We start from the raw sequence: 108367 nt of genomic DNA, 5'->3' as shown, positions 1-108367 counted from the left end.
CGGGTCGTCGCGGTCGCGCTGCTCGCGCGTGAGGGCGGGCTCGACGCCGAGACGCGGCGGGGGATGTACGAGGGCGAGCGCGTCCGCGGCAACATGGTGCCGGACGTGCTCACGAGCCAGCTTCGCGACGAGGCGGCCGCCGCGCCGCGCGGCCTGCGGACGGTCCGGATCGCGACCCACCACGCGCTCCGGGACGCGGAGTTCGGCTCGCGGCTGCTCGACGAGGTCCACGCGGAGTTCGGCGAGGGAGTCGACTACTTCTCGGTCGGCTACGGCGCGACGCCGCGGCTGCTCCGCTTCTGGCGCCGGGCGGGCTACCGGACCGTTCACCTCTCGACGAGCCGCAACGACGCCTCGGGAGAGTACTCCGCAGTCATGCTCCGCCCGGAGACCAAGGCCGGGCGCGACTTGCTGGACCGCCACGCGGTCGCCTTCCGGGACCGCGAGCGCGACGGGCTCTCGGACGCGCACCGCGACGTCGACCCGGACGTGGTCCGCGGCGCGCTCCGCGCGTGTCCCGCGCCGGTCCCGATAGACCTCACTGACACCGAGTGGCGCTCGGTCGTCGGCGCGTCGGTCGGCCCGGGGATGTACGACACGGCGCCCGGGGCGTTCCGCGACCTCGCGCTCGCAACGCTGATCGAGGGGAGCGGCGGCGACGGCGTCGGCCTCGATGACCGCGAGGAGCGCCTGCTCGTGCGGAAGGTGCTTCAGGGCCGGCCGTGGGAGAAGGTCGCCGAGGAACTCGACTTCGTCTCGCCGAGCGCGTGTATGCGCGCGCTCGGCGACGCCTTCGTCCCCGTCGTCGAGCGGTACGGAACCGACTTCGCGCGCAAGGAGCGGGAGCGGTTTATAAGCAGCTGAGCGGAACGGCGGCGACTATTTATAAATGGATCCGCGGTGGCGCGTGCCGACGAGCGCCCGGAGGGCGCGAGTCGCACGCGCGAGGGAGTCGGCCGACCGGAGCGAAGCGGAGGGAGGCCGACGAGGCTGGGGAGGCGTGAGGCGCTGTGCTGTGCGGTGCGGGGTGGGACTCAAAGGGGCAGTCGCGAGGACGAAGCACGGCGACGGAAGCACCGCAGCGAGTGAGCGAAGCGAACGAGCGAGGAGCGCACCGAGCCGCGCGAGTCATCGTGACTGGGGCTTTGGCGGTGTTCACCACCGATCCACCAGTAGCCACTTATAAGTGAACGGCTGGGGCTTTGGAGGCATCCGCCGCCGATCCGCTGTCAACTACTTATAAAAGATCAACTCGGAAGAGAGAAATCGACACCACGCCGTCAACGGCTATTTATAAGCGATTCTCACGGCCGGGATCGACGTCGATGGCGTCCACGGGGCAGACGTCCACGCAGAGCATACAGTCGATGCACTGGTCCTCGTCGGCCGGGTTCGCCTTGCGCTCGGATTCGGGGTGGCCGGGGGTGTCGACCCACTCGAAGACGTCGACCGGGCAGTCCTCAAGGCAGGCGCCGTCCGCGAGACAGATGTCGAAGTCGACCGCGACGTGGGTGCCGCGGATCCCCTGCTTCTCCGGCGGTTCGACGGGGCCCCACACGGCGACGCCGTCCTCCTCGCCGGCCCGCTCGCGGTTCACTTCGAAGTTCGAGTCGATGGCCATCGTTGCCCTCGCTTCGCCGCTTGGGGGTTTAAACTCCGCGACGAACGGATTCGGTCGGCTGGGTGGGCCGAGCCCGCCCCTCAACGATCGACCTACGGATGCGCGTAGTACGCCAGCAGGTCCTCGGAGCCCTCCGGGCCGTCCGCCTCGTCGGTCGCCTCGGGGTCGAACGCGTCGATACGGGCGAAGCCGACGCGCACGAACTGGACGACCGTGTCGGGGTCGACGTCGGTGAGAGCGGGCTCAGCGATCCCGCGGACGTCGCCGGAGACGGTGCGCAGGAGCGTCTCGAGCCCTTCCTCGGCCGGCGCCCAGTGGATCACGTCCACGTCGCCCTCGCGGACCACGTCGATGTCGGCGTCGAGGAAGACGAGTTCGTCGCCCTCGTGGCGGACGCAGCCGTACCCCTTGAGCCAGACGCGCTCGCCCTCCGCCGGAAGGTCGGGGGACTCGACCGCGATCCGACCGGCGGGCACCTCGCGGTCGCCGCGGTCGGGGTGGTCGGGGTGTAGCGGCGGGTGGCCCGCCTCGGGCGCGGGCGCGTCGCCGTCGACGACCGGCAGCTCCACGGCGGGCGCGTCATCGCGGTCGCGAACGAAGAAGTAGCGGTTCGCATCGTCGTCGACCAGGTCGCGGTTGTTCGCGTACACCGACGACATCGCGAGGTCGACGTCGGAGGTGGACATCCCGAGCTCGGTCATCGAGTCGACGAGCGCCCGCCCCTGAATCCCGCGGCGGCGCATCGACTGGATGGTCGGGGCGCGCGGGTCGTCCCAGCCGGTCAGCTCGCCGTCCTCGATGAGGCCCTTGATCGTCGACGTGGACAGCGTCACGTCGTACTCGTCGACCTGGACGTGGCCCCAGTGGAGCGTTTCGGGGTACTCCCAGCCGAAGTAGTCGTAGACGAACCGCTGGCGCTTCGCGGAGTCCTGGAGGTCGATGCCGCGGATGATGTGCGTGACGCCCGTGAGGTGGTCGTCGACGCCCGACTGGAAGTCGAGCATGGGCCAACAGCGGTAGTCGGCCGCCGCCTCGCGCGGGTGCGGCGTGTCGATCATCCGGAAGGCGACCCAGTCGCGCAGCGCGGGGTTCTTGTGTTCGATGTCGGTCTTCACGCGGAGGACCATCTCGCCGGCCGAGTACTCGCCGTCGACCATCGCCGCGAACTCCTCGCGGACCGTCTCGACGTCCTTCTCGCGGTGGGGACACGCCTCGCCGGCGTTTTTCAGCTCGGAGAAGTCGTCGCCGGAACACGAGCAGGTGTAGGCGCCGCCGGCGTCGATCAGCTCGCGGGCGTGGTCGTAGTACGTCTCCAGCCGGTCCGACGCGCGAAGCACGCGGTCGGGCTCGAAGCCGAGGTACTCGATGTCCTCGAGGATCGCGTCGTACGCGTCGAGGTCGGGGCGCTTCGTCTCCGGATCGGTGTCGTCGAACCGGCAGATGAACTCGCCGTCGTATCGCTCCTTGTACGTCCCGATGACGGCGGGCATGCGCGCGTGGCCGACGTGCCACGGGCCGTTCGGGTTCGGCGCGGCGCGCATCACGACCGCGCCGTCCTCGGCGTTCGGGAGGTCGGGGAGGACGTGCTCGTCTTCCTCGTCGTCGGCCTCCAGCTCCGCGAGCCGCTCGGGCGCGAGCTCGCCGAGCCGCTCCCGGCGCTCGGCCTCGTCCATCTCGCCGACCTCGTTCACGACCGGCGCGAGGACGCCCGGAATCTCGTCGCCGTGCGGGCGGAACTCGGGGTTCTCGCCCATGATCGGGCCCATGATCGCGCCCACGTCCGGGTCGCTGCCGTGTTTGAGCGCGTTGAAAAGCGCCGCAGCCTCGCCGGCCGCCGCGACGCGCTCGCGGAGTTCGTCGTCCATGGGCGTGGCTTGTCGGGGTCGGGTCAAAAACGCCGCGAAACGGCGGGGAGGGGCGGGTCCCGGAGCGGCTCGGGCGACGCGAGCGGGACGGGCAGCACGAGCGGCTCGGACGACGCGAGCGGGACGGGCAGCACGAGCGGCTCGGGCGGCGACCGCCGCGACGTCCGTCGCGCCGGGACGGCGGGTAGGGGCACTCGACACGAGCGGTCGGACGGGCTTAAACGACCCAGACCGTTCACGGCGGTACGGGCCCGCTACCGGCGTAAACGGTCGAGACCCTTTTTAGCGCGGGGGACCCAGTGGCGCGATCGGTCGCCGCGCGGCGGTGTTCGTCTTGCGCCGACCCTCGCCGGGCGGTGGTGATCGTCTCGCGCCGGCCCTCGACGCCGGACGAACCGGTTCGGTTCGTCGCCTTGATAGTCGCCGGGACCGTGGTCGAGGCATGAGCATCGCGCCGGTAGTCGTCGGAACGCGGGGGAGATCACGGTGGTAGGACCTATCTCCGAGGCGGAGCGAGAGGCCGGAAACCGGAAGATCAAGCTCGTGCTGCTCGCGATCGTCACGGCCACGCCGCCGCTTATCGCCCTCCAGTTGGACCCGACGCCGGTCCAGCTCCTGGCCGCGGCCGGGGCCGGGCTCGGTCTCGGCCTCGTGGTCGTGTGGTACCTCGGCCGTCTCGCGGCGGAGTTCGCCGGCAGCGGCCCTCGGCGCCGGCGCCCGCGCTGAGATCGACCGGCGTTCGCATCGTCACGCCGGCGCTGATATCGACCGTCGTTCGCCCTCCCGCTGCCGGCGGCGCGACGCCCCGCTAATCGGCGCCCGTCTGGGCGCCCCGAACCGGCTCGACGAGGTCGCCGGCCTGCTCGCCCGCGACGGACCGGGAACTCGACAGCGGCGAGATGCTCACCTCGCCCTCGACGGCCGCGCGGCGGTCCGAGCCGGGGTCGTCCGGAACGTTGCCGCGCAGGAACTCCCGCCAGAAGCGGTCGCGCAGCTCCATCCCCATCTCGCCCCGGCGCTCGCCGAACTCCCAGCCCTCAGGGGCGTTCTCCTCGTCCGGCCCCTCCTCGCCCGGGCGGAACTCGATCACATCGAAGCCGCGCGCGGGCTCGGTCAGCCGGTAGGTCGGGTTCGCCGCCGCCTCGTCGTCCGCGGCCGGCACGTTGACGTTCAACACGTCGGCGCCGAACGGGAGGGGCGAGCCGTCCGCGTCTCGCTCGCCGTCACCGAGGTCGGCGCGAGCGAGCAGGTCGGCGACGACCTCGCCGGCGACCGCGAAGTCGCCGTTGTCCAGCGTCGGCGGCACGGGGAGGTTCCCGCGGTCGTACAGCGAGACGGCGATCGCGGGCGTGCCGAGGAAGGAAGCCTCCATCGCGGCGCCGACGGTGCCGGACTGCCCGAGGATGTGCGCACCGATGTTCGGCCCGTGGTTACAGCCGGAGACGACGACGTCGGGGTCGAGCCCGAGCGCCACCTCCGCGACCGCGACGCAGTCCGCGGGGGTGCCTTCGACCGCGTAGCCGCGGTCCGTCTCGGTGTAGTCGACCGTCGTCTCCCACCACGAGCGCGCGCCGCCGACGCCGGACTGGTTACTCGCGGGCGCGACGACCGTCACGTCGTGGTCGCGCGAGAGCGCGTCCGCGAGCGCCCGGAGCCCGACGGCGTCGATCCCGTCGTCGTTGGTGAGCAGGATCTCGGTTGGCATGCGACACCCTGCGAGCCGGCGAGAGAAAACGTCGCCGGTCCGGGTCGAAGAGCGGAGGGTGAGCGACTCGAGCGGGATCGGGGAGGAACGTCGCGGGCGTCGGCCGGGTGGTACTCCGTGTGGTCAGTCGGAGGGCGCCGGAGCGGCGGAAAACGGGAACGCGATGAGTCGAACGGTCAGTCGGCCGCGAGGCGGCGCGACGAGGTCGCCAGGTCGAGCACCTCGTCGAAGAAGCCGAGCGAGTCGTGCGGGCCGGGGTTCGCCTCGGGGTGGTACTGGCGGGTGATGACGTCCAGCTCCTCGCTGTCGAGCCCCTCGACGGTGTCGTCGTTGACGTTCACCTGCGTCACCTCGAGCGGGCCGGTGTCGGCGACCGTGTAGCCGTGGTTCTGGGTGGTCATCACGACCTTGTCGGTGCGGAGGTCCTTCACCGGCTGGTTGACGCCGCGGTGGCCGAACGCCATCTTCTCGGTCGAGCCGCCGAGCGCGCTCGTGATCACCTGCTGGCCGAGGCAGATGCCGGCCAGCGGCAGGTCGCCCGCGAACTCGTCGACGACCGCTTGCGCGGCGACGAAGTTCTCCGGGTCGCCCGGGCCGTTCGAGACGAAGAGCACGTCTGGCTCGACGGCGGCCACGTGCTCGGGAGTCGCGTCGTACGGGAGGACGTGGACGTCCGCGTCGCGCTCGGTGAGCGAGGAGATGATCGAGCCCTTCGCGCCGCAGTCGAGCAGGGCCACGTCGACATCGCCGCCGCCCTCGTGGACGGTCGGCTCCGCGACCGAGACCTGCGCGCCGATGTCGACGTGGTCGCTCATCGGCTTACACGCCTCCATCTCCGCGACCGCGTCCTCGGGCGTCGCGTCCGGGCCGGCCGCGATCCCGCAGGCCATCGCGCCCTCTTCGCGGACGGTGGTGACGATCTCACGGGTGTCGATGTGGTCGACGGCCGGCACGTCCTCCCCGGCGAGCCAGTCGGCGACGTCGTCGGTCAGCTCGCGGGCGACCGCCGCGCGGGGCTGGACCGACTCGGACTCGAACCGCTCGGTTCGGACGCCGTAGTTCCCGATGAGGGGGTACGAGAAGGTGAGGATCTGTTCGGCGTAGGAGGGGTCGGTGAGCGACTCCTCGTAGCCGGTGTACGCGGTCGTGAACACCAGTTCGCCGCGGGTCCGCCCCGGCGCACGAGCGCGCGCTTCGAGCACGCGTCCGTCGGCCAGCGCGATGTAGGCGTCCGACATTACGAGAAACGTACGCACAAAGAGATATAAATGCGTCGTTCGAAGGTTCGTTACGATATTCGTAACGGGTAAGGCGGGGGACCGAGACGGATCGGTATGGACGACCTCGACCGACGGATCCTCTCGATCCTGCGACGGGACGCGCGGACCCCGTACACGGAGATCGCGGACCGGGTGGGGACCTCCGAGGGGACCGTGCGCAACCGCGTCGACCGCATGACCGACGAGGGCGTGATCGAGCGGTTCACGGTCACGACCCGCACCGGCAACGTGAAGGCGATGATCGAGATCTCGGTGGAGATGAACGTCAACACCGACGCGGTCGGGCAGCGGATGGTGGAGTGGGAGGAGGTCGACTTCGTCTGGCAGGTGTCGGGCGAGGAAGACATCGTCCTCGTCGTCGACGCGGTCGACACGCGCGCGGTCAACGAACTGATCACGCAGGCCCGCGAGATGGACGAGGTCAAGTCGACGAAGACGCGGCTCATTCTCGACGAGCGGTTGGGGTAGGCGGGGACCGAGCGGCTCGGCGACCGCCTCTCACCGACTACTCTTCCGCCACGCTCGTCTGCATCCCTTCCGTGTTGAACGCGCTCCCGGCGCCCTCGTCGCCGAGGACGATCACGCCGGCGCCCGATCCCGTGATCGCCTCGAACTCGTCTATTGCGCGGTCGGCCGCGGCCTGCGCGTCGAGGCCGTCGTCGAGGTAGTCAACGGCGCGCCGCGAGAGCATGACGCGCGCGATGTCCTCGCCGGCGCCCGTCGCGCTCGCGCCGCCGGCCTCGGTACAGAAGAACCCCGAGCCGACCTGCGGCACGTCGCCGACGCGCCCGGCGAGCGCGAACGACCGGCCGCCCGTGGAGGTCACCGCCGCGAACGACTCGCCGTCGGTCGCGACCGCGCCGACCGTGTCGTGGTCGGGGGCGCCGTGTTTCCCGTCGTCACCCTCCGAGCGCTCCCCCTCCGATCCCTCGCCCGCCTGGTCGTCGCCCGAGCCGAACCGCGTCGCGAGCCAGTCGAGGTGCTCGCGCGGGCCGCCCCGCGGCGGGTCCTCCGTCTCGTAGCGCTCCCGTTTCTCGTCGGTACGCAGGTCGACGCCGGTGTCGACGCCGAACTCGTCGGCGAGGTCGACCGCGTGCTCGCCCGAGACGAAAATGTGGGGCGTCTCGGCGTGGACGACGCGGGCGACGCTCGCCGCGTGCTCGACGCCCGGCATCGAGCAGGCCGCGCCGACCTCGCGGTCCGACGTCATCACGCCGGCGTCGGTGCGGACGACGCCGTCCGACTGGACCGCGCCGCCGACGCCCGCGTTGAACCGGGGGTCCGATTCGAGGACGCCGACCGCGGACTCGACCGCGTCGAGCGGCGAGGCGGCGTCGGCACCGCGTGCGGCCGCCTCGTCGAGGACCGCCTGTCTGGGCTCCGGGTCGTCGGGCGCGCCGCCCGCGCCGCCGTGGACGATAACTCGCATACCGGGGCCATCCGCGGCGGCCACATAAGCGCCCGGAACCCGGCGGCGACGGCTGGGACCGACCGGCCGCTCGCCGCGACGCCGCAAGACCTATTCCCGCCGCCGGGCGATCCGCGGGCATCGTGACGACCGCCGACGCCGGGGAGGCGACGGGCCGCGCGCGGCCCGCCTCCCGCGTTCGCGCCGCGCTCAGCCGCCGTCTCGGAGTCGACCCGCGCGCACTCGCCGCGTTCCGGGTCGCGCTCGGCGTCGTCCTCCTCGCCGACCTCGCGCTCCGCGCGCGGAACCTCACCGCCTTCTACACCGACGCGGGCGCCCTCCCGCGGGCGACGCTCGCCGAGGCGTCCCCGCTCGGCGCCCGCCTCTCGCTCCACACCGTCTCGGGCGAACCGTGGGCCGTCGCGCTGCTGTTCCTCGTCGCGGGCGCCGCGGCCGTCGCGCTCGCGGCCGGCTACCGCACCCGCGTCGCGGCCGCGGTCTCGCTGGTCCTGCTCGCGTCGCTCCAGGCGCGGAACCCGTTCGTCCTCAACGCCGGGGACACCCTCCTCCTCCAGCTGGTTGGCTCCGGGCTCCTGTGCCCGCTCGGCGCTCGCTGGTCGGTCGACGCGGTCCGCCGGCGCGGGGACGGTCCAGCGGACGCGACGGGCAAAAGGGAAGCCGGACGCGTCGCCGGCCCCGCCTCCGGACGCGTCGCCGGCCCCGCCGCGGCGCTGCTCTTGAGCCTCGTCGCGGTGGTGTACGTCTCTAACGCGGTGGAGAAGCTCCGCGGGATCGCGTGGCCCGCGGGCGAGGCCGTCGAGCGCGTCTTCCGGCTCACCTATCTCCACGGCCCGCTCGGGGGCCTCGTCCCCGAGTGGTCGGTGCTGCTCTCGGCGGCGACGTACGGCTGGCTCGCGCTGCTTTTCGCCTCCCCGCTGCTGATCGCGGCCGCCGGCCGGGTCCGCGCGGCGCTCGCGGGGACGCTCCTCGCGGCGCACCTCTCGATGGCCCTCACGCTCCAGATCGGCGTCTTCTCCGTGACCTCCGCGGCCGCGCTGGTGCCCTTCTTCCCGCCGTTCGTCTGGGACCGGGTCGAGCGCGTGGTCGCTCCCGCGGCCGGCCGCCTCCGAGAGCTCGCGGAGCGTCGGTTCGCGCCCCCGAGCCGAACCGAGGGCAGCGGGGCGGCCTCGGCCGTCCGCGAGCGGGCCGCGGCCGCGATTCCGGTCGTCGCCGCGGTCCTCCTCGTCGCGCTCGTGGCGTGGAACGGGATGGTACTCGGGCTCGTCGAGGCGCCCGACCCCGTCGCGTCGGTGTCGGACCCGACCGAGCGTGGGTGGGACATGTTTGCGCCGGACCCGCCCTCGACCGACGCGCTCGTGCTGGCGACCGCGACGACCGCCGACGGCGAGCGGATCGACGCCCTGTACGGTGACCGCGTCGCGCGCGATCGACCGCCCGGCGACGCCCGCGCGTACCCCACCGCGCGCTGGCGGAAGTTCCTCACGCCGCTCGCGGACGATCCCGACCCGGCCCGCGTCGACCCGCTGCTCGCGCACCTCTGTGACCGCGCTGCGGGGTTCGCCGACGGTGGTGGCGCCGGAGACGCCGGGGACGCCGGAGACGGTCGGATCCAATCGGTCACCGTCTCGGCGGTCGGCGTCGACGTCTACGACGGGGAGACGCGAGTCGAGGAGGTCGGGACGGGCTCCTGTTCGGGGCGGTGACCGACCGCGCCGGCGAGCCGTCCGCCGCTCGACGCCGCGATTTAAACATCGAGCGCCCGAAGCGCGCGGCGTGACCGATTCGGAATCGACCGCGCCGCCGACGAGTCCGACGCCGGTGTCCGTCCTGTTGCCGACCGTCCGCTGGACCGACGCCTGCGACGAGGTGGCGGCGCAGCTCCGCGGCCCAGAGGCGTTCCGCGGCGATGAGGGCGGTGAGGCCGACGGCGACCGCGACGACGGCGACCGCGACAGTGACCGCGACCGCGAAGACGCCGACAGTGACCGCGACCGCCACGGCGACGAACTCCTCGTGATCTGCGACTCGCCGGACGACCCCGTGGCGGATCGGCGCGGCGACCTGCCGGCCCGCACCCGGATCGTGATCGCCGGCGAGCCCGAGGGCTGTTCGGGGAAGGCGAACGCGATCGCGGCCGGGATGGAGGCGGCCGCGAACGACCGTATCGCCTGGACGGACGACGACTTTCACCACCCGTCAGACTGGCTGGCGACGCTCGACGCCGACTACGACCGGCGAGGACCGACCACGGAGGTGCCGGTGTTCGTCGGGCGCGACCCCCTCGCTCGCCTGTTCGAGCCGGCGTACGTGATCGGCGGGACGCTCGCGGTGTTCGAGACCGGCGTCGCGTGGGGCGGCGCCGTGATCTTCGAGCGCGACGACCTCCGCGACGGGGAGCCGGCGTTCCTGCGGGACCTCCGACGCACCGTCAGCGACGACGGGACGCTCACCGAACACGTCGACGTCTCGGCGGTCGATCGGACGCGCTACGTCCGGGCCGGCGGGTCGCTCCGGGGCTCGTTGGAGCGGTTCGTCCGCTTCCTGACGATCACCCGGTACCACGCGCCGGGGGCGACGGCGTTCAACGCCGCCTTCGGCGTCGTCATGGCCGCGCTCTGTCTGCTCGCGCCGGTCGCCGGGGTGTCTCTCGTCACGGCGCTGGCGGGGGCGGCGTACGCTCGGTTCGGGATCCGGCGCGCGACGTTCCTGCTCGCGGCGCCCGGCGTCCTGATCGCCCCGCCGCTGATGGCGTACGCGCTCGCCCGCCGGACGTTCGTCTGGGGCGGGCGCCGCTACCGCTGGCGGTCGCTGTTCGACGTCGAGGTCGAACCGGTTTGACCGGCAACCGCCGGGCGAGCAGCAGCGAGGCGTCGGGAGACGCGTCCGCGGAGCGGCCCGAGGATCGCCCGGCGAGAACCGGCAAACGCTGCGAGCGCGACGCTCCCGCCGAAAACGGCAGGCACTTTAGGGGGGCACAGGAATCCACGAACGTTCATGAGCTACGATAAGGTCGACGTCCCCGACGACGGCGAAGTCATCACGATCGCCGACGAGGAGACCGGCGAGCTGAACGTTCCGTCCAACCCGATCGTCCCGATCATTCACGGCGACGGAATCGGTACCGACGTCGGGCCGGCCGCGCAGCAGGTACTCGACGCCGCCGCCGAGGCGACGGGTCGCTCCATCGCGTGGATGCGGGTCTACGCCGGGGCGTCCGCCCGCGAGAAGTACGACGAGAACCTCCCCGAGGACACCGTCTCGGCCATCCGCGACCACCGCGTCGCGATCAAGGGCCCGCTGACGACGCCGGTCGGCGCCGGGTTCCGCTCGCTGAACGTCGCGCTCCGGCAGACGCTCGACCTGTTCGCGAACGTCCGCCCGACCTACCACCTCGAGGGCGTCCCGTCGCCCGTCAAGAACCCCGAGAAGATGGACATGATCACCTTCCGCGAGAACACGGAGGACGTCTACGCGGGCGTCGAGTGGGAGGCCGGCACCGACGAGGTCGAGGAGGTACGCGACTTCCTCGAAGACGACATGGGCATCGCGGACGTCATCCACGACGGCCCGGTCGGCATCGGCGTCAAGCCCATCTCCGAGTTCGGCTCGAAGCGCCTCGTCCGCGAGGCCATCGACTACGCGGTCGCCAACGGCCGCGATTCGGTCACCCTCGTCCACAAGGGGAACATCATGAAGTTCACCGAGGGCGCCTTCCGCGACTGGGGCTACGAGGTCGCCGAGGAGGAGTACGGCGAGGACGTCATCACCGAGGACCAGCTCTGGGAGGAGCACGACGGCGAGCAGCCCGAGGGCACCGTCGTCGTTAAGGACCGCATCGCGGACAACATGCTCCAGCAGCTGTTGACCCGCACCGACGAGTACGAGGTCATCGCGACGATGAACCTCAACGGCGACTACATGTCCGACGCCGCCGGCGCGCAGATCGGCGGCCTCGGCATCGCGCCCGGCGCCAACTTCGGTCACGGCCGCTGTCTCGCCGAGCCGGTCCACGGCTCCGCGCCCAAGTACGCCGGCGAGGACAAGGTGAACCCCACCGCGATGATCCTCTCGGGCCGCGAGATGCTCGATTACCTCGGCTGGTCCGACGCCGCGGATCTCGTGCGCGACGCCGTCGAAGAGACCATCGCCTCCGGGAAGGTCACCTACGACCTTCACCGGCAGATCGAGGGCGGCGAGAAGCTCGCGACCAGCGAGTTCGCGGACGCCGTCGTCGACAAGATCGACGAACTGGCGTAAGGCGGACAGACGGTCGGCTCTCGGCGGATCGCTGTCTGTTCGATCTCGGTGTTTTTCCGATCTCTTTCGGTGTCGGCTACCAGTTGGATTCCGTCGAATCTCGTATTTAAAATATTGCGGCGGCCATGTCCGACCCGGTCGCTTGCTTATAAATAGGTGTCAACAGGACGGCGGCGAACATTCCCAAAACCCCAGCCGCTTGCTTATAAACCGCAGCCGCCGCGGCGAACACCGCCGAAGCCCCAGCCGCGAGGCGGGCGCACGCTCGTTGCGCTCCTCACTCGGTCGCTCCGCTCCCTCGTTGCGGTGCTTACGTCGCCTGCGCCCGCCTCGCGGCTGCCCCTTCGATTCCCGCCCCGCACAGCACCACCGGAAGACGGTCGCCTCGCTTCGCTCGGCGCTGCGTCTTCCGTATTCCCGCTCGCTCCCTTCGGTCGCTCGCGGGACCGCAGCCTCACACCTCCCCAGCCTCGTCAGTCGCCTCCGCTTCGCTTCGGCGACTGACTCCAGCGAGGGACCGAAGGTCCCTCTGGCAGCCGGCGCGTAGCGCCGGCGACCTCGCGCGTGCGACTCGCGCCCTGCGGGCACTCGTCGGCACGCGCCAACCGCGGAGATCGATAGCGCGTCATCGGGAGCTTATAAATGACGCCGGCGCGCTCGCGCCGATCCGGCTCGTCGTCCGCGGAGGCGAGGATACAAATCCGGGCGTCGCCTTGCGCCGGTATGGTAACCTTCCTCGCCGGGGGGACGGGCACGCCGAAGCTCCTCGACGGCGCGGCCCGGGTGTTCGAGTCGGCCGAGACCGCGGTCGTCGCCAACACCGGCGACGACGTCGAGCTCGGCGGCCACCTCGTCTGCCCCGACGTCGACACCGTGCTGTTCGCCGGCGGCGGCGTCCTCGACCGCGAGACGTGGTGGGGGATCGACGGCGACACGACCGCGACCCACGCGGAGCTGCGGCGGCTCGCCGACGAGGTCGGCCTCGGAACGGCCCCCCGATACCTCGCCGACGACGCGCAGACCGCGGGCCGCGAGATCGCCCGGTGGCGGCGGTTCTCGGCGGTCGGCGAGTTCATGGAGATCGGCGACCGCGACCGCGCGGTCCACCTCACGCGGACGAGCCTGCTCGACGAGGGGAAATCGCTCACCGAAGCGATCCGAATCCTCGCGGACGCGTTCGACCTCGACGTCGACCTCCTCCCGATGTCCGACGACCCGGTCGCGACGCTGGTCCACACCGAGAGCGGCGAGACGCTCCACTTCCAGGAGTACTGGGTCGCGCGCCGCGGCGAGCCGCCGGTGGCCGACGTGGAGTTCCGGGGCGCCGCCGATGCCGAGCCGACCGACGCCGTGCGGGACGCCCTCGCGGATCCGGTCGTGATCGGCCCCTCGAATCCCGTGACGAGCCTCGGGCCGATGCTGGCGCTCCCCGGCTTCGAGCGCGCGCTCCGGGAGACGCCCGTGGTCGCCGTCTCGCCGTTCGTCGGCGACGAGGTGTTTTCTGGTCCCGCGGCGGAGCTGATGGCGGGCGTCGGCCGCGAGCCTTCGACCGCGGGCGTGGCCGACGCCTACCCCTTCGCGGACGCGTTCGTCCTCGACGACGCGGACCCGACCGACCTCGACCGCCACGTCGAGCGCACCGACACGCGTATCGACGACGCGGACGACGCCGAGCGCGTCGCTCGCGCCTGCGAGCGCGCGCTGGCGGCTGTCACCGAGGACGCGCCGGACGCGGGACCGCCGCGGGAGGGCGCGGAGTGACGCGGGAACCGTTCCTCGTCGCCGCGAGCCTCAGCGGCGCCGCCGACGCCGAGTGGGCACGAGACGCAGCCGAGCACGTCGACGTCGCGCTGCTCGGCGGGGTCGCGCTCGACCCGGCCAGCCGGGCGGCGGCCCGCGACCTCGTCGCCCGCGGCCGAGAGGAGTTCCTCCCGGCCGACCCGCTCGCCTTCGTCGCCGACCAGCTCGACGCGCTCGCGGACGCGCCGGTCCGCCCCGGGGTCAACGTCCGGAGCGCGACGCCGGGGCCGGTCCGAGAGGCGGCGCGGATCTGCGCCGACCGCGACGCGGTCTGCGAGGTCAACGCCCACTGCCGACAGCCCGAACTGCGCGCGGTCGGCTGCGGCGAGTCGCTGCTCCGCGAGCCCGACCGCCTCGCGCGGTACGTCGCCGCCGCGGCCGAGACCGGCGTGACGACGAGCGTGAAGGTCCGCGCCGAGGTGCCGGGCGTCGACCTCGTCGCCGTCGCTGAGACCGTCGCCGCCGCGGGCGCGGACTGGCTCCACGTCGACGCGATGGACTCGGAGGCGGTGATCGCGGACCTCGCGGCAGCAATCGACGCCGCAGCGGTCGAAGCGGCGTCTGTGGGCGGCGAGGAGACCGCGCTCGCCGGCCTGACGCTCGTCGCCAACAACGGCGTCCGGGCCCGCGAAACGGTCGCCGAGTACGCCGGACACGGCGCCGACGCGGTGAGCGTCGGGCGCCCGACGGAGGACCCGCCGGTCCTCGCGCGCGTCGCGGACGCGGTGGAGAAGTGGCGGGCGGGACGGCTCCGCCTGCGCGGCGGCGAAGCGGGCCCCGAGCCGGAGGCGCGGCTGTGACCCGCGACGAGCGCGGCGGCGGGGCGGACGCGGTCGGCCCGGTCGACGACGCGACGCTCGCGCTCCTGCTGGAGGTCGCCGGCACGCCGAAGCCCGGGAACGTCGACCGACGCCGCGACCTCGACGACCTGCGGTTCGAGGCGTTCCTCGGCGGCGCCGTCGGCGCGCGGTCGGGACTCGAACTGGCCGCCGGAAGCGGTATCGACGCCGCTGACCCCCCCGCGATCGGCGAGGCGTTCGAGCGCGCCGTGGCGGGGATGGCCGACCGCGCCGGCACGAACACGCAGTTCGGCTGCCTGCTGCTCTTGGTTCCGCTGGTTCGGGCGACCGCGGACCCCGATCGGGAGCTCTCGCCCGCCGGCCTCGACGCTGTCTGTCGCGCGACGACCGTCGACGACGCCGTCGCGTTCTACCGCGCGTTCGAGGCCGTCGACGTCGCGGTCGACGACCCGCCGCCGGGCGCGGCCGGCCTCGACGTGCGCCGCGGGAGCGACGCCGAGCCCGCGCTCCGCGAGCGCGAGATGGCCCTGCGCGACGTGTTGGCGCTGTCCGCGGAGTCGGGCGGGTCGGCGGAGACCGGCTCGGGGACGGCGACCGACTCGGTAGACCCGGACCGCGTCCCCGACCGCAACGCCGCCGAGTGGACCGAGGGGTTCCCGCGGACGTTCCGCGCGGCCGAGTGGATCCTGACCGACGAGGGGCCGCTCACGGACCGGGCCGCGCGGGCGTTCCTGGGGCTGCTCGCCGCGGAACCGGACACCCTCGTCGCGTCGACGCGCGGCGCGGAGACGGCGCGCGAGGCGAGCGGACGCGCGAGGGCGGTTCTGGAACCGGGCGGAGGAGATCCGGCCGGCCCGATCGGTGACGTTTCCGCGGTCGACGCCGACGACGTCCACGACGCCGACCTCGAGGCCGCGGAGTCGCTGGCCGAGGCGTTCGTCGCCGAGGGGGTCAACCCCGGCACGACCGCCGACCTCACCTGCGCGGCGCTGTTCGTCGCGCTCCGGCGCGGCGCGGAGGTGGCGCCGTGAGCGACGAACGGCCCGACGGAGCAGCCGCAGAGGGGACCGACCCCGCCGAGGTCGCCCCCGACGGCTGGCCGGTGGCGCTCCGGGGGGTCACCGAGTCCGTGGTGACGACGCTCGGGCCGAACGACCGGTGGAACGTCGCGGCGCTGGGGCTCCACGCGCCGGACAGCTCCGAGGGGGTCGTCACCGCGCGCACCTACGGGCGCACCCGCACGTGGCGGAACTTCGCCGAGCGCGGCGGCGGGGTGGTCCAGTTCACCGTCGACCCGCGGACGTTCGTCGACGCGGCGCTGACGGTCCGCGAGGTCGACGAGCCGGTCCTTCCGGGGGCCGACGCGTGGGTGGAGGTGCGCGCGGAGCGGGTGAGCGCCGAGACCGAGGGCGACACCACGATTCGGACGTGGGAACTGAAGCCCGTCGAGGCGGAGGTCGTCGCGGAGCGCGTCCCGACGGTGAACCGCGGGTTCGGCGCGGTCGTCGACGCCACGGTGGCCGCCTCGCGGCTCGACGTGCCGGCGTTCGACACCGACGAGCTGGTGGAGCGGCTCGAATACTTCGCCGACGTGGTCGAGCGCTGCGGCGGGCCGGCCGAGCGCGAGGCGTTTGCGCGCATCGACGAGGCGACCGGGTGGCGGGAGCGCCTGGGCGGGACGTGACGAGGGGTGACTAGACGGCGCGGTCGCGTCGGGCTCGTTTCTGCGGCCGGGACAGCGCCTCGCGGCCGCTCGCGGCGGAACGAACCCTTTTAGTTCGGGCCGGCGGTATCGCTCGGTATGGCCATCAAACCCAAGTACATCAAGCAGCTCGGGAACGTCCTGCTGGAGCGGTATCCCGACTCGTTCAACACGGACTTCGAGACGAACAAGGAGAGCGTCACCGCCCTGACGACCGTCGAGTCGAAGGGCGTCCGCAACCGGATCGCCGGCTACGTCACCCAGAAGAAGGCGCAGGCGGCGAAGCACGCCTGATCGCTCGGTCCGAATCGCGCTGGTTCTGCGGAGGGTCGCGGCCGTCCGACACGTTAAGTCCGGAGCCGCGGCCATCCCGCCTCGATGGACGCGCTCGTGCGGCCGGTCGTCGACCCGACGTTCGCGGCCGGCGCGCTCGCGTTCCTGCTCGGCGGGGTCGCGCTCGGGACCGCGAGCGGGCTGGTCCCCGGGCTCCACGCCAACAACTTCGCGCTGCTTCTGGCCGGGTTCGCGCCGTCGGTGCCGGCCGATCCGCTGTTCGTCGGCGTCGCGATGCTCGGTGCCGGCGTCGTCCACTCCTTCCTTGACATCGTCCCTGCGCTCGCGCTCGGCGTGCCCGACGCCGCGACCGCGGTCGCCGCGCTCCCCGGCCACCGCCTGGTGATCGCGGGCCGCGGCCGGGAGGCGCTCCGCCTCTCCGCAGTCGGCTCCGGGCTGGCGGTCGCGCTCGCGGTGCCGCTGGCGGTCCCGATCACGTGGCTCATGGTTCGGTGGTATCCGACGCTGCGCGCGCACCTCCCACTGCTGCTCGGGGGCGTCGTCGCCCTGCTCGTCCTCACCGAGTCGTCGCGTCGGGCCGCAGTCGGCGGATTGGTCGCCTTCCTCGCGAGCGCCGCGCTCGGGTTCGCGACGCTCGACGCCGACCCCGCGGCGCCGCTGTCGACCGGGGGCGTCCTCGCGCCGCTCTTCGCCGGGCTGTTCGGCGTCCCCGTCCTCGTCGACGCGCTCGGCGGCGATGGCGTCCCGCCGCAGGCCGATCCCCGGATCGCGATGCGGGCGCGCGACCTCGGGACGAGCGCCGGCGCCGGCTCGCTCGCCGGCGCGGTAGTGGGCTACGTGCCGGGCGTGTCGGCCGCCATCGCCGCCGTCGCCGCGATGCCCGCGGTGCCGCGCGCGTCGGCCGACCGCGGGTTCGTCGTGGCGACGAGCGGCGCGAGCACGGCGAACACGATATTCGCCCTGTTCGCGCTAGTCGCGCTCGGAACGCCGCGGACGGGCGTGACCGTCGCGATCGACCGGGCGGGCGTGCCGTTCGCGCTGCCGATGCTGCTCGTCGCGGCCGCGACCGCCGCCTGCTTCGGGTTCGCCCTGGTCGTGCTGGTCGGCGACCCGTACCTCCGGATCGTCGGGAACGCCGACTACACCCGGCTCTCGGCCGGCGTGTTGGGGCTGCTCGCGCTCGTGTCGTACGCGTTTGCCGGGGCGTTCGGCGTCGGCGTCCTCCTCGTCGCCGGCGCGCTAGGGCTCGTCCCGCCGCGGGTCGGCGCGCGGCGCGTCCACCTGATGGGCGTCCTTATCGGCCCGCTGATCGTCGGCTAAGCGGTCAGAGGAGGGTGACGGTCTCTCGTCGACCGCGACGTGACGATCCCCTCGTCGACCGCGACGTGACAGCCCGCCGTCGACCGAACGGATTGCGACCGTCGAGCGGCACGGTACCGGGGCGCACGAAGCGTTGCGGCGAAAAGAACAACGGTTAAAAGTCGCCGCCGGTGAGTACGTGTATGAGCCAGAGCGACTCTCAAGCCACCCCGCAGTGCGTCTCCTGTGGGATTCAGGTGTCCGGCATGAACGCCGCGCAGTTCTCCTGTCCGGACTGTGGCGCCACCATCTACCGGTGCTCGAAGTGCCGGAAGCAGAGCAACCTCTACGAGTGCTACGACTGCGGATTCCGGGGGCCCTGAGATGGGCGACGTCGCCGCCAAGATCAAGGTCATGCCGAACAGCCCCGGAGTCGACCTCGACGACCTCCAAGACCGCCTGGAGGAGGCGCTCCCCGAGGGCGCGAAGATCCGCGGCTTCGAGCGCGACGACGTCGCGTTCGGGCTGGTCGCGCTCCTGCCGACCGTCATCGTCCCCGACGGCGCGGGCGGGACAGAGGCCGTCGAGGAGGCGTTCTCGCAGGTCGAAGACGTCGAGTCCGTCGCGGTCGAGAACGTCGGCCGCCTGTAAGGCGCCGAGCCCGTAACGCGTCGCCGGCCGCGACGCTGGCGGTTCGATTTTGCGGTTTCGTTCGTCTCGGAAAGCGGCCGCGTCGTGATTCGTCCCGGTCGATCGATCTACCGTCCAGACTCGTAGAACTCCTCGCGGTAGACGCGTCCGAAGGCGTTGCGCCGGAGGGTGCTGGCCGCCGCGTCGGGCTCCTCCTGGTACGTCGCCGCGATCACCGTCTCGGCGAAGGGGATCGGGTGCCAGACGACGTTGTCGACGTTCTCGGAGCCGATCCGGACGACGTCCGCGTCGTCGAACTCGCTGTCCGCGAGCCACGCGTCGAACTCGTCGCCCTCGCCGACGTGGACCGCGAGTAACTCGGCGAACGTCGCGTCGCGGGCGGTCCGGATCACCTCGGGGGTGACGCGCTCGTCGTACTCGGCGGCGTCGAACGACATCGCCTTCGTCGCCTCGCGGACGACCACCTGCGCGACGGGGCCGACCTCCTCGTACCGTTCGAGCGCCTCGGCTCGCGTCTCGGGGGCGAACGTGCCTCTGGTCTCCATACGCGCGATTGGCCGGGGGCGGGCAAGGGCGTTCCGCTACGCGTCGGGGTCGGCGTCCGCGGAATCGGGGCCTTCGCCGGTGTCGCTCGCCTCGGAGTCAGCGTCGTCAGCGCCCGCCTCTCGGGTCATCTCGCGCGCCTCGCGGAGCGCTTCGGCGACGGCCGGGTCGTCGACCGATTCGGGGTCCGGGACGCCGGACCCGGGAGACGGGTCCGGGTCGGTGCCGTGAGCGTGGTCGTGGCCCGACCCGTGGTCGTGCGCGTGATCGTGGTCCGGCGAGGCCCCGTGCCCGCCCGAGCCCATCCCGACGTCCGGGCGGCCGCGCGGGACGGTGTCTTCGAACACCTCGTCGTACTCGGCGTCGTCGGCGTGCGGGGTCACCTCGGCGGCGAGCTCCGCCGGTTCCCGGTCGCTCCAGTCGGCGACGCGCTCGTCGAGCCACGACTCGTGGTCGCCGCCGTGGAGCATCGCCGTGAACGCGAGGTGGTGCGCGAGGTGTTCGCCGTCGCGCTGCGGGGTCTCGCAGACGGGGCACGCGTATCCCATTATACGCCCGCGTTGACGCGTGCGGCGTAAATCGGCGTCGAACGCCGACGACGAGATCCGGGAGGAGCAGCGATCCGCGGTGTTCGGTCACCGAGGCTGTCGCTCACTTGCGGTGATGGATCCATTCTTCCGTCGAAACGAACTCGGTCCCGCCGCACGCGCCGCAGGATACGGGCGGTTCGAACTCGTGGCCGCCGGACGAGCCCTGAACCGGCGTCCCAGCATGGGTTACTTGACAGTCCTCGCAAACGAACTCCTCGACGCGCTCCGGGCTATGTGCCATACTTCTATCTCGAACACCACATGGATAGTTAGCATGGAACTATACTGTTTTATTCTGTATTGTGGCCATGCGAATTTTCCGTACTCGCGAAGAGCGCGTCTCGATCCGCGGAGGAAGAGCAGTGACCGGTGTCGGGAGCGCGTGACGCGGGTCAGTGTGGAGCCGAAGCGGGTCGTCGCCGGCTCGTCCGCGGGGCTCTCTCGCACCTATAACAGCAACTTTATCACTCGCACGGGGCGAATTTCGCATAAGACTACTCCGTTAGGAGGTCCAACAGTGACTGAAGCCAACACACAACCGGAGGTGAACATCGGTCTCGTCGGTCACGTCGACCACGGGAAGACGACGCTGGTACAGGCGTTGTCCGGCTCGTGGACCGACCAGCACAGCGAGGAAATGAAGCGCGGCATCTCGATTCGGCTGGGGTACGCGGACGCGACGTTCCGACGCTGCCCCGGTGTCGACGAACCCGAGTGTTACACCGTCGACGAGGAGTGCGAGGACGGCTCCGAGAGCGATCCGATCCGGACGGTGTCGTTCGTCGACGCCCCGGGCCACGAGACGCTGATGGCGACGATGCTGTCGGGCGCCTCGATTATGGACGGGGCGGTCCTGGTCGTCAGCGCGACCGAAGATGTCCCGCAGGCCCAGACGGAAGAGCACCTAATGGCGCTCGATCTCATCGGGATCGAGAACATCGTCATCGCGCAGAACAAGGTCGACCTGGTCGGCCGCGACCGCGCCGTCGACAACTACGAACAGATTCAGGAGTTCGTTGAGGGCACCGTCGCCGAGGACGCGCCGATCGTCCCCGTCTCGGCCCAACAGGAGGTCAACCTCGACCTGCTCATCGACGCCATCGAGTCCGAGATCCCGACGCCGGACCGCGACCCGGGCGAGAGCGCCCGGATGTACGCGGCCCGCTCGTTCGACATCAACCGGCCGGGCGCGACCGCCGAGGACCTCAAGGGCGGTGTCGTCGGCGGCTCGCTCGTCAGCGGCGAGCTGTCGGTCGGCGACGGACTAGAGATCCGCCCGGGCCGCGAGGTCGACGAGGAGGGCCAGACCGAGTGGCGCCCCCTCGAAACGACCGTCCGCTCGCTTCAGGCCGGTAACCGCGACGTCGAGACCGCCCACCCGGGCGGCCTGCTCGGCGTCGGCACCGGGCTCGACCCCAGCCTGACGAAGGGCGACGCGCTCGCCGGGCAGGTCGCCGGCGAGCCAGGAACGCTCCCGCCGACCCGCGAGGAGTTCGAGATGGAGGTCGACCTCCTCGACCGCGTCGTCGGCAAGGAGGACGACGAGAGCGGCGAGAGCGACATCGAGGAGATCAGCACCGGCGAGCCGCTGATGCTCACGGTCGGCACGGCGACGACGGTCGGCGCCGTGACGAGCGCGCGCGACGGTGAATGCGAGGTGAGCCTCAAGCGGCCCGTCTGCGCCGAGGAGGGCGCCCAGATCGCGATCAACCGGCGCGTCGGCGCGCGCTGGCGACTCATCGGCGTCGGGACGCTCGCGTAGCGTGGCCGACGACGCCCGCGCGGACGGTCCGGAGTCAGCGCCTGCGGGCGACGCCCGTACCGAGGCGGTCGGCGGAGGCGGCGCGCCCGTCGTCGCGCTCGACGCGAGCGCGCTGATGGCGCCGGTCGAAGCCGACCTGCGGCTGTTCGAGGAGTTGGATCGGCTCCTCGGCGGCTACGAGGCCGTGGTCCCGGCGACGGTGATCGCGGAGCTCGAATCCCTTCAAGCCGGGAACGGCGCGGAGGCGACCGCCGCGAGCGTCGGCGCGGACCTCGCGGAGCGGGCGGAGGCGGTGGCAACGGACGAATCGTACGCCGACGACGCGCTCGTCGCCCTGGCCGCGGCCGGCCGGGTCGACGCGGTCGTCACCAACGACGGGCCCCTCGCGAACCGGGTGCTGGCCGCGGACGCACCAGTAATCGGTTTAAGGGGCCGGAACACACTGGCGATAACGGAACCCTAGCGGCCGCGGACAACCAACAACATGTACAAACGAGTTCGACTCAAGGACACGGTCGAGGTCCCGCCGAAGCACTTGGCGGACGTCACCGACGAGCGGGTGAAGGCCCTGCTCCAAGATAAGCTGGAAGGACGGATGGACGAGGACGTCGGCAGCGTCGTGAGCGTCATCGAGGTTCACGACATCGGCGAGGGCGCGGTGTTACACAACCGCCCCGGCGTCTACTACGAGGCGGAGTTCGACGCGCTCACCTACGACCCCGACATGCAGGAGGTCGCCGACGGCACCGTCGTCGAGACGGTGGAGTTCGGCGCCTTCGTCGGGATCGGCCCGGTGGACGGGCTGCTCCACGTCTCACAGATCACCGACGAGTACCTCACGTTCGACGGCGCGAACCAGCAGCTCGCCTCGTCGGACTCGGACAAGACGCTCGGCGTCGACGACGCCGTGCGCGTCCGCGTCGTCACCAAGAGCATCGACGAGCGCAACCCCCGCGACTCGAAGATCGGGCTCACGGCGAAACAGCCCGGCCTCGGCAAACACGAGTGGCTGGAAGGCCAGCGGAAACACCGCGAACAGACCGGTGAGGAGGCCGACTGATGGCCGAGGACCGCCTGGCGTGTCGGGAGTGTCACCACGTCAACGACCCGGACGCCCAGACCTGTGCGCTTTGCGGGTCCTCGTCGCTGACGGAGGACTGGGCGGGCTACGTCATCATCACCAAGCCCGAGGACAGCCAGATCGCCGAGGAGATGAACGTCTCCGAGGCGGGCGCGTACGCGCTCAAGGTTCGATAACCGGCCGCGCGACGGCCGAGCGAAACCGATGACCGACCCATCCGACCCGCTTCTCACGCTGCCCGACTCGCTGCGCGACGCGTTCAAAGAGCCGTTGGGACCGGTGACGACGGACGCCGAGGAGCTGCTCGCAGGTGTCGATGAGACCCGCGAGCGACACGGCTCGCCGGACGAGACCCCTCCGCGGCTGATCGCGGTCGGCGACGTGGTCACCTACCACCTCCGGGAGGCCGGCCGCGTCCCGGACGTGGCGTTCGTCGACGGAAAGACGGAGCGCGAGGCTGTCCGCGAGGAGATAGCGACCGCGCTCGACGCCGCTGCGGAGCGACGAGTCGCGGTCGAGAACCCGGCGGCGGGGCTGTCAGCCGCCCTGCTCGACGCGCTCGCCGACGCGCTCGCGGCGGCCGAGCCGGTGACGATCGAGGTGACCGGCGAGGAGGACCTAGCGGCGCTGCCGGCGATGCTGGCAGCGCCGCTCGGGTCGACAGTCGTCTACGGCCAGCCCGGCGAGGGGATGGTCCGCGTGGCGATCACCCCCGAGACCCGTCGCCGGGCCCGAGAGCTGTTCGAGGGATTAACGGGCGACACCGCGGTCGCGGCCGAGACGCTCGGCGTCGACCCGGACGGCTTCGACGGGACCGACGCGACATAGCGGCGACCAAAGCGATCGGCGTCACTCGCCGTCGACGACCGCGGTCGCCGCGAGGACGACGAGGCCGGCCGTCAGCGCCACCGCGGTCGCCAGCTGCGGCGTGACCAGGGGCGTCGAGAGCGAAGCGTACGGTTCGATCCCGTTTCGACGGAGGGACTCGAGCGCGTCGACGCCCCAGTGACCGCTCGCCAGCAGCGAGAGCCCGACGCCGACGCCGAGACCGCCGGTGACGAACCCGATCCCCGTGAGCACGTCCTCGACGGCGAGGACCTCCCAGGCGCCGTCACCGGTCGGTTCGGGGCCGCGCGTGAGGCGTCGCTGGAGCGCGACGAGGCCGAGGCCGCCCCCGCCGGCCGCGAGGGCGCCGACTAGCACGACCGCCGCGACGCCCAGCGGCGCCGCGAGCGGCGGCCCCGAGAACGCGGCCTCGCGGACAGCCAGGGGTAGCGTCGCGACGATTGGCGCCGCGAGCGAACCGAGGAGCGCGATGGCGCCGCACATACGGGCCTTGCGAACCGGCGACAGCGGGACGATGACGTTCCCCGCCCGGACGAGCTCGTACTCCGAGCGGTCCGTGGGGTCGAATCGCGATTCGTCGGGCATCCGCGTGGTAATTGAACCCACGGCCCAAAGAAGTGAAACCCTGACGTCGAAGGGGCTGTTTTGTCGACGGTCGACTGGCAGTTCGGCGGCGACACCCCCGCTTCGAAATCCTTTTACAGCTTTCGAGGGGATATACGCCCAACTGAACCATGGACGTCGATATCATCTCCGAGGAGGAGAACCCGATGCTGCACCGCACGGACATCCGTTTCGAGACGACCCACAAAGAGGCGACGCCCTCGCGGCTGTCGGTCCGCGACTCGCTTGCGGCCAAGCTCGACAAGGACTCCGAGGAGGTCGTCGTCCACGAGCTCGACACGAAGTTCGGCATGCGGAAGACGATCGGCTACGCGAAGGTGTACGACTCCGCGGCCGACGCCTTAGATGTCGAACAGGACCACATGCTCGAACGCAACAAGATCGGCGGCGACGAGGCGGACGCCGAGGAAGCCTAACGCCGCCGGATGCGCGTTCTCGGCATCGAGGGTACCGCGTGGTGCGCGAGCGCCGCGCTGTACGACGCCGAGACGGACTCCGTTCTCATCGAATCCGACCCCTACGAGCCGGACAGCGGCGGCATTCATCCGCGCGAGGCCGCCGAACACATGTCGGAGGCGATCCCCGCGGTCGTCGACCGGGTGTTGACCGCGGCCGAGGAGGAACACGGTCCGGACGCGGTTGACGCCGTTGCCTTCTCCCGCGGCCCCGGACTCGGCCCCTGCCTCCGGATCGTCGGGACCGCGGCGCGGTCGCTCGCCGGGACGCTCGGCGTCCCCCTTGTCGGCGTCAACCACATGGTGGCGCACCTGGAGATCGGTCGACACCGCTCCGGCTTCGACAACCCGGTCTGTCTGAACGCCTCGGGCGCGAACGCGCACCTGCTCGGCTACCACGACGGGCGCTACCGCGTCCTCGGCGAGACGATGGACGCCGGCGTCGGCAACGCGATAGACAAGTTCACGCGCCACGTCGGATGGAGCCACCCCGGCGGGCCGAAGGTGGAGGCGGCGGCCGCCGAGTTCGCGGCGGCCGCGGGCGACGGTGAAGGTGGCGGGAGGATCGCCGACGCCGCCCTCCTCGATCTCCCGTACGTGGTCAAGGGGATGGACTTCTCGTTTTCCGGGATCAGCTCGGCCGCAAACGACGCCGCGGACGACGGCGTCCCGGTCGGGGGGATCTGCTTTTCGCTCCAGGAGCACGTGTTCGCGATGCTCACGGAGGTTTCCGAGCGCGCGCTGTCGCTGACGGGCGCCGACGAGCTCGTGTTGGGCGGCGGCGTCGCGCAGAACGACCGCCTGCGCGAGATGCTGGCGACGATGTGCGAGGCCCGCGGCGCCGACTTCCACGCGCCGGAGCCGCGCTTCCTCCGCGACAACGCCGGGATGATCGCCGTGTTGGGCGCGAAGATGGCCGCCGCCGGGGACACCGTCGCGATTCCTGAGTCCGCCGTCGACCCGAACTTCCGGCCGGATCAGGTGCCGGTGACGTGGCGGGACGGCGAGTCGGTCGCGCGGGGGCGCGCGGGCGGCGCGTCGAGCGGCGCGGCGCGCGATCCGGACGCGGACCGCCGCGGCGCGGAGGCGACCGTGACGGTCGCGGGGAGTGGGGATGACCGCCGGGTGGTCAAGCGGCGGGTCGAGAAGTCGTACCGCCACCCCGAACTCGACCGAACCCTCAGACGCGACCGGACCGTCGCGGAGGCGCGGCTGACGAGCGAGGCGCGGCGCGCTGGCGTGCCGACGCCGCTCGTGTACGACGTCGACCTCTCGAACGCAACGCTGACGCTCCAGTACGTCGGCGATCGCGACCTCGCGACCGCCCTCGATGAGCGCTCGACGAAGGCGGTCGGCCGCCACCTCGCGCGGCTTCACGGCGCGGGGATCGTCCACGGCGACCCGACGACCCGCAACGTGCGCGTGTCGCCCGACGGCGTCGGCGGTGGGGCGGAGAACGGCGAGACCGACCCGGCGCCGGAGACGTACCTCATCGACTTCGGACTGGGCTATCACACCGGTCACGTCGAGGACCACGCGATGGACCTCCACGTGTTCGAGGGGTCGATCCGGGCGACAGCGACCGACCCCGATCAGCTGATCGCGGCGTTCGAATCGGGGTACGAGGCGGTCGGCGAGGACGATGTCCTCGACCGGCTTCGAGACGTTGCGGACCGCGGCCGCTATCGCTGACCGCGTCCGACGCCGTCGGCGCGTCCCCGGGCCCCGCCCCGCTCGGCGTTCCGCGGCGCCACGATTTATGGTGCCAGCGGATAGAGGAACGGGTATGGCAGACAAACCGTCGTCGGGAGAGATTCTCGGGATCCCGTACAACTTCGAGCGGCCGAGCCTCGGGCGGCTGCTCTCGTCCTACTGGCAGCCCGGCAAGGGGATGCTCGTCGAGAAGCCGTTCGGCATCGGTTACACGCTGAACCTCGCCAACTGGCGGTCGTGGATCGTCCTCGCGGTCGCTGGCGGGCTCTACTACCAGCAACAGCAGTCCGGCGGGGCCGCCCCGCCCGGCGGGCACGACGAGGACGCAGCCGACGACGACGACGGTCCGGTCGAAGTGATCGTGGACGACGACTGACGGCGGCCGCGACTTCCGACCGGGGGGGCCCGTGTGGCGTGGTACCGCGATCGCCGGATTTCAGCGCTGATTCCGCGTCGGGTTCTTTTAAATACTAGAAGTGTCTATGCCAGGGTAGTGAAAGTTCAGTTCGAGTGCTCGTGTTCGGAGGAGATCTCCGAGTTCACCCGCGGCGAGACCAGCCGGGGGGTCCACGTCGAATGCGGGAACTGCGGCGCGGTGTACGCCGTGACCATCACCGAGCTGGATTAGCGGGCGGCGACGCCGCCTCGAAGCGGAGCCGGACCGTGGTGCCGTCGTCGGTCGCGTCGAACCGGACGGTACCCCCCTGCGTCTCGCACATCCACTTCACGAGCCACAGCCCGATGCTGCTCGCGTGCGAGAGCGGCGTCTCCTCTTCGGCCTGTAACACCGCGCGCTCGTCAGAAGGGATCCCCGGCCCGTTGTCAGTCACCTCCAGGCAGGTGGTCGTCCCGTTCTCGCGGATCGTCGCCGACACGCGCCGCGTCGTGCCGTCGTTGTGCGTGACCGCGTTCTCGAACACCTCGCGGATCGGGAACTCGACGGAGTCGTCCGCGCGGATCCACGCCTCGGAGGGAGTTTCGACGGTGACCGCGACCCCCTCGGCGTCGACGACTCCGACCGCATCGTGAACCGCGTCGACGAGGTTTACGCGGCCGTCCGGCGGCTCGGGCGACGCGTCCTCGATCACCCGGAGCTTCTCGCTGATCGCGACGACGTCGTCGGTCGTCTCACGGATCGTCTCCAGGCACTCCCGGCTCCGCTCGTCGTCGATCCGGTCGGCCAACAGGTCGGTGTACCCCTGAATCACGTTGAGGTCGTTGCGCACGTTGTGCCGGAACACGCGGCTCAACACCTGTAACTGCTGGTTGGAGGTTTCGAGGTCGCTGCGGGCGTTCTCCGCCCGACGGCGGTGGTGCGTGACCGCGCCGTAGAGGAGCCCGCCGGACCCGGCGACGAGCAGCCAGTCCCCGAGAAGGCGCGTCGGCGTCAAGCCGGCCGCGGTCCCGTTCGCCGACGCGACCGCGAGGTCGAGCGCGACCGCAACCGCCACTCCGAGACAGAGGTACGTCGCCGTGAGCGCGGCCGCCGACCGCGCGTAGAGTAGGTCCGACAAAGATTTCATTTATATTTGATGTAACACCAAGCGAATTCGCTTCGCACGGAACACCTCGACGGCCGACGGCTTAAGTTTTGACCGCCGGACGCCGGGCGCGGCAGGCCGGACCCGTCACCACGAGGCGCAGTCGGCACAGACGAAGGCGTCCGCCTCGCGCCACCGACGCTCGACCCGCTCGCCGCACCGGTCGCACTCGGCGCCGTCGGCGTGCCACGTCGAGGTGGCGACCGCCGGGTCGGCGTCGTCCGGGTCGGCGTCGTCCGGGTCGGCGGCCTCGGCCGCGTCACCCTCCGCGTCGGCGGAATCGGCGGCGCCACCGTCCGAATCGGCCGAGTCGGCCGCCACGGAATCGGCTGTGGCATCCGCGTCGGCGGCGGCGTCCGAGTCGGTGCCAGCGTCCACGTCGGCGGCGACGTCCGCGTCGGCCGCGGCGTCCGAGTCGGCAAAGTCGTCGAGCGAGCGGTCCTCGGGCATCTACGCCTCCCGTCGCAGCCGGTCGACGACGTAATCGCGCTCCAGTTCGCCGAGGAACTCGCCGAGGCGCGGCCCCTGCGTGTCGTCGAAGAAGAGGCGGTAGCCCGCCGCGAAGAAGTCGCTCACTTCGACGTCGTGGTCGCGCGCGGTCTCGTACATCGCGCCCTGGATCTCCTCGCCGTCGTGGCCGGCCGCGACGAAGTCCGCGAGGTCGTCGAGCGCGGCGGCGACGGCCTCGTCGAACTCGACCGCGGGGAGGTCGGTCTGGAGCCGGTAGTCGTACTCGTTTTCCGTCCGCTCGGCCCAGTTCCGCGCCTGCTCGACGCGAGCGAGCGCGGCGGCGATCGCGTCGGGGTCGGCGTCGTCGGGGATGTGGCCCTCGTCGCGAGCGAGTCGCTCGCGGAAGTCGGGGTCGTCGACCATCCCGAGGACCGCCGCGAAGGTGTACGGCAGTCGGATCGGCTTCTCCGTCGGCGGGTCGTCGGGACGACCGACGACGAACGGGTAGGCGCGCTCGGCGAAGGCGGTGAGGTCCGGGTCGTCGACCTCGCCGAAGTAGGCGCGCTCGAACCGGTCGAAGCGGTCGACCAGCTGGTCGAGCCGCTTGATTTCGAGGTCGCGGGCCTTCTTCGGGTGGAGCGCGAAGAAGTACCGCAACACCTCGGGTTCGATCAGCTCCAAGAGCTCCTGGACCGTGACGACGTTCCCCTCGGAGGAAGAGAACGCCTCGCCGTTGAGGGTGAACCACTCGTACACCATCGGGACGGGCGGCTCCTCGCCGAACACGTTCCGCGCGACGTCGACGCCGGAGGGCCACGACCCCTCCGCGTGGTCCTTTCCGAACGGCTCGAAGTCGACGCCGAGGGCCCCCCACTGGGCGGGCCACTCCAGCCGCCACGGGAGCTTCCCCTCCCGGAACGTCGCGGTGCCCTCGTGGCCGCAGCCCTCGATGGTGTTGCCGCCGGCGTCCATGTCGGTACAGACGTAGTCGACGGTCTCGCTATCGAGGTCGACCGCCGTCACCGTCTCCGTGACCTTGCCGCAGGCCTCACAGACCGGGTTGAACGGGACGTACTCCCCGTCGACCTTGTCCTGGTACTGGGAGAGCACCTCGCGGACGCCCTCGACGTCGGCGAGGACCGTCCGGAGCGCGTCGTCGAACGTCCCGTCGGCGTACAGCTCCGTGTTCGAGAGCATCTCGACGGGGACGTTCAGGCGGTCGGCGTCGGCCTTCAGCAGGCCCGCGAAGTGGGCCGCGTACGACTCGGCCTCGCCGAACGGGTCCGGGATCGCCGTGTACGGCTTCCCGAGGTTGCGGCCGAGCGCGCCGGCGTCCACCTCGCCGAGCCCGACGATCTCGCCGTCCGCGTTCGCCAGCTTGCGCGGGACCTTCCGCAGCGGGTCCTTGTCGTCGGAGGTGAACACCTGCCGGACCTCGTGGCCGCGGTCGCGCAACACCTCGGCGACGAAGTAGCCGCGCATGATCTCGTTGAAGTTGCCGAGGTGCGCGACGCCGGACGGCGAGACGCCGCCCTTGATCACGATCGGCTCGTCGGGCTCTTGGGCTTCGATCTCGTCGGCGACGACGTCGGCCCAGAAGGCGTGGAAGGTTCCGGCGGACTCCTCGGCGGCGTCCCCCTCGCCGTCGACCTCTCCCTCGTCGAGCGCGGTCTGCTCGGAGAGGATGTGCGGGGAGTCGTCGGGGGCGGCGGACGCGTCATCGATCGCGGCGTCGTCGGTCGCGGACTCGCCGGCCGCGTCGTCTGCGCTCATCGCTCCTCCGTCCAGTAGTCCGGTTCCTCGCCGTCGACGGGGACCACGTCGGTCCCGGTGTGGTCGCCGCGTAACACGGCGTCGACGACGGCGGTCGGGTCGGTGCCGTCTAAGACGATCGACCGGATCCCAGCCCGGTCGATCAGCTTCGCGGCGAGCAGGTCGACGGGCGCGGACGCGCCCGCGTCCCGGCTCATCGGGAGGACGACCTCGACGAGCTCGGCCGGCGACAGCGACGCGAACTGGGTCGCGTCGGGGTCGGCGTTGGGGTCGGCGTCGTACACGCCGTCGGCGCTCGTGGCGTACACGAGCAGGTCGGCGTCGACCGACTCGGCGAACGTGGCGGCGACCGCGTCGGTCGTCTGTCCCGGCGTGACGCCGCCCATCACCGCGACCTCGTCGCGGCGGAGGGCCGCGGCCGCCTCCTCGGTGTCGACCGCGGGCGCGAGGCTCGCGCGGTCGCCAAGCGCGGCGATCAGCAGCCGGGCGTTGAGCCGGGTCGTGCCGATGCCGAGCCGGTCGAGCTCCACCTCGTTGGCCCCGATCTCGCGGGCCGTCTCGATGTACTCGCGGGCGACGCCGCCGCCGCCGACGACGACCCCGACCTCGCAGCCGTCGGCCGCCAGCCGTTCGATCGCCTCGGCGTACGCGGCGACGCGCTCGGGGTCGAGGTCCGGCGCGAGCACGCTCCCGCCGATAGAAACGACGACTCTCATTGGCGACGAGTACCCCTGTCGCGGGCTTAAGGATTGTCAAGCCCGGTCGCGGCGGCGGCCGACGCCGGGACGCGGATCCGGCCCGACGGATCGACCGGGAAACGCCTAAGCCGGTCGCGGCCCGCTCTCGGGTATGCGACCGATATCGATCGTCGGCGACGGGGCCCCGACGCTGGCGCGCCGGCTCGCGGCCCGGCTCGACGGACGGGTCGCCGTCGTGGAGCGCGGCGACGACTCGCCCGACGGAGACCGAAGCGAACCGGACCCGAGCGAACCGGACCCGAGCGACCCGGCCGCGGACGGCGGGGTCGTCGACGGCGGGGCCCTCGACCCGGCGCAGCGTCCCGACGCCGACACCGATATCGCGTTCGACGCCGACGGAAACTGGCGCGGTCGGGGGAGCGTCGAGGGGTTCGACGACCTGCTCGACGGGCTCGCGCCCGACCACGACTACCTGCTGGCGGTCGGCGAGTCGCGGCTACGCGTGCCCGCGGTCCTCCTCGGTCCGGATCCGGACCCCGAGAGCGTGCCGGGGACGGTCCTCGCGACGGCGAGCTCTCCTGACGAGGTCGACCTCGACGGACTCGTCGCCGCCCTCGACGACGCGGCGCCGTGGATCACCCGGGAGACGCTGGTGGAACGCGTCGAGGCCTCAGCGGACGCGGAGCGGTCGGGCGCGATCGCCACGTTCACCGGCCGCGTGCGCGCTCGCGACTCCCCGGACGACGGCCGGACGACGCACCTCGCGTTCGAGAAGTACGAGGGCGTCGCGGAGGCGCGGATGGACGACATCGCCGACGAGCTCGCGGACCGCGACGGCGTCTTCGACGTCCGGATGCACCACCGAACCGGCGTGATCGAGGCCGGAGAGGACATCGTGTTCGTGGTCGTGCTCGCCGGGCATCGCCGGGAGGCGTTCCGCGCGGTCGAGGACGGGATCGACCGGCTGAAAGACGAGGTGCCGATCTTCAAGAAGGAGGCGACGGAGTCGGAGACGTTCTGGGTCCACCGGCGGGACTGAACGGCGTGTGCGGGGCGGATTTCGGCCGGCGCACCGAAGGGTCTGCCAACCGAATGCGGCCGGGAACGGCCCGTGGGACGACCGCGCGAGGAGCGCGCGGTCGCAGCGAGACGAAAAACAACCAGAGTAATTTGCCGCCAAATGCCGGGCGAACGCGGCGGTGACGAATGACTCGCTTACCGAGTGGTAAGCACCAAAAACGCTCTCAGAACCGATTATAAAATATCTGCGGCGTTTTAGAATCGTTATAAAGAGTCCGTCAGACACGTTTTACTCCGTCGAGTTCGGTGAAACGCCCTGAAACCCCCTGAACGTCACCCAACGGTGTAGCCTTTATAACACCCTCTGGCGGCAAGCGTGGGATGTACCATGAGCGCGACAGCGAACCCCTCCACGAACGCGAGCGCGAACGACGACCGCAGCAAGGAAGAGCGGCTGAAGCAGTACCTGCTCGACCGCGCCCAGGACGGCGAGATGTACTTCAAAGGGAAGTTCATCTCCGAGGACGTCGACCTCTCGCCGAAGGAGATCGGCGCCCTGATGGTGAAGCTCCGCGACTCCGCGACGGAGCTCACCGTCGAGAAGTGGTCGTACACGGGCGCGACGACCTGGCGCGTCGAGCCCGCCTGAGGCTCCCCGTCAGCCGACCGACGCTCGCGGCATCGGCCCCGGCGCAGGGCGCCGCACCGAATTCGGCGCCCCGGTCCCCGCCCCGCGCTTTCCTCACCGCGACGCGTGTCCGTCACACGACCCGGACGGACCACGGGTCTCCCGTTTCCGGTTCCCTCACCCGCCGACGCGGGGTTTATACTCGCCGGCCAGTTACCACGTGACGATGCCAGAACACGAGGACGCGGCGGCGGCCGGCGACGGCGCGCCGCGTCCGGAGCCGCTCCGGACGTTCTTCCGGATCGACGAGGTCCGCCGCGAGGACGGTCGCGTGCGATACCGCGGCGAGTCGTACGTCCCGGAGCGGACGCTGCTGCGGAAGCTGACCCCGCACTTCCGCGAGGCGGGGTACGAGGTCGACGTCGAGGTCGTCGACGACGGGCACATCGTCGTCGCAACGCCGTTCGACCGCGGCCGCGATGGGATCCCGTGGGTGAACGTCGCCATGTTCGCGGCCACCGTGCTGTCGACGCTGTTCGTCGGCGCGTACGGCTGGTACTACATCCCGTTGGCGGAGATCCAGTCGAACCCGCTGGCGCTGCTTCAGGCGTGGCCGTTCACCGCCGCCGTCCTCGGCGTGCTGATGACCCACGAGCTCGGCCACTACGCCGCCGGTCGCTACCACGGCGTCCCCGTCTCGCTCCCGTACGTCATCCCCTTCATGTTCCCGTTCGGCACGCTCGGGGCGGTGATCCGCATCCGCGGGCGGATGCCGTCGCGGAAGGTCCTCTTCGACGTCGGCGTCGCCGGACCGATCGCGGGGCTGGTCGCGACGGTGATCGTGACCGCGATCGGCCTCTCGCTGGACCCGATCCAGGTGCCCGCGAGCGCGTCGGAATCGGGAGCGGTGATCCGGTTCAACAACCCGCCGCTGTTGAACATCATCGCCGACGCCCTAGGCCAGACGACGAGCTACGGGGACCCGGGACTCACCACGCACCCGGTGGTGATGGGCGGGTGGATCGGGATGTTCTTCACTCTCTTAAACCTCCTCCCGGTCGGCCAGCTTGACGGCGGCCACATGGTTCGGGCGATGCTCGGGCCGCGTCAAGAGACCGTGGCGGCGCTCGTCCCCGGCGCGTTGCTCAGCATCGCCGCCTACCTCTACTTCTGGCGCGGGCTCGGGCTGAACGAATCCGTCGGACTGTGGGCGTTCTGGGGCGTGTTCGCGGCGGTGATCGCGTACAACGGCCCGGCAGACCCGACCGACGAGGAGGGACTGGGCCTGGTCCGGGTCGCGGTCGGCGTCCTCACGTTCGCCGTCGGCGCGCTCTGTTTCCTCCTCGTGCCGATCCAAGTCATCGGCGCGTGACGACGCGATGACCCGAATCCTCTCGCCGCTGCGGGCGCGGCTCGAACGCCTCGGCTTCCGGACGCTGTACCGCCTCGCTGACCTGACGTACGCGCTCGGCGTCGCGACCCCGAAGCGGACCGTCGCCGGCGCCTACTGGAGCTACGAGCCGACGAATCCACACGGCGACGACCCCGGACTCGCCGCCCTCGACCGCCTCCCGGACGACGCGGTGATCGTCGACGCCGGCGCGCACGTGGGCGAACACGCGATTCCGCTGGCGCGCGACACCGACCGACGGGTGGTCGCGTTCGAGCCGAACGGCGAGAGCGCGGACCGATTGGCGCGCAACGCCGACCGAAACGGGCTCGGCGGCCGGAACGGATCCGACGGACGGATCGACCTCCGTCGGGCCGGGGTCGGCGACGCGAACGCGACGCTCACCTTCTACCGGTCGACGTTCTCGAAGTGCTCCGCGTTCGACCGCGAGTCGGCGACCAGGTGGGGCGCGACGATCGCGGGGACGGAGTCGGTCCCGATCCGGCGGCTCGACGACCTCGTCGAAGGGGTCGACGGCGCGGCGCCGGGCGCCGCCGACCCCGTCCCGCCGCCGGACGCGATCAAAGTCGACGTGGAGGGCCGCGAGGCCGCCGTCCTCCGGGGGGCGGCGGGAACGTTCGCGACCCACCGGCCGCTGCTGGTCGTCGAGGTCCACAAGGCGGGAGCAGCGGACGGAGACTCGGCGGGCGGCAGCGCGGCGGGCCCAGCGAGCGCCGGCCTCCGCGAGTGGCTCGCGGCTCGGGGCTACGCGGTCGAGGCGGCGGAAGACGTCTGGATCTGTCGGCCGGTCGAGGCCCCCGACGCGCCGGGGTGACTCAGTCCTCGCGCCGGTTCTTCATGCCCTGCCTGGTGAACTGCGGCGTGGTGCGGAGCCCGCGCTTCTTCCGGAACGACCGGTACAAGGCGATCGCGAGCGGCGCGGCCAGCGCGAGGACGACGAGCGCGAGCCGCCAGTTGTTCGCGAACGAGTAGAGGATCGTCGCCGAGAGGACGCCGACCGCGAGCAGCACCGAGTAGGCGATCCGCATCGCCAGCTTCTCTAACACCTTGGTGTCGTCCTCTAACACGACGTTGACCGTCAGGTCGTCGCGGTTGGCGCGGTCGAGGAACTCGTCGGCCTTCGGCGGCACCGTGAACAGCGCCTCGGTCGTCCGCTGGACCTGTCTGCCGGCGTCCTCGGCGAGGTCGCGGGCGGTCTGCTCGTAGTACCCCTCCTCGCGGAGGTAGTCGGTGGCAGTCGAGATGAAGTCGAACTCGGGGTCGAGCGTGACGCAGACGCCCTCAACGACGGTGGCGACCCGGAGGACCAAGGCGAGGTTCGGCGGGAGCCGCAGCGGGAACTCGTAGATGGTCGACTCCACCTGCTCGATGATCTGGTTCACCTGGTACTGCTCGATGTCCTCGCCGCTGGCGTCGGCGATGGCCAGCTCCATCACGTTCCCCATCACCTCGCGGTCCGCCTCCGGCGAGAGGGTACCCATCGCGATGAGCGTGTCGAGGATGCCGTCGATGTCCTGGCGCGCGACCGCGACGTAGAAGTCGACGATCTTCTCCTGAACGAACGGGTCGACCCGGCCCGCCATCCCGAAGTCGTAGAATATCACGGCCCCGCCGTCCGTGACGGCGAGGTTCCCCGGGTGGGGGTCGGCGTGGAACACGCCGTCTTCGATGATCATCTGGAGGTACACCTCCTGGAGCGTCTCCGCGATCTGCGTCCGGTCGTGTCCCGCCTCGTCAAGGGCGTCGATGTCGCTGATCTTCGCGCCCGGGACGTACTCCATCGTGAGCACGCGCGGCCCGGAGACCGACTCGTACGTCTCGGGGATCCGGATCCGGTCCTCGTCGGCGAAGTTCCCGCGGATCTCCTCGAGCATCGTCCGCTCGCGCTCGTAGTCCATCTCCTCGCGGATCGTCTTCGCGAACTCGTCGGCGAGGTTCTCCAACGAGAACGCCCGGCCGGCGCCGGTGAACCGCTTGACGAGCGGGATCGACCAGCGGATCGTCCGGAGGTCGGCCTCGACGAGCGACTCGATCCCGGGGCGGCGCACCTTCACCGCGACCGGGTCGCCGTCGTACTCGGCGGTGTACACCTGCCCGAGGCTCGCGCCGCTTATCGGGTCGCGGTCGAAGTCGTCGAACGTCTCGTCGACCGGCCCGAACTCGTCTTCGAGGACGACCTTCGACTCCTTCCAGGGCGCGGGCGGCACGTCGTCTTGGAGCCCCTCCAGCACCTCGATGTACGCGGGCGGGAGGATGTCGGGCCGCGTCGAGAGGATCTGCCCGAGCTTGATGAACGTCGGGCCGAGCGTGAGCAGGATGTCGAGCAGTACCGCCGCGCGCTCGCGCTGGGTCTCGGCGTCGACCTCGCGGCTCCCGCCGAACAGAAAGTAGCGGCGGCTGTCACGCCAGTAGGCGACGATCAGCGGCGAGAACCGCCGCAGGACGACGACGAACCGCCAGTAGGCGCGAAGGTTTACCAGCGTGACCACCCGTCAGGCGTCGCCCTCGTCGTCCGCGTCGTCGACGGGGATGGTCCGGGAGACGTCGGATTCCCGCTTCGGCAGGGAGATCTCGAGGACGCCGCGGTCGATTTCGGCGTCGGCGCCCGTGCCGTCGGCGTCGCTCGGGAGGGGGAGTTCGGCGTCGAGGAACAGGGGGCGGTCCTCGCGGACGTACTCGAACCCCTCGGGGACCGACTTTTCGCGGCGCCCCTCGATGTCGATGCGCCCGTCCTCAACGAGTACCTCGGTGGTCTCGGCGGCCGCGCCCGGGAGGTCGACGACGAGGACGTACCCCTCGTCGGACTCGAGTAGGTCCGCAAACACCGCGTCCGGGAGGTCCCGGAGCGCGTCGCGTAGCGCTGACATAGAGGGAGATAGGGTCGCCGCGGCGAAAAACCTGTGGAAAGTTCGGACCTGACCGCGGGCCCGCGGCGGGCGGTCGCGAGCGCGGGAGACGGCCTCGAATCAGTCGTCGTCCCCGATGTCGAGGTCGAACTTCCCGAGGTCCTCCCCCTGTGACTCCCCGGGGAGGATGTCCCCGAGGCCCGCGCCGAACGCGGCCGGGGCCCAGACGACCGCGATCCGGCCGAGCCGTTCGATCGGGGTCGGGTCGCCCTCGTGGAGCCGGCCCCAGAACAGCAGCATGGCCGCCGACGTGGCGAGCGAGACGAGGAGGACGCCCGCGTACCGGCGGGGGACGACGCCGAGGATCGGGTGTCGGATCGTGATCTGGCGGAAGTCGGCGAAGTAGAGGAGCCCGGCGGTCGCGAGGAAGATGAAGCCGACGTGACCGACCAGGAGGACCGGAACCCCGGCGACGGTCGTCGCCGCGAACCAGGCCGCGATCTCGAAGACGCCGCCCTCGACGAGCAGGGGGAGCGCGAACAGCACCGCCCCGACGAACGACTCGGCCAGGTCGCGGGAGGTGTACTTGGTGATCCGCTGGGCGAGCGCGCTGGTTCCGGGCATCCGCTCGACGAGCGAGATCGTCTCCCTGACCTTCTCGCGCTCGTGCCCCTCGTCGACCGTGTCGCGCAGGGCGTCGAGCTTCGCAAGCAGGTCGTCGATGTCGGGCTCGTCGGGGGCGCGCTCGGCGGCGAGCCGGTCTCCCGACCCCTCCGGACCGCCCGCCCGCCCCGCGTCCCGTTCGTCGCTGTCGACCATGTGCCTCCGCGGCGCGCGAGCGACCTAAAAGGACGCCCTCGCGGCCGCCGCGGGCCGCTCGGCCACCGACGGCCGCGTCGCGGCTACAGCCGACCGAGGAACTCGGAGAGTGCCTCGTTGAACGCGGTCGGCCGTTCGAGCATCGCGAGGTGGGCGGCGTCGGGGAGTTCGACGTACTCCCCGGCCGGAATCCCGTCCGCGAGGTACTCGTGATAGGCGGGCGGGGTGAGCTCGTCGTGCGTGCCGACGAGCGCGAGCGCCGGGGCGTCGACCGCGTCGAGGCGGTCCCGGACGTCGAAGCGGTGGCACGTCAGGAAGTCGCGCTCGGTGACCGCCCGTCCGCACGCGCGCATCGACGCCTCCGAGAGGTCGACGTACTCGGCGGGCGCGTCGTGGAACAGTCGGTCCGGTTCGTGGAGCAGCGAGACCGCCCGGTCGAAGTCGTCCGCGAGCGCGTCGCGGAGGGGCTCGGCCACCGCGAGCTTCGCGCCCGTGCCCGCGAGGACGAGGCCGTCGAGCGCGAGCTCGCGCTCCAGGGCGACCCACAGCGCGACCGCGCCGCCGAGGGAGTTGCCACAGAGGACGGTCGCGTCCGCCTCCTCCGCGACCGCGACGACGTCGTCCGCGTACGCGTCGAGCGTCTCGCGCCCGGCGGGCGTCGCCACGTCGTCGCTGTCGCCGTGCCCGGAGAGGTCGACGGCGACGCCCGGGAACCGGTCGGCGATCCGCGCCTGCGACTTCCAGACGTCCTTCGTGCCGCCGCTGCCGTGGACGAAACACGCCGTCGGCCCGTCGCCGCCCCGGTCGAAGCGGCGGTACGCCGTTTCGCGCCCGTGATGGGTCACTCGTTCCATGTCCGGTGGGTTCGCCGCCGAGGGTGATAAACGACGGCGGGGTCGGACCGCGGTCGGCGCCCCGCGGTCGTGGCCCGCGATCCGAACGGGTGACGGGACACGACGCCGACCGCCGGACGGCGACCGCTCGGGGCCGATCGGGCCCGAACCGCTACACTACCGATAGCACAGAGACACACTCACGTCTTGCGATTTTGAGCATTAGGTTTAAATATCTACGCGACTAACTCGTAGTTAGGATGAATCACATACAGACCCGATCGACCGGCGACGGCGCGCTGCTGCGTCGGTACGAGTACGACGACGGCTGGATCGTCGCCGCCGACCTGGGCGTCGACGACGAGACCGTCACCGTCGACACCGTCGGTGACACCGCGATCGTCGTCGTGGAGGGACCGGACGGGCCGGTCGAATCGGAGCTCGAGCTGCCCGGCGCGGCCGCGGACGCGGTCGTGAACAACGGCGTGCTCACCGTGGAGGGCGAGCGATGAAGCTCACCGTCAAGCCGCTGAAACAGAAGGACGCCGGTCGCCGCCTCGCGGCGATCGACCGCGTCGCGGCCGACGAGCTCGGGCTCTCCGGCGGCGACATCGTCCGCGTCGAGGGTGCCGACGGGGCCGCGATCGCCCGCGTCTGGCCCGGCTACCCCGAGGACGACGGGACCGGCGTGATCCGCATCGACGGCCGCCTCCGCCAGGAGGCCGACGTGGGGATCGACGACCGCGTGACCGTCGAAGACGTCGACGTCTCGCGGGCGGACGCGGTGACGATCGCCTTCCCGAGCCAGCTGCGGGTGCGGGGGCAGATCGCCCCGTTCATCCGCGACAAGCTCTCCGGGCAGCCCGTCACTGAGGGACAGACGATCCGCACCTCCCTCGGCTTCGGGCTGATGGGCGGCCAGTCGCAGGCGGTCCCGATGAAGATCGCCGAGACGAGCCCGGGCGGCACGGTCGTCATCACCGACGAGACGGAGATCAGCATCTCCGAGATCTCCGCCGAGGAGCTCGCCGACCGCGGCGACGCCGCGGGCGGAACCGGCGAGGGCCCCGACGTCACCTACGAGGACATCGGCGGGCTCGACGACGAGCTCGAGCAGGTCCGCGAGATGATCGAGCTCCCGATGCGGCACCCGGAGCTGTTCAAGCGCCTCGGCATCGACCCGCCGAAGGGCGTCCTGCTCCACGGCCCGCCGGGCACGGGCAAGACGCTGATCGCGAAGGCGGTCGCCAACGAGATCGACGCCAACTTCCACACGATCTCCGGCCCGGAGATCATGTCGAAGTACTACGGCGAGAGCGAAGAGCAGCTCCGCGAGGTGTTCGAGGAGGCGTCCGAGGAGTCGCCCGCCATCATCTTCATGGACGAGCTGGACTCCATCGCGCCCAAGCGCGAGGAGGCCGGCGGCGACGTGGAGCGTCGCGTCGTGGCCCAGCTGCTCTCGCTGATGGACGGGTTAGAGGAGCGCGGCGAGGTCGTCGTCATCGGGGCGACGAACCGCGTCGACGCCATCGACCAGGCGCTCCGACGGGGCGGCCGCTTCGACCGCGAGATCGAGGTCGGCGTCCCCGACCGCGACGGCCGCAAGGAGATCCTCCAGGTCCACACGCGGAACATGCCGCTGACCGAGGGGATCGACTTAGACGAGTACGCCGAGAACACCCACGGCTTCGTCGGGGCCGACCTCGAGTCGCTCGCTAAGGAGTCCGCGATGCACGCGCTGCGGCGCATCCGGCCCGAGATCGACTTAGAGAGCGACGAGATCGACGCCGACGTGCTGAACAGCATCCAGGTGACCGAGTCCGACTTCAAGGAGGCGATCAAGGGGATCGAACCCTCCGCGCTGCGGGAGGTGTTCGTGGAGGTCCCCGACACCACCTGGGAGGACGTGGGCGGCTTAGCGGACACCAAAGAGCGGCTCCGCGAGACGATCCAGTGGCCCCTCGAGTACCCCGAGGTGTTCGAGGAGCTGGACATGCAGGCCGCCAAGGGCGTCCTGATGTACGGCCCGCCGGGCACGGGGAAGACCCTGCTCGCGAAGGCCGTCGCCAACGAGAGCGAGTCGAACTTCATCTCGATCAAGGGGCCGGAGCTTTTGAACAAGTACGTGGGCGAGTCCGAGAAGGGCGTCCGCGAGGTGTTCAGCAAGGCCCGCGAGAACGCGCCGACGATCGTGTTCTTCGACGAGATCGACTCGATCGCGACCGAGCGCGGGAAGAACTCCGGCGACTCCGGCGTCGGCGAGCGCGTCGTCTCCCAGCTGCTGACGGAGCTCGACGGGCTCGAATCGCTGGAGGACGTCGTCGTCATCGCGACGACGAACCGCCCGGACCTCATCGACTCGGCGCTGCTCCGCCCCGGCCGCTTAGACCGGCACGTACACGTGCCCGTCCCCGACGAGACGGCGCGCCGCCGGATCTTCGAGGTCCACACGCGGAACAAGCCGCTGGCGGACGACGTCGACCTCGACGCCCTCGCCCGGAAGACCGAGGGCTACGTGGGCGCCGACATCGAGGCGGTCGCCCGCGAGGCGTCGATGAACGCCTCCCGGGAGTTCATCGGGAGCGTCACGCGCGAGGAGGTCGGCGAGTCCGTCGGCAACGTCCGCGTGACGATGGAGCACTTCGAGGACGCGCTGAGCGAGGTGAACCCCAGCGTTACCCCCGAGACGCGCGAGCGCTACGAGGAGATCGAAAAGCAGTTCAAGCGGTCGGAGGTCGACCGCACCGAGGCCGAGCCGGGCGCTGCCTTCCAGTAGGGCGGCGGCCCGATGCGGTCCGGGGGTCGGTTCGCTCGCGGCGATTGTTTTAGACCAGGCCGAGCGTCGACAGCAGGTAGAAGACGGCGACGACGACGATGCCGATTGTGACGAGCCGCCACGCGAGCTTCAGCACGAACTTGCCGACGACGATGATCAGCGCGACGGCGACCAACGCGACCAGCAGCTGCCCGACCTGACTGCCGAGCAGCGCGGCCTGTGCCGGCGCGACGAGTCCCGCGAGCGCGAGTGACGATGCGGTCATGTCCGGTGCCACGGCGAGGTCGGGCATAAGCTTGTGGGACGAGGAGCGAGCCGGGTACGAATTCTGATAGGTGTGTGGTAAAAACGACGCCGAGTTCGGACGCGGGCTCGTCGGCGCGATCACTGTGGAGGCGCCAGCACCCGATGTCGCCGACGGAACGACCACCGAACAACCCCCCTTGTGTTCCGGTGGGGAGCCGCTCTCCTACTGCGGTTTGTTCGATCTTCGACCAGTTTCACTCCGGTCTACCTATGCTTATGTGTCCGGAGTCCCTTTCTTGCCGACGTACCGTATTCAGCGTCAGACGCACCGGGCAGACGTTACATATCGAATCGGACACGTAGACGCCGGGCGGGTCCGAACATCCGAACCTACAAGGGCCCGCCTCGCCAGTACACCAACACTACAGATGACCCATATCTCACGACAACCCAGCGGGGTGACCGCCGAATGAGCAGCGACGGCGTCTCCGCCGACGGAGTCGAACTGCCGATCAAACGAACCACGGGCGACACCATGGAGGAGCGGCTCACGGGCAACGCCTACCAGAACATCCTGCCCGCGCGCTACCTCCGGAAGAACGCGGACGGCGAACCGATCGAAGATCAGGAGGAGCTGTTCGACCGCGTCGCGCGCAACGTCGCGCTCGCGGAAGCTGTCTTCGAGGCCGAAAAGCAGGGCGTCGAGGTCACCGTCACGCCCGCCCAGCTGAAGCCCGACCACCCCCGGCGCGACGAGCTCGCCGAAGAAGTGTTCGGCGCGGGGACGACCGCCGACGACGACGCGGAGACGACGCTCACCGCCCACAACGTCAACAAGTTCGCGTACGAGACCGTCGTCCCCGAGCTGCCCGACGAGGTGCGCGACCATGTCGAGGCGACCGCGGACCGGTTCCGTGACGGGATGGAGTCGCTCTCGTTCATGCCGAACTCCCCGACCCTGATGAACGCGGGCGACGAGCTCCAGCAGCTCTCCGCCTGCTTCGTCGACTCGCCGGGCGACGACATCACCGATATCCACCAGACCGCCAAGGAGGCGGCCGAGGTGTTCCAGTCCGGCGGCGGCATGGGGTACGCGTTCTGGAAGCTCCGCCCGTACGGCGACGCGGTCGGCTCCACCGGCGGTATCGCCTCCGGCCCGATCACGTTCATGCGGACGTTCGACCAGATGTGCGAGACGATCGCGCAGGGCGGCGCGCGCCGCGGCGCCCAGATGGGCGTCATGCGGATCTCGCACCCGGACGTCATCCAGTTCATCCACGCGAAGAACAAGGACGTCTCGCTTGCCCACTCGCTGCGCCTGAACGACCCCGACGACTTCACGCACAACTCCTTCGCGGACGCCTTAGAGGAGGCCCGTGAGCTCATCGACGAGGACGGGAAGGTGCCCGAACACCTCCGGAACGCGGTCGAGGGCCACCTCTCGAACTTCAACATCAGCGTCGGCGTCACGGACGAGTTCATGGAGGCGCTGGCGAACGACGAGGAGTTCACCTTCACCAACCCCCGCACGGAGGAGCCCCACGTCGCTACTCCGGAGACAAAGGAACTCTACGATATGTTCGGCCTCGGCGAGCACGTCGAGGTCGGCGAGGTCCTCTCCGTCCCCGCGGCCGATATCTGGGACCACATGATCGAGGGCGCCCACGAGAACGGCGAGCCGGGCGTCGTCTACCTCGAGCGGATCAACAAGGAGCACTCCTTCGACGTCGAGGAGAACCCGGACCATCGGATCCTCGCGACGAACCCCTGCGGCGAGCAGCCGCTCGAAGAGTACGAGGCGTGTAACCTCGGCCACATCAACCTCTCGACGCTCGCGGACCTCGACGCGCCGGACTGGCGCGTGTGGTCCGACGAACACGCCGACGAGTACGACTCCGAGGCGGCCGCGGTCGAGGCGTTCTTAGAGGAGGCGATAGACTTCGAGGAGTTCGAAGAGCGGATCGACTACGGCACCCGCTTCCTCGAGAACGTCGTCACGATGTCCGACTTCCCGGTCCCGGAGATCGAAGAGAAGGTCCGCGACATGCGGAAGATCGGGCTCGGGATCATGGGGCTCGCGCAGCTGTACGTCCAGCTCGGCGTCCGCTACGGCTCCGAGTCGGGCAACGAGATCGCCCGGCAGCTGATGACCCACATCAACCACGAGTCGAAGCTCGCCTCCCACGAACTCGCCGAGGAGCGCGGGACGTTCAACGACTGGGAGGACTCGAAGTACGCGAACCCGACGGAGTACAGCGACTGGTTCGAACACTACACCGGGCTCGACGCCGACGACTGGGCGGACGGCTTCCCGATCCGCAACCACAACACGACGACGATCGCCCCGACGGGCACGACGTCGATGATCGGCAACACGACCGGCGGCTGCGAGCCCATCTACAACGTCGCCTACTACAAGAACGTCTCCGACGACGTCCAGGGCGACGAGATGCTCGTCGAGTTCGACGACTACTTCTTGCGCACGCTGGAGGCCAACGACGTCGACGTCGACGCCGTCAAGCGGGAGGCGCAAGAACAGATGGCCGCAAACGAGTTCGACGGCGTCGAGGGGCTCGACACCGTGCCGGACGCGATCGGCGAGCTGTTCGTCGTCACCGGCGACCTCTCCGCGAAGGACCACGCCGGCGTGCAGGTCGCCTGCCAGAAGGGCGTCGACTCCGCCATCTCGAAGACGGTAAACGCGCCCAACGACTCCACGCTGGGCGACGCCAAGGAGGTCTTCGAGTACATCTACGAGAACGGCGGGAAGGGCGTCACCTACTACCGCGACGGCACCCGCTCGAAGCAGGTGCTCACGACGCGCGCACAGAACACCGAGTTCGCCGACGAGAGCGAGGCGGCCGAGACGATCGTCGAGCAGATCAACGAGGTCTTCGGCGGCGTCGAGTCGTTCCTCGACAACGAGGACGTCCGCGCGGCGATCGACGCGGAGGTCGCGGACCTGCTCGAAGCCAGCGAGCAGCCGCGGATCGACTACAGCGAACGGAGCCCGCGCCCCGACTCGCTGTCGGGCGTTACCCAGCGCGTCGAGACGGGCTACGGCAAGCTGTACGTCACCATCAACGAGGACGAGCAGGGACTGCCGTTCGAGCTGTTCGCGAACATCGGCCACTCCGGCGGCTACACCAACTCCTTCACGGAGGCGCTCGCGAAGGTCATCTCGACGGCGCTGCGCTCCGGCGTCGACCCCGAGGAGATCGTCGACGAGCTTCAGGGCACCCGGAGCCCGAAGGTCGCCTGGGACAAAGGCGAGCAGATCCAGTCGATCCCGGACGCCATCGGCACCGCGCTGCGGCGCTACCTCGACGACGACGTCGACAAGGGGATTCCCCAACAGCAGAGCCTCGACGACGTCGAGGAGGCCGCGTCGGGCGCGAGCCCCCCGAGCCAGACGGACGGCGGCGCGGTCGACGCCGGGACGGCGACCGACGCGCCGAGCGCGGGCGGTCCCGGTCCGGCGGCGGAAGACGACGCCGCCGGCGCCGACGACTCGACGCAAGAGCTCATCGCGGCGGGCGAGTCGCCCGAGTGTCCCGAGTGCGGCGGAATGAACCTCTACTACTCCGAGGGCTGCAAGACGTGCGAGTCGTGCGGCTGGTCGGAGTGTTAGGCGGGTAGCGGGGACCGCGACGGCGGCCGGTCCTACGCCTCGCCAATCGGCGCGAGCCGTAGTTCCTTGCTTGCGGGGTCGAGGTCGTCCCACGAGACGGAGCCGGCGTCGACGATGTTCTCCGGTTCGAGCGCCGGGTCGCTCAACACCAGTCCGGCGGTGAACTCCGGCGGTCGCGACTCCTCCGTCGGCGCGGGGGCCTCGCCGACGGGGTTGGCGCCGGGGCCAGAAGGGGAGCCGACGACGATGCTGCCGACCATGCCGAACAGCTCGTGTGGCGCACACATGATGTTGTGGACCCCTTCCGTTTCGAACGTGTAGAGCCAGTACTCGTCGACGCTCAGGATCGGCGACGAGTACGCCGGCACCGAGTCGGGCACCCGCTGGGTGTAGCCGAACGCGGGGTGGTACGCGTTGACGTTGTGGTGGGGCGTCGCCAGATCGAACCGGACGGTGTCGCCGACATCGACCGCGAGACCGGTCGGCTCGAAGTAGAACTCCGGGATCGGTGTATCCTCGCGCGGGCGGATCAACAGCTGGACAGTGTGGTCGGGCTCGACGGGCGGCGAGTCGTCGCCGGTGCCGACGTAGCCGAACCGAGTGTCCATCGCCGAGTCCTCCGTCTGTCGAGTCGTCGTGTCGTCGGTCATGTCGTCGCTCGAATCGTCGTTTCGTCCGTCGTCCTGTGCGCCGGAACAGCCGGCGACGGCCGGCATGGCCGCCGCGCCGATGGCGGCCAATGCCCGTCGCCGCGTCGTTCGTCGCGACCCCGAACGGGTCTGTCGCTCCCGGCTCGCGAACATTGCGGTGTGTTGATACGACCACGTGATAAAAACGATATCGGTATGCGTAACGCTATCGTTAAAATGCGAATTTATGGACTTCTGTAGGGTTTAGTACGGGAAGTAACGAAAGAAGGTGGCGGCGAGACACCGCGAGTCCGCGTCACCGCGACGCGGGGTCGCGACCGGTCAGTCGTCTTCGAGCGCCTGCGCGATGCGCTGGAGCTGCCGGGTCGCGTCGCGGACCTCGTCGCGGAGCTGGCGCACCTCGCGGACGAGTTCCTCGTTGCCGCCGTCGTCGCCGCGAGCGCCCTGCTCGCCGGGCGCGCCGGGACCGCCGCCCATGCCGGGCGGGCCGCCCGCGCCGCCGGGGCCGCCGCCGCCGCCCATCATGCCGGACATCATCTGCGCGAAGGGGTTGCCGCCGCCGCCACCGCCCATCCCCGGCGGGCCGCCGCCGCCCATCATCTCTTCGGGGTCGGGCCGGTCGCCCTCCTCGCGCTCCTGCTCGCGTCGCTCGCGGATCTCCTCGACGCGCTCGCGGAAGGACTTCTCCTCGCCGTCGTCGCCGTCGGCGGAGTCGCCCTGTTCGCCGGCATCGCCGTTCTCGGGGTCGGTGGCGTCGTCGTCTGCCATGCGCCACGGTTCGGCGGCGCCGCCGAAAAGGGTTGTCGTGGCGTCCGCGACGGTGTATTTATAAGTGGCCGGCGGGCCGCCGCGAACGGCGGAGGACGGCCGCTGTCTCGACGGATGGCCGCCGACGTCTCGCCGGAGGGTCGATGCCGGCGTCAGGTCCGCACCATGCGGTGGCAGTTCGGACACTCCGTCGCCTCCGTGTTCCCGCCGGCCGCGGGCACGTGGTCGCCGCAGTTCGGACACCGCGTCCGGGTGCGGGCGTACTCCGTGCTCGACCGAACCGCGGAGTGGTCGGTGTCGTCGCTCATGCCTGAGTGATACTCTCTATCACACAAATAGGTTTCCGACATATCCCTAAAACACCATTTAGGCCGCAGAGGCGGCCGACGCCCGCGCGCGGCCTACTCGTGGCCAGAGACGCGGACCGGCTCGTAGGGCGCTTCGAGCCACTCCAGATCGGAGTCCGAGAGGTCGATGTCGAGCGCCTCGACCGCGTCTTCGAGGTGTTCGACGCTCGTCGTGCCGACGATAGGCGTGTCGACCGACTCCTTGTGGAAGAGCCACGCCAAGGCGATCTGTGCCATCTTCACGCCCTTCTCGGCGGCGAGCTCCTCGACGCGCTCGTTGACCTCGCGTCCGCCGCCCTCGCGGTAGGGGTGCGCGTAGAGGTGCTCTTCGGTCTCGCCGCGGAGCGTCGCGTCCACGTCCTCGTGCGGGCGCGTCAGGTAGCCGCGCGCGAGCGGGCTCCACGGCATCACGCCGACGTTCTCCTTCTCACAGAGCGGGAGCATCTCGCGCTCCTCCTCGCGGTACGCGAGGTTGTAGTGGTTCTGCATCGTGGCGAACCGCTCGTACCCCTCGCGCTCGCTCGTGTGGAGCGATTCGGCGAACTGGTGGGCCCACATCGAGGAGGCGCCGATATACCGCACGTCGCCGCGTCGCACGGCGTCGTCGAGCGCGGCCAGCGTCTCCTCGATCGGCGTCTCGTCGTCCCACCGGTGGATCTGATAGAGGTCGATCGTGTCGGTGCCGAGCCGGTCGAGGGAGTTCTGGAGCTCCTGTTCGATCGCCTTCCGCGAGAGGCCGCCCGAGTTGGGGTTTGACTCGTCCATCTGGAAGTACCCCTTCGTGGCCACGACGAACTCGTCGCGGTCGTACCCGTCGAGCGCCTCGCCGAGGACGCGCTCGCTCTCGCCGTTCGAGTACATGTTGGCGGTGTCGAAGAAGTTCACCCCGAGGTCGATCGCGCGCTCGACGAGCTCTTTCCCGTCTTCCTCGTCGAGGACCCACTCGCGCCAGTCGGAGTCGCCGAAGCTCATACAGCCGAGGCAGATCTTCGAGACGGTCACGCCGGTGTCGCCGAGAGTCGTGTACTCCATACTCGTCCCAGTTCGAGGCGAGACAAAAAGCTACGCGCGGCGGCGGTCGCGGAGCGACGGTCGAGTCAACGCGGTAGCGGTCGCGGAGCGGCGGTCGAGTCGACCCGCCGGTCGGCGCGAGCGCGCTAGAGGTCCCGGAACGACGCCGTGTACACGAGGAACGCGCCGGTGAGGAGGACGAACGCGAGGAACGTCACGAGCGCGAGCACGTTCGCGACCGGCGAGAGGGGGGCGAGGAACGACTCGCCGGTCGAGTCGAGCACCAGGACCGCGAGGAGGGCGGCGATCAGCCCGAGCAGCCAGTTCGTGAGGATGTCGTCCATGGCTCGCCCGACACGGGGCGGCGACAAAAAGCCGCGGATGCCGCGGCAGTGCGGAGGGGCGTCGGAGCTATGCCGCTGGCGCCCCTGAGTCTCATCGTGAGCGACCGGACGACCTGCTGGCTGCTCGGCGACCAGCTCAACCCCGACCTCGACGTCCTCGACGCAGCCGACGACGTGCTGCTGATCGAAGCGCACGGCTTCGCCGATCGAAAGCCGTACCACGCCCACAAGCTGACCCTCGTGTTCTCGGCGATGCGGCACTTCCGCGACGAGCTCCGCGAGCGCGGCCACGACGTGACGTACCTGCGAGCGGACTCGTTCGGCGACGGGCTCGACGCTTTCTTCGCTGAGCGCACGGCCGGGGCGGCCGACGGCCGCGACGGCGGCGCCGACGGTGACGGCGACACCGACAGCGACGGACCGCACCTTCAGCTGATGCGCCCCGCGAGTCACGGCGCCGGCGAGCGGCTCCGCGAGCACGTCGCCGAGCGCGGCGGCACCCTCGAACTCGTCGACAACGAGCTGTTCTGGACGACCCCCGGAGACTGGCGGGCGTGGACCGGCGGGGAGGAGACGGAGATCGGCGCCGACGGGGCGGCCGAGCGCACCTACCGACAGGAGAACTGGTACCGACACGTCCGCCGCGAGACGGGCGTGTTGATGGCCGACGGCGAGCCCGTCGGCGGCGAGTGGAACTACGACGACGACAACCAGGAGACGCCGCCGGAGGGGTGGGAGCCGCCCGCGCGGCCGACGTTCGAGCCGGACGAGCTGACCCGCGAGACCCACGCGTGGGTGCGCGAGCGGTTCGACACGTGGGGGAACGACTCGCTCGACGAGTTCGCGTGGCCGGTCACCCGCGACGAGGCGCGCGAGGCGCTCGACCGCTTCGTCCGCGAGGGGCTCCCCGCGTTCGGCCGGTATCAGGACGCGATGGTCGGCGGCGAGCCGTTCTGCTCGCACTCGCTGTGCTCGCCGGCGATCAACCTCGGGCTGCTCGACCCGCGCGAGCCGGTGCGGGCCGTCGAGCGCGCCTACGCGGAGCGGGGCGTCGAGCCGGGCGCGTACGACCCCGCCGAGCACGGCGGGGGCGGCGCGGCGGCGACGTCGCTCGACGACTTCGGGGACGACGACTCGGACGAGGAGGGGCCGAGTGGCAACGACGCGGCCGGTGGCGGGGAGGAGACGGAAGCGGCGTCGAGCGGCGACCTCGCCCCCGTCCCGCTCAACGCCGCGGAGGGGTTCATCAGGCAGGTGATCGGCTGGCGGGAGTTCGTGCGCCACGTCTACCGCGAGGCGATGCCCGAGCTGGCCGACGCGAACCGGCTGGAGCAGTCGCGGGACCTCCCGCCCGCCTACTGGGACGGCGACACCGACATGCGGTGTCTCTCCGAGGCGGTGGGTCACGTCCGCGAGTACGGCTACGCGCACCACATCGAGCGGCTGATGGTGCTCGCGAACTTCGCGCTCGTCTACGGCGCCGACCCGGCGGAACTGAACGAGTGGTTCCACCTCGGCTTCGTCGACGCCTACCACTGGGTGACGACGCCGAACGTGGTCGCGATGGGGTCGTTCGGCACCGACGTGCTCTCCTCGAAGCCGTACGCCTCCTCGGGGAGCTACGTCAACCGGATGAGCGACCACTGCGCGGACTGCCGGTACGCCGTCTCGCGGACCACGGGCGAGGGCGCGTGCCCGTTCAACGCGCTCTACTGGGACTTCTTGAAGGAGAACGAGGAGACGCTCCGGGGCACCGGCCGGATGGGCCTGATGTACTCGCACGTCGACAACAAAGACGACGCGGAGTGGGAGTCGATCCGCGAGCGCGCGGATCGGGTGCGCGAACTCGCCGGCGAGGGGAAGCTGTAGCGCCTACTCGCCGCTCGCGAGCCGGCGCAACCGCGGGAGCGCCTGCTCGTAGCCGAGTCCGACGAGCCCCACGTACAGCGCGATTAGCCCCATGCCGACGGCCCACGCGCCGAGGACGAGGTCGCCGCCCGAGGCCGCCGAGAGCCCGAACTGTTCGAGGACGACGCCGACCGCGGCGGCCGCGCCGGCGCCGACGGTGACGGCGAGGAGTTCGACGAGTTCGACCGCGACGGCGGGTACTTCGACCATATCTGAGAGGAACGGTCGGCGATTATGAGCTTTTCGGGAGCGCGGTGAACCGCCGCAGTCGGCTCATTTCAGTCCGAACGACCGCATGGCGGTGTCGACGAGCCCCTTCGCTATCAGCGCGAGGCCGGCAATGAGGAGCAGTACGGCGCCGGCGATGACGGGATCGCGGACGGCGATGATACCGACGGCGACGAAGACGACGAAAACCCCGGCGATGCCTTCGAGACCGAGCGTGTCGCGCATGTCGTCTGGTGATCCTCGGTCGTTGTTAAAACGGAAGGATCTCGGCGGCGGAGAGCGGCCCTTTTATTTCCGCGAGCGCGTATCACCGCGTACGCATGAGCAACGGAGACGGCGGCGGTCGGAACGACCTCCGGATGCCCGACGACGACGAGGTGTTCGCGGAGGTCGTCGAGATGCTCGGCGCGAACCGCGTCAAGGTGCGCTGTGCGGACGGAAAACAGCGAACCGCGCGCATCCCCGGTCGGATGCAAAAGCGGGTGTGGATCCGCGAAGACGACATCGTCCTCGTCGAGCCGTGGGACTGGCAGGACGAGAAGGCCGACATCTCGTGGCGCTACGAGAAGAGCGAGGCCGAACAGCTCCGCGAGGAAGGCCACCTCCAATAAGTCGGTTCGCGCGGATCGGCGGGAGAGGTCGCCGGAATCCCGGCCGCTTATTTATAAGTATCTGACTACGGATCGGCGGTGAACGCCGTCAACGTCCCGGCCGCTCGGAGGCACGCGCCACCGCCTATCGGAAAGTAACGCTGCCGTCGCGGCGCTCACGCCGTTTTTAAGTCCGATCGGCCCGCAACACGGCTATGCTCCGGCTCGCGATGACCACCGACGCGGAGACGTTCGAACGCGTGCGCGAGCCCCTCGCGGACCGCGGCATCGAGGTGGGTCACGTCCAAGCGAAGGAGCGGGCGCTCCGGGTGTCCGGCGGAGAAAGCGGCGAAGCGGCGGCGGTCGACCCCGAGGAGTTCGACGGCTTCGACGTCGGCCTCGTCTACCCGACTCGCCTGATGGAGGGGGCGGTCGTCGACGAGCGCCTCGGCGTCCCGTGGGTGAACGGCCGCGACGCGGTCGTCGCCTCGCGCAACAAGGCGGGCGTGCTGGCGAGGCTGTCGGCCGCGGGGGTGCCGACGCCGAAGACGACGCTCGTGTCGAACCCCGTCGACGAGTCGGTCGTCGTCGACGCCGTCGAGGAGTTCTCGTACCCCGTCGTCGTGAAGCCGAACTCCGCGACGCGCGGGGTCGGCGTGGCGACCGCGACCGACCTCGACTCCCTGCTCGGCGTCGTCGACTACCTAAACTTGATCCACGACTACCGCGCCACCGGCGACAAGTCGTTCCTGATTCAGGAGTACCTCCCCGACGCGCGCGACTACCGCGCGATGGTCGTCGACGGCGCGTGTGCGGGGGCGGTGGAGCGCGAACTCGACGACGAGGCGCTCGCGGCCGGCCGGTGGAAGCACAACGTCCACCGCGGCGCGACCGCTCGCGGCGTCGAGTTGGAGCCCGAGGCCCGCGATCTCGCGGAGCGCGCGGCCGCGGCGCTCGGGATCGACTACCTCGGCGTCGACCTGCTCGCGACGGCCGACCGCCTCGTCGTCAACGAGACGAACGCGCGGCCGACCGTCGACGCCGCGACGAAGTACGCGGACGACTTCTACGACCGGTTCGCGGCGCTGATCCGGCGGACCGCCGAAGCGGAATAAAAGCGGGGGCGACCGCAGACTCAGACGAGATCGATTGACGCGCTGTCGTCGTCGCGGTCGAACGAGACCTCTAAGACGCCGTTGTTGAACGTCGCGTCCGCGGAGTGCTCGTCGACCGGCACGGGGAGCTCGACCGTCTCGTCGTACTCGCGCCGGCCGGTGACCGCGGAGATGGTCAGCGCGTCACCGTCGCAGCGCAGCGAGAGGTCGTCCTTCGAGACGGCGGGGAGGTCGGCGACGAGACGCACCGACTCCTCGGTGGTGTACGCGTCGACGTGGGTGTCGGAGCCGAACCCCGCGTCGTCTGCCGACGGAGCGTCGCCGCCGGCCATCTCGTTCATCATCCGCTCGATCTCCTCGAAGAAGTCTCCGAACGGATCGTCGCGGTCGTCTCTGTCCATACCTCCCGTGAAGTCGGTGATCCCGATAAGCCTTCTGTCGGTCGCCGTATCGGCCGCTACCCCTCCCGCCCGCCGAGTCGACGACCGGCGTCGGCCGACAGCGAACTCCGGGACCGACCGCGATTCGAAGCGCCGGTCGTAACAAATTCTAACGATTATGACGGTCTCGGAGCGACTGGGCCGGATTTAAGTAGTTGCGGCTCGCTTTTTTCGAACATGAGTAAATCGTATCTGTCTGCCGGTGACGACGTGAGCGACGACGAGGTCGTTCGGGTGGGGCTCAACGGCTTCGGTCGCATCGGGCGCAACGTGTTCCGCGCGGTGTTAGAGAGCCCGCGGATCGAGCTCGTCGGGATCAACGACGTGATGGACTTCGACGACATGGGCTACCTCGCGAAGTACGACACCGTCATGGGCCGGCTCGACGGCGTCGAGCGCGACGACGACGAGCTGACGGTCGGCGGCACCGCCGTCCCGCTGTTCAACGTTCAGGACCCCGCGGACCTCCCCTGGGACGAGCTGGACGTCGACGTCGCCTTGGAGTGCACGGGCATCTTCCGCACCCGCGACGACGCCAGCGCGCACCTCGACGGCGGCGCCGACACAGTGATCATCTCGGCGCCCCCGAAGGGCGAGAAGCCGGTCAAGCAGCTCGTCTACGGCGTCAACCACGACGAGTACGAGGGCGACGACGTGATCTCGAACGCGTCCTGTACCACGAACTCCATCACTCCGGTCGCGAAGGTGCTCGACGCGGAGTTCGGCATCGACGCCGGCACCCTCACCACCGTTCACGCCTACACCGGCTCCCAGAGCCTCATCGACGGCCCGATGGCCAAGCGGCGCCGCGGCCGCGCGGCCGCCGAGAATATCGTCCCGACCTCGACGGGCGCCGCGGGCGCCGCTCAGGAGGTCCTCCCGCAGCTTGAGGGCAAGATCGACGGGATGGCGATGCGCGTCCCGGTCCCGACCGGCTCCATCACCGAGTTCGTCGTCAGCCTCGACGAGGACGTCACCGCGGAGGAGGTCAACGCCGCCTTCCGCGACGCCGCCGACTCCGGCCCGCTCGCGGGCGTCCTCGGCTACACCGACGACGAGGTCGTCTCCTCGGACATCGTCGGGCTCCCCTTCTCCAGCTACGTCGACCTCCAGTCGACGAACGTCATCGCCGGCGGGAAGCTGGTGAAGATCCTCACCTGGTACGACAACGAGTACGGCTTCTCGAACCGGATGCTCGACATGGCCGCGTACGTTCAAGACGAGGCCTGAACGCCCGACACCCGGGCGACGAACGAAGGGCGACATCCGGCCGACGGACGACGCCAGCCACCCGACTGACGGACGACGCCAGCCACCCGACTGACGGACGACGCCAGCCACCCGGGCGGCAACGTTCCCCCGGAGCACCACCCCTTAACTATCTCATCGACGACTGTTCACCCATGCCCACCTTCGACACCATCGACGACCTCCCGGCAGACAAACGCGTCCTCGTCCGACTCGACCTCAACTCCCCAATCGAGGACGGAGCACCGCAGGACAACCGCCGCTTCGAGCGTCACGCGGAGACGGTCCGCGAGCTGGCCGACGCCGGTCACCGCGTCGTGCTCATGGCGCATCAGGGCCGGCCCGGCCGCGACGACTTCACGTCGCTTTCGGGCCACGCCGACATCCTCACCGACCACGTCGGCCGCGAGGTCGGCTTCGTCGCGGACACGTACGGCGACGAGGCGCTCGACGCCGTCGACGCGCTCGACGCGGGCGAAGTCCTCCTCTTGGAGAACACCCGGATGTGCGACGACGAACTGCCCGAGGAGTCGCCCGAGGAGAAGGCCGAGACGGAGTTCGTTCGGACCCTCGCGCCGCACTTCGACGCGTACGTCAACGACGCCTACTCGGCGGCGCATCGGAAACACGCCTCGCTGGTCGGCTTCCCGCTCGCCCTCCCCGCGTACGCGGGCCGCGTGATGGAGACGGAGTACGAGGCGAACACCGCCATCGCGACCCGCGAGTTCGACGGCCCCGTGACGATGGTCGTCGGCGGGACGAAGGCGACCGACGTGATCGGCGTGATGGACGCTTTGGACGACCGCGTCGACCGGTTCCTCCTCGGTGGCGTCGCCGGCGAGCTGTTCTTGCGCGCCGCGGGCCACCCAGTCGGCCGCGACGTGGCGGGGCTAGACCTGTTCGACGAGCAGTGGGAGGCGAACCGCGAGCTGATCGAGTCGGTCCTCGACGAGCGCGGCGACGCGATCCGCCTCGCGAGCGACCTCGCGTACGAGGGCCCAGAGGGCGAGCGCGCCGAGGTCGCCGTCGACGACATCGACGAGAAGGAGACGGGGTACCTCGACGTGGGCTCCGCGACGGTCGCCGACTACGAGCCGGCGATCCGCGACTCCGACGCCGTCTTCGTGAAGGGCGCGCTCGGCGTCTTCGAGGACGAGCGGTTCGCGGACGGCACCGTCGGCGTGCTCGAGGCCATCGCGGAGACGGACTGCTTCTCCGTCGTCGGCGGCGGCGACACCTCGCGGGCCATCGAGATGTACGGCCTGCGCGAGGACGACTTCTCGCACGTCTCCATCGCGGGCGGGGCGTACATCCGCGCGCTGACTGGCGAGCCGCTCCCGGCGGTGGAAGTCTTGGAGGCGGCGGCAGAGCGGCAGTAGAAGGGCGGAGTCGTCTCCGGGCGGGGAGGGGCGTTTGATTCGGGCGACCGAGCTACTCCTGGACGTCGAGGTCGAACTGCTCGTTTTCCGTGACCGCGTTGAGGACGACGCTCGTGTTCGACTCCCGGATGTCCGCGTCCGTGAGGATCGACTTGATCTGGTCGTTCATGCCGTCCGTGTCGGTGAACTTCCCGATGGCGATCACGTCGTAGTCGCCCGTGACCTCGTAGACGCTCACCATCTGCTTCTCCTGGCGCAGCTTCTCGGTGACGTCCGGCAGCGCGCTCCCCTCGACCTTGAGCTGGAGCACGGCCGTCACGTCGTAGCCGAGCTTGTCGTAGTCGACGACGGGCGTGTACCCCCGGATCACGCCCTCCTCTTCAAGGTCGCGGAGATGGTTCGAAACGGTCGTCACCGAGACGTCGAGCTCGTCGCCCAGGCTCCGGAGGCTCGCGCGGCCGTTGCTGAGCAGCGAGTTGATAAGTTTCGCGTCGAGGTTTTCGTACGTCATCACACCCAACCACGCTTTCGGGGGTTTAGAATTTTACGAACGTCCAGCAGTTTTGCCTGTCTGGCGGTTCATGCGCCAAGCGATAAGGCCTTTATACTGGCAGATAACGAATGAAGCGTCCAGAACATGACGGACGAACACGCGAAAACAGACGGCGGCCTCACGGCCGAGGAACAGGCGGTACTCGACGAGATCGAGGAAGAGAACGTCGACTTCCTGCGGCTCCAGTTCACCGACATCCTCGGCGTCGTGAAGAACGTCTCCGTTCCCGCCCACCAGGCGGAAAAGGCGTTCACCGAGGGAATCTACTTCGACGGCTCCTCCATCGAGGGGTTCGTGCGCATCCAGGAGTCGGACATGCGGCTCGTCCCCGACCCCGACACGTTCGCGGTGCTCCCGTGGCGCAGCAACGGCGACGACGGCAGCGGGGCCGCCCGCCTCATCTGTGACATCGTCGACACCGACGGCGAGCCGTTCGCCGGCGGCCCGCGCCAGGTGCTGAAGTCGGTTCTCGCCGAGGCCGAGGAGATGGGCTACTCCGTCTCGATCGGTCCGGAACCCGAGTTCTTCCTGTTCAAGACCGACGACGAGGGGAACGCGACCACCGTCCCCCACGACAACGGCGGCTACTTCGATCTGGCGCCGAAGGACCTCGCCTCGGACGTGCGCAAGGAGATCATCTTCACCTTAGAGGAGATGGGCTTCGAGATCGAGGCCTCCCACCACGAGGTCGCAGAGGGGCAACACGAGATCAACTTCAAGTACGACGACGCGCTCACCACCGCGGACAACATCGCGACGTTCCGCGCCGTCGTCCGCGCGGTCGCGAGCCAACACGACCTCCACGCGACGTTCATGCCCAAGCCCATCGCCGACATCAACGGCTCGGGCATGCACAGCCACATCTCGCTGTTCGACGAGGACGGCAACGCCTTCGCCGACGACGACGACGAGTTCAACCTGAGCGAGACGGCCTACCAGTTCATGGGCGGTATCCTGAACCACGCCCCCGCGTTCACGGCCGTGACGAACCCGACCGTGAACTCCTACAAGCGCCTGGTGCCCGGCTACGAGGCGCCCATCTACGTCGCGTGGTCCGACACGAACCGCTCGGCGCTCGTCCGCGTGCCCGACGCCGCGGGCGTCTCCGCGCGCTTCGAGGTCCGCAGCCCCGACCCGTCCTGTAACCCGTACCTCGGGATGGCGTCGCTCATCGCCGCCGGCCTCGACGGGATCAAGACCGAGGCCGACCCCGGCGACCCGGTCCGCGAGGACATCTACGAGTTCGACGACGCGAAACGCGAGGAGTACGGCATCGAGACGCTGCCGCCGAACCTCGGCGCCGCCGTCGAGGAGCTGGAGACCGACGAGGTGCTCCAGGAGGCGCTCGGCCCCCACACCTCCGAGAAGTTCGCCGAGGCGAAGTCCCAGGAGTTCAGCGAGTACCTCACCCAGGTGTCGCAGTGGGAGGAGGACCGCTACCTGGAGACGTTCTGAGGCGACGGCTCGATCGCTCGGGCGGTCGCAGCAGTCTCGTTTCGTCTGATTTCATTTTCTACGCGTTTTTGCGTGTCAGCGCTTCGCCCCCCACGAGCGCGTGAACTCATCGAGCGATCGGTTTCGGGGGCGGGTGTGAGACGCGGTTGGAATTGGTGGGTACCCGTGTGCGAGCGGCGTCGCTGTCGGCTGTCTCTCTGTGAGCAACAGCGGTGCGGTAGACGCCTCCAAGCCCCGGCCGCTCATTTATAAATGATTGATCGCGGATCGACAGCAGACTTCTCCAAAGCCCCAACCGCTCGTTTATAAATGATTGATCGCGGATCGACAGCAGACTCCTCCAAAGCCCCAACCGCTCGTTTATAAATGATTGATCACGGATCGACAGCAGACTCCTCCAAAGCCCCAGCCGCGACGGCTCGCGCGCCTTGCTGCGCGCCTCGCTCAGTCGCTACCGCTCCTTCGCTGCGGTGCTTACTGCGGCGTGCTTCGCCCTCGCGACTGCCCCTTTGAGTCCCGCCCCGCACCGCACAGCGACCGCAGCCTCACGCCTCCCCAGCCTCGTCGGTGGTCCTCCGCTTCGCTCCGGACCACCGACTCCCTCGCGCGTGCGACATCGCGCCCTATCGGGCGCTCGTCGGCACGCGCCAGCCGCACCGCTATTTATAAGCGATCGTCGCATCCGCTCACGGCCATGTAAATGTGATATCGCCGTCGGCGCGCCCGTTCGTCCGCTCCCGTGGCCGGCTGCGAGGCGTCCGCGGCGGCGACTCGCAAGACCACTCAGTTCCGGGCGTCCGACAGCGCCTCGACCCGCTCGGGCAGCGCGGGGAGCGCGACGACGGCGACCACGGCGGCGGTCGTCGCGACCAGCGTCACCGGGAGAGTCCCCGCGAGCGCGTACGCGCCGACCCAGAGCCCACCGGTGACGGCGAGGGCGGGGACCGCGACCCGGACCGGGACCGCGGGCTCGTCGCCCTCGACGAGCCGCCAGCCGACCGCGCCGCCCGCGCCGGTCGCGATCCCGATCCCCGCCTCGACCACCTCCCCGGTGTGGCCGCCCGCGACCGCGACGGCCAGCGCGCCGGTCGAGACGACCGCCGCGAGGAGGAACGCCGGGGCGGGGTTCAGTGCGGCGGTCGGGCCGGCCGCCGTCTCCGCGCTCGCGGAGCGCCGGACGCGGGGGTCGCCGGCGAGCCACAGCGCGACGGCGACCGTCCCCGCGCCGACGGCCAGCCCCGCGAGCACGTCGACGAGGTAGTGCACCTCGATGACGACCCGCGAGGTCGCGACGGCGACGGCGACCGCGCCGGCCGCGAGGTAGCGGGCGCGGTCCGCCCAGAACCGGTCGTACAACAGGGCCACGGCGAGGTACGCGGCCGCGCCGCCGGTGGCGTGGCCGCTCGGGAAGCCGAACCCGTCCGAGAGCACCTGCGCCTCGTACCAGCCGGAGAGGAGCGCGGGGAGCCACGTCGGCACGTCGGCGGGCGGCATCGCTCCGGGCGGGCGGGGGACCGCGAACCACGCCTTGCCGAGCGCCGTCGCGGCGTACGCGCAGGTGACGGCCGCGATGGCCGTCGCGCCGGCACGGCGCGGCGACCCCGCGACCCTTTCGCTCGCGAACCAGTAGCCGACCGCGAGCAGCGCGAAGAGGAACCACGGGTCCGCGAGATGGGTGACGGCCGCGAAGGCGACGACGACGACCTCCGGGAGCGCCTCGACGAACGCGGTCTCGCCGAGCCCGCGCTCGGCGGCGACGAGTCCGGTCACGCGTCGATCACCCGGTGAATCGTTGCCGGGGCGGGCGTCGCCGGCAGTTCGGCCGGCGCCAGGGCGGGCGTCGCCGGCAGTTCGGCCGGCGCCGACGCGGGCGTGGGCGTCGCCGCGTCAGTCATCGCCGCGGCGGCGGGCGTAATCGAGCGCCTTGCCGGGCGTCTCGATCAGGTTGAGGCCGATGCCGACGACGACGAATATCGTGTACAGGCCGAGCGTCGACAGCCCGAGGACCACGATGGCGCCGACCGCGTAGATCCCCTGAAGCGAGGTCAGCGCCGCGAGCGTCAGCACGGTCCCGTACAGCAACACGAGGTACGGGCCCCAGCCGCGGGCGTGGCCGCGCCGCATCCGCGAGCGGACGTACCGCTTCAGCTCCGACTCGACCTCGGGTTTGTCGACCGTGCGGCGTTCCACGTCGTCCTCGAACTCGTCGAGTTGCGACCGTAGCTCCCGGACCTCCGCTTCGAGGGCGGCGACGTCCGGCGCGCCGCGCGGCCGCTCGCCGTCGTCCCCGTCGGGATCCGACTCGCCGTTCATACCCGTGGGTCGGTCGCGGTCCTGTTGTAACTGCCGGTCCGCGGCGTCGTCCGAGGGCCCCGCGAGCCCGGCGCCGCGATCGTTCCCGAGGCGGTCGCCGTCGTCTCCTCGGCCCGCGAGCACCACGTTGACCGCGCCGCCGAGGACGACGACGACGGCGGCGAGGTAGAGCCAGGTGACCAAGAGGAGGATCCCGCCGATGACGCCGTACACCTGGTACTGCGCGGCGCCTGCGGCGTACACCTGAAAGCCGGCCTGGAGCAGCGTCCAGCAGACCGCCGCGAACGCCGCGCCCGGAAGGGCCTCGCGGACGCCGATCGACGGCTGCGGGAGGATGTAGTACATGGGGAAGAAGACGGCGGCGAGGAAGAGGGGTAGAGCGAGGACGCTCGCCACACCGACCAGCGGGACCGCGTCCGCGGCCGCGACGAACGCGCCGACGGCGACCATCACGCCGATGCCGACGCCGACGGCGACGACGACCGAGGCGGCGTCGGCGACCTGCTTGAGGAAGCCCGGCGGCTCGTCGCCGCCGTACAGCGAGACGAACGCCGTGTCGAGCCCGCGGAACACCTTCAGCGTCGACCAGAGCAACACGCCGAGCCCGAGCAGGCTGGCGCCGGTCCGCCCGCCGGCCGAGGAGACGGCGGCGACGACAGCCTCCTCGCCGGCCGGCGTGAGGAAGTTCCCCGTCGACGCGACCAGCTCCGCGGCGATGGTCTCGCCGAAGACGGCGGTGGCAACGACGACGAGCAACAGGAGCGCGGGGACGAGCGAGACGAACGCGTAGTAGGCGATGGCGGCCGCGAGGAACGTCGCCTGCCGGTCTATCGCGAGGTCGGCGACGCGCCGAGCCGTGCCGAACGCGGTGCGCGAGTGTCGAGACACGTCACGCGTTTCGGCCGACCGCGACAAAAACGGGGGGGTGTGACCCCGTCAGTCCGCGTCGTCGCCGAGGACCGCCTCGCGCATCTCGGGGATCGACGCCGTGCTCTTCACGGCCGTGCCGCGGTAGTGCGCGCGGCTCGCCTCGTGGCCGGCCGCGCGCACGCGCTCAACGAACTCTTCCATCCCGATGGCGGGCTCGCCCCACTCCTTGTACAGCCGGTGCTGGTCGTAGTGCGTCGGGGTGTCGAGCTCGCGCGCGACGGTGCCGAGCAGCTTGCGCGCGCGCTTCGCCTCTCCCATGTCGTCGGTCACCTCGCGGCGGACGGCGCGCGCGAAGTCGGCGTCCGCGACCGGGCCGAGCCAGATCGGACCCGCCGTGAGGACGCGGTCGCTCCCGCACTCGGGACAGGCGGCGACGGGGTCGGCGATGTGTCCGGGCGTCGCCTCGCGCCAGAGGCAGTCCTCGCAGTGATCGACGTGCCCGAGGGCCTCGAGGCAGTCGTCGGCCGCGCGGGCGCCCGACTCCAGCTCGAGGTAGGTCCGCGCGTAGTGCCGGGAGACGTGCGAGAGGATCGGTCGCGCCGCCTTGTCGTAGCGCGCCGCGGTCCGGACGAGCGCAGAGATCAGCGTCCGGAGCCCCATCTCCGGGTGGTAGTCGGTGTTTCGCGGGACCGCGCCGTACTTGCGGATCCCGCTGTTGAGGTGCGCGCCGCACAGCGGCGCGGTGTCGGTGGCGGTGACGCAGATCAGGTTGCGGCCGTTCGCGAACGCCGCGTCCGCGAAGGGGATCGGCGTGCCGTAAGGGTCGAGGTCGACGACGTCGAACGGCCCCTCATCGTACAGCAGGGCGTTCACGTCGCGGTGGACCGCCTCGCCGTCGAGGCCGTTGGCGTCGAGGTTGGCGGCGGCGAGGTCGACTGCGTCGGCGTCGACGTCGGCGCAGGTGACCCGATATCCCTCGGCCGCGGCGCGGACGCCCCGGATCCCCGAGGCGGCCATCGCGTCGAGGTACGAGGCGGCGCGGGGTTCGCGGTCGCGGTAGGCGCGCAGCGTCGCGACCGTCACGTCGCGGTTCAGCTCCTGCGTCGGGTTGAAGAAGACGCCGCCACCGGTGCCCTCGCTGGCGCCGTCGCGGGCCTCCGGGACGGAGACGGTGAGTCCGCCCTCTTCGATGTCCATACGACCGGTTCGGTCATCCCGGGTAAAAGGACCGCGCTCCGGGGCCGGGAGCGACTCGGAAGCGTCGACCGCGGCGGGCGGCGGCGGGGACAATGGGAGGCTTTTACGCCGTGGGCTCGGAACGTAAACGTATGAACGGAGACGTCACTGGTGGACTGTCGGACGCGGTCGGCGGCGACACGGGGGAGCGAGGATGGTAAGTCCGGCGCGGGTGGACGCGATAACCGACATCGCATACGGCGCGCTGATCGCCCTGTCGATCGTGCTCATCGCGACGTTCCAGGTGAACAACGTCGCCATCGCGTTCGGGATCGGGGTGTTCGCCTCGTACGTGATCCACGTCGTCTGGAAGATGGCCCGGTTCGACCCGGACTGGATGACCCGCGAGGTCGCGGACCAGGTCGGGAAACAGGTCGAGGAGAGCGTCGGCGAGACCGTCGACAAGGAGGTCGAGAAGACCGTGGGCGAGACCGTCAACAAGGAGGTCGAAAAGACCGTCGGCGAGACAGTGAGCAAGGAGGTCGAAAAGACCGTCGAGGAGACGGTCGGCGAGAAGGTCGAGGAGACGGTGAGCAAGGAGGTCGAAAAGAGCGTCGGCGAAACAGTCGAGAAGACCGTCGGCGAGACCGTCAACAAGGAGGTCAACGAGGTCGCCGACGACGTCAGCGACACCGTGAGCGAGGAGGTCACGGGGAAAGTCGAGGAGACAGTCGGCGAGACCGTCGAGAAGACCGTCGAGGAGAAGGTCGGCGAAACCGTCGAGGAGAAGGTCGGCGAAACCGTCGAAGAGACGGTCGAGAAGACGGTCGAGGAGACTGTCGGTGAAAAGGTCGAAGAGACCGTCGAGAAAACGGTCGAGGAGACAGTCGGCGAAAAGGTCGAAGAAACCGTCGATGAAAAGGTCGAAGAGACCGTCGGCGAAAAGGTCGAGGAGACCGTCGACGAGAAGGTTGAGGAAACCGTCGACGAAAAAGTCGAAGAGACCGTTGACGAGAAGGTCGAAGAAACCGTCGACGAGAAGGTCGAAGAGACGGACGAGGGCGCCGACGAGGCGACCGGTCGACGCGACGACTCGTAGCTGGTGTCGACGCTATCCGGATTTTGTGGCGTGGTTCGCTACTGTATCAACAATTTCTGAGGCGGTTATTTCGGAATCACCGATGGTGATAAACCCGACGAGCCGGTAATACGCGTAGGCGAATGGGCCACCACGACCTCGATCGGAGTCTCGGGTTGTACCCGACGATGATGATCAGTATGGGCGCGATGATCGGGAGCGGGATCTTCGTCCTCCCGGCGTTGGGATATAAGAAGGCCGGACCGGCGGTGGTCCTCGCGTACGTGTTGGCCGCGCTCGTCGTCTTACCGGCGGCGCTGTCGAAGGCCGAGATGGCGACGGCGATGCCCGAGTCCGGGGGGACCTACCTCTACATCGACCGGGCTCTCGGCCCGCTCTTCGGGACGATCGCTGGGATCGGCGCGTGGTTCTCGCTCGTGTTCAAGAGCTCGTTCGCGCTCGTCGGTTTAGGTGCTTACCTACTGCTTTTCGCGCCGCTCTCGCAGGGAGCGGTCGTCTACGTCGCGCTGGCGCTCGGGACCCTCGTCGTCGCCCTGAACGTCTCGGGGACGAAGATGAGCGGGGGGATACAGGCGGTCATCGTCACCCTTGTCGTCGCCGGTCTCCTCGCGTACGTCGTCAACGCCGGCTTCGTCCTCGACACCGCCCGGTACACGCCCTTCGCGACCCACGGGAGCGGCGGAGTCGTCACGGCCGCCGCATTCGTCTTCGTCTCCTACGCGGGCGTTACGAAGGTCGCGAGCGTCGCGGAGGAGGTGAAACACCCCGGGAAGAACCTCCCGCGCGCGATGCTCGGATCGATGGGGATCATGACCGTCCTGTACGTCGCGGTCGTCGGCGCGATCGTCGGACTCAGCGATCCTGAGCTGCTGACGACGGGGGGTCCGGGCGGGACAGCGTCGCTCACGCCGATGGCGGACGGCGCAGGGGCGCTTCTCGGCGGCGTGGGAGTACTGTTCATTTCCGTGATCGCCGTTGTCGCGCTCACGAGCATGGCGAACGCCGGCGTGCTCTCCTCCTCGCGGTTCCCGCTGGCGATGAGCCGCGACGACCTGCTCCCGCCGGCGCTCCAGACCATCGACCCGCGGTTCAAGACGCCGCGGAACTCCGTGCTGCTCACCGGGGTCGTGTTGCTGCTGCTCATCGCGTTTGTCCCCGTGATCGAACTGGCGAAGCTCGCGAGTGCGTTCCAGATCCTCGTTTTCTCGTTCGAGAACATGGCGCTGGTTGCCTTCCGAGTGGCAGACGTACCGTCGTACGATCCGGAGTTCGAAGCGCCCGGCTACCCGTTCGTCCAGGTGTTCGGCTTCCTCGCCGGGCTCGGCCTCCTGACGCAGATGGGGACGCTCCCCATTCTCGGGGCGGTCGGAATCATCGCCGGCAGCGCGCTCGTCTACCTCGTGTACGGCCGGTCGCGGACGGACCGGACCGGGGCGGTTGGGACAATCGTCCGCGCCCGTCGCGGAGAGGAAGACGACGGGCTCGCCTCGACGGAGGCGGAGTGAAGAGACGGACCGGGCGACGAGTCCCGGTCCGAGCCGGGCTCAGTAGTCTCGGTTGACGAGGATCACCGGATCGCCCGTCTCGTCCGCGATCCGGTCGGCCAGCGAGCCGAACACGCGGTCTCCGAGGCGAGCCTCCGGCTCGTACATCACGACGGCGTCGTAGTCCGTCGCGACCCCGAGGATCTCCTCGTCGTGTTCGTCGCCCTCGATTATCAGCGTGTCGACCGCGTCCGGGTCGAACCCGTCCGCGACGAGGCGCTCGCGAGTCTCCGAGACGACCGTCTCGCCGCGGTCACGTGACTCGTCGCCCTCGACGACGTGGAACAGCGTGATCTGCTGGGTCGAGTCTTCGGCCAGAATGCGGATGAACGTCGGGAGGCGGTCGAGCTCGGCGACGTCCGGAAGCGGCACGAGTATCCGAGCGATCCCCTCCGTCGGGGCGGGGTCGAGCTCGGCCGCGCAGTCTTCTTCCGCCGCGATCTGCCGGATCGCGGCCGCACGGTCCTTCCCGAACACCAGTCGCGTTCGAACGGAGGCACCGGCGTCGGAAAACGCGTCGGCGACCTCTTCAAGGGTCGCCTGTGCCGCCTCGCCGAACTGTTCGCGCGCGGAGCTCGCCGGCGTCTGCTCCGGGAGGTCGTAGTGACCGAGGATCACGACTGAAAGCGACGCGAGGTCCTCGACCAGCACCGGTGACAGCGGTTCCGGGTCCGGCAGTTCGAGCGGCACGAGGATCGTGTCAGCCATGGGTCAGAGTAGACGGTCCGGAATAATAAACGGGGGGAGACGCCGCCGTCGGAGGGATCGGTTCACGAGGTCTGCGGCGGGGTCTCCTCATCGGCGAGGAACGCCTCCAGCACGTCGTCTTCGGAGGACTCCTTGGGGAGGACGGTCACCACGTCGTCCGGCCGGATCGTCGCGTCGTCGACCGGATGGATTATCGACCCGTCTCGCTCTATCGACGTCACGACGGCGTCGGTCGACAGGGTCCCGTCAGCACGGGCTTCCGACGGCGACCGGCCGACGATCGGCGCGTCCGCGGTGACGCACACCTCGATCACGGCGGTCCCGTCCGCGAGGGTGACCGTGTCGGTGACGACGGACTGCCTCGAGTCGTCGGAGAGGAACCGAGAGTAAGGTGTGTGAAGCTCCGTCTGGAGCAGCTCCTCGTCCTCGATTCGGATATCGAGCCCCGACAGCGCCCGCGCGATCTCTCGCAAGTCGCTCGTCTCCTCGCCGACCGCGACCACCTGGAGGTCCCGTCGACCCGCCATGAGCACGCGGACGTTGATCACGCCGGGGATGGACCGCGCCGCCAGCGCCAACTGCTCCCGCTCGTCGGCGGGTACCGTACACATGAACACCGAGGTGAGTCGACCGTCCGCCTGTTCGAAGTCGACGATCGCCGTGTACCCGCGGATCACGCCAGCCTCTTCGAGGCGTTCGATCCGGTTTCGGACCGTTCCCGCGGAGACGTTCATGCCCTCCGCGATCATCGGTGCTGAGGTGTTCCGCGCGTCCGACATCAGCGCGTGGACGATCTGTCGGTCGATCTCGTCGAGGTGGCGGCTCATAGTCGCCTCCGCGACCGCCGGCTCGGCCGCGGCGCGCGACGCTTCGAGCGGAGCGCGCGGACCGACGCGGACGGACGCGTCGCGGTACGAGTCATATCGAAAGCTACCCGTTCGGACGTAATATGGCTTGCCCACCGCCGAAATCGGAGACGACACCGGTACGTGCCAGGAAAGCGTCGCTCGGCGGCCGAGGGAGTCGAAAAACGGTGAGTTCGGAGTTGCGTTACTTGTTGCCGAACATCTGGCGCATCATCGGATGCATCTCCATCAGCTGCTCTTCGGCGATCTCCTCGTACAGCTTGTACGTGATAGAGACCGCGAGCAGCAGCCCGGTACCGGAGACCTGACCGATGGTACCGAGCAGGTTCGCCATCACGGCGAGCAGCCCGACGAGGGCGCCGCCGATAACGGTCACCTGCGGGATGTACCGTTCCATGACCTTCTCGACGACCTGCGGGTTCCGGCGGAACCCGGGAATCTGCATCCCGGAGTTCTGGATCTGTTTCGCGGTGGCCTCCGGTCCCATACCGGTGGTCTCGACCCAGAAGATCGCGAAGATGGCGCCGCCGACGATCATGAACGTGAGGTCGACGGCGAGCCGGATCGCGATCATCCACGGTTCGACGGACGCCGGTATCTCACCGAGGAACCACATCCACTGTTCGCGGCTCTGAATCGGGTTCAGGTAGTAGAACAGGCCGCCGATGGGCTGTCCCTGGTCGCTGTAGGTCCCGAGTACCGCCGGCATCCCCGCCCACTGCGAGGAGAGGATCTGGCCGAGGAACTGGATGTTCGCCTGCAGCGCGCGAACGAGGATCATCGGCAGGACGGAGGCGTAGATGAGCTTCACCGGGAAGCGTCCGCGGGCGCCCTTCACGCGGGCGTGCGACAGCGGGATCTCGACGCGGACCGACTCCGCGTACACGACGATCCCGAAGATGAACACCGTGGTGAAAAGCGCCAGAATGTTCCCCGGATCGAACAGCAGGTTCTGGAGCCCCTCCGCCGTGAACGGCGACAGCGAGGCGGGCACGTCGCCGACGATGACGCCGTACCAGCTCGCGAAGAAGCCGGACGCGCCGAGCGCGGAGAAGCTGAAGAAGCCGCCGACGATCTGCTGGCTCACCGACGCGATGATGAACAGCCCGACGCCGGAGCCGACCCCCCACTTGCTCACGATCTCGTCCATGAACAGGATGAGGATGCCGCCGACGAAGATCTGCGCGAAGATCAGCGCCTGCACGCCGAACGTGCCGATCCCGAGCGCGCTCGCAACGGCGTCGTCGGCCGGAAGGAAGCCGCCGGTGAACACCATCGGCGCCGCCGTGAGGGCGGTGACGATGACCACCAGCAGCTTCTGGAGGCCCTGATAGAGGACCTGGTCACGCGGGTCGTTCTCCGTGTCGAGCCCGAGGAGGTTGGCACCGCCCAAAAGCTGGAGGACGATGGACGCCGTGACGATCGGTCCGATACCGACCTGCAGCAGCGAACCGGACGAACCGGCGAGAACGGACCGGAACTGCCCGAAGAAGTCCGACCCCTGCCCGACCGCCAACCCGAACGGGTTGATGTTGGTCAGGAAGAAGTAGACGATCAGGATCCCGGCCGTCCACGTGAGCTTCCGTTTGAACGGGACGTGCCCCGCGGGCCGCTCCACGACGGGCATCCGCGAGAGCACGGGTTCGGCGGCCTCCTTCCAGCTCATGTTACGCCTCGTCGTTCTCGTCGTCGGAAGTGTTTTCCGGTTCGTCAGCGGCCGCTTCGGCGCGCTCGGAGAGCGTCGCCTCGCCGCCGGCCTCCTCGATGAGCTCGACCGCACCGGCCGTGAACGCGTCGGCCGTGACGCGGAGCTCGCGCCGGACCTGCCCGCCGCCGAGCACCTTCACGACGTCCGCCTCGTGGCCGTCCTCAACGACGTCGCGCGCGTCGAAGACGTACGCGTCGCCGTCCTCCTCGGCGAGGCCGTCCGCGGCGTACAGCGCCGCGTCCTCGTCGAGCTTCTGGACCTTCACTTCGAGGACCTCCGTCTGGGCGTCCTCGGGGCGCTTGAATCCGTGCTTGCCGAGCGGGCCGTAGTTGTGGTACTCGTGTTTCGAGCGGCCGGCCGCGCCGCGGCCGCCGCGGTGTCCGGCGCCGCGCCGGTTCTTGTGCGTGCCGCCGCCGTGCGTGCGAGATCCGCGCTGTCGTCGTTTCTTGCTCGTCATCGCATCGCCTCCAGGAGACCGTCGATCTCCTCGGTGGTGTGTTTGCCGAGTTCGCCGCCCTCGATCACCGGGTGCTTGATGCCCTCGTGACCGCCGCGGGGGGCGTGGAGCCGGAGCGTCGGCGAGAGGCCCTGCTCGCGCAGGGTCGTCTCCTCGTCGACGAGCGCCTCGGCCAGCGCCTCCAGGTCGGCGTAGTCGGTGTTGTCGTCGATCCACTCGTCGTCGACGTCGGCGGACCCCTCGAGGGGCTCGCCGCGTCGCGCGATCGTCCGCGCGACGGCCTCGACGCTCGGTTCCCCGAACGCGACGACGTCGTTGACCTTCGCGATCATGCCGCGGTACGAGTCCGTCTCGGGGACGAACGTCGCGTGGTTGACGCGCCCGACGTTCAGCATGTCGAGCGTGTCCTCGACGCCGTACTCGAGGTTGACGTCGCCGCGGAGCTGTACGATCGCCTGCATCACTCGCTCACCTCGTCGTAGTGAACCTCACGCGCGTGCTGGGGCGTGCGGGACTGCGCCGCGTTCTCCAGCGCGTTGAACGTCGCCTTCGCGAGGTTCACCGTCGTGCGCGTGTTGCCGTCGGAGTTCGTCCAGGCGTCCTCGACGCCGGCGAGCTCTAAGATGTTGCGGACCGTCTCCGCGGCCGCGAGGCCCAGCCCCTGCGGGGCGGGCTTGATCTCGACGGTGACGGAGCCGGCCTTCCCCTTCGCCGTGCGGGTGAGGGAGTTGGTGCCGCCGGGCTGGTCCTCCCACGAGCCCGAGCCGCGGTCGACCGAGATGATGTTCAGCTTCGCGACGTCGATCGCCTTCTGGATCGCGCCGCCGACCTGGTCGTCGCGGGCCTGCGCGTAGCCGAGGTAGCCGTCGCGGTTGCCCACGGCGACCACGCAGCGGAACTTCACGCGGCGGCCGGAGTCGGTCATGCGCTGGACCATGTTGATGTCCAGCACCTCGTCTTCGAGCCCCGGGAGGAGCTGGTCGACGATCTCCGCCTCCTTCAGCGGGAGGCCGGATTCGAGCGCCTGTTCCATCGACGTGATATCGCCGTCCTGTACCTTGCGGCCGAGTCGCGTCCGCGGTTCCCAGCCGTCGTTGTGTCTACTCATGGTCCTCCTGGATAGTCGCGAGCACGTCGTCGAAGTGCTCGGGTAGCTCGCTGGCGTCGAACGCGCCGCTGTACAGCGGCTCGTCGAGCTGCTCGGCGTAGTCGGCGATGTGTTCGCCGCGCGTGCGCGACCAGTCGGCCAGCACGTCGTCGTTGTGCGGGATATCGAGCCCCGCGTCGATCGCTCCTTCCTGTACCGCGAACGTCTTGTTGCCGGGCGTCGCCGTGTTGAGCCCGATGTCGAGGACGGCCTCTTCGAGGCCGGCGTCGACGGCGCGGGCGCCCGCGAGGAAGCCGGTGAGGTACGCGCTGGGGAGGTTGCCCGTGGGGGCGTCCCAGCCGTACTCGCCGAGCTCCTCGCTGGAGGCGGCCGCGTGGGTCTCGTCGCCGTCCGATCCGGGGGTCACCAGCTGCGCCCTGACGTGAGCGTTGCTCACCCGGGCGACCAGGCGAGGCTTGCCCGATTTCAGCAGGCGCAACCTCTGATGGTAATCCGTCCGGACCTCGCGGCGGCGCCGCATCGGCACCTTGTATCGTGGTCCTGTCGCCATTAGTCCGTCACCTCGTAGCCGTACTGCGTCCGAATGTACGCCTCGAGACGGGCGACGTCCTCGAAGTCTCCCCCGCTCGCCTTGTTGTAGAGCGTGCGGTACTCGGAGGCGTCGAGCACGTCTTCCTCGTCGCGAAGCTCCTTCAGGCGCGCGCGCTGTGCGCGGATGCGCGCCTTCCAGTCGTCTTTCGTGTTCTGCCGCGCGCCGGAGCGACCCTTCCGGGTACCGGCGCCGGACTGGTGTCCGTACGAGCGCTTCTCGGCGCGCTCGCGGGCGCGACCGCGGGAGTTCGTCTTCGCGTCTTTCGCGCGGATCGTTCCCTGGTCGATGAGGTCGCGGACGTCCTCGCGGGTGATCGCGTCCGCGATCTCCTCCTGTGCTTCGGGGTCGAGCCAGACGCGGCCCTTGCCGACGTCCAGCTCGTCCGCTGCGAGCCGTTTCTGCGCCTTCAGATCACTCATCGTTGACCTCCACTTCGACGTAGGTCGGGTTCAGCACGCGAATTCCCCGCTCCTCCGCCTCGTCTTCGATCAGTTCGCGCTTGCGACCGCCGACCTTCGAGGCGATACGCACCGCCTGCGTGTCGCCGTCGACGCCCTCGAGGTCGTCCGTGTTGTGCACGCGGACCTCCTCGAAGCCGCTCGGGTGTAGGTCGCGCGACGCCGTGGGCGAACGGAAGCCGGCCTCGACGACCGGGCCCTTCGACTTCATGCGACGGCGCTGCTTGGAGAGCCCGCCGCGCGGCTTGCGCCACGACGTCGGGATCCGCTTTTTCTTGTGGTAGTCCTGCCGGTTGAACTGCGGTTTCCCCTCACGGTGCTTCTGTGCGAGCGCGCGAGCGGTCTCGTCGTCCAGCGCCGGCGTCTTGTCGGCGTGGCCGCGGGGGCGAAGCTCCGTCTCGACGGTCTCGTCGGCGTCGGCCTCGTCGGCCTCCTCCTCGTCCGTCTCGTCTTCGATCTCCGCGTCCGCCTCCTCGTCGACCTCCAGCCCGCCGACGTCGGCCTTGATACGCGCGGCGAGCGCGTTGCCGACGCCGTCGACCTCGGAGAGCTCCGACTGGGAGGCGGCCTTCACGTCCTCGACCGTCTCGTAGCCGGCCTCGCGAAGGGCGTCCGCCTTCGAGGGACCGACACCGCTGATGTCTTCCAGTTCGTCTGCCATTGGTTAGGCACCTCCGGTGGGCTTCTCGACGATGTACACGCCGTCCTGGAAGACGCGCGTGTCCTTGTCGGTCACCTTCGTCAGCTGTTCGATGTCGGCGGCGGTCTGCCCGACGGCCTCCTTGTCGGAGCCCGTGAGCCGTACCGTCTCGCCGTCGATCTGTACGTCAGTGTCTCCGCGGATCGGGGTGCGCCGCGCGGCGCTCTCTCCGAGGAAGTTCTCGATGACGACCTCGTCGCCCTCCACGTTCACCTGCATCGGGAAGTGGGCGTAGTACACTTCCATCGTGTACTCCCACCCGTCGGTGACGCCGTGGACCATGTTGGCGACGTGGCTCTCGAAGGTGCCGACCGTGGCGTTGGTCTTCGCGTCCTCGTTCTCGGCGGTGATGACCACCGCGCCCTCCTCGACCGCGACGTCGACGTCGGGGTACCAGAGGCGTCGCGTGACGCTTCCGTTGGGCCCCTCGACGGTGAGTTCGAGGTGATCGGTCTCGGCGGAGACGTCGTCCGGAATCTCGATTTCGACTCTGTTCATTGTTAGTAGACGTATGCGATCACTTGGCCACCGATGCCCTCCTCGCGGGCCTCGTAGTGGCTCATGACGCCGTGGCTCGTCGTGACGATGAGCGTCCCGTAGTCACGGGCGGGGAGGTATCGCTTCTCCCACTTCTCGAACTCGTCTGCGCCCGCCGAGTAGCGGGGCTTGACGGCGCCACACTCGTTGATCGCGCCTTTCAGTTCGACCTCGAACTTCCCGGCTTTTCCGTCGTCGACGTACTCGAAGCCGTCGACGTACCCGCGGTCGTAGAGGACCTCGAGGACGGAGCCGATGATGTTCGAAGCGGGCTCTACCGTGTACGACAGGTGGCCAACGCTCTCGGCGTTGTCCATGCCGGCGAGCGCGTTGGTGAATGGATCGTTTCCCGTCATGATCAGCTGTACTTCTCGAATCCCATGTCTCGGGCGACCTCGCGGAAGCACTGCCGGCAGAGGTTGATGTCGTACTTGCCGACGAGCCCCTGCTCGCGGTCGCACCGCCGGCACGTGTGCCGGGAGTCGGTGCGCTTCGCGGCGTGCTCGCCCGTGTCGTTGTTCGCTTCGCTCATTCGGATACCTCGACGTCGAAGTTCGTTTCGAGGAACGCGGCCGCGTCCTCGGCTGTCATCCGGTGGCGGGCGGGGATGGTCCCCGTCGCCTTGTCGCGTTTCGAGACGCGGTAGCCGGGACGGACGATCGTCGTCGTCACGTCGAGGCCGTAGATACCGGTGTTGGGGTCGTACTCCTGGCTCGGGAAGTCGGTGTGGTCCTCGACCCCGAAGCTGAGGTTGCCCGTGTCGTCGAACTGGCTCCGGCCGACGTCGACCAGCTCCAGCGCGGTCTCGAGGAACGCGTGCGCGTCCTCGCCCCGCAGCGTCACCTTCACGCCGATCGGGTCGCCCTTGCGGATCCCGAACTCGGCGATGGTGCGCTTCGAGGTGGTCCGGACCGACTGCTGGCCCGTGATCGCCTCGATGATCTCCTCGGCGTCGGCGAGGGGTTCACCGCCCTGCCCGACGCCCATGTGGACGACGACCTTCTCGAGAGACGGCTCGCGCATCTCGTGGTCGGCGCTCTCGGCTTCACTCATCCGAATCACCCGCCTCGTCGGCGTCGTCGGTGAAGTTCTCGTCGATGACGACGACGTACTCCTCGACCGTCTCGTAGCCGTCGTCGTCGCTGGCGACGGTGACGGTGTTGTCGCCGGAGCCGAGCGTCACGTCGATGTCGTCGACCTCGCCGATCTGGCCGGCGTGCTGGCCGGCGACGGCGGTGACGAGGGCGCCCTCCTCGTACTCGAAGTGGGCGACGATCTCCTTCGTCTCGTTGTCGACGACGATCGAGTCGTTCGTCTCGTAGTCCGCGTCGTCGTCGACGCGGACGTTCGTCCCGTCGTGGAGCGTCAGCTGGACGGCCCCGCCGGGGACGACGGTCTTGTTCGTGATCTTCCCGAGCCGGCTGCCCGCGGCCTCCTCGTCGACGGGCGTCAGCGCGAGCCGACCGCCCTCGTCGGGGAAGACGCGGAAGTACTCCCCGCGCTCGGGGAACGCCAGGATGTCGAACATCCCGATCGGACGCTGCTCGTCCGAAACCGCGTCCCCGTTGACGAGGATCGAGTCGTTGTTCAGCGCGTAGCGCGCCTCCTTCGTCGAGTCGACGTAGCCGAGCACGTCCCGCAGCAGGACGACGAGCGGAACGCCCGCCTCGCCGTGCGGGCCCGCGCCCGCCTTCACGGTGAACGTGTTCGTCTTGCGCTCGACCGGCCAGGAGTTCGGTACTGACAGTCGCTTCTGGTGTCGCGTCATTCGTTATCCTCCTGGAGCCGCGCCTCGCGGCGCTCGTCTTCGAGGTCCAGATCGGTCACCCGGACGTTGCTCGCCGGGATGGGGCGGGGAACTTCCTCCCCGTCCGCCTTCTCGACGGTGACGTCCTCGACCGTGATCCGCTCGGCGGACAGGTCGACGGAGACGACTTCGGCCTCCGTCCCGGCCGCGTCGCCGCGAAGCACCTCGACGGTGTCGCCGGCGTTGACGCGGACGTTCCGCTGTCCGTACTCCTCGCGGAGATCCTCGGTGAGGGTGGCCCGGACCTGATTCTGCCGCTCGTGGAGCGGCGCGGTCTCCGACCGTTTTCGCTGTTTGCGTGGCTGTTTCGTCATAGTTAGACGATCATCGTCGCGGTCGAGGCGATGCTCCCGAATCGTTCGGCGACCTCGCGGGCGACGGGGCCTTTGATCTCCGTGCCCCGCGGCTCCTCGAGGTCGTCGATGATGACGGCCGCGTTGTCCTCGAACTTCACGCGCGTGCCGTCCGGGCGGCGGATCGGCTTGCGCTGGCGGACGACGACCGCCTCCAGCACCTGCCGCCGCATCTCCGGGGTCCCCTTGGTGACCGAGACGGTCACCTTGTCGCCGATTCCTGCCTTCGGGTGGCGGTTCTTCGTGCCGGAGTAGCCCGACACGGAGATCACCTTCAGCTCACGGGCGCCGGTGTTGTCGGCGCACGTGATGAGCGAGCCCTTCGAGAGCCCCTGCGTGACGTCGGCCTTGAGCGCCTCCATCACTGATCACCCAGGATCTCGACGACGACGTGGGACTTCGTCTTCGAGAGCGGTCGCGTCTCCGCGATTGTCACTTCGTCACCAACTTCGAGCGAGTCGAGCACGCCCGGCACGTGGGCCGGGATGCGCGAGCGACGCTTCATGTACCGGTCGTATTTCGGTACGAACACGTCGTACTCTCGCTCGACGATGACGGTCTTTTCCATATCCGTCGACACGACCGTTCCCTCGCGGGTCTGGCCGCGGACGGAGAGCTGCCCGTAGAACGGGCACTTCTCGTAGTCGTAATCCTCCGGGTTGTCTGGCTCCGGAGGCGTGGGTACGTCGATTCCTATCGCCATTGTGTGGCACCTCGTTCGGTGCGTTCGGCGGGCCGATATCGCAACCGATCGCCATCCACCGTCGCGTAGACCGCGTCTTTGCACTCGCCTCGTCGGCTCGCCGGACCCGCGCCGTCACCGGTGACGACGCTTGTGGACCCGGACGGGCCAGACTGACGGGGGCGGACCCCCGTAGTATCCGACCCGAGTTGGGACGCGGACCCCGGCGACTGCGCGTCGCCGGCGGCTTCATCTGTGCGAGCGGTCGGCGTCTCGACGACGCCGAACTCGAACGTCGCGCCCGATTTGGGCACGCGCTTGTCCCCCGACCCCGTCCGGACCACGAGGGTACCGAACGTCTCGTCGAGCACGCGACCGGCGATACCCACGTGGGCGTCGCTGTCGGCGTCGACCACCCGAACCGGGAGGCCGACGAGCTCGTGTCGAACGAGCGTGTCGGGGGAGATCATCTCACTGTTCCTCGTCGAAGTCGCCTTCTTCCGCCTGGATCGTCTTGATCCGCGCGATGGTCTTTTTCAGCTCGTTGACGCGGCCCGGGCTCTCCGGCATGCCGCCGGCCGCCCGCTGCGCCTTCGAGTTGAGCAGCTCGGTCTCGAGCTCCTCGAGTTCGACTTCCCGCTCCGCCGCGGTCATGTCGCGGATCTCGTCGGTGTAGAGGATCGCCATTTACTCGTCCTCCTCGTCTTCCTCGTCGGCCGCCTCCATTTCCGCGACGAGGTCGGCCGCCTCGGACTCGATCTCTTCGTCGAGTTCGTCGAGCTCGTCGGCCTCGACGTCCTCGTCGACCGGTTCCTCCGCGGCCACGTCGGTCGCCTCGGTGGCCGTCTCCTGCGTCTCCTCGACGACTTCCTCGACGACCTCCTCGTCGATGACCTCCGCGGGGTCCTCGTCGGGGACGTCGACGTCCTCGTCGGCGCCCACGTCGGGGACCTCTTCGGGTTCCTCCTCGAGGAGCGACTCGACGCCCTCGTCGGCGTCGGCGTCGACCGCCGCCTGCTCGACCTCCGGGACCTCGGCGTCCTCGCGGACGTCGAAGTCGTCCGGGAGCGTCGCGCCCGGCGGGATGATCTTCACGTTGACGCCGATCGTCCCGAGCTTCATGACGGCGACACCCTGGCCGTGGTCGACGACCTCCTCGGCGGGCTCGCCGTTGTGCTTGATGTAGCCGCGGTTGAACTTCTCGACGCGCGAGCGCGCGCCGGTGACCTTGCCGGATAAGACGATCTCGGCGCCGAGGGCGCCCGCGTCCATGATCCGGTCGATCGTCGTGTGGCCGGCCTTCCGGAAGTACCAGCCGCGCTCTAAGGCGTTCGCGAGACGGTCCGCGACGATCTGGGCGTTCAGGTCGGGCTCGTCGACCTCCTGAACGTCGATCTGCGGGTCGTCCATGTCGAAGCGGTCCTCGAGCTCGGTGGTGATCTTGCGGATGTTCTTCCCGCCTTTCCCGATCACCATGCCGGGCTTTTCGGCCTTCAAGACGATCTGCGTGCCCATCGGCGTCTGGGCGACGTCCATCCCGCCGTAGCCGGCGCGGCCGAGCTCGTCCGCGAAGAACTCGTTGATCTGGGAACGGCGCAGGCCGTCCTCGATGAATTGGTGTTCGTCAGCCATTAGTTGTCAGCCTCCGGCTCCTCGATGATCAGTTCGACGTCCGCGAGAGTGGTGTTCCACTCCGTCGCGCCCGCGGCGCGGGGGTTCCGGCCGGGTCGCTCGCCGACCTTGTGAGGGGCGACGTGTTTGATGATCATCGCCTCGCCGTCGAACCCCTGCTCGTCGGCGTTGTTCTTGACGTTCTCCAAGAGCTTGAGGAAGTCCTTGGCGGCCTTCTCGGGGTACCGTCCCGCGTCCCAGCCGTCGATGTCGGAGCGGTGGCCCGCGCCGGCGTTGTGCTGGCGCATGGGGACCGAGGTCTCCTCGTCGATGACCTCCCGGAGGAACTGCTCCGCGTCGGCGACCGTCTCGCCTTTGATCTCTCGGGAGATCTCCTTGCTGTCCTTCACGCTGATGGGCCGGTCGCGGAGCATCCCCTTGGCGGTGGTCTCCGGGTCGGCCTCGACGCTGTAGTTGATTCCCATGGGTTACTTGAGGGGCACGAACTTCGAGGACCGGGTCGCGCCGATGCCGGCCTGACCGTGTTCGACGGTGCTTCGCGTGAGGTGGAACTCACCGAGGTAGTGCCCGATCATCTCGGGCTCGACCTGAACGCGCTCGAAGCTGTGTCCGTTGTACACGGCGAAGGTGACGCCGACGAACTCCGGCAGGACCGGCATGTCGCGTAAGTGCGTCCGGATCGGGTCGTCCGCCGTCGTCTCCTTGTCGCGGCTTCGGACCGTCTCCAGCAGCTTCTGCTGTTCGGTGCTGAGTCCGCGAACGATGCTTCGCCGCTGGCGTGCGGGGAGCAGTTCCGCGACCTCGTCTACGTCCATCTCCTGCAGCTCGTCGAGCGAGTGACCGCGGTAGGCGAACTCCTTGCCCTCGCGGCCGGTGCGGTAATCTGAACTCATTTGTTGCCACCTCGTCCGGTGCGCTTGGATGCGATGTCACCGACCTTGCGTCCCGGCGGGGCGTCCCGCGAGACGGACTTCGGCTGGCCGGGGTGTTGGCGACCACCGCCACCGAAGGGGTGGTCGACGGCGTTCATCGCGACGCCGCGCACGCGCGGGTATTTGGTGCCGCGCGCTTTCATCTTGTGGTGCTTGTTGCCGGCCTTGACGAAGGGCTTCTCCGTCCGGCCGCCGCCCGCGACCACGCCGATCGTGGCGCGGCACTGGGGGTCGAGTCGCTTCACTTCGCCGCTGGGGAGCTGGACGACCGCGACGTCGCGGTCGTGGGTGAGAAGCGTCGCCGACACGCCGGAGGCGCGCGCGAACTTCCCGCCGTCCCCGCGGTTGCTCTCGACGTTACACACCGGGACGCCCTCGGGGATCTCCGCCAGCGGGAGCGTGTTGCCCGGCTTGATCTCCGCCGAGACGCCGACCTGGATCGTCTCGCCCACGCGCACGCCTTCCGGCGCGAGCACGAGCCGACGGTCGTCGTCCTCGAACTCGACCTCCGCGAGGGGGGCCGAGCGGGCCGGGTCGTGTTCGATCCCGACGATTTCGCCGGTGATCGTGTCCACGTCTTCGAGCTTCTTGTGCGACAGTTCCGCCTTGTAACGGTGGGAGGGGGCCCGGAACGTCGGGCCGCCGCGTCCGCGCCGTTGTCCTTGAATTCGTCGTCCCATCTCAGAACACCCCGATGCGCGAGGCGATTTCGGTCGCGTCGTCGTCCGCGGACAGGGTGACGACCGCCTTCTTCTCGCCTTGCGGCGTCACCTGCGTGTTCACGTTGACGACGCCCACGTCGTAGCGCTCGGCGACTTCGGAGCGGATCTCCGGTTTGGTCGCGTCCACGTCGACGAGGAACAGCAGCTTGTTGTTGAAGTCCATCTCGTTCATCGCCTGCTCGGTGACGATCGGATGCTCGATGATCGAGTTCATCGGTCGGCCACCTCCGAGACGGCGCTTTCGGTCCACAGCGTGAGTCGGCCCGGGTGCGCGCCGGGCGCGAGGTCCTCCGCGTTGACCTCGCGAGCGGTCGCGACGTCGACGCCCGCGAGGTTGCGGGCGGCGCGGGACGGCTCCTCGCTGGTGACGACGAGAACGGACTTCGGCTGGCGGTACTTGCGACCGCGGGCCTTGCCCTGTCCGGCGCGGACGGAGCGGCCCTCCTCGGAGCGCTCGATGTCGGCGTCGACGCCGACCGCTTCGAGCACGCCCAGGGCCTCCTGGGTCTTCTCTAAGTCCTCGAACTCGTCGCTCACGACGAGCGGGAGGTCGAGGTCCTCGTCGAACGCGTGACCGCGCTCGGCGACGAGCTCGGCGTCCGCGGTGGCCGCGATGGCCGACCGGATCGCGAGCTGTCGCTCCTTGTCGTTGAGGCTCTTCGTCTGGTCCTTCTCGGCCTTCGGCGGGTGCGCGGCGCGCCCCGACACGGCGTGCGGGACGCGACGGGCGACGTTCTCGGAACGTGGCACGTGCGCGAGCCCGCGGCCGGAGCCGAACGACTCGGCGGGCGTCCGCAGCCCGGCGAACTCGTCGGCCCCGTAGGCCTGCTTCCGGTTTGCCTGGGCGGCGCCGACCGCGCGACCGATGAGGTCCGGTCGGAACGCGGTCTCGAAGACGGCCGGCAGATCGATGCTGCCCGCCTCGTCGCCGTCCAGGTCGTGTACTGTTGCGTTCATTGGTTATCCCTGGTTGGATTCGGTAGAAACGTACCGGACCTCGGGGTCGAGGCGCGGCTGGTCGTTCGGTCGGATGGCCGGGCGGAACCGCAGCAGACGCTGGTCCGGACCGGGCAGCGAGCCCTTGATGAGCGCGTACTCGCCGTCGACCTCGCCGTAGTTGACGAAGCCGCCGTCGACGGAGGCGTCGTCGCCCTCGCCGAAGTCGATGAGGCGCTTGTTGAGCTCGGTGCGCTGGTGGTAGCCGGTCTGGCCCTGCTGGGGCACGGTAGAGCGGACGCGGGAGGGGTTCCACGGACCGAGGTTGCCGATCCGGCGCCGCCATCCCTGGCGGGCGTGTTTGCCCTTCCGCTTCTGGACGCCCCAGCGCTTGACGGGACCCTGTGTCCCCTTCCCCTTCGTGATGCCGGAGACGTCGGTGTACTGGCCCGCGCGGAAGACGTCGCCGAACTCGTGGGCGCCGCCCTCGGCGACGAGGTCTAACGCGAAGTCGGCGCGCTCCTCTAAGGAGCCGCCGCCGACGCGCGTCTCCATGACGTCGGGCTTCTTTTTGGGGACGTTCGAGAGGTCCGAGGGGGCCGTGTGCGTGATGACGCGCACGTCGTCGACGACGTCGTCGTCGAGCAGCGCGCGCAGCTCGTCGGCGTCTTCCTCGAATGTTTCCTCGGCCGGGAGGTCGAGCGCGCGGTCGAGCTCCTCGTGGAACTCGGTCGCCCAGACCTCTTCGACCGGCTTCTGTCCGTACGGCGTGTTCTCGTAGGCACGCACGGCGACGGCGTACATCTGCGGCGTCTCGACGACGGTGACGGGGACGGCCTCTTCCATCCCTTCACGCGGCGAGTTCGCCTCGTCGTTGACCATCATGACGTGGGTCATCCCGGCCTTGTAGCCGGCGAATCCCTGCAGCGCAGGGGCCCCGTCGTCTTCTGGCCACGAACGGATGCGCGGCACCTCGCTGTCTGCGCGGGTGCGCGGGCCGTAGCCCAGCGAGCCTTTTCGTGGTCGGCTTGGTTGTGGCATGTGTTTACTCCGTGAGTGTGAGCGAGCCGAGGGTCGCGAACAGAGCCTCCTCCGTCCGGACGACCTCGCTCGCCTGTGCCGGGATCGTGTTCAGCCAGAGGTCGAACCCCGGATCGGGTTCGACCGAGCGGCCGTCGGCGACGGCCGCCCGAATGCGGTCGGGCGAAAGCCCGAGCATCTCCGGAAGCCCCCGCTCGGGCGCCCCGAAGGCGACGGTGTAACCGCCGGCCTCGCGGGCGTCCGAGACGAGGTCGCCGAGCCGCGAGACGGAGAGCGATTCTCCGTGTCGCGACGTCGCGACGGCCACTCCGTCGCCGGCGAGCGCTTCCGACAGGTCCGCGGCCACGACCTGGAACCCCTCCTCGGGCTTCCCGGCGATGCGGGCGCGGACCGGTTCTCTCGAAGAGACCCTGATGGTGACGCGCTCCCCCTGCTCGACCTCCATTCCGGAGGGAACGAGCAGGGAGATCGGGTGTTCCCGCAGCGGGGAATTGACCCGGACGCGGCCTTCAGGTCCGACCTCGGTCACGAGTCCCTGTGTTTTCGACTCTCCCCCGCTAGGGGTCGAGCCGGTCCGCCACGGCACGCGGAGCGGGGGGAGTACGCCGACGTACCGGAGTTCGTCGCGCTGCCCCCAGAGGTCCTTCCGGAGCTCCGGCGGCGTTGCGGCGTACCCCAGCACGGTGCGGACGTACTCCCCGCCCCGTCGGCCGTCGCCGTCCCGGTCTGGGAAGACGACGAGCCGATCCGCCCGGAATACCGCCGCCGCACGGGCGACGTAGCCGAGTTTGCGAGTCGCCTCGCGGTCGTCCTCGGCCTCCCGGACGAGCGAAGACGGAACACAGATCGTGAGCCCGTCTTCGGTACGCATCGTGGCGAGACTGTATCCCTCGATTCCGGACGCCACCGTAAAAGGATAGCGGTCCCGATTTCGGGCTGTGCCGCGTTCACACGGGGTTTGCCGCGGGATCTGCCCGCTCGATCGTGGCAACCGTCACCGCGGGTAGCGGTGGCGGGTCGACCCCATGACCGGCGGCGACACGGGCCGGCCGACCGACGGTCTCACTCGGGGACCAACCGCACGACCGGCGCGTCGGCGTCGTCGACCGCGACGTAGAGGTGGCCGGTGCCGGGCTCGACCGCGAGCGCCCGGACACGCCACCCGCGGTCGGCGAGCAGCGGGTCGCGCTCGGTGACGGCCGCGTCGAGGCCGTCGCCGTCGACCGTGAACCGCCCGAGGTACTCCCCCGCGAGCGTGCCCGCGAAGAGGTCGCCGTCCCACTCCGGGAACGCGTCGCCGTCGTAGAAGACCGCCCCGCTCGGCGGGAACCCCCCGGAGCCGCAGGGCCAGTAGTGGACCGGCGCGACGACGTTGTCGCGCTCGTCGTGGCCGGGCGCGACGGGGTCGTCGGTCCCGTAGCGGCACGCCTCGCTCGCGACCGGCCACCCGTAGTTGCCGCCGCGTTCGATCACGTTGATCTCGTCGCCGTCCTCCTCGCCGTGTTCGCACTGCCAGAGCGCGCCCGTCTCCGGGCGCACCGCCATCGCCTGCGGATTGCGGTGACCGTAGCTGTAGACCGCGTCGGCCGCGTCCGGGTCGTCGACGAAGGGGTTGTCCGGGTGTGCGTCGCCGTCGGGCGTCAGCCGCAGCGTCGCGCCCAGTTCGTTCGACCGGTCCTGCGAGACGTGTTCGGGGCCGAAGTCGGTGTCGCGCCGGTCCCCCACCGTGACGAACAGCGCGCCGTCAGAGCCGAACGTCGCCCGCGACCCGAAGTGGTTCGCGGAGTCGCGGAACGGCTCGGCAACGCGGATCGGCTCGAATTCTCGCAGGGTCGGCGCGTCGCCGTCGTCGAGCGAGAGCCGTCCGGCGCCGACGTGCGTCGTCGCCTCGCCCGCGTCGTTCGCCGCCGCGTAGGTGAGGTAAACGCGCGGGTCGTCCGGGTAGTCGGGGTGAACCGCGACGTCGAGCAGGCCGCCCTGCCCCTCGGCGAACACCTCGGGCGCGCCCGCGACTTCCTCGACCGCCCCGTCCCCGGGGTCGACGAGCGAGAGTCCCCCCGGGCGCTCGGTCACGAGCAGGCGGCCGTCGTCGGGCAGGAACGCGAGCCCCCACGGATTCGCAAACCCCTTGGCGACGGTCTCGACGGCGTACGCGACGTCGGCGCCGTCGTCCGGTGGGGCGTCGTCGTCGGAGCCGTTGGATCCGTCGTCGCCGCCTGGGACGTCATCATTGCTACCGCCGAGGCAGCCCGAGAGCGCGGAAAGGGAGGTGATCCCGGCGAGGCCGCCAGTCGCGCGGAGGGCGGTGCGCCTGTCGATGCGGTCGGGGAGATCGGTCATCGGTCACAAGTGTGGACGCGGCACCGATGACCCTTCCGCCGACCGTCGTTCGGAACCCTTATATCTCCGACTCGGGCTACGATCAAATGCGAAGCACGCACCGGTAGTGTAGTGGTATCACGCAACCTTGCCATGGTTGCAACCCGAGTTCAAATCTCGGCCGGTGCATTTTGCGAACGAAGTGAGCAAAATTACCGAGAGAGATTTGAACTCAGAAAGACGCAGCCCGCGCAGCGAACAGAGTGAGCGAGCAGGACCGTCTTTCCCTAGTTCAAATCTCGGCCGGTGCATTTTCTAACTGACTTCGACAGTTAGCGTTCGCTTCACTTCGTTCAGCGAACTCTCGAACGTAGTGAGAGAAATCGCCGAGAGAGATTTAAACGCAATCAGTTATTTATAAGCCGACGACGGATCGGCGGCGAACACCTCCAAAACCCCGGTACTTTGCTTATAAATGGCTACCAGCAGATCGGCGGCGAACACCTCCAAAGCCCCAGCCGCGAGGACTCGCGCGGCTCGCTGCGCTCCTCGGTCGCTCACTTTGTTCGCTCCCTGCGGTGCTTGCGTCGCCGTGCTTCGCCCTCGCGGCTGCCCCTTTGAGTCCCACCCAGCACAGCGACCGCACCTCACGCCTCCCCAGCCTCGTCGGTCGCCGTCGCTTCGCTCGGCGACCGACTCCAGCGAGGGACCGAAGGTCCCTCTGGCAGCCGGCGCGTAGCGCCGGCGACCTCGCGCGTGCGACTCGCGCCCTATCGGGCGCTCGTCGGCACGCGCCACCGCCTGTTATTTATAAGCGGTTGGCCAGCGGCGCCGGCAGTTTAAATACCGACTCGGTCGCCGAGGACCGCGATGGGGGAGGGTTCCCCGACCGGTAGTTTCAATCGGCGATCCGGCGAACCCCTCCGGTGTGACCGTACCAACGAAGACGCTCCCGAGCGGCGCCGAGCTGCCGGGGCTCGGACTGGGCACGTACGACCTCAGCAACGGCGAGACGGCCGACAGCGTGCGCGCGGCCCTCGACGCCGGCTACGCGCACATCGACACAGCCGAGGGGTATCACAACGAAGAGGCCGTTGGAGACGCCCTCGCGGCGAGCGACGTCGACCGCGACGACGCCTTCCTCACCTCGAAGGTGCTCGCGAAGAACCTCAACTACGAGTCGGTGATCGAATCGTGCGAGGCGTCGCTCGACCGCCTCGGGACCGACTACCTCGATTTATACCTCATCCACTGGCCCAACCCGGCCATCTCGCTGCGGGAGACGCTCCGGGCGATGGCGGAGCTGCGCGATCGTGGGCTCGTCCGCGACGTCGGCGTCTCGAACTTCAGCGCGTACCAGCTGAGCTGCGCGCACCACATTTCGGACGTTCCCATCGCGGTCAACCAGATCGAGTTCCACCCGTGGTTCCAGCGCCCCGACCTCGTCGACTACTGCCGCGAGACCGACACCGTGATCGAGGCCGCGGCCCCGCTCGCGCGGACCGACGTGTTCGGCGACGAAGTCGTCGCCGAGCTGGCGGAGACGTACGACAAGCATCCGGCGCAGGTCGTCGTCCGGTGGGCGATCGATAACGGCGTCGTCCCGCTCCCGCGCTCGTCGACCCCGGAGCACGTCCGGGCCAACGCCGAGACGGACTGGGAGCTCGACGCGACCGACCGGCGGCGCCTCGACGAGCGCGACCGCGACGAGCCGGTGTACGACACGCCCGCCCGCGACTGGACGAGCGACGTGTACGGGATCGAGCAGTAGCGGTCTCTCGGTCTCACAGCCGCGAGCGCACCGCGAGCGCGCCTCAGTCGCCGAGATCGACCGGCCGCCCGGTCTCGGCCGACTCGTAGATCCCGTCGAGCGCGCGCATGTCCGTGAGCGCGTGTTCGCCGTCCGGGTGGAACGGCTCGCCCGCCAAGAGCTGGTGGCCGAAGTACGCGAACTCCGCTTCGATCTGGTGGACCTGGTCGAAGTCGACGTCGACGCGCGTCCCGTCGCGGACGACCGCGAAGCCGCGGTCCTCGCGCTCGTAGAACGCCGGGTCTAAGATTAGCCGGGCGTCCGTCCCGGTGACCTCTAGCCGGCTCGCGTGCTGGGCGTTCTGGCTCACCGTACACAGCGCGTCGACGTCGCCGGGGAACTCAAGCCGGAACGTGGCGTGCTCGTCGACGTCGGCAAACGCCTCGTGTTCCGACCGGGTCCGCCCGGAGACGCGGACGGGGTCCTCGCCGAGGACGAAGCGGGTCGTGTTGAGCGGGTAGACGCCCAGATCCATGAGCGCGCCGCCGCCGGAGAGGTCGGGGTCGAGCCGCCACTGGTCCGCGTCGCCGCCGAGCTCGCCGAGCATCGTCTGCGACATCGTCGCGTGGACCCCGATCACCTCGCCGGCGACGCCCGCGTCGAGGAGGTCGCGGAGCCGCCGCACGGCGGGGTCGGTCTGCATCCGGTAGCCGACCATCAGGGGCGCGTCCGCGTCGCGGCACGCGCTCACGAGCCGGCGGGCGCGGTCGAGGGTCGCCTCCAGCGGCTTCTCACAGAGGACGGCCTTCCCCTGCCCGGCGGCGGCCTCGACGTACTCCAGGTGGGTCGCGTTCGGCGTCGCGATGTAGACCGCGTCGTACTCCTCGGCGACGGCGCCCGACCGGAACGCCTCGGGCGCGACCCCCGTCAGGCCGTGCTCGGCCGCGACCGTCTCGACCGCGTCCGCGTCGACGTCGGTGACGACGGTCGCCTCGGTGTACGCCGACCGCTCGATGCCGGGCAGCGCCCACTCGCGGGCGAACCAGCCGAGGCCGACGACCGCGACCCGGACGGGATCGGTGACGGCGTCCGGATCGAGCGTCTCCCAGTCCCGTCGCGCGAACTCGTCGAGGTACTCCGCGAAGGCGGCTTCCATACCGGGAAGTCGACGCGCGGGCGCCAAATAACCCCCCGCGACGCCCCCTCGCTCACCACTCCCCGTCGTAGTCCACTCGCGGGCGGTCGACGTCGACGCCGAGCGCCCGCAGTGTCTCAGTCGCGCGCTCGACGGGCGCTGGATCGGCGCGGTCGAGCGGGTCGTCGGTCGCCGCGGCGAACCGGACCGTCCAGTCGCCGTCGATCACGAGCGTCGCGCGCCGCGGGATGTCGGAGTGGCCCTCCCACGACTCGGCGAGCAGGTCGTACGACTCGGCGACGCCGCCGTGGAAGTCGGCGACGACCGGGAACGGGAGGTCGAACCGGTCGGCGTACGCGAACCCGGCGTACAGCGAGTCGCCGGTGAGCGCGACGACGGCGAGGTCGTCGCGGTCGTCCCAGCCGGCGTCGCGGACCGCGGCGAACTCGGCCGTACACGCGGGCACGAACGTCGCCGGCGCGAAACAGCAGACGACGGCCTCGTGGCCGTCCACGAGCCGGAACAGCTCCAGCTCCGCGGCCGCCCCGCCGGCGACCGCAGGGGCGATGAAGTCCGGCGCCGTGACTCCGGTATCTATCACGATCGGAACAGGTGGACGCGGCTATTAAATACTCACTCCCAGCGGCCCGGTTCCCGCCGGAGGGGCGGAGCTGTCAATTAAACCGGTTAAATCCCGTTATGACTCCTGAGAGCATCTCTCACGGTGTAAGAGATATACGTGTGGCCGACCGAGGAGAGGCGTGTTCAGCGCCCACGCCGCGACCGCGCTCGCCCTCGTGGAGAGCTACGGGGCCGTCGCGGTGTTCGCCGTGTTCGCGCTCGAGGGCGCGCTCGTCGGGAAGGTGCTCCCGGCGCGGACGCTGTTCGTCGCCGCGGTCGTCGCCGTCGGCGTCGAGGCGCTCGCGGTCCTGCCGGTGTTCGCCGCGGCGGTGGTCGGCGCGACCCTCGGCCAGTCCGTCGTCTTCGCGGCCGTCCGCCGGTTCGACGTGGACCCGGCGTCGCTCCCTCTCGTTCCGGTCGGCGAGTCTCGGCTCGCCGGCGCGGGCCGCTGGTTCGACCGGTGGGGGCTCCCCGCGGTGGCGGCCTCGAACGCGGTCCCGGGGACGCGCGGCTGGCTCGCCGTCCCGACCGCGAACGCCTCGTCCGTCTCCGCCCCGCGGTTCGCCGCCGCGTCGCTGGTCGGGTCGGCCGCGTACGTCGGCGCGCTGCTGGCGGTCGGCGTCGCGGTGGCGCTCGGGGTCGGGAGCGCGGCCGACCTCCTCGGCGCCGGTTGGGTCGCGGCTATTTAAGAGCAGACCGCCGGCGCGCCCGCGCTTCGCACGCGTCGGTCAGCAGTTTTCGAGGCGGAGCCTCCGGCCTCAAGGAGCGAGGGGTTCCGACGCTCAGTCGGAAGCGCGACGCGAGTAGGCCGGAGAGGAAGCCGACACGAACTTTCGCAACCACTATCTTACACCATATCTTACTGCCAGCTAGTGCTGTGCGTCCACAAGTGGCGCGCAGTACGGGCCGCAGTAGCCCGGCCCTGAATGGTGGGTTTGTCGACCCCGAGGGGCGTCCGGTAGGCGGGGCGCACAAGACGCCCCGTCGCGCCAACCGAGGGCGAAAACCACATCAAAACCCCACCCTCAACGAGCGAGGCCGCAAGGCCGAGCGAAGTAGGGTGGGGTCGGTTACAGAACGGTCCCGTGTTTCTTGTCGGGGAGATCCTTCTGAACGTCCGCGTAGAAGTCGAACCGCGCGGCCAGTTCCGCGCGGAGGTCGGAGGGGGGAACGATCTCGTCGATGACGACCTCGCTCGCCATCCGGTGGACGTCAATCCCCTCGCGGTACTCCTCGCGCAAGCGCTCCTCTTCGGCCGCGCGCTCCTCCGGGTCGTCGATCGCGGCGAGCTTCCGGGCGTAGACGGCGTTGATCGCGGCCTCGGGGCCCATGATCCCGATCTCGCCGGAAGGGAGCCCGATCACGCTCTCGGGGTCGTATGCCGGGCCGCCCATCGCGTAGATCCCCGCGCCGTACGCCTTCCGGACGACGACGGTCTGCTTCGGCACCGTCGCCGAGGAGGTGGCGTAGATCATCTTCTTCCCCTTCTCTAAGATGGCGTCCTTCTCGACCTGCGAGCCGGCCATGAAGCCGGGCGTGTCACAGAGGTACAACAGGGGGATCTCGTAGGCGTCGCAGGTCCAGATGAACTCCGCGGCCTTCTCCGCCGCGTCCGGGAAGATGGCCCCCGACCGCTCCGTCGGCTGGTTGGCGACTACGCCGACGGGACGGCCGTCGATCCGGCAGAACGCCGTGACGATCTCCGGGCCGTACCCCTCTTTCAGCTCGAAGGCCGACTCGGCGTCGGCGATCCGTTCGATCAGGTCGTGGGCGTCGTACGGGCGGTTCGGCGACTCGGGGATCAGCTCGTCGATCCCCTCCGGCGAGTACTTGGGCGGCTTCGTCTCGCGTCGTGGGGGCTTCTCGCCCGCCCGGTCCGGGAGGTAGCCGATCAGGTCCGCGACCAGTTCGCGGGCGTGCTCCTCGTCGCGCGCGATTAGGTCCGCGGAGCCGGACTCTTCGGCGTGGACGCGAGGGCCGCCGAGGTCCGCTAAGTCGATCTCCTCGCCGGTGACCATCTCCACCATCCGGGGGGAGGCTATCGCCATCGCGGACATCTCCTCGACCATCACGGTGAAGTCGGCGAAGACGGGCGTGTAGGCGGCGCCGGCGATACACGGGCCGTAGAGGACGCAGATCTGCGGGACCGCGCCGGAGAGCATCGAATGGTTGTAGTAGTACTTCCCGATCCCCTCGCGGTTGGCGAAGAAGCCGGTCTGCTGGTCGATCCGGCCGCCGGAGGAGTCCATCAGGTAGAGGACGGGGTTCCCCGTCTTCAGCGCGCGCTGTTGCATCCGGAGGAACTTCTCGACGCCCTTCGACGCCATCGACCCCGCCTTCACCGTGAAGTCGTTTGCCATGAAGTGGACGTCGCGCCCCTCGAACTCCGCGGCGCCCGTCAGCAGGCCGTCGCCCGGGAGGCGGTCGCCGCCCGCCTCGTTCTCCTCCCCGTCCTCGCCGGCTGGCGCGTCGGGGTGCCAGTCGTCGAAGGCGGCGAACTTCCCGTCCTCGAACGTCACGCCCGCGGGGTCGCCGTCGGCGGCGCTCGCGTCGCCGGCGCCGCGGGTACCGCCCTCGCCGCCAAACCAGAGGTCGAGGCGGTCCCGGACGAACAGCTTCCCCTGCTCCGAGAGCCGCTCGCGGTACTTCTCCGGCCCGCCCTCGCGGATGTCGGCTATCTCGGCGCGGAGGTCGCGCTCGCGGTCGGTGGGTCCGAGGTCGTCGTCGAGTGGGTAGCTCGGCTCGGGCGGCTCGGCGCTCGCGACCGGCGTCTCCTCGCCCTGGATGTGGACGTCGACGTCGACGCCGAGGTGTTCCGCGAGCGATTTCGCGATCGCTTCGGCCTCCTCGGGGGTCGCCGCCGCGCCGACGTGGACTCTCATGGACGCAAGATTTGCGGAGAGTCCTAAACAGTTTTCCATGCGGGATCGGCGGACGGCGATCCGACGACCCGAACCCGCGAGTCAGCTCAGCGGTCCGAGTCCGCGTCGCCGCCCATCCGCTCGCTGAGCCCCTCGGCGACCCGGTCGAGGTGGTGACGGCCGACGACGGCGACGACGTCGCCCTCGCCGCGGAGGTCGGCGAGGCGGTCGACCATGTGGGTCTCGCGCACGTCGTCGCCGAACGAGGTCGCCCGGGAGGGCTCGAACGTGTCCATCACGGCGCGGGCGCGAGCGATCTGGGCGCGCTCGCTCTCCGCCTGTCGCTCGGGGCTGTCGGTGCGGTCGACCGCGTACGAGACCGGCGAGTCGACCTCCAGCCGGACCGACGTGAGTGCCGCGATCGAGGCCGCGAGGCGACACCTGAGGGCGTTCTTCGCCACCGACGTGAGACCGCCGAGAACGCCACGAACGGTCCCCATCGACCCGCCCTCGCGGTACAGCGCGGCGGCGAGTCGGCGGAGGAACGGCAGGGTCGGCCCGTCGACGCCGACGACTCGGTCCGTCGACGCCGCCTGGATCGCGGCGCTCGCCTCCCCGCCGAACGCCGGCGGGGTGCGGGTATCCTCGGCGTACCGCTCGAAGAGCGGCAGCGAGAGCGGCGGCAGTTCGAGCGCGAGGACGTCGGGGGCCCGGTCCGCGACCGCGGTCCGAACCCGGAAGGCGCTGGCGGGGTGGTCGTGGACGACGCCGACCAGCGTAACGGTGCCCGTAGGAGCGTCGATCGAACGGAGGTGTTCGCCCGTTAGCCGCGGGTCGTCGTGGTGCGAGTCCATGTGGAGGCCGGTAATGACTGCGTACCGGCGCGTACCCCGAGGTAGGAGCACGCTTCGAATAAGAATTCCTGATTCCTCCACAGATGGTAATTTATATTTTCTTGATTTTGAATTTAACGTTAGTCATGAACTAATAGAAGAATCTCGGTGGGTCGGACGTGCGTATCGGCGACGGCCCTGAGGCGGTGAGCGGCGCGAGTTCGGGCGTCGACGGCGAAAAATCGAGCCGCGCCCGACGTCGGCCGTCGGACGGGGTCGGTTTGGCCGTCGGATGGGGTCGGTTCGGCCGTCGGATGAGGTCGGTCCGGCCGTCTGACGGAGCCGGGTCGGTCCGTCCGCGGTGCGGGGCTATCGCTTGAGCCTGACCTCGTCGTCGTCGACCGACTCGATGTCGGCCTCGTCGACGGGGTACGTCTCCTCGTCGGCGTCGCCCCAGCCGAGCTTCGATTTGATCGTGTCGCTGACGCCCGGGTCGGGGTGGACGTGCGCGCGGCTGCCCTCGACTGCGGACACCGTCCCGATCTTCGTTCCCTCTTGGTTCACGACGCGCTTGCCTTCGGCATCTGCTGTGAGTTCCATTCGTTTGTTCCTCCGCACCGAGTGTACGGGAGCGATCGGACATTGTAATCACCTCCATAGCGGCGCGTAGGCTCGGCGAAGTCGGCGGACGCCGCGGCCCGTCGAACCGATCGCCGCGGCCTACTGCGAATACGCGCGGGTTACGTCGTCGATACGTCCCGGGAACCGTGGCCGTTCCCCGGTCGGCCGCGACGTCACCCGTCGTCGAGCGCGTCCTCCAGCCGCTCGATCAGCGCCTCGTTGCCGACGTACAGCGGCGTGCGCTGGTGGACCGCCTCGGGCTCGACGTCGAGGATCGAGCCGGTTCCGTCCGAGGAGGCGCCGCCCGCGCGCTCGACGATGTACGCGACGGGGTTCGCCTCGAACTGGAGCCGGAGCTTCCCGGCCGACGCGCTCCGGAGCGCGGGGTACGCGAACACGCCGCCGTAGGTGAGCACCTGGTTCACGTCGCCGACCATCGCGCCCCCGTAGCGGAGCTTCAGCTCGTCTTCGATCGAGCGGGCGTACGCGCGGAAGTCCGCGGGCCAGTCGGGGACGCGCCCGCCGAACCCGTAGACGGTCGGCGTCCCCGGCAGCGAGAGGTCGGCCTCGACGACCGACCTGTCGACGCCGCCGTCGGCGTCGCGCGCGACGACCTCCTCGCGGACGCCCGCCTCGTCGGCGACCACCATCGTCGTGATCGGGCCGTAGAGGACGTAGCCGGCGGCGACCAAGTCCCGGCCGCTCGCGGGCAGCGGGGCGTCGTAGACCCCGACGACCGTCCCCATGGCGTTGTTCGACCGGAGGTTCGAGGAGCCGTCGAGGGGGTCGATCGCGACCGCGTAGGCGTCGTCGTGGCCGCTCCCCACGGCGCCGCCGGCGTCGACGGCGGTCTCGCGCTCCTCGCTGACGAACGAGCCGACGCCGTCGACCGCGGTGATCGCTTCACCGAGCAGCTCGTCGGCGTAGAGGTCGCCGGCCAGCACCGACTCGCCCGAGGCGTTCTCCGTCCCGCTCTCGACGCGGCGGCCGGGGAGCGCGGCGCGGATCTCGGGGGCGGTCGCCGCGACCGCGTCGAACACCGCGTCGACGGTCGAGTTCGGGGACGCCATCAGTCGTCGCTCTCGGCGATGGCCAGCGCCTCGTCGGGCTCGACCTCCTGGAAGATCACGGCCTCCAGCGCGTCGAGGATGCGCTCGGGCTTGTCGCGCTGGAAGACGTTCCGGCCGACGGCGATCCCGGTGGCGCCCGCGTCGATGGCGTTCGAGACGTTCCGGAGGAACGCCTTGTCGTCGCGCATCGTCCCGCCGGACATGACGACGTCCGCGGGGCCGGCCATCTCGACGGCGTGGCCCATCGCCTCAGCGGAGCCGGGGTACTTCACCTTCACCACGTCGGCGCCGAGCTCTAAGCCGAGCCGCGCGCCGTATGAGATCACATCCGGGCTCCCGTCGTTTCGGAGCCCCTGACCGCGCGGGTACGACCACATGACGACGGCCATGTCGTGTTCGCGGGCGCCCTCCTGCGCCTCGCGGAACTCCTCGGCCATCTCGACCTCGTGGTTCGAGCCGCCGTAGACGGTGAACCCGACCGCGTCGGCGCCCAGTTCGGCCGCGTACTCCGCCGTACAGTTGACCGCGCTGTTCGGCTCGCCCATCCAGAGGTTCGAGGTCCCGTTGAGCTTCAACAGGAGGTTGACCTCGTCCGCGTAGTCCGGGTAGTACGCCTCGGCGAGCCCCTTCTGGACGGCCAGCGAGGTGACCGCCTCGTGGGTGGCGAGCTCGAAGATCCGTTCCGGGTCCGCCGTGTCCGGGTTCGGTTCGAAGTCGACCGGCCCGTGTTCGAGCCCGTGGTCGTACGCGAGGATCAGGGATTTACCGTCGCGCTCGATGTCGTCGGCGGCGTGAGGAAGCATCAGTTCGTAGTTCCGTTACATACGTAAAAAGGGCTGTGGTGAAACCACCGGGCGTAAAGAAACTAAACGCCCGGTTAAGCGGCGTTTCGGGGAGAGTATCGAGCGATCGAGATAACCAACTCGTTACTACTCAAATTGTTAATTTCTCCGTGCGGGGCGCGGTCCCGGGGCGGCTTTCGCAATACTTACCACCCGCGGCGCGGCAGCGGTCCGCATGCGAGCATTATCCGAGGTCGACGTGGTCGGCGTCGTCGGCGCCGGGACGATGGGCAACGGCATCGCGCAGGTCGCGGCGACGGCGGGCTACGACGTGGTGATGCGGGACGTGGAGGCCGAGTACGTCGAGCGCGGCCTCGACAGCGTCGCGGACAGCCTGGACCGGCTGGCGGGGAAGGACGCGCTCGACGAGGCGCCGGACGCGATCCGCGACCGGATCGCGGGCACGACCGACCTCGACGACCTCGCCGACGCCGACCTCGTCGTCGAGGCCGTGATCGAGGACCTCGACGTGAAACGCGAGGTGTTCGCCGACCTCGACCGCGTCACCGACGACGACGCCGTCCTCGCGACGAACACCTCCACGCTGTCTATCACGAGCGTCGCGAGCGCCACGGACCGCGCGAGCGACGTGGTCGGCCTCCACTTCATGAACCCCGTCCCGATCATGGACGGCGTCGAGGTCGTGGTGGGCGAGCGCACCGACCCCGCGGTCGTCGACTTCGCACACGCGTTCGCCGAGGACCTCGGCAAGGAGACGTGGGAGGCCGACGACAAGCCCGGCTTCGTCACCAACCGGATCCTGATGCCGTGGATAAACGAAGGGATCCGCGCGTACGACGAGGGCGTCGCGGACAAGACCGACATCGACCGCGGGATGAAGCTCGGGACGAACGTCCCGATGGGCCCCCTCGAACTCGCCGACCACATCGGCCTCGACGTGGCGCTCGACGCCAGCGAGACGCTCCACGAGGAGCTCGGCGACCGCTACAAGCCCGCCTACCTCCTCAAGCGCAAGGTCGAAGCGGGCGACCTCGGGAAAAAGACCGGCTGCGGCTTCTACGAGTACGACGACTGAACGAGCTCCGGCGACGCGCGACGAAGCGCTCCGGCGACTGCGGCGCGATCAGGCCGCGCCGGCGTCGCCGTCGCGGTCGTCGTCCGCCGTCCACCGGCGCGCGCCGGGCAGCAGTCCGACCAGCTTCGTCACGTAGCCGAACCGGAAGAGGCCGAGCTGCGAGAGCGTTCCGAGGACGAACACCGCGAGGAACGCGGGCGCCGAGAGGTCGAAGAGGAGCGGTTCGACGGTCGTCTCCGCGGCGGCCGCCTCGAAGTCCGCGGGCGTGAGCGACCGCGAGGCGACCGCCGCGCCGATGAGCGCGGTCGAGACCACGAGCGTCGTCCGCGTGAGGACGAACCCGAACAGCGCGCCGACCGCGACGCCCGCCAGCGTCGCGCCGACGAGCAGCGCCGTCCCCTCGATCCCCGCCGCGTCCGCCGCGTAGAACGGGCCGACAGCGAACCGACCGGCGAAGCCGCCGACGACCGCGCCGATCCCCAGCACCGCGAACGAGAGCCCGGCGTACGCGAGGAAGCCGCCGAGGAGCCCGCCGACTCCGACCGCGCCGGCGGTCAGGACCGCGCCGTCGATCGCGATGAGGCCGACGACGTTCGGCGCGAAGAGGTAGCCGGCGCCGGCGCCGACGAGCAGCCCCGTCAGCGTCACCGCGTAGACGGAGACCGCCGCGCCGACGAACGCGAGCGCCAGCCCCGCGAGGACCAAGCCGCCGGTAAGTGGGGTGAACATGTGGGTATCGTGACGGTCGCTGGTATTTAAACTGTCGCAGCCGCGACGACGGGAAGCGCGGTCCGGTGAGAAAGGGCACCCTACCGCGCGCGACTCGCCGCCTGCCGGTCGACGTACCGCGTGTAGCCGCCGACCGCCAGCCCGAAGCCGACGACGAGCAGGAGGAACCCGAGGAGGCGGCTCGTCCCGACGGTCATCACCGCGAGGACGACGCCGAACAACAGCGCGAACACGCCCGCGACGACGACGCCGACGTCCAGCAGCGGCGAGGGCTGGATCGCGCGGCAGCGCGGGCAGATCCGCGCGTCGGCCGGGATCGGCTCTCGGCAGTCGACGCAGTGGACGCGGTCGCTCGGCACGGACGCCGCTTCGGTCGTGATCGATATGGCTCTGTTGACTGTGGTGCGGCTGCTGGGAGACGGCCGCGGATCCCGAAGGGCGCGCTCATCGATGCCGGCTTCGCCGGCGCGCGGCGCCCGTTTATACCCTGGCCAACCGTACGACACGTATGGGCGGGAATCTATATCGGAAGCTCGTCGAGGAGTCGTCGGACATTCCGACGATCATCGATTCGGAGGGGACGATAACGTACGTGAGCCCTTCGGTCACGCAGACGCTCGGCTACGAGCCCGAGGATCTGATCGGGGAAGTCGGGTACGAGTACCAGCATCCCGACGACCGCGCCGCCGTCGCCGAGGCCATCGAGGCCATCATGGTCGACCCGAGCGACACCCGAACAATCGAGACGCGGTTTCGGCGAGCCGACGGGTCGTGGTGCTGGATCGAGGCGACCCTCCAGAATCGGTTCGACGACCCGGACATCGACGGGATCCTCGTGAACAGCCGCGACATCTCCCAGCGAAAGGAACAGGAGCACCGGTTCCGAGAGCTCGCGGAGGAGTACAGGACGCTCCTCGGCAGCGTCGAGGACAGTATCTTCTTCCTCACCGTCGAGTCTGGAGATGCGGAGCCCGTGTTCCGCTTCGAACGCCTGAACCGAGCCTACGAGGAAGAGACCGGGATCACGACCGACGAGGTCCGAGGGAAGACTCCGACCGACGTGTTCGGGGAGGACGTCGGGTCGGGCCTCGACGCGAACTACCGCCGGTGCGTTCGGGCCCGCGAACCGATCTCGTACGAGGAGGAGCTCCGCGTCGACGCGGGCGCGCGGTTCTGGCAGACGGTGCTCACGCCGATCGTCACGAACGGGGAGGTGGTCCAGATCATCGGTATCACGCGAAACATCACGGAGCGGATCAGACAGGAGCGCCAGCTACGGAGCCAGAACGAACAGCTGGAGGAGTTCGCCAGCGTGGTGTCCCACGACCTGCGGAACCCCCTCAACATCGCGCAGGGCCGAGCTGCGCTGCTCGCCGTCGAGTGCGACAGCGAGCACCTCCCCCCGATCGCGAGGTCGCTCGACCGGATGGAGGAGATCGTCTCCGACACGCTCACGCTCGCCAGACAGGGCCAGGTGGTCTCGGACTTAGAGCGGTTCGAGTTGACGAATCTGGTCGGCAGCTGCTGGAAAAACGTCCACACGGGCGAGGCGACGATCGAGATCGAAGACGATGTTACGGTCGTCGGCGACCAGAGCCGGCTCCAACACGTCTTCGAGAACCTGTTTCGGAACGCGGTCGAACACGGCGGGCCGGACGTGACCGTCCGCGTCGGCCGGATCGATGACTACGGGATCTACGTGGAAGACACCGGTCCGGGGATACCTGAGGAGATCCGAGGGAAGGTGTTTGACCACGGGTACACCTCGGAGAGCGGCGGGACCGGGTTCGGGTTGACCATCGTCAAGCGGATCGCCGAGGCCCACGGCTGGCGGGTTGCGATTGGTGACGGGACCGGCGGCGGGGCGCGGTTCGAGTTCACGGACGTGGATCTCGATCGGTGAGCGAACCGCGTATCGCGGTCAGCGCGGCCGCCGCCCCTCGTCGTCGCCTGAGGGGTTCGACGAAGCCGCCGAGCGCGTCGCCGTCCGCATCGCCGCCGCTCGCCCTTTCAGTCGGCGCCCGCCGCCGCGGCCGGCTCGTCGCCGACGTCGAGCGTCTCCTCGACCTGCGTGAACACCGCGACTAAGGCGAGGGCGGCGGCCGCGGCCCCGGCCGCGAAGGGGACGACGAAGCCGAAGCCGTAGAGCCAGCCGGACGCCAGCGGTCCCAGGGCGACGCCGAAGCCGAACCCCATCGTGAGCACCGAGAGCGTGGTCCCGGACTCGCCCTCGCGGGCGAGGTCGCCGGCGAGCGCGAGCGACGGGGCGAACACGCACGCGACCGCGACCCCCTGCCCGAGCCGGACGAGCATCATCAGCGCGGGCTCGGTCACGATCCCCTGGAGCAGGGTGGTCGGGACGAGGAGGACGAACCCGGCGACGAGGAACGGGCGGCGCCCGATCCGGTCGCTGGCGCGCCCCACCGGGACCTGGAAGATGACGTTCGCGATCGTCACGGCCGCGAACTGGGCGCCGAACCAGATCGGGGCCTGATCCAGCCGGACGTTCACCTGGTTCTGGAGCGTCGCGAACAGCGCGATACACGCGCCCATGGCGACGGTCGCGAGCCCGAGCGTGAACACGGGGTCGAGCAGGCGGTCCTCGCCGCGGACCCGGATCGAGACGTCGTCGCCCGCCTCGGCCTCGACGTCGGCGTCGCGGACGAGGAGGAACACGAGCGTGAAGCTGAGGTACGCCCCCGCGCAGGCCGCGACGAACGCGGCGTCGAAGCCGTCGAGGACCGGGAGCCTGACGGGCGAGAGGTCGTACGGCCCGGCCTCGACGACCGCGCCCGCGAGGACCGGCCCGAAGCCGAAGCCGATGAGCCGGAACGTGTTGTACACCCCGAAGTTCCCGCCGCGGTCGGTGTCGCTCGCGGCGTACTCGTTCACCAAGGCGACCGTCGCGGGGATGATGAGCGCCGCGCCGAGCCCCTGTATCGCGCGCAGCGCGACCAGCGTCGGGTAGCTCGTCGCGATCGTGTACAGCCCGCTGGCGGTACCGAGGAGTAAGATTCCGGCGAGGACGAAGGGACGCCGCGCGCCGACCCGGTCCGAGAGCCGGCCGGTGAACGGCTGCGAGAGACTGTTGAGGAAGCCGAAAAGCGAGAGGACGACCCCGATGAGCAGCGGCTCGGTCAGCGTGACCGCGGCCGCGCCGACCCCGACCTCGGCGCCGAGCAGCGACTCGATGTCGACGAGGTCGCTCGTGATGTACAGCGGGAGGACGACGATGAGAAAGGAGTTCCCGGCCGCGCCGACCATCCGCGCGAGCGCTAAGACGATCACGCGCCGGTCGGTCTCGGCGATACCGGAGAGGGATCCCATTCACTCGAAGTTCGGAACGGAGAATAAAGGCCCTTGTGAACGGGGGGAGTCGATCCGCTTTCGGACTCGACCCGGATTCGAGGCGAAACGAGGGGGTCGGCGGGGGCGCGCTCAGCAGGCCGCCGGCGTCCGCGTTTCGATCCCGCGGACCTCGAACCGCGCGCCGCCGTCGTCGCCGGTCGTCGCCTCGACGGTCCAGCCGTGCGCGGTGGCGATCTCTTTGACGATCGCGAGGCCGAACCCGGTGTTGCCCGCGGCCCCGCTCTCGCCGGGCTCGAAGAGGGAGTCGGCGACCGCGGGGTCGATCCCCGGGCCGTCGTCCTCGACGAAGAAGCCGTCCGAGAGGTCGCCGACGCGGATCGAGACGTCCGGGCCGACGTGGTCGACCGCGTTGCGCATCAGGTTCTCGAAGAGGTTTCGGAGCCGGTCCGGGTCGGCGAGCACCTCGCGGTCGGTCTCGACCGAGAGGTCGGCCGACCCGGTGTCGACCGTCGACCAGCTGTCGGCGACGACGCCGGCGAGGTCGACGGGCTCGGGGTCGCCGACCGTCTCACCCTCCCGCGCCAGCGTGAGGGTGCGCTCGACGATCGATTCCATGCGGTCGAGCGCGTCGAGCGCGGCGTCGAGGCTCTCCGTGTCGTCCGACGCCTCGCGCGCCAGCTCGACGCGCCCCTGTGCGACGTTGAGCGGGTTCCGGAGGTCGTGCGAGACGATGCTCGCGAAGGAATCGAGCCGGTCGTTCTGCCGTTCGAGGGCGGCCTCCCGGTCTTTGAACGCCGTGATGTCCTCCTGGAAGCCGACCCAGTGCGTCACGGTCCCGTCGGCGTCGCAGATTGGGGCGATGCTCACCCGGTTCCAGAACTCCGTGCCGTCTTTCCGGTAGTTCAGCAGCTCGACGCTCGTCGGCTCCTCGGCGTCGACCGCCTCGCGGAGCGCCCGGACCGACGCCTCCTCCGTGTCCGGCCCCTGGAGGAACCGGCAGTTGACGCCGATCGACTCCTCGCGGCCGTACCCCGTCATCTCGACGAACCGGTCGTTGACGTACACCATCGGGTTGTCCGCCTGTTCGGGGTCCGTGATGGTGATCCCGACCGGCGCCTCGTCGAGCGCGCGGGTCTTCGTCTCCAGCTCCTCGCGCCGCTCGCGCTCGTCGGCGACGGTTCGGAGGATGCCGACGCTGCCGTCGAAGGAGTCGCCCTCGTACGGCAGCGCGGCCATGTGGTCCCGACAGGGGATCGGCTCGCCCTCCTTGGGGACGATGTCGACCCCGAAGTGCTGGACGTCGGGGCCGTCGTCCGAGAGGATCGTCCCGAGCCGGTCCTCGGCCTCCTGGACCGCCGCGTCGTCCTTGATGAACCCCGGCGTCTGGCCGATGATCTCCTCGCGGTCGTAGCCGGTGAGCTCGGCGAACGGCTCGTTGACGAACCGGAACTCGCCGGTCTCGTCGACGACGTAGACGGGGTAGCCGAGCGCCTCGATCACGGTCGAGTAGCGGGCGGCGATCTCTTTGGTCCGGTGCTCCTCGATCGCCTGATCGACGCGGTTCGCGAGCCGGCGGAGCTGCTCGGGGCCGCCCTTCTGGAAGTAACCGGTGACGCCGGCGTTGAGCGCCTGGCTCGCGATCTCCTCGGACCCCTTCCCCGTGTACAACACGAACGGGATCTTCCGGTTGCGCTCGCGGAGCACGTCGAAGAACTCCAGACCGTCCATCGCGGGCATGTCGTAGTCGCTGACGACGCAGTCGAAGTCGACCTCCTCGAGCCGAGCTAACGCGGCCTCGGGGTCGGTCACGCTCGTCACCGCCACCGAGTCGAGCTCCCGCTCGAGGTACGCCTCCGTGAGGTCGAGCACCGAGGGGTCGTCGTCGACGTGTAGCACGTCGATCGCTCCGGACATACAGGTCCTACGGGCGCGCGGAATAAACGAGTACCGCCCCGACTATCGGATCTGGATCCGGAGCCGTCGCCGGCCGGGCCGGCCTCCACTTCCGGCCCGCGTGGCTGGTTCTTAAGGCCGCGGAGCGCGGAACCGAACGCGATGACGGGCGGGACGCCCGCCGCCGGGGAGACGCTCCCGGGCGCCGGCGACGAGGACGACGACGCGCCCGAGCGCGTCGTCTGCCACGTCGACATGGACTGCTTTTACGCCTCCTGCGAGCGGCTGCGACGCTCCGACCTCAACGATGAGCCCGTCGTGGTCGGGATGGGGTACGAGCCGGGCGAGTCGATCGGCGCCGTCGCGACCGCGAGCTACGAGGCCCGCGCATTCGGCGTCGAGAGCGCGATGCCGATCTCGAAGGCGTTAGAGCTGCTCCCCCGCCGCGCCGACGCCGACCCCGACGACCCGAACGCGCCGGACCCGGAGGAGACCGGCCGATACGTCCCGGTCGACCTCGACTTCTACGAGGACGTGGCGGGCGAGGTGAAAGCGGTGCTCCGCGACTGCGCCGACACCCGCCGCGAGGTGAGCATCGACGAGGCGTACCTCGACGTCACCGACCGGACCGCGTGGGCGGTCGCGGGCGACGACCCCGACGACCCGCCGCCGAGCGGCGCCGCGGGGCCCGCGGAGGCGCGAACGCTCGCGGAGGGGTACGCCCGCTACGTGAAAGACCGGATCGAGCGGGAGGCGGGGGTGCCGGCGAGCGTCGGCGTCGCGCCGAACATGTCGGCCGCGAAAGTCGCCAGCGACGCCGACAAGCCGGACGGGCTCGTCGTTGTGCCGCCGGGGTCGGTCGCCGAGTTCCTCGCGCCGCTGCCGACCGCCGACGTCCACGGCGTCGGCCCCGTGACCGAGGAGACCCTCGCGGAGCTGGGGATCGAGACCGCCGCCGACCTCGCCGCGGCCGACCGCGACCGCCTCGCCGAGGCGTTAGGCGAGCGCGGCCCGGCGCTCTCCCGGCGCGCCGCGGGCGACGACGACCGCGAGGTGACGCCGACCGGCCTCCCGAAGAGCCTCTCGCGGGAGTCGGCGCTGCCGGCGACCGCCGACGAGGCGACGAAGCGGGAGACCGTCTCCGCGCTCGCCGCCGACGTGGCGCGGCGCGCCCGCGAGCGCGGCTGCCTCTACCGCACTATCGGGATCAAGGCTGTCGAGCCGCCGTTCGACGTCAACACCCGCGCGCGGAGCCTCCCGGGGCCCGTCGACGACCCGGACCTCGTCGAGGAGGTGGCGCTCGACCTGCTGGCGGAGTTCGACGAGACTCGGGTGCGGAAGCTCGGCGTCCGCGTCTCGAAGCTCGACTTCGCGGAGACGGACCAGGCGACGCTCGGCGGGTTCGACGCCGCCGAGGGCGACGGCGACGGCGGGCGACCGCGTCGCGGCGACCGGGCCGAACGGGACGACCGCGGCGACGGCGGGAAGCTCACCGACTGGGTCGGCGGCCCGCCGGAGCGCGACGGCGACGAGTCCGGATCGATCGCGGACCGCGACCGGCGGCGAACCGACGACGGCCAGGCGTCGCTCGGCGACTGGTCGTGAGCCGCACCCGGCGCGTGGATTTATGATGCGCTCGGAACGATTCGGCCCATGTCCCTCGCTCGCCGCGTCCTCCTCGGCTCGGAGCCGGACGGCCCGCCGCGTCGGCATCGACTCCTCGTGCCGCCGCTCCTCTTTCTCGTCTCCTTCGCCGCCTACGGGGTGGGCGTCTTCGCGCACGCCGGCGGGGTCGTGTTCCTCGCGGTCGACGCCGCGGCCCTCGGCCTCCTCGCGACCGGGGTCATCGCCTATCGAGGGGCCGGGGTCGCGCTCGCGTGGGCGGCCGTCTACGGGGCGCTGCTCGGGAGCAGCGCCGACCACTACCTGCTGGGTCTCCCGGGACGGCCCCTCGGCGAGCGCGTCGCCGCGCTCGTCGAACTCGACGGGCTCGTCTTCGTCGGCGTCGAGGCCCTCGCGTTGGGGACGATCGCGTGGGTCGTCGGGACGGTCGGCCGTCTCGCCGTCGAGCGCCTCCGAGCCGCGTAGCCCGCCCCCGGACGAGCGACGGGCGGGTATTTACGCGCCGAGCGACGACCGCGACCCATGGACGATTCAGCCCCCGACCTCGCGTGGGAGACGCTCGACACCGATATCGACTACCGCTGTCCCGGCTTCGACGTGCGCCGGGACGAGGTGCGGTTCCCGGACGGCGAGACGGACGGGTTCCACTACGTCGACGAGCCGCCGGCGGTCGTGGTGCTCCCGCTGACGCCCGACGGCGACATCGTCGTCATCGACGAGTGGCGGCAGGCCGTCGGCCGGGTGAACCGCGGGATCCCGGCGGGGACGATGGAGCCGGAAGACGAGCGGGCGGGGAACGCGGAGGGCGGAGCGACCGACGACGCGATCGAGCGCGCGGCGGCCCGCGAGCTCGCCGAGGAGACGGGGTACGAGGCCGACGCCTTCGAGCGGCTGACGACCGTCGAGCCGACGAACGGGATGGCGAACGCGGTCCACCACCACGTGCTGGCGACCGGCTGCGAGCCGACGGCCGAGCGCGAGCTGGACCACAACGAGTCGATCGCGGTCGAGACGATGCCGTACGACGACCTGCTCGCCGCGGTCGTCGACGACGAGCTGCGCGACGGGCGGGCGGTCACCGCGGTGCTGTGGTACGAGCTGCTCCACCGGTGACCGCGGCCCGCGCGCCGGCGAGACGGTCCGCGCGGCTTCCGACACGGACAACCATTTTGCCGGGCGGTGCCTACGCGCGGCAATGACAGATCCCTCCAGCGGCGATCCGGTCTCGGACGGGGGCGTCTCCGAGGAGTTCGACGACGTCGGCCCGGACGCCGTCGACGACGCCGGCGGCCCCGAACGGACCGGCGGGTCGCCCGGTATCGCGGTCGCGACCGCGCTGCTCCTCGGCGTCCTCGGCCCGGTCATCGCGCTCGCGAGCGGCGTGGCCGTCTTCGCGATCGACTCGCTGACCGGCGGGCTCTCCCTGGTCGCGAGCGTAGTCCTCACGCTCGTCTTCGGGCAGTACGTCGCGTTCGGCGGGCTCGCGGTGGGCTACCTCGCGTGGCGCGGCTTCGACCGGGAGGGGATCGTCTCGTACCTCGGCGTCCGAGTGCCGAGCCTCAAGGAGATCGGGATCGTCCTCGGCAGCTGGGTCGTCATCTTGATCCTGATCCTCGTGGTCTCGACGATCGTCCAGCTGCTCGGGACGGAGACGGCCGCGAACCAGAGCGCGGAGCTGGCGATGGGGAACCCGACGATCATCCCGCTTTTCATCGCGGCCTCGTTCCTCGTCATCGGCCCCTGCGAGGAGATCCTCTACCGCGGCGTCGTCCAGGGGCGGCTCCGCGAGTCGCTGCCGGCGGCCCCGTCGATCGTGCTCTCGGCCGCCATCTTCGCGACCATCCACGTGATGGCGCTGACGGGCGGGCTCTCCGCGCGGCTCACGACCGTCTCCATCCTCTTCGTGCCGAGCCTCGTCTTCGGCGCGGTGTACGAGTACACGGAGAACCTCGTCGTCCCCGCGCTGCTCCACGGCCTCCACAACGCCGTGATCTTCACCGTCCTCTACGTCACCGTCACGCAGGTCGGTCCGGACGCGATGCCGGCGGTGCTCGAGTTCGTCCCGGTCTGAGCGACCGGATTTCGGTGCGACAACAGGCGGATCGCGGCTCAGTACAGGTCCTCTAGCTCTTCTTCGACGTGCGAGTGCTCCTCGGCCGGGAACTCGCCGGTCGTCACGGCCTCCTTATACGCTTCGACGGCGTCGACCATCTCCGACCGCACGTTCCCGAACCGCCTCGCGAACGGCGGCGACCACTCGCCGAGGCCGACCGCGTCGTTGATCACCAGCACCTGCCCGTCGCAGTCTGGGCCCGCGCCGATGCCGATTGTCGGGACCTCGAGTGCCTCGGTCACCGCGCCCGCGAGGTTCGCGGGGACGTGTTCCAACACGAGCGCGAACGCCCCGGCGTCGGCGTGGTCGCCCGCGAGGTCGATTATCTCCTCGGCCGCCTCCTGCTCGGTCCCCTGCCGGGTGTAGCCGCCAAGGCGGTTGACGTGCTGAGGGGTCAAGCCGAGGTGCGCCATCACCGGGATGCCGACCTCCGTCATGCGGCGCGTGGTCTCGACGGTGTGTGGACCGCTCTCGATCTTCACCGCGTCCGCGTTCGCCTCCTTCAGCAGTCGGCCCGCGTTGCGCACCGACTCGGCCTCGTCGACGCCGAACGAGAGGAACGGCATGTCGGCGACGACGAGGGCGTCCTCGGTCGCGCGCGCGACCGCCGCGGTCCGGCTCGCCACCTCGTCGAACGTGACGGGGAGCGTGGAGTCGTAGCCTAAGGCGGCGTTGCCCATGCTGTCGCCGACGAGGACGACGTCGATCCCCGCCTCGTCGACGACCGCCGCCGTCGGGGCGTCGTAGGCGGTGAGCATCGTGATCGGGTCGTCTCCCTCCCGCAGTCCCCGCGTCGTGGTCATGCCTCGGAGTCACCCGCGCGACGCCGTAAAATCGTCGGGAACCGGAAAGCGAACGCGGCGACGCGCTCGCCACGACCCCACCACCACCGCGGCCGACCGCCACCGATTTGCCGCTCCGCCGCGGAGTTCGTCGCGTGCAACCAGTCGAGCGGGCCGAGTACGAGGGGGTCGACTACGCGTGGGTGATGCAGACGACGTTCGTCGTCACCATCATCGTCGGCGCCCCCGTCGCGGCCCTGCTGTCGACGCTCGTGACGCTGGAGTCGTGGGGCGCGCGCGCCGCGTTCGCGGTCCGGGTGGGCGCGCCCATCTGGTTCGTCACCGCGGTCGCCGTCGCGCTGTACGCGAGGCGGACCGAAGCCGGCGACGGCGGGAGCGACGAGGACACCGCCGGAGGGGTCGGCGGGGCCAGCGCCGAGGCGACGGACGAGCGGGCTGAACCGACGACCGGCGAGCGGGCTGAACCGACGACCGGCGAGCGGGCTGAACCGACGACCGGCGAGCGGGCTGAACCGACGACCGACGAGACGGAGCGGACGGACTGACCGCGCGCGGGGACGACTCCCCGGCGGTCGCTACTCGGCGAGCAGGTCCGAGACCCACGCGAAGTCGACGCCGCCGCGCTCGGCGGCGACCGCGTCGCTCCGCGAATCGCCGACGAACAGCGCGTCCTCGGGGGCGGCGCCGAGCCGATCGATCGCCGCGAGCAGTGATCCCGGGTCCGGCTTGTGGCTCTCGACCGTGTCTCGGCCGACGATCGCGTCCGAGACGAGCGCGTCGCCGAGCCCGTGGGTCTCGACCGCGATCCGACACGCCTCCTCGCAGTTGAGCGAGCAGACCCCGGCGGGGGGACGCGAGCCGGCGTCCCCGTGGTCCGCGGTCCCGCCGGCGAGCCGGTCCCCGAGCGGGAGCCGGGTCGACTCACGGGCGCCGGGGCGCTCGTGGAGCGCGATCGCCTCCTCGACCTCGTCGCGGATCCCGTAGTCGTCGGCCGCGCCGAGGAGCCCCCACAGCTCCTCGGTCGGCGGGATGAGCGCGCGCTCGGCGTACACGTCGAGGACCGCGTCCGCGACCGCGTCCCAGTCGACCGCGAGCTCGACGAGGGTGCCGTCGAGGTCGTAGACGACCGCGTCGTAGCCGGCGGGGCGAGCGGGACCGCGGGCGGTCACTCGCCGAACACCCCCCGGGCGATGATCGTCTTCTGGACCTCTGTCGTCCCCTCGTAGATCTCCGTGATCTTCGCGTCGCGGTAGAGCCGCTCGACGTCGAACTCGGTCGTGTAGCCGTAGCCGCCGTGGATCTGGACCGCCTCGTTCGTCACGGACATCGCGGCCTCGCTGGCGCGGTACTTCGCCTTCGAGGCGGCGACGCGGTAGTCCTCGCCCGCCTCCGCCTGCCGACACGCCTCGCGGACGAGCAGCCGCGCGGCCGACACGTCGGTCGACATCTCCGCGAGCTTGTGCCGGATCGTCTGGATGTCGCCGATCGGGCGGTCGAACTGCTCGCGCTCCTCGGCGTACGACGTCGCCTCGTCGAGCGCGGCCTGCGCGACGCCGACCGCCTGCGCCGCGATGCCGATCCGCCCCTCGGTGAGCGTCCGGAAGGCCGCCGAGAGCCCCCTCCCCGGCTCTGTCAGCCGGTTCTCGGCGGGGATCCGGCAGTCGTCGAACGTGATCCCGGTCGTGTCCGAGGCGCGCAGTCCGAGCTTCTCCTCCTTCTTGCCGACCTCGAAGCCCGCGGTGTCGGCCGGGACGAGAAACTGGGTGATCGCGTCGTCGCCGGTAGCGTGCGCGTCGTCGCGGTCGGTCTCCCCGCCGTCGACCTTCGCGAAGACGATCGCCACGCCGCCGCGTTGCCCGTTCGTGATCCACTGCTTCTCGCCGTTGAGGACGTACTCGTCGGCCTCGGCGTCGTAGGTCGCGGTCGTCGACATCTCCGCGGGGTTCGAGCCCGCGTGCGGCTCGGAGAGACAGAACATCCCGACCGGCCGACCCGTCTCCGCCATCTCCGGGAGCCACGCCTCGCGCTGCGACTCCGTGCCGAACTCGGCGATACAGGAGGTCGCGAGGCAGTGGACGGAGAGGGCGGTCGCGACCGCGAGCGACCCGTGCGCCAGCGCCTCGTTGGCGACCGCGTAGGTCGTCTCGTCGGCGCCGAACCCGCTGTACTCCTCGGGGACCGTCAGCCCCGTCAGGCCGAGTTCTGCCAGCCCGTCCCACACGTCTTCCGGGAACGTCTCCGTCTCATCGGCCACGGCCGCGGTCGGCCGGACCTCCTCGGCCGCGAACTCGCGGACGAGGTCGCGGACCGCCGCCTGTTCGTCGGTGAGCGCCGACCCGACGCGTGCTCCGGTCATGTCACCGCCTTCGGACCCTCACCGAAAAAGGTGAGCGATCGGAAGGGGCTCGCGGCGTCGACCCGCCTTACTCCTCCGCCTCGCGCGCCTCCCACAGGGGGTACAGCTCGTCCTGGGGCGGCTCCGCGAGCGTCTCGTCGCCGAGGCGCACGGTCCCTCTCTTCCCCTCGTCGCCCTCCATGGACTCGACGACGCCGATCTCCGCCCCCTCGATCCCGGCCGCGTCGAGGGCGCCGAGCACGTCCCCGACCCGCTCCGGCGGGACGGCCGCCAGCAGCGCGCCGGAACCGAACGTCGCGAGCGGGTCGACGCCGAGGGCGTCACAGCAGGCGCGCGTCTCGGGACGGACCGGGACCGCGTCGCGCTCGACGGCGAAGGCGGCCTCGCTCGCCGTCGCCATCTCGACGAGCGCGGTCGCGACGCCGCCCTCGGTCGGGTCGTGGAGCGCGGTCGCGGCGTCGCGGACCGCGGCCGCGTCGGGGACGACGCTCACCTCCTCGAGGAACTCGGCGGCGGCGTCGAGCGTCGCGGCCGGGACGCCCGCCTCGCGGCACTCCTCGCGGAAGTCGGTCGCGAGGATCGCGGTCGCCTCGACCGCCGCCCCCTTGGTGAGCAGGAGGCGGTCGCCCGGCTTGGCGCCGCCGCTCGACACGAAGCGGTCCGTCGTTCCCAGCGCCGTCATCGAGCAGAGCGGGCGGTCGAGCGCGTCCAGCACCTCGGTGTGGCCCCCGACGACCGCGCAGCCGAGGTCGCGCGCGGTCGCGTCGACCTGGTCGACGACCGTCCGGAGGCGCTCGGGGTCGTCGTCGGGGAGGAAGAGCGTGTGCGTGAGCCACCGCGGGTCGGCGCCGCTCGCGGCGACGTCGTTACAGGCGACGTGGACCGCTAGCGTTCCGACCGACTCCGCGGCCAGCGACAGCGGGTCGGCCGCGACGACGAGCGTCTCCCCGGCGCCGGCGAGGTCGATCGCGGCCGCGTCCTCGCCGTAGGCCGGCCCCTGCGTCACCGCCGGGTCGGCCGCGCCGGTCGCCGCGAGCGCCGTCGCGAGCGCGTCGGGACCCAGTTTGCCGGTCATCGCTCCCGGAGCCACGCCGCGACGGCCTCGGGGTCGGCGTCGAGGCCGCCGCCCTGCGCGAACGTCGGCCCACCCCCGCCGCCGCCGCCGAACTCGTCGGTGACCGCGCCCACGACCTCGCCCGCGTCGATTTCGGCGCCGGCCGCGTCGCCGTCGGCCGTACCCTCGGCGGCGGCGACCACGACGAACGGGGCGTCTCCCGTCCCGACCGCGGCGATGGCGTCGAGGTCGGTATCGCCCCCGACCGCCTCGGTCGCGGGCTCCCGGAGTTCGTTCGGATCGGCGTCGTCGACGGCCCCGATCGCCCAGCGGGCCCCGTCGACCTCGGCGGTCGGGAGGTCGCGCAGGCGGGCCGCGAGCAGCTCCTCACGGGCGTCCCGGAGGTCCGACTCCAGCCGGTCGGCCTCGTCTCGGAGGCGGGAAACAGCGTCGGGGAGGTCGCCGACGCGCGCGTCGAGCGTCGTCGCGGCGTCGAGCGCGGCGGCGTGGACCGCGCCGAGTTCGTCGATGGCCGTCGGGCCGACCGCGAACTCGACGCGGGTCACGCCCTCGCCGGGGTTCGACCGCTCTAAGACCGCGATCGGCCCGATCTCCGCGGTGTTCTCGACGTGGGTGCCGCCGCAGGCGGCGACGTCCCAGGGCTCGGCGTCCGGGTCCGCCGCCGCGCCGCCGGCGTCCGTACCATCTCCGGCGTCCGTACCATCTCCGGCGTCCGCGCCGCCGCCGACCGTCACGACGCGGACCGCGTCGCCGCCGCTCATCGCGCCCTCCTCGGTCTTGGTGTTGAACGCGATGCCGTCGATATCGCGGGCCGCCTCCGCCGAGTGGGTGCCCCACGAGACGGACAGCGAGTCCCAGACGGCCCGGTTGGCGAGCCGCTCCAGTTCGACGAGGTCGCCGTCGTCCAGCGGCTCTGCGGTGGTCAGATCGACGCGGACCTTCGTCTCGGAGATGTCGAAGCCGGCGTAGCCGAGGTCCTCGGCGATCCGGCGCACGGCCCCGTACAGCACGTGCGAGGCGGTGTGCGCCCGGGCGCAGTAGGTGCGGAACGCGTCGTCGACGAGTCCCGTGACCTCGTCGCCGGGTGCGAGGTCGACGGCCGCGTCGGGGGCGAGCGCGTGGACGACCTCCCCCTCGCGCTCGACCACGTCGTCGACGAGGTGGCCGTCGAGCGTCCCCCTGTCGGCCGGCTGGCCGCCCGACTCGGGGTAAAAGTACGTTTCGTCGAGGACGACCTCGCGGCCGTCGACGCGGTCGACCGTCGCTTCGAACTCCCGGACCGTCGGCTCGGCCGGCGCGCGTGAAGCGGTCATTGCCGGGTCGTGGGGGCGGTCGGATAAATAGGTGGCCGCCGCGCGAGTATTTATAAACGAGCGGCGGTGCGGTGGCGCGTGCCGACGAGCGCCCGACAGGGCGCGAGTCGCACGCGCGAGGGACGCGGTGAGCGCTCGGAGAGCGCGAACCGCGAGGTTGGGGAGGCGTGAGGTGCGGTCGCTGTGCGGGGGCGGGAATCGAAGGAGCAGCCGCGAGGAGGCGGCAGGGGACGCAAGCACCGCAGGAACGAGCGAAGCGAGTGACGAGGAGCGCAGCGAGCGTGCCGCCTCCTCGCGGCTGGGGCTTCGGCGGTGTTCGTCAATGATCTGTCCGCAACGATTTATAAACGAGCGGCTGGGGCTTCGGCGGTGTTCGTCGCCGAACCGACTGCCCACTTATAAACAGGATCGGCACCGCTCGCGACCACTATTGACATCCTCCTCCGCGTGAACGGGGAGGAATCCCGAGCGGTGGGAGTTTCAGGTTCGCAACCATGAGTCCGATTTCTTCTTCGGGAACCCGTTTAACCCATCACGAAACGGTGGCTGACTGGCGGTGCCAAACCGCCGTTACTCCTATCCTCAATGCCGCTGACTCCCACCTGTTATTTTTGCCAGCAGGGAGTCGCCGACACTTCGACGGACTTGGAGGTATCTTTGGGCTTGCTCGACCAACAGGCACAGACGAACGCTTCTGGCATTCGCGTTCACCGTGTTGGTGTTTCGGATATTGTCTCATTAGCGGCGGCGAGGCCGCCTCCGAAGGCCGTTCGGAATCGCTCCGTTCCGACCTGACCTT

Annotated in this window: 121 protein-coding genes and 1 tRNA gene (1 of these 122 cut by a window edge); 48 read left to right on the top strand and 74 right to left on the bottom strand. The window is 70.1% G+C overall.

Annotated features, from left to right (window positions below):
* Positions 1–864 carry the 3' end of a tRNA(Met) cytidine acetyltransferase TmcA gene (tmcA, locus tag F3H13_RS03405; RefSeq protein WP_149797656.1) on the top strand. Its footprint begins 1476 nt before the window's first position, so the window shows 864 of its 2340 coding nt (coding positions 1477–2340); the start codon falls outside the window, past its left edge; it ends in the stop codon at positions 862–864.
* Between the two features lie 427 nt (positions 865–1291).
* Here the strand turns inward: tmcA and F3H13_RS03400 are convergent, their stop codons facing one another.
* Both F3H13_RS03400 and F3H13_RS03395 read right to left on the bottom strand, forming a co-directional pair.
* Positions 1292–1621 (bottom strand): 4Fe-4S dicluster domain-containing protein, encoded by a 330-nt coding sequence (locus F3H13_RS03400; RefSeq protein WP_149797655.1) that lies wholly within the window; start codon positions 1619–1621, stop codon positions 1292–1294.
* A gap of 92 nt (positions 1622–1713) precedes the next feature.
* A complete protein-coding gene (locus F3H13_RS03395) occupies positions 1714–3486 on the bottom strand; it encodes a glutamate--tRNA ligase (RefSeq protein WP_149797654.1) in 1773 nt (590 codons plus the stop codon).
* A gap of 486 nt (positions 3487–3972) precedes the next feature.
* On the opposite strand from F3H13_RS03395, the gene F3H13_RS03390 reads away from it, so the two are divergent.
* On the top strand, positions 3973–4212 hold the full coding sequence (locus F3H13_RS03390) for a hypothetical protein (RefSeq protein ID WP_149797653.1): 240 nt from the start codon (positions 3973–3975) through the stop codon (positions 4210–4212).
* Between the two features lie 82 nt (positions 4213–4294).
* Here F3H13_RS03390 and surE read toward each other — a convergent pair whose 3' ends face one another.
* Together surE and carA are read right to left on the bottom strand one after the other, a co-directional pair.
* The gene (gene surE, locus F3H13_RS03385) at positions 4295–5191 is read right to left on the bottom strand and encodes a 5'/3'-nucleotidase SurE (RefSeq protein ID WP_149797652.1); all 897 of its coding nucleotides are present in this window, start codon (positions 5189–5191) and stop codon (positions 4295–4297) included.
* A 176-nt stretch (positions 5192–5367) separates the two neighbouring features.
* Positions 5368–6429, bottom strand: coding sequence for a glutamine-hydrolyzing carbamoyl-phosphate synthase small subunit (gene carA / locus F3H13_RS03380; RefSeq protein ID WP_149797651.1), 1062 nt, complete (start codon positions 6427–6429; stop codon positions 5368–5370).
* A gap of 96 nt (positions 6430–6525) precedes the next feature.
* Between carA and F3H13_RS03375 the strand changes: the two genes are divergently transcribed.
* The gene (locus F3H13_RS03375) at positions 6526–6939 is read left to right on the top strand and encodes an Lrp/AsnC family transcriptional regulator (protein ID WP_137687187.1); all 414 of its coding nucleotides are present in this window, start codon (positions 6526–6528) and stop codon (positions 6937–6939) included.
* A gap of 37 nt (positions 6940–6976) precedes the next feature.
* Here the strand turns inward: F3H13_RS03375 and F3H13_RS03370 are convergent, their stop codons facing one another.
* Positions 6977–7900 carry an isoaspartyl peptidase/L-asparaginase gene (locus F3H13_RS03370; protein WP_149797650.1) on the bottom strand — a complete coding sequence of 308 codons (924 nt, stop codon included), beginning with the start codon at positions 7898–7900 and terminating at the stop codon, positions 6977–6979.
* 122 nt (positions 7901–8022) lie between these two features.
* Between F3H13_RS03370 and F3H13_RS03365 the strand changes: the two genes are divergently transcribed.
* From F3H13_RS03365 to F3H13_RS03315, 11 genes are all read left to right on the top strand, one after another.
* Positions 8023–9603 carry an HTTM domain-containing protein gene (locus F3H13_RS03365; RefSeq protein WP_223174366.1) on the top strand — a complete coding sequence of 527 codons (1581 nt, stop codon included), beginning with the start codon at positions 8023–8025 and terminating at the stop codon, positions 9601–9603.
* A 70-nt stretch (positions 9604–9673) separates the two neighbouring features.
* The gene (locus F3H13_RS03360; protein WP_149797648.1) at positions 9674–10738 is read left to right on the top strand and encodes a glycosyltransferase; all 1065 of its coding nucleotides are present in this window, start codon (positions 9674–9676) and stop codon (positions 10736–10738) included.
* Between the two features lie 156 nt (positions 10739–10894).
* The gene (icd, locus tag F3H13_RS03355; RefSeq protein WP_149797647.1) at positions 10895–12157 is read left to right on the top strand and encodes an isocitrate dehydrogenase (NADP(+)); all 1263 of its coding nucleotides are present in this window, start codon (positions 10895–10897) and stop codon (positions 12155–12157) included.
* Positions 12158–12880: 723 nt separating this feature from the next.
* Positions 12881–13918 (top strand): 2-phospho-L-lactate transferase, encoded by a 1038-nt coding sequence (gene cofD / locus F3H13_RS03350; protein WP_149797646.1) that lies wholly within the window; start codon positions 12881–12883, stop codon positions 13916–13918.
* Entirely contained in the window at positions 13915–14757 is an 843-nt protein-coding gene (locus F3H13_RS03345; RefSeq protein ID WP_149797645.1) for a tRNA-dihydrouridine synthase, read from the top strand. Before cofD ends, F3H13_RS03345 begins: the two co-directional genes overlap by 4 nt.
* Positions 14754–15788 (top strand): triphosphoribosyl-dephospho-CoA synthase, encoded by a 1035-nt coding sequence (locus tag F3H13_RS03340; RefSeq protein WP_149797644.1) that lies wholly within the window; start codon positions 14754–14756, stop codon positions 15786–15788. The genes F3H13_RS03345 and F3H13_RS03340 overlap by 4 nt, the downstream gene beginning before the upstream one ends.
* Positions 15785–16441: a DUF447 domain-containing protein gene (locus tag F3H13_RS03335; protein WP_149797643.1), complete on the top strand. Its 657-nt coding sequence runs from the start codon at positions 15785–15787 to the stop codon at positions 16439–16441. Before F3H13_RS03340 ends, F3H13_RS03335 begins: the two co-directional genes overlap by 4 nt.
* Before the next feature lie 117 nt (positions 16442–16558).
* A complete protein-coding gene (locus F3H13_RS03330; protein ID WP_007345406.1) occupies positions 16559–16753 on the top strand; it encodes a 30S ribosomal protein S17e in 195 nt (64 codons plus the stop codon).
* Between the two features lie 84 nt (positions 16754–16837).
* Positions 16838–18073 carry a tripartite tricarboxylate transporter permease gene (locus tag F3H13_RS03325; protein WP_149797642.1) on the top strand — a complete coding sequence of 412 codons (1236 nt, stop codon included), beginning with the start codon at positions 16838–16840 and terminating at the stop codon, positions 18071–18073.
* Positions 18074–18255: 182 nt separating this feature from the next.
* Positions 18256–18435 carry an HVO_2753 family zinc finger protein gene (locus F3H13_RS03320; RefSeq protein WP_149797641.1) on the top strand — a complete coding sequence of 60 codons (180 nt, stop codon included), beginning with the start codon at positions 18256–18258 and terminating at the stop codon, positions 18433–18435.
* A 1-nt stretch (position 18436) separates the two neighbouring features.
* Positions 18437–18703 (top strand): elongation factor 1-beta, encoded by a 267-nt coding sequence (locus F3H13_RS03315; protein ID WP_149797640.1) that lies wholly within the window; start codon positions 18437–18439, stop codon positions 18701–18703.
* Between the two features lie 107 nt (positions 18704–18810).
* Here the strand turns inward: F3H13_RS03315 and F3H13_RS03310 are convergent, their stop codons facing one another.
* The 3 genes from F3H13_RS03310 to F3H13_RS03300 form a co-directional block, all read right to left on the bottom strand.
* Positions 18811–19248, bottom strand: coding sequence for a DUF5809 family protein (locus tag F3H13_RS03310; RefSeq protein ID WP_149797639.1), 438 nt, complete (start codon positions 19246–19248; stop codon positions 18811–18813).
* Positions 19249–19284: 36 nt separating this feature from the next.
* Positions 19285–19794: a DUF5810 domain-containing protein gene (locus tag F3H13_RS03305; protein WP_149797638.1), complete on the bottom strand. Its 510-nt coding sequence runs from the start codon at positions 19792–19794 to the stop codon at positions 19285–19287.
* 103 nt (positions 19795–19897) lie between these two features.
* A complete protein-coding gene (locus tag F3H13_RS03300) occupies positions 19898–20077 on the bottom strand; it encodes a hypothetical protein (protein ID WP_149797637.1) in 180 nt (59 codons plus the stop codon).
* Between the two features lie 276 nt (positions 20078–20353).
* On the opposite strand from F3H13_RS03300, the gene F3H13_RS03295 reads away from it, so the two are divergent.
* Genes F3H13_RS03295 through F3H13_RS03275 form a run of 5 tightly spaced genes read left to right on the top strand, consistent with a single transcriptional unit; the run spans position 20354 to position 23507 of the window.
* On the top strand, positions 20354–21598 hold the full coding sequence (locus tag F3H13_RS03295; protein WP_149797636.1) for a translation initiation factor IF-2 subunit gamma: 1245 nt from the start codon (positions 20354–20356) through the stop codon (positions 21596–21598).
* A gap of 1 nt (position 21599) precedes the next feature.
* Positions 21600–22061, top strand: a complete 462-nt coding sequence (locus F3H13_RS03290; RefSeq protein ID WP_149797635.1) for a PIN domain-containing protein — start codon at positions 21600–21602, stop codon at positions 22059–22061.
* Positions 22062–22082: 21 nt separating this feature from the next.
* A complete protein-coding gene (locus F3H13_RS03285; RefSeq protein WP_004597309.1) occupies positions 22083–22658 on the top strand; it encodes a DNA-directed RNA polymerase in 576 nt (191 codons plus the stop codon).
* Positions 22658–22855, top strand: coding sequence for a transcription elongation factor subunit Spt4 (gene spt4, locus F3H13_RS03280; protein WP_149797634.1), 198 nt, complete (start codon positions 22658–22660; stop codon positions 22853–22855). The genes F3H13_RS03285 and spt4 overlap by 1 nt, the downstream gene beginning before the upstream one ends.
* Positions 22856–22883: 28 nt before the next feature.
* Positions 22884–23507 carry a GTP-dependent dephospho-CoA kinase family protein gene (locus tag F3H13_RS03275; RefSeq protein WP_149797633.1) on the top strand — a complete coding sequence of 208 codons (624 nt, stop codon included), beginning with the start codon at positions 22884–22886 and terminating at the stop codon, positions 23505–23507.
* A 21-nt stretch (positions 23508–23528) separates the two neighbouring features.
* Here F3H13_RS03275 and F3H13_RS03270 read toward each other — a convergent pair whose 3' ends face one another.
* Positions 23529–24110 (bottom strand): hypothetical protein, encoded by a 582-nt coding sequence (locus tag F3H13_RS03270; protein ID WP_149797632.1) that lies wholly within the window; start codon positions 24108–24110, stop codon positions 23529–23531.
* Positions 24111–24259: 149 nt separating this feature from the next.
* On the opposite strand from F3H13_RS03270, the gene F3H13_RS03265 reads away from it, so the two are divergent.
* From F3H13_RS03265 to F3H13_RS16490, 4 genes are all read left to right on the top strand, one after another.
* On the top strand, positions 24260–24565 hold the full coding sequence (locus tag F3H13_RS03265) for a 30S ribosomal protein S24e (protein ID WP_149797631.1): 306 nt from the start codon (positions 24260–24262) through the stop codon (positions 24563–24565).
* Between the two features lie 9 nt (positions 24566–24574).
* A complete protein-coding gene (locus F3H13_RS03260) occupies positions 24575–26296 on the top strand; it encodes a bifunctional N(6)-L-threonylcarbamoyladenine synthase/serine/threonine protein kinase (protein ID WP_149797630.1) in 1722 nt (573 codons plus the stop codon).
* A 94-nt stretch (positions 26297–26390) separates the two neighbouring features.
* Positions 26391–26693 (top strand): DUF5808 domain-containing protein, encoded by a 303-nt coding sequence (locus tag F3H13_RS03255; RefSeq protein WP_149797629.1) that lies wholly within the window; start codon positions 26391–26393, stop codon positions 26691–26693.
* Positions 26694–26810: 117 nt separating this feature from the next.
* Positions 26811–26945: a hypothetical protein gene (locus F3H13_RS16490; protein WP_006114415.1), complete on the top strand. Its 135-nt coding sequence runs from the start codon at positions 26811–26813 to the stop codon at positions 26943–26945.
* Here F3H13_RS16490 and F3H13_RS03250 read toward each other — a convergent pair.
* The 4 genes from F3H13_RS03250 to pyrH form a co-directional block, all read right to left on the bottom strand.
* Positions 26929–27840: a sensor histidine kinase gene (locus tag F3H13_RS03250; protein ID WP_149797628.1), complete on the bottom strand. Its 912-nt coding sequence runs from the start codon at positions 27838–27840 to the stop codon at positions 26929–26931. The two genes, F3H13_RS16490 and F3H13_RS03250, sit on opposite strands and share 17 nt — an antisense overlap.
* Positions 27841–27945: 105 nt before the next feature.
* Entirely contained in the window at positions 27946–28308 is a 363-nt protein-coding gene (locus tag F3H13_RS03245; RefSeq protein WP_149797627.1) for a DUF7573 domain-containing protein, read from the bottom strand.
* Positions 28309–30081 carry a lysine--tRNA ligase gene (gene lysS / locus F3H13_RS03240; RefSeq protein WP_149797626.1) on the bottom strand — a complete coding sequence of 591 codons (1773 nt, stop codon included), beginning with the start codon at positions 30079–30081 and terminating at the stop codon, positions 28309–28311.
* Positions 30078–30797, bottom strand: a complete 720-nt coding sequence (gene pyrH / locus F3H13_RS03235; RefSeq protein ID WP_149797625.1) for a UMP kinase — start codon at positions 30795–30797, stop codon at positions 30078–30080. The genes lysS and pyrH overlap by 4 nt, the downstream gene beginning before the upstream one ends.
* Positions 30798–30930: 133 nt before the next feature.
* Between pyrH and F3H13_RS03230 the strand changes: the two genes are divergently transcribed.
* The 4 genes from F3H13_RS03230 (at position 30931) to F3H13_RS03215 (ending at position 34652) form a co-directional block, all read left to right on the top strand.
* On the top strand, positions 30931–31818 hold the full coding sequence (locus tag F3H13_RS03230; protein WP_149797624.1) for a molybdopterin synthase: 888 nt from the start codon (positions 30931–30933) through the stop codon (positions 31816–31818).
* A gap of 369 nt (positions 31819–32187) precedes the next feature.
* Positions 32188–32448 (top strand): DUF7123 family protein, encoded by a 261-nt coding sequence (locus tag F3H13_RS03225; protein ID WP_004597322.1) that lies wholly within the window; start codon positions 32188–32190, stop codon positions 32446–32448.
* A gap of 205 nt (positions 32449–32653) precedes the next feature.
* Positions 32654–33799 (top strand): site-2 protease family protein, encoded by a 1146-nt coding sequence (locus tag F3H13_RS03220; RefSeq protein ID WP_149797623.1) that lies wholly within the window; start codon positions 32654–32656, stop codon positions 33797–33799.
* Between the two features lie 7 nt (positions 33800–33806).
* Positions 33807–34652, top strand: coding sequence for an FkbM family methyltransferase (locus F3H13_RS03215; protein WP_149797622.1), 846 nt, complete (start codon positions 33807–33809; stop codon positions 34650–34652).
* Position 34653: 1 nt separating this feature from the next.
* Here the strand turns inward: F3H13_RS03215 and F3H13_RS03210 are convergent, their stop codons facing one another.
* From F3H13_RS03210 to F3H13_RS03195, 4 genes are all read right to left on the bottom strand, one after another.
* Positions 34654–36327: an ABC1 kinase family protein gene (locus F3H13_RS03210; protein WP_149797621.1), complete on the bottom strand. Its 1674-nt coding sequence runs from the start codon at positions 36325–36327 to the stop codon at positions 34654–34656.
* Between the two features lie 3 nt (positions 36328–36330).
* Positions 36331–36705 carry an Hsp20/alpha crystallin family protein gene (locus F3H13_RS03205; protein WP_149797620.1) on the bottom strand — a complete coding sequence of 125 codons (375 nt, stop codon included), beginning with the start codon at positions 36703–36705 and terminating at the stop codon, positions 36331–36333.
* A 99-nt stretch (positions 36706–36804) separates the two neighbouring features.
* Positions 36805–37503, bottom strand: coding sequence for a DUF2391 family protein (locus F3H13_RS03200; protein ID WP_149797619.1), 699 nt, complete (start codon positions 37501–37503; stop codon positions 36805–36807).
* Positions 37504–37586: 83 nt separating this feature from the next.
* Entirely contained in the window at positions 37587–38357 is a 771-nt protein-coding gene (locus F3H13_RS03195; RefSeq protein ID WP_149797618.1) for an alpha/beta fold hydrolase, read from the bottom strand.
* Positions 38358–38596: 239 nt separating this feature from the next.
* Between F3H13_RS03195 and F3H13_RS03190 the strand changes: the two genes are divergently transcribed.
* Both F3H13_RS03190 and F3H13_RS03185 read left to right on the top strand, forming a co-directional pair.
* Positions 38597–38848, top strand: coding sequence for an Hsp20/alpha crystallin family protein (locus F3H13_RS03190; RefSeq protein ID WP_149797617.1), 252 nt, complete (start codon positions 38597–38599; stop codon positions 38846–38848).
* Positions 38845–41112 (top strand): CDC48 family AAA ATPase, encoded by a 2268-nt coding sequence (locus F3H13_RS03185; RefSeq protein ID WP_149797616.1) that lies wholly within the window; start codon positions 38845–38847, stop codon positions 41110–41112. Before F3H13_RS03190 ends, F3H13_RS03185 begins: the two co-directional genes overlap by 4 nt.
* A gap of 49 nt (positions 41113–41161) precedes the next feature.
* Here F3H13_RS03185 and F3H13_RS03180 read toward each other — a convergent pair whose 3' ends face one another.
* Positions 41162–41404, bottom strand: coding sequence for a hypothetical protein (locus F3H13_RS03180; protein ID WP_149797615.1), 243 nt, complete (start codon positions 41402–41404; stop codon positions 41162–41164).
* A 423-nt stretch (positions 41405–41827) separates the two neighbouring features.
* On the opposite strand from F3H13_RS03180, the gene F3H13_RS03175 reads away from it, so the two are divergent.
* On the top strand, positions 41828–44989 hold the full coding sequence (locus F3H13_RS03175) for an adenosylcobalamin-dependent ribonucleoside-diphosphate reductase (protein ID WP_149797614.1): 3162 nt from the start codon (positions 41828–41830) through the stop codon (positions 44987–44989).
* A gap of 32 nt (positions 44990–45021) precedes the next feature.
* Here the strand turns inward: F3H13_RS03175 and F3H13_RS03170 are convergent, their stop codons facing one another.
* The 5 genes from F3H13_RS03170 to F3H13_RS03155 form a co-directional block, all read right to left on the bottom strand.
* Positions 45022–45792: a cupredoxin domain-containing protein gene (locus F3H13_RS03170; RefSeq protein ID WP_223174365.1), complete on the bottom strand. Its 771-nt coding sequence runs from the start codon at positions 45790–45792 to the stop codon at positions 45022–45024.
* A 168-nt stretch (positions 45793–45960) separates the two neighbouring features.
* A complete protein-coding gene (locus F3H13_RS03165; protein WP_149797613.1) occupies positions 45961–46407 on the bottom strand; it encodes a hypothetical protein in 447 nt (148 codons plus the stop codon).
* A gap of 152 nt (positions 46408–46559) precedes the next feature.
* The gene (locus F3H13_RS16085; protein WP_188127984.1) at positions 46560–46715 is read right to left on the bottom strand and encodes a hypothetical protein; all 156 of its coding nucleotides are present in this window, start codon (positions 46713–46715) and stop codon (positions 46560–46562) included.
* 93 nt (positions 46716–46808) lie between these two features.
* Positions 46809–47786 (bottom strand): aldo/keto reductase, encoded by a 978-nt coding sequence (locus F3H13_RS03160; protein ID WP_149797612.1) that lies wholly within the window; start codon positions 47784–47786, stop codon positions 46809–46811.
* A gap of 125 nt (positions 47787–47911) precedes the next feature.
* On the bottom strand, positions 47912–48109 hold the full coding sequence (locus tag F3H13_RS03155) for a hypothetical protein (RefSeq protein ID WP_006114436.1): 198 nt from the start codon (positions 48107–48109) through the stop codon (positions 47912–47914).
* 96 nt (positions 48110–48205) lie between these two features.
* On the opposite strand from F3H13_RS03155, the gene F3H13_RS03150 reads away from it, so the two are divergent.
* Complete coding sequence (locus F3H13_RS03150; RefSeq protein ID WP_149797611.1) at positions 48206–49978, top strand: cryptochrome/photolyase family protein; 1773 nt, start codon at positions 48206–48208, stop codon at positions 49976–49978.
* Between the two features lie 3 nt (positions 49979–49981).
* Here F3H13_RS03150 and F3H13_RS03145 read toward each other — a convergent pair whose 3' ends face one another.
* Together F3H13_RS03145 and F3H13_RS03140 are read right to left on the bottom strand one after the other, a co-directional pair.
* Entirely contained in the window at positions 49982–50227 is a 246-nt protein-coding gene (locus F3H13_RS03145; protein ID WP_149797610.1) for a hypothetical protein, read from the bottom strand.
* A 63-nt stretch (positions 50228–50290) separates the two neighbouring features.
* A complete protein-coding gene (locus F3H13_RS03140) occupies positions 50291–50470 on the bottom strand; it encodes a DUF7470 family protein (protein ID WP_149797609.1) in 180 nt (59 codons plus the stop codon).
* A 95-nt stretch (positions 50471–50565) separates the two neighbouring features.
* On the opposite strand from F3H13_RS03140, the gene eif1A reads away from it, so the two are divergent.
* Complete coding sequence (gene eif1A, locus F3H13_RS03135) at positions 50566–50856, top strand: translation initiation factor eIF-1A (protein ID WP_004597376.1); 291 nt, start codon at positions 50566–50568, stop codon at positions 50854–50856.
* Positions 50857–51050: 194 nt separating this feature from the next.
* Positions 51051–51950 (top strand): ATP-grasp domain-containing protein, encoded by a 900-nt coding sequence (locus tag F3H13_RS03130; protein ID WP_149797608.1) that lies wholly within the window; start codon positions 51051–51053, stop codon positions 51948–51950.
* A gap of 20 nt (positions 51951–51970) precedes the next feature.
* Here F3H13_RS03130 and F3H13_RS03125 read toward each other — a convergent pair whose 3' ends face one another.
* Positions 51971–52351 (bottom strand): Hsp20/alpha crystallin family protein, encoded by a 381-nt coding sequence (locus F3H13_RS03125; RefSeq protein ID WP_149797607.1) that lies wholly within the window; start codon positions 52349–52351, stop codon positions 51971–51973.
* A 216-nt stretch (positions 52352–52567) separates the two neighbouring features.
* On the opposite strand from F3H13_RS03125, the gene gap reads away from it, so the two are divergent.
* The gene (gene gap, locus F3H13_RS03120; RefSeq protein ID WP_149797606.1) at positions 52568–53620 is read left to right on the top strand and encodes a type I glyceraldehyde-3-phosphate dehydrogenase; all 1053 of its coding nucleotides are present in this window, start codon (positions 52568–52570) and stop codon (positions 53618–53620) included.
* Positions 53621–53793: 173 nt separating this feature from the next.
* The gene (locus tag F3H13_RS03115) at positions 53794–55017 is read left to right on the top strand and encodes a phosphoglycerate kinase (RefSeq protein WP_149797605.1); all 1224 of its coding nucleotides are present in this window, start codon (positions 53794–53796) and stop codon (positions 55015–55017) included.
* Between the two features lie 52 nt (positions 55018–55069).
* Here F3H13_RS03115 and lrp read toward each other — a convergent pair whose 3' ends face one another.
* Positions 55070–55528, bottom strand: coding sequence for an HTH-type transcriptional regulator Lrp (gene lrp, locus F3H13_RS03110; protein WP_149797604.1), 459 nt, complete (start codon positions 55526–55528; stop codon positions 55070–55072).
* A gap of 126 nt (positions 55529–55654) precedes the next feature.
* Here lrp and glnA point away from each other — a divergent pair, with 126 nt between their 5' ends.
* Positions 55655–57025 carry a type I glutamate--ammonia ligase gene (glnA, locus tag F3H13_RS03105; RefSeq protein WP_149797603.1) on the top strand — a complete coding sequence of 457 codons (1371 nt, stop codon included), beginning with the start codon at positions 55655–55657 and terminating at the stop codon, positions 57023–57025.
* A gap of 783 nt (positions 57026–57808) precedes the next feature.
* Here the strand turns inward: glnA and F3H13_RS03100 are convergent.
* From F3H13_RS03100 to F3H13_RS03090, 3 genes are all read right to left on the bottom strand, one after another.
* The gene (locus F3H13_RS03100) at positions 57809–58795 is read right to left on the bottom strand and encodes a phosphatase PAP2 family protein (RefSeq protein WP_149797602.1); all 987 of its coding nucleotides are present in this window, start codon (positions 58793–58795) and stop codon (positions 57809–57811) included.
* 117 nt (positions 58796–58912) lie between these two features.
* Entirely contained in the window at positions 58913–60226 is a 1314-nt protein-coding gene (locus F3H13_RS03095) for a YihY/virulence factor BrkB family protein (protein ID WP_149797601.1), read from the bottom strand.
* Positions 60227–60274: 48 nt separating this feature from the next.
* The gene (locus tag F3H13_RS03090; protein ID WP_149797600.1) at positions 60275–61405 is read right to left on the bottom strand and encodes a tRNA (guanine(26)-N(2))-dimethyltransferase; all 1131 of its coding nucleotides are present in this window, start codon (positions 61403–61405) and stop codon (positions 60275–60277) included.
* A gap of 193 nt (positions 61406–61598) precedes the next feature.
* Here F3H13_RS03090 and F3H13_RS03085 point away from each other — a divergent pair, with 193 nt between their 5' ends.
* A complete protein-coding gene (locus tag F3H13_RS03085; protein WP_149797599.1) occupies positions 61599–62483 on the top strand; it encodes a hypothetical protein in 885 nt (294 codons plus the stop codon).
* A 122-nt stretch (positions 62484–62605) separates the two neighbouring features.
* On the top strand, positions 62606–63988 hold the full coding sequence (locus tag F3H13_RS03080) for an APC family permease (protein WP_149797598.1): 1383 nt from the start codon (positions 62606–62608) through the stop codon (positions 63986–63988).
* A 39-nt stretch (positions 63989–64027) separates the two neighbouring features.
* Here the strand turns inward: F3H13_RS03080 and F3H13_RS03075 are convergent, their stop codons facing one another.
* The 28 genes from F3H13_RS03075 to F3H13_RS02940 form a co-directional block, all read right to left on the bottom strand.
* Positions 64028–64735, bottom strand: a complete 708-nt coding sequence (locus tag F3H13_RS03075) for a universal stress protein (protein WP_149797597.1) — start codon at positions 64733–64735, stop codon at positions 64028–64030.
* 62 nt (positions 64736–64797) lie between these two features.
* Complete coding sequence (locus tag F3H13_RS03070; RefSeq protein WP_149797596.1) at positions 64798–65562, bottom strand: winged helix-turn-helix transcriptional regulator; 765 nt, start codon at positions 65560–65562, stop codon at positions 64798–64800.
* Positions 65563–65785: 223 nt separating this feature from the next.
* Positions 65786–67267 (bottom strand): preprotein translocase subunit SecY, encoded by a 1482-nt coding sequence (gene secY, locus F3H13_RS03065; protein ID WP_149797595.1) that lies wholly within the window; start codon positions 67265–67267, stop codon positions 65786–65788.
* Position 67268: 1 nt separating this feature from the next.
* Positions 67269–67766 carry an uL15m family ribosomal protein gene (locus tag F3H13_RS03060; protein WP_149797594.1) on the bottom strand — a complete coding sequence of 166 codons (498 nt, stop codon included), beginning with the start codon at positions 67764–67766 and terminating at the stop codon, positions 67269–67271.
* Positions 67763–68227 (bottom strand): 50S ribosomal protein L30, encoded by a 465-nt coding sequence (locus tag F3H13_RS03055; RefSeq protein WP_149797593.1) that lies wholly within the window; start codon positions 68225–68227, stop codon positions 67763–67765. The genes F3H13_RS03060 and F3H13_RS03055 overlap by 4 nt, the downstream gene beginning before the upstream one ends.
* Positions 68227–68874, bottom strand: a complete 648-nt coding sequence (locus F3H13_RS03050) for a 30S ribosomal protein S5 (RefSeq protein ID WP_006114456.1) — start codon at positions 68872–68874, stop codon at positions 68227–68229. Before F3H13_RS03050 ends, F3H13_RS03055 begins: the two co-directional genes overlap by 1 nt.
* On the bottom strand, positions 68867–69424 hold the full coding sequence (locus tag F3H13_RS03045; protein WP_149797592.1) for a 50S ribosomal protein L18: 558 nt from the start codon (positions 69422–69424) through the stop codon (positions 68867–68869). Before F3H13_RS03045 ends, F3H13_RS03050 begins: the two co-directional genes overlap by 8 nt.
* Positions 69424–69885: a 50S ribosomal protein L19e gene (locus F3H13_RS03040; RefSeq protein ID WP_149797591.1), complete on the bottom strand. Its 462-nt coding sequence runs from the start codon at positions 69883–69885 to the stop codon at positions 69424–69426. Before F3H13_RS03040 ends, F3H13_RS03045 begins: the two co-directional genes overlap by 1 nt.
* Positions 69878–70585, bottom strand: a complete 708-nt coding sequence (locus F3H13_RS03035; protein ID WP_149797590.1) for a 50S ribosomal protein L32e — start codon at positions 70583–70585, stop codon at positions 69878–69880. Before F3H13_RS03035 ends, F3H13_RS03040 begins: the two co-directional genes overlap by 8 nt.
* A gap of 3 nt (positions 70586–70588) precedes the next feature.
* Positions 70589–71122 carry a 50S ribosomal protein L6 gene (locus F3H13_RS03030; RefSeq protein WP_149797589.1) on the bottom strand — a complete coding sequence of 178 codons (534 nt, stop codon included), beginning with the start codon at positions 71120–71122 and terminating at the stop codon, positions 70589–70591.
* 2 nt (positions 71123–71124) lie between these two features.
* Positions 71125–71517 (bottom strand): 30S ribosomal protein S8, encoded by a 393-nt coding sequence (locus F3H13_RS03025; RefSeq protein ID WP_004047215.1) that lies wholly within the window; start codon positions 71515–71517, stop codon positions 71125–71127.
* A 2-nt stretch (positions 71518–71519) separates the two neighbouring features.
* Positions 71520–71693, bottom strand: a complete 174-nt coding sequence (locus F3H13_RS03020) for a 30S ribosomal protein S14 (protein ID WP_004597423.1) — start codon at positions 71691–71693, stop codon at positions 71520–71522.
* Positions 71690–72214, bottom strand: a complete 525-nt coding sequence (locus F3H13_RS03015; protein ID WP_149797588.1) for a 50S ribosomal protein L5 — start codon at positions 72212–72214, stop codon at positions 71690–71692. Before F3H13_RS03015 ends, F3H13_RS03020 begins: the two co-directional genes overlap by 4 nt.
* A complete protein-coding gene (locus F3H13_RS03010; RefSeq protein ID WP_149797587.1) occupies positions 72207–72929 on the bottom strand; it encodes a 30S ribosomal protein S4e in 723 nt (240 codons plus the stop codon). The genes F3H13_RS03015 and F3H13_RS03010 overlap by 8 nt, the downstream gene beginning before the upstream one ends.
* Positions 72926–73282 carry a 50S ribosomal protein L24 gene (gene rplX, locus F3H13_RS03005; RefSeq protein ID WP_149797586.1) on the bottom strand — a complete coding sequence of 119 codons (357 nt, stop codon included), beginning with the start codon at positions 73280–73282 and terminating at the stop codon, positions 72926–72928. The genes F3H13_RS03010 and rplX overlap by 4 nt, the downstream gene beginning before the upstream one ends.
* A 2-nt stretch (positions 73283–73284) precedes the next feature.
* On the bottom strand, positions 73285–73683 hold the full coding sequence (locus tag F3H13_RS03000; RefSeq protein WP_004597429.1) for a 50S ribosomal protein L14: 399 nt from the start codon (positions 73681–73683) through the stop codon (positions 73285–73287).
* Complete coding sequence (locus tag F3H13_RS02995) at positions 73683–74024, bottom strand: 30S ribosomal protein S17 (protein WP_137687253.1); 342 nt, start codon at positions 74022–74024, stop codon at positions 73683–73685. The genes F3H13_RS03000 and F3H13_RS02995 overlap by 1 nt, the downstream gene beginning before the upstream one ends.
* The gene (locus tag F3H13_RS02990; RefSeq protein WP_149797585.1) at positions 74015–74473 is read right to left on the bottom strand and encodes a ribonuclease P protein component 1; all 459 of its coding nucleotides are present in this window, start codon (positions 74471–74473) and stop codon (positions 74015–74017) included. Before F3H13_RS02990 ends, F3H13_RS02995 begins: the two co-directional genes overlap by 10 nt.
* A gap of 1 nt (position 74474) precedes the next feature.
* Positions 74475–74690 carry a 50S ribosomal protein L29 gene (gene rpmC, locus F3H13_RS02985; RefSeq protein ID WP_149797584.1) on the bottom strand — a complete coding sequence of 72 codons (216 nt, stop codon included), beginning with the start codon at positions 74688–74690 and terminating at the stop codon, positions 74475–74477.
* Positions 74691–75635, bottom strand: coding sequence for a 30S ribosomal protein S3 (locus F3H13_RS02980; RefSeq protein WP_149797583.1), 945 nt, complete (start codon positions 75633–75635; stop codon positions 74691–74693).
* Entirely contained in the window at positions 75635–76099 is a 465-nt protein-coding gene (locus F3H13_RS02975) for a 50S ribosomal protein L22 (protein ID WP_149797582.1), read from the bottom strand. Before F3H13_RS02975 ends, F3H13_RS02980 begins: the two co-directional genes overlap by 1 nt.
* Positions 76100–76102: 3 nt before the next feature.
* Entirely contained in the window at positions 76103–76528 is a 426-nt protein-coding gene (locus F3H13_RS02970; RefSeq protein WP_149797581.1) for a 30S ribosomal protein S19, read from the bottom strand.
* Positions 76525–77247 carry a 50S ribosomal protein L2 gene (locus F3H13_RS02965; protein ID WP_049897897.1) on the bottom strand — a complete coding sequence of 241 codons (723 nt, stop codon included), beginning with the start codon at positions 77245–77247 and terminating at the stop codon, positions 76525–76527. Before F3H13_RS02965 ends, F3H13_RS02970 begins: the two co-directional genes overlap by 4 nt.
* Before the next feature lies 1 nt (position 77248).
* A complete protein-coding gene (locus tag F3H13_RS02960) occupies positions 77249–77503 on the bottom strand; it encodes a 50S ribosomal protein L23 (RefSeq protein ID WP_121597470.1) in 255 nt (84 codons plus the stop codon).
* A complete protein-coding gene (gene rpl4p, locus F3H13_RS02955) occupies positions 77500–78246 on the bottom strand; it encodes a 50S ribosomal protein L4 (protein WP_149797580.1) in 747 nt (248 codons plus the stop codon). Before rpl4p ends, F3H13_RS02960 begins: the two co-directional genes overlap by 4 nt.
* Positions 78247–78249: 3 nt before the next feature.
* Entirely contained in the window at positions 78250–79266 is a 1017-nt protein-coding gene (locus tag F3H13_RS02950) for a 50S ribosomal protein L3 (RefSeq protein ID WP_149797579.1), read from the bottom strand.
* A gap of 4 nt (positions 79267–79270) precedes the next feature.
* Positions 79271–80137: a putative RNA uridine N3 methyltransferase gene (locus F3H13_RS02945; protein WP_149797578.1), complete on the bottom strand. Its 867-nt coding sequence runs from the start codon at positions 80135–80137 to the stop codon at positions 79271–79273.
* Between the two features lie 191 nt (positions 80138–80328).
* The gene (locus tag F3H13_RS02940) at positions 80329–81606 is read right to left on the bottom strand and encodes a PQQ-dependent sugar dehydrogenase (RefSeq protein ID WP_149797577.1); all 1278 of its coding nucleotides are present in this window, start codon (positions 81604–81606) and stop codon (positions 80329–80331) included.
* Between the two features lie 97 nt (positions 81607–81703).
* On the opposite strand from F3H13_RS02940, the gene F3H13_RS02935 reads away from it, so the two are divergent.
* A tRNA-Gly gene (locus F3H13_RS02935) sits at positions 81704–81774 on the top strand.
* Positions 81775–82513: 739 nt separating this feature from the next.
* Positions 82514–83356, top strand: coding sequence for an aldo/keto reductase (locus F3H13_RS02930; RefSeq protein ID WP_149797576.1), 843 nt, complete (start codon positions 82514–82516; stop codon positions 83354–83356).
* Positions 83357–83399: 43 nt separating this feature from the next.
* Here the strand turns inward: F3H13_RS02930 and gfo6 are convergent, their stop codons facing one another.
* Both gfo6 and F3H13_RS02920 read right to left on the bottom strand, forming a co-directional pair.
* A complete protein-coding gene (gfo6, locus tag F3H13_RS02925) occupies positions 83400–84491 on the bottom strand; it encodes a D-xylose 1-dehydrogenase Gfo6 (protein WP_149797575.1) in 1092 nt (363 codons plus the stop codon).
* 52 nt (positions 84492–84543) lie between these two features.
* Positions 84544–85071, bottom strand: coding sequence for a redoxin domain-containing protein (locus F3H13_RS02920; RefSeq protein ID WP_149797574.1), 528 nt, complete (start codon positions 85069–85071; stop codon positions 84544–84546).
* 160 nt (positions 85072–85231) lie between these two features.
* Here F3H13_RS02920 and F3H13_RS02915 point away from each other — a divergent pair, with 160 nt between their 5' ends.
* The gene (locus F3H13_RS02915; protein WP_149797573.1) at positions 85232–85780 is read left to right on the top strand and encodes a DedA family protein; all 549 of its coding nucleotides are present in this window, start codon (positions 85232–85234) and stop codon (positions 85778–85780) included.
* Positions 85781–86161: 381 nt separating this feature from the next.
* Here F3H13_RS02915 and F3H13_RS02910 read toward each other — a convergent pair whose 3' ends face one another.
* The 5 genes from F3H13_RS02910 to F3H13_RS02890 all read right to left on the bottom strand — a co-directional run bounded on the left by F3H13_RS02910 (position 86162) and on the right by F3H13_RS02890 (position 91279).
* On the bottom strand, positions 86162–87973 hold the full coding sequence (locus F3H13_RS02910; protein WP_149797572.1) for an acyl-CoA carboxylase subunit beta: 1812 nt from the start codon (positions 87971–87973) through the stop codon (positions 86162–86164).
* 86 nt (positions 87974–88059) lie between these two features.
* Entirely contained in the window at positions 88060–88806 is a 747-nt protein-coding gene (locus F3H13_RS02905) for a hypothetical protein (protein ID WP_149797571.1), read from the bottom strand.
* Positions 88807–89154: 348 nt separating this feature from the next.
* Entirely contained in the window at positions 89155–89385 is a 231-nt protein-coding gene (locus tag F3H13_RS02900) for a PRC-barrel domain containing protein (protein ID WP_149797570.1), read from the bottom strand.
* A gap of 194 nt (positions 89386–89579) precedes the next feature.
* Positions 89580–90476, bottom strand: coding sequence for a class 1 fructose-bisphosphatase (locus F3H13_RS02895; protein WP_149797569.1), 897 nt, complete (start codon positions 90474–90476; stop codon positions 89580–89582).
* Positions 90476–91279 carry a class I fructose-bisphosphate aldolase gene (locus F3H13_RS02890; RefSeq protein ID WP_149797568.1) on the bottom strand — a complete coding sequence of 268 codons (804 nt, stop codon included), beginning with the start codon at positions 91277–91279 and terminating at the stop codon, positions 90476–90478. Before F3H13_RS02890 ends, F3H13_RS02895 begins: the two co-directional genes overlap by 1 nt.
* Positions 91280–91493: 214 nt before the next feature.
* Here F3H13_RS02890 and F3H13_RS02885 point away from each other — a divergent pair, with 214 nt between their 5' ends.
* On the top strand, positions 91494–92354 hold the full coding sequence (locus F3H13_RS02885) for a 3-hydroxyacyl-CoA dehydrogenase family protein (protein WP_149797567.1): 861 nt from the start codon (positions 91494–91496) through the stop codon (positions 92352–92354).
* A 48-nt stretch (positions 92355–92402) separates the two neighbouring features.
* Here the strand turns inward: F3H13_RS02885 and F3H13_RS02880 are convergent, their stop codons facing one another.
* Both F3H13_RS02880 and F3H13_RS02875 read right to left on the bottom strand, forming a co-directional pair.
* On the bottom strand, positions 92403–93083 hold the full coding sequence (locus F3H13_RS02880) for a phosphate ABC transporter permease (RefSeq protein ID WP_149797566.1): 681 nt from the start codon (positions 93081–93083) through the stop codon (positions 92403–92405).
* 80 nt (positions 93084–93163) lie between these two features.
* Positions 93164–93442, bottom strand: coding sequence for a zinc ribbon domain-containing protein (locus F3H13_RS02875; protein ID WP_149797565.1), 279 nt, complete (start codon positions 93440–93442; stop codon positions 93164–93166).
* 149 nt (positions 93443–93591) lie between these two features.
* Here F3H13_RS02875 and F3H13_RS02870 point away from each other — a divergent pair, with 149 nt between their 5' ends.
* Positions 93592–94986 carry a sensor histidine kinase gene (locus F3H13_RS02870; RefSeq protein WP_149797564.1) on the top strand — a complete coding sequence of 465 codons (1395 nt, stop codon included), beginning with the start codon at positions 93592–93594 and terminating at the stop codon, positions 94984–94986.
* A 107-nt stretch (positions 94987–95093) separates the two neighbouring features.
* Here the strand turns inward: F3H13_RS02870 and F3H13_RS02865 are convergent, their stop codons facing one another.
* Positions 95094–96410 carry an MFS transporter gene (locus tag F3H13_RS02865; protein ID WP_149797563.1) on the bottom strand — a complete coding sequence of 439 codons (1317 nt, stop codon included), beginning with the start codon at positions 96408–96410 and terminating at the stop codon, positions 95094–95096.
* A gap of 111 nt (positions 96411–96521) precedes the next feature.
* Positions 96522–98306, bottom strand: coding sequence for a hybrid sensor histidine kinase/response regulator (locus F3H13_RS02860; protein WP_149797562.1), 1785 nt, complete (start codon positions 98304–98306; stop codon positions 96522–96524).
* A 141-nt stretch (positions 98307–98447) separates the two neighbouring features.
* Here F3H13_RS02860 and F3H13_RS02855 point away from each other — a divergent pair, with 141 nt between their 5' ends.
* The 4 genes from F3H13_RS02855 to F3H13_RS02840 all read left to right on the top strand — a co-directional run bounded on the left by F3H13_RS02855 (position 98448) and on the right by F3H13_RS02840 (position 101979).
* The gene (locus tag F3H13_RS02855; RefSeq protein WP_149797561.1) at positions 98448–99890 is read left to right on the top strand and encodes a DNA polymerase Y family protein; all 1443 of its coding nucleotides are present in this window, start codon (positions 98448–98450) and stop codon (positions 99888–99890) included.
* A gap of 48 nt (positions 99891–99938) precedes the next feature.
* A complete protein-coding gene (locus F3H13_RS02850; protein ID WP_149797560.1) occupies positions 99939–100373 on the top strand; it encodes a hypothetical protein in 435 nt (144 codons plus the stop codon).
* Positions 100374–100430: 57 nt separating this feature from the next.
* On the top strand, positions 100431–101021 hold the full coding sequence (locus F3H13_RS02845) for an NUDIX hydrolase (RefSeq protein WP_149797559.1): 591 nt from the start codon (positions 100431–100433) through the stop codon (positions 101019–101021).
* Positions 101022–101103: 82 nt separating this feature from the next.
* Positions 101104–101979: a CPBP family intramembrane glutamic endopeptidase gene (locus F3H13_RS02840; protein ID WP_149797558.1), complete on the top strand. Its 876-nt coding sequence runs from the start codon at positions 101104–101106 to the stop codon at positions 101977–101979.
* A gap of 38 nt (positions 101980–102017) precedes the next feature.
* On the opposite strand, the gene panB is transcribed toward F3H13_RS02840, so the two are convergent.
* On the bottom strand, positions 102018–102824 hold the full coding sequence (gene panB, locus F3H13_RS02835; RefSeq protein ID WP_149797557.1) for a 3-methyl-2-oxobutanoate hydroxymethyltransferase: 807 nt from the start codon (positions 102822–102824) through the stop codon (positions 102018–102020).
* A gap of 134 nt (positions 102825–102958) precedes the next feature.
* On the opposite strand from panB, the gene F3H13_RS02830 reads away from it, so the two are divergent.
* Positions 102959–103369: a DUF5822 domain-containing protein gene (locus tag F3H13_RS02830; RefSeq protein WP_149797556.1), complete on the top strand. Its 411-nt coding sequence runs from the start codon at positions 102959–102961 to the stop codon at positions 103367–103369.
* A 30-nt stretch (positions 103370–103399) separates the two neighbouring features.
* Here the strand turns inward: F3H13_RS02830 and F3H13_RS02825 are convergent, their stop codons facing one another.
* From F3H13_RS02825 to F3H13_RS02810, 4 genes are all read right to left on the bottom strand, one after another.
* The gene (locus F3H13_RS02825) at positions 103400–103993 is read right to left on the bottom strand and encodes an HAD family hydrolase (RefSeq protein WP_149797555.1); all 594 of its coding nucleotides are present in this window, start codon (positions 103991–103993) and stop codon (positions 103400–103402) included.
* Positions 103990–105180, bottom strand: coding sequence for an acyl-CoA dehydrogenase family protein (locus F3H13_RS02820; protein WP_149797554.1), 1191 nt, complete (start codon positions 105178–105180; stop codon positions 103990–103992). The genes F3H13_RS02825 and F3H13_RS02820 overlap by 4 nt, the downstream gene beginning before the upstream one ends.
* Positions 105181–105247: 67 nt before the next feature.
* Positions 105248–106255, bottom strand: coding sequence for an AIR synthase family protein (locus F3H13_RS02815; protein ID WP_149797553.1), 1008 nt, complete (start codon positions 106253–106255; stop codon positions 105248–105250).
* Complete coding sequence (locus tag F3H13_RS02810) at positions 106252–107568, bottom strand: alanine--tRNA ligase-related protein (RefSeq protein WP_149797552.1); 1317 nt, start codon at positions 107566–107568, stop codon at positions 106252–106254. Before F3H13_RS02810 ends, F3H13_RS02815 begins: the two co-directional genes overlap by 4 nt.
* Positions 107569–108367: the final 799 nt, after the last annotated feature.

Origin of the sequence: Halorubrum xinjiangense (assembly GCF_900102375.1) — an archaeon.
GTDB lineage: Archaea > Halobacteriota > Halobacteria > Halobacteriales > Haloferacaceae > Halorubrum > Halorubrum xinjiangense.
This window is presented reverse-complemented; position numbering and strand designations above follow the sequence as displayed.

Bases quoted from the DNA above. Each gene is read 5' to 3' on its own strand.
- F3H13_RS03400 (WP_149797655.1), bottom strand. From the start codon at position 1,621: ATGGCCATCGACTCGAACTTCGAAGTGAACCGCGAGCGGGCCGGCGAG.
- F3H13_RS03395 (WP_149797654.1), bottom strand. From the start codon at position 3,486: ATGGACGACGAACTCCGCGAGCGCGTCGCGGCGGCCGGCGAGGCTGCG.
- surE (WP_149797652.1), bottom strand. From the start codon at position 5,191: ATGCCAACCGAGATCCTGCTCACCAACGACGACGGGATCGACGCCGTC.
- carA (WP_149797651.1), bottom strand. From the start codon at position 6,429: ATGTCGGACGCCTACATCGCGCTGGCCGACGGACGCGTGCTCGAAGCG.
- F3H13_RS03375 (WP_137687187.1), top strand. From the start codon at position 6,526: ATGGACGACCTCGACCGACGGATCCTCTCGATCCTGCGACGGGACGCG.
- F3H13_RS03370 (WP_149797650.1), bottom strand. From the start codon at position 7,900: ATGCGAGTTATCGTCCACGGCGGCGCGGGCGGCGCGCCCGACGACCCG.
- icd (WP_149797647.1), top strand. From the start codon at position 10,895: ATGAGCTACGATAAGGTCGACGTCCCCGACGACGGCGAAGTCATCACG.
- cofD (WP_149797646.1), top strand. From the start codon at position 12,881: ATGGTAACCTTCCTCGCCGGGGGGACGGGCACGCCGAAGCTCCTCGAC.
- F3H13_RS03330 (WP_007345406.1), top strand. From the start codon at position 16,559: ATGGCCATCAAACCCAAGTACATCAAGCAGCTCGGGAACGTCCTGCTG.
- F3H13_RS03325 (WP_149797642.1), top strand. From the start codon at position 16,838: ATGGACGCGCTCGTGCGGCCGGTCGTCGACCCGACGTTCGCGGCCGGC.
- F3H13_RS03320 (WP_149797641.1), top strand. From the start codon at position 18,256: ATGAGCCAGAGCGACTCTCAAGCCACCCCGCAGTGCGTCTCCTGTGGG.
- F3H13_RS03315 (WP_149797640.1), top strand. From the start codon at position 18,437: ATGGGCGACGTCGCCGCCAAGATCAAGGTCATGCCGAACAGCCCCGGA.
- F3H13_RS03310 (WP_149797639.1), bottom strand. From the start codon at position 19,248: ATGGAGACCAGAGGCACGTTCGCCCCCGAGACGCGAGCCGAGGCGCTC.
- F3H13_RS03305 (WP_149797638.1), bottom strand. From the start codon at position 19,794: ATGGGATACGCGTGCCCCGTCTGCGAGACCCCGCAGCGCGACGGCGAA.
- F3H13_RS03300 (WP_149797637.1), bottom strand. From the start codon at position 20,077: ATGGCACATAGCCCGGAGCGCGTCGAGGAGTTCGTTTGCGAGGACTGT.
- F3H13_RS03285 (WP_004597309.1), top strand. From the start codon at position 22,083: ATGTACAAACGAGTTCGACTCAAGGACACGGTCGAGGTCCCGCCGAAG.
- spt4 (WP_149797634.1), top strand. From the start codon at position 22,658: ATGGCCGAGGACCGCCTGGCGTGTCGGGAGTGTCACCACGTCAACGAC.
- F3H13_RS03275 (WP_149797633.1), top strand. From the start codon at position 22,884: ATGACCGACCCATCCGACCCGCTTCTCACGCTGCCCGACTCGCTGCGC.
- F3H13_RS03270 (WP_149797632.1), bottom strand. From the start codon at position 24,110: ATGCCCGACGAATCGCGATTCGACCCCACGGACCGCTCGGAGTACGAG.
- F3H13_RS03265 (WP_149797631.1), top strand. From the start codon at position 24,260: ATGGACGTCGATATCATCTCCGAGGAGGAGAACCCGATGCTGCACCGC.
- F3H13_RS03260 (WP_149797630.1), top strand. From the start codon at position 24,575: ATGCGCGTTCTCGGCATCGAGGGTACCGCGTGGTGCGCGAGCGCCGCG.
- F3H13_RS03255 (WP_149797629.1), top strand. From the start codon at position 26,391: ATGGCAGACAAACCGTCGTCGGGAGAGATTCTCGGGATCCCGTACAAC.
- F3H13_RS03250 (WP_149797628.1), bottom strand. From the start codon at position 27,840: ATGAAATCTTTGTCGGACCTACTCTACGCGCGGTCGGCGGCCGCGCTC.
- F3H13_RS03245 (WP_149797627.1), bottom strand. From the start codon at position 28,308: ATGCCCGAGGACCGCTCGCTCGACGACTTTGCCGACTCGGACGCCGCG.
- lysS (WP_149797626.1), bottom strand. From the start codon at position 30,081: ATGAGCGCAGACGACGCGGCCGGCGAGTCCGCGACCGACGACGCCGCG.
- pyrH (WP_149797625.1), bottom strand. From the start codon at position 30,797: ATGAGAGTCGTCGTTTCTATCGGCGGGAGCGTGCTCGCGCCGGACCTC.
- F3H13_RS03230 (WP_149797624.1), top strand. From the start codon at position 30,931: ATGCGACCGATATCGATCGTCGGCGACGGGGCCCCGACGCTGGCGCGC.
- F3H13_RS03225 (WP_004597322.1), top strand. From the start codon at position 32,188: ATGAGCGCGACAGCGAACCCCTCCACGAACGCGAGCGCGAACGACGAC.
- F3H13_RS03220 (WP_149797623.1), top strand. From the start codon at position 32,654: ATGCCAGAACACGAGGACGCGGCGGCGGCCGGCGACGGCGCGCCGCGT.
- F3H13_RS03215 (WP_149797622.1), top strand. From the start codon at position 33,807: ATGACCCGAATCCTCTCGCCGCTGCGGGCGCGGCTCGAACGCCTCGGC.
- F3H13_RS03205 (WP_149797620.1), bottom strand. From the start codon at position 36,705: ATGTCAGCGCTACGCGACGCGCTCCGGGACCTCCCGGACGCGGTGTTT.
- F3H13_RS03200 (WP_149797619.1), bottom strand. From the start codon at position 37,503: ATGGTCGACAGCGACGAACGGGACGCGGGGCGGGCGGGCGGTCCGGAG.
- F3H13_RS03195 (WP_149797618.1), bottom strand. From the start codon at position 38,357: ATGGAACGAGTGACCCATCACGGGCGCGAAACGGCGTACCGCCGCTTC.
- F3H13_RS03190 (WP_149797617.1), top strand. From the start codon at position 38,597: ATGAATCACATACAGACCCGATCGACCGGCGACGGCGCGCTGCTGCGT.
- F3H13_RS03185 (WP_149797616.1), top strand. From the start codon at position 38,845: ATGAAGCTCACCGTCAAGCCGCTGAAACAGAAGGACGCCGGTCGCCGC.
- F3H13_RS03180 (WP_149797615.1), bottom strand. From the start codon at position 41,404: ATGCCCGACCTCGCCGTGGCACCGGACATGACCGCATCGTCACTCGCG.
- F3H13_RS03175 (WP_149797614.1), top strand. From the start codon at position 41,828: ATGAGCAGCGACGGCGTCTCCGCCGACGGAGTCGAACTGCCGATCAAA.
- F3H13_RS03170 (WP_223174365.1), bottom strand. From the start codon at position 45,792: ATGTTCGCGAGCCGGGAGCGACAGACCCGTTCGGGGTCGCGACGAACG.
- F3H13_RS03165 (WP_149797613.1), bottom strand. From the start codon at position 46,407: ATGGCAGACGACGACGCCACCGACCCCGAGAACGGCGATGCCGGCGAA.
- F3H13_RS16085 (WP_188127984.1), bottom strand. From the start codon at position 46,715: ATGAGCGACGACACCGACCACTCCGCGGTTCGGTCGAGCACGGAGTAC.
- F3H13_RS03160 (WP_149797612.1), bottom strand. From the start codon at position 47,786: ATGGAGTACACGACTCTCGGCGACACCGGCGTGACCGTCTCGAAGATC.
- F3H13_RS03155 (WP_006114436.1), bottom strand. From the start codon at position 48,109: ATGGACGACATCCTCACGAACTGGCTGCTCGGGCTGATCGCCGCCCTC.
- F3H13_RS03145 (WP_149797610.1), bottom strand. From the start codon at position 50,227: ATGGTCGAAGTACCCGCCGTCGCGGTCGAACTCGTCGAACTCCTCGCC.
- F3H13_RS03140 (WP_149797609.1), bottom strand. From the start codon at position 50,470: ATGCGCGACACGCTCGGTCTCGAAGGCATCGCCGGGGTTTTCGTCGTC.
- eif1A (WP_004597376.1), top strand. From the start codon at position 50,566: ATGAGCAACGGAGACGGCGGCGGTCGGAACGACCTCCGGATGCCCGAC.
- F3H13_RS03130 (WP_149797608.1), top strand. From the start codon at position 51,051: ATGCTCCGGCTCGCGATGACCACCGACGCGGAGACGTTCGAACGCGTG.
- F3H13_RS03125 (WP_149797607.1), bottom strand. From the start codon at position 52,351: ATGGACAGAGACGACCGCGACGATCCGTTCGGAGACTTCTTCGAGGAG.
- gap (WP_149797606.1), top strand. From the start codon at position 52,568: ATGAGTAAATCGTATCTGTCTGCCGGTGACGACGTGAGCGACGACGAG.
- F3H13_RS03115 (WP_149797605.1), top strand. From the start codon at position 53,794: ATGCCCACCTTCGACACCATCGACGACCTCCCGGCAGACAAACGCGTC.
- lrp (WP_149797604.1), bottom strand. From the start codon at position 55,528: ATGACGTACGAAAACCTCGACGCGAAACTTATCAACTCGCTGCTCAGC.
- glnA (WP_149797603.1), top strand. From the start codon at position 55,655: ATGACGGACGAACACGCGAAAACAGACGGCGGCCTCACGGCCGAGGAA.
- F3H13_RS03090 (WP_149797600.1), bottom strand. From the start codon at position 61,405: ATGGACATCGAAGAGGGCGGACTCACCGTCTCCGTCCCGGAGGCCCGC.
- F3H13_RS03085 (WP_149797599.1), top strand. From the start codon at position 61,599: ATGGTAAGTCCGGCGCGGGTGGACGCGATAACCGACATCGCATACGGC.
- F3H13_RS03080 (WP_149797598.1), top strand. From the start codon at position 62,606: ATGGGCCACCACGACCTCGATCGGAGTCTCGGGTTGTACCCGACGATG.
- F3H13_RS03075 (WP_149797597.1), bottom strand. From the start codon at position 64,735: ATGGCTGACACGATCCTCGTGCCGCTCGAACTGCCGGACCCGGAACCG.
- F3H13_RS03070 (WP_149797596.1), bottom strand. From the start codon at position 65,562: ATGAGCCGCCACCTCGACGAGATCGACCGACAGATCGTCCACGCGCTG.
- secY (WP_149797595.1), bottom strand. From the start codon at position 67,267: ATGAGCTGGAAGGAGGCCGCCGAACCCGTGCTCTCGCGGATGCCCGTC.
- F3H13_RS03060 (WP_149797594.1), bottom strand. From the start codon at position 67,766: ATGACGAGCAAGAAACGACGACAGCGCGGATCTCGCACGCACGGCGGC.
- F3H13_RS03055 (WP_149797593.1), bottom strand. From the start codon at position 68,227: ATGCAGGCGATCGTACAGCTCCGCGGCGACGTCAACCTCGAGTACGGC.
- F3H13_RS03050 (WP_006114456.1), bottom strand. From the start codon at position 68,874: ATGAGTAGACACAACGACGGCTGGGAACCGCGGACGCGACTCGGCCGC.
- F3H13_RS03045 (WP_149797592.1), bottom strand. From the start codon at position 69,424: ATGGCGACAGGACCACGATACAAGGTGCCGATGCGGCGCCGCCGCGAG.
- F3H13_RS03040 (WP_149797591.1), bottom strand. From the start codon at position 69,885: ATGAGTGATCTGAAGGCGCAGAAACGGCTCGCAGCGGACGAGCTGGAC.
- F3H13_RS03035 (WP_149797590.1), bottom strand. From the start codon at position 70,585: ATGGCAGACGAACTGGAAGACATCAGCGGTGTCGGTCCCTCGAAGGCG.
- F3H13_RS03030 (WP_149797589.1), bottom strand. From the start codon at position 71,122: ATGAACAGAGTCGAAATCGAGATTCCGGACGACGTCTCCGCCGAGACC.
- F3H13_RS03025 (WP_004047215.1), bottom strand. From the start codon at position 71,517: ATGACGGGAAACGATCCATTCACCAACGCGCTCGCCGGCATGGACAAC.
- F3H13_RS03020 (WP_004597423.1), bottom strand. From the start codon at position 71,693: ATGAGCGAAGCGAACAACGACACGGGCGAGCACGCCGCGAAGCGCACC.
- F3H13_RS03015 (WP_149797588.1), bottom strand. From the start codon at position 72,214: ATGAGTGAAGCCGAGAGCGCCGACCACGAGATGCGCGAGCCGTCTCTC.
- F3H13_RS03010 (WP_149797587.1), bottom strand. From the start codon at position 72,929: ATGACGCGACACCAGAAGCGACTGTCAGTACCGAACTCCTGGCCGGTC.
- rplX (WP_149797586.1), bottom strand. From the start codon at position 73,282: ATGACGAAACAGCCACGCAAACAGCGAAAACGGTCGGAGACCGCGCCG.
- F3H13_RS03000 (WP_004597429.1), bottom strand. From the start codon at position 73,683: ATGGAGGCGCTCAAGGCCGACGTCACGCAGGGGCTCTCGAAGGGCTCG.
- F3H13_RS02995 (WP_137687253.1), bottom strand. From the start codon at position 74,024: ATGGCGATAGGAATCGACGTACCCACGCCTCCGGAGCCAGACAACCCG.
- F3H13_RS02990 (WP_149797585.1), bottom strand. From the start codon at position 74,473: ATGATCTCCCCCGACACGCTCGTTCGACACGAGCTCGTCGGCCTCCCG.
- rpmC (WP_149797584.1), bottom strand. From the start codon at position 74,690: ATGGCGATCCTCTACACCGACGAGATCCGCGACATGACCGCGGCGGAG.
- F3H13_RS02980 (WP_149797583.1), bottom strand. From the start codon at position 75,635: ATGGCTGACGAACACCAATTCATCGAGGACGGCCTGCGCCGTTCCCAG.
- F3H13_RS02975 (WP_149797582.1), bottom strand. From the start codon at position 76,099: ATGGGAATCAACTACAGCGTCGAGGCCGACCCGGAGACCACCGCCAAG.
- F3H13_RS02970 (WP_149797581.1), bottom strand. From the start codon at position 76,528: ATGAGTTCAGATTACCGCACCGGCCGCGAGGGCAAGGAGTTCGCCTAC.
- F3H13_RS02965 (WP_049897897.1), bottom strand. From the start codon at position 77,247: ATGGGACGACGAATTCAAGGACAACGGCGCGGACGCGGCGGCCCGACG.
- F3H13_RS02960 (WP_121597470.1), bottom strand. From the start codon at position 77,503: ATGAACTCGATCATCGAGCATCCGATCGTCACCGAGCAGGCGATGAAC.
- rpl4p (WP_149797580.1), bottom strand. From the start codon at position 78,246: ATGAACGCAACAGTACACGACCTGGACGGCGACGAGGCGGGCAGCATC.
- F3H13_RS02950 (WP_149797579.1), bottom strand. From the start codon at position 79,266: ATGCCACAACCAAGCCGACCACGAAAAGGCTCGCTGGGCTACGGCCCG.
- F3H13_RS02945 (WP_149797578.1), bottom strand. From the start codon at position 80,137: ATGCGTACCGAAGACGGGCTCACGATCTGTGTTCCGTCTTCGCTCGTC.
- F3H13_RS02940 (WP_149797577.1), bottom strand. From the start codon at position 81,606: ATGACCGATCTCCCCGACCGCATCGACAGGCGCACCGCCCTCCGCGCG.
- gfo6 (WP_149797575.1), bottom strand. From the start codon at position 84,491: ATGGAAGCCGCCTTCGCGGAGTACCTCGACGAGTTCGCGCGACGGGAC.
- F3H13_RS02910 (WP_149797572.1), bottom strand. From the start codon at position 87,973: ATGAGAGTCCACGTCGGCGCGGCGGCGACCCCCGAGGAGGCCGAAGCG.
- F3H13_RS02905 (WP_149797571.1), bottom strand. From the start codon at position 88,806: ATGGACTCGCACCACGACGACCCGCGGCTAACGGGCGAACACCTCCGT.
- F3H13_RS02900 (WP_149797570.1), bottom strand. From the start codon at position 89,385: ATGGAACTCACAGCAGATGCCGAAGGCAAGCGCGTCGTGAACCAAGAG.
- F3H13_RS02895 (WP_149797569.1), bottom strand. From the start codon at position 90,476: ATGGCGTCCCCGAACTCGACCGTCGACGCGGTGTTCGACGCGGTCGCG.
- F3H13_RS02890 (WP_149797568.1), bottom strand. From the start codon at position 91,279: ATGCTTCCTCACGCCGCCGACGACATCGAGCGCGACGGTAAATCCCTG.
- F3H13_RS02885 (WP_149797567.1), top strand. From the start codon at position 91,494: ATGCGAGCATTATCCGAGGTCGACGTGGTCGGCGTCGTCGGCGCCGGG.
- F3H13_RS02880 (WP_149797566.1), bottom strand. From the start codon at position 93,083: ATGTTCACCCCACTTACCGGCGGCTTGGTCCTCGCGGGGCTGGCGCTC.
- F3H13_RS02870 (WP_149797564.1), top strand. From the start codon at position 93,592: ATGGGCGGGAATCTATATCGGAAGCTCGTCGAGGAGTCGTCGGACATT.
- F3H13_RS02865 (WP_149797563.1), bottom strand. From the start codon at position 96,410: ATGGGATCCCTCTCCGGTATCGCCGAGACCGACCGGCGCGTGATCGTC.
- F3H13_RS02860 (WP_149797562.1), bottom strand. From the start codon at position 98,306: ATGTCCGGAGCGATCGACGTGCTACACGTCGACGACGACCCCTCGGTG.
- F3H13_RS02855 (WP_149797561.1), top strand. From the start codon at position 98,448: ATGACGGGCGGGACGCCCGCCGCCGGGGAGACGCTCCCGGGCGCCGGC.
- F3H13_RS02850 (WP_149797560.1), top strand. From the start codon at position 99,939: ATGTCCCTCGCTCGCCGCGTCCTCCTCGGCTCGGAGCCGGACGGCCCG.
- F3H13_RS02845 (WP_149797559.1), top strand. From the start codon at position 100,431: ATGGACGATTCAGCCCCCGACCTCGCGTGGGAGACGCTCGACACCGAT.
- F3H13_RS02840 (WP_149797558.1), top strand. From the start codon at position 101,104: ATGACAGATCCCTCCAGCGGCGATCCGGTCTCGGACGGGGGCGTCTCC.
- panB (WP_149797557.1), bottom strand. From the start codon at position 102,824: ATGACCACGACGCGGGGACTGCGGGAGGGAGACGACCCGATCACGATG.
- F3H13_RS02820 (WP_149797554.1), bottom strand. From the start codon at position 105,180: ATGACCGGAGCACGCGTCGGGTCGGCGCTCACCGACGAACAGGCGGCG.
- F3H13_RS02815 (WP_149797553.1), bottom strand. From the start codon at position 106,255: ATGACCGGCAAACTGGGTCCCGACGCGCTCGCGACGGCGCTCGCGGCG.
- F3H13_RS02810 (WP_149797552.1), bottom strand. From the start codon at position 107,568: ATGACCGCTTCACGCGCGCCGGCCGAGCCGACGGTCCGGGAGTTCGAA.